This is a genomic window from Serratia sarumanii (genome assembly GCF_029962605.1).
Classification (GTDB): Bacteria; Pseudomonadota; Gammaproteobacteria; order Enterobacterales; family Enterobacteriaceae; genus Serratia; species Serratia sarumanii.
On record NZ_CP124750.1, the window covers coordinates 3580503 to 3692435 of the forward strand.

Sequence of the window (111933 nt, forward strand, 5' to 3'; positions counted from 1 at the left end):
CATCTTCGGCCTGAGCTTCCAGGAAATCCTCGGCTACTTCTTCTATCCGTTCGCCTGGATCATGGGCATTCCTAAGCACGAAGCCCTGCAGGTTGGCAGCATCATGGCCACCAAGCTGGTTTCCAACGAGTTCGTGGCAATGATGGAGCTGCAGAAAGTGTCTGCCGAACTGTCGCCGCGCAGCCTGGGGATCCTGTCGGTGTTCCTGGTGTCCTTCGCCAACTTCTCTTCCATCGGTATCGTGGCCGGTGCGATCAAGGGCCTGAACGAACATCAGGGCAACGTGGTGTCGCGCTTTGGCCTGAAGCTGGTGTACGGCTCTACGCTGGTCAGCATCCTGTCCGCTTCGATCGCGGGTCTGGTGCTGGGCTAAGCCTCGAACTCACTGCGATAACAAGGCGCCTGCGGGCGCCTTTTTTGTTGGCCGACATTTGGCGAAGGTGAAAAACGAAAAGCAAAAAGCAAAAAGCCGACCCTGAGGTCGGCTTTTTAAATGGTGGTGGAGCTAGACGGGATCGAACCGTCGACCTCTTGCATGCCATGCAAGCGCTCTCCCAGCTGAGCTATAGCCCCACAAAAGTGGTACGCGTTGACCGGCGTTACGGTATTCCCCAACCTCTCTGAGAAGAAGGTTGGTGGAGCTAGACGGGATCGAACCGTCGACCTCTTGCATGCCATGCAAGCGCTCTCCCAGCTGAGCTATAGCCCCGTTCCACAATCACTTTGTGCTGTGAACGGGGCGCATAATATGAAACCCGCTCTAAGCTGTCAACGGCTAAATTGAATTACTGAATCAAGCGTTGAAAAAGCCGCCAAATCAGCGCGTTTGCTACGAAATATTGCTCGTTTCGGGCAAAAATGCAGCGCCTGCGCCAACTCTACTTAACCAGGTACATGCCTTCGCTGGCCGGGCGGCTGAGCTTGAAGCCAAACTTTTCATACAGCGACGGCACGTCGGCCATCAGGGTGATATAAGCACCCTGCGGTGCGGCCCGTTCCAGATAGGCCATAATATGGCTCATGATCTGGCGCCCCAATCCTTTCCCCTGGTGTTCGGGATCGACCGCCACATCAACAATCTCGAAATTCAGCCCGCCATCGCCCACCACACGCCCCATGCCGACCACCAGCCCCGACAACGTGATTTGCACGCCGTACAGGCTGTTGGGCAACGCACGTTCGGCGCCCGCACGCGGCCGCGCCGACAGGCCGGCAACCTGCCGCAGCCGCATAAAATCGTCCACCGGCGCCACTTGCTGTTTCACGCTATACAAGATGCCTCCTTAATATTCCTCACCGTTTGCTTTAGCCCATTGAGTGTAGGCGGAAAAAAAGCCCCGGGATCGCTCCACGGGGCTTTTTCTTTAAGGCGCATCAGCCAATCAGGCTTGCGCTTCGCGCTCGGCGATGTAAGCCAGCGCCATGTCGATGCGCTGCAGCGAACGCTTCTGGCCGATCGCATGCACGGTCACGTCCATGCCCGGCGACTGACCGGCGCCGGTCACCGCAACGCGCAGCGGCATGCCGACTTTACCCATGCCAACACCCAGCTCATCCGCCGTGCCCTGAATGGCGTCGTGCACGTTTTCCGGCGTCCAGACGGTGATGGCGGCCAGCTTGGCGCGCACCGCTTCCAGCGGCTGACGCGCCACCGGGCGCAGGTGCTTCTTGGCGGCGTCGGCATCGAACTCGCTGAAGTCTTCATAGAAGTAGCGGCAGGACTCCGCCATCTCTTTCAGCGTTTTGCAACGCTCGCCCAGCAGCTTGACGATGTCTTTCAGTTCCGGGCCGTTGCGGGTTTCAAGGCCCAGTTGCTCAACGTGCCACGCCAGATGCACCGCCACTTCTTCCGCCGGCATATGGTTGATGTAGTGGTGGTTCAGCCACTGCAGCTTCTCGGTGTTGAACGCGCTGGCGGATTTGTTGATCGCTTCCAGCGTGAAGAACTCTTTCATCTCATCGATGGAGAAGATCTCCTGATCGCCGTGGGACCAGCCCAGACGCACCAGGTAGTTCAGCAGCGCCTGCGGCAGATAGCCGTCGTCGCGGTACTGCATAACGCCCACGGCGCCGTGACGCTTGGACAGTTTTTTACCGTCGTCGCCGAGGATCATCGACACGTGTGCATATTCCGGCACCGGCGCGCCCAGCGCTTTGAGAATGTTGATCTGGCGCGGGGTGTTGTTGATGTGGTCTTCGCCGCGGATCACGTGGGTGATTTCCATGTCCCAGTCATCGACGACGACGCAGAAGTTATAGGTTGGCGAACCATCGGTACGGCGGATGATCAGATCGTCCAGCTCCTGGTTGCTGAATTCGATCGGGCCGCGAATTTTGTCGTCGAAAATCACCGAGCCTTCCTGCGGGTTGCGAAAGCGCACCACGTGCGGCTCGTCGTCGGTGTGGCTGCACTGGCTGTCGCGGCAGTGGCCGTCGTAGCGCGGCTTCTCGCCGTTTTCCATCTGCTTCTCGCGCAGCGCTTCCAGACGTTCCTTGGAGCAATAGCATTTATAGGCAGTGCCCTGCTCCAGCATCTCGTCGATGACCGCGTTGTAACGATCGAAACGCTTGGTCTGGAAATACGGGCCTTCATCCCAATCCAGGTTCAACCAGTTCATGCCATCCATAATTGCGTCGATCGCGTCCTGGGTGGAGCGTTCCAGATCGGTATCTTCGATACGCAGAACGAACTCACCGCCCGCATGGCGGCTGAACAACCAGGAATAAAGTGCGGTACGCGCGCCGCCGACGTGAAGATAGCCGGTCGGGCTCGGTGCAAAACGGGTTTTGATTTTCATTGGGTTCACTGCCTTATTACGCAACGCGTGTCGGCGGTTGCCGACGATTGCTCGGAATTGAAAAAAGAGTGGACGACATTGTAACACCACGCGCTAATTCCTCAACGCCGACACGATATTGCGCCGGTCGATTTCGCGCGTTTTGCGGCGAGTTTCGCATAGCGTTGCGCAAAGAATCGGCGCCGCTGGCGATAATTATCGCGCCCTGCCTAAATTTGCGGCGAACGATTGAAATCATTTTAAAAACCGTTGACTCACTTTGAACTATCCCTATAATGCGACTCCAACAAGACGGGGCGATTAGCTCAGTTGGTAGAGCATCTCCTTTACACGGAGGGGGTCGGCGGTTCGAGCCCGTCATCGCCCACCATCTTGTTGAGAAAAATGAGAACGAATGAGGGTGATTAGCTCAGTTGGTAGAGCATCTCCTTTACACGGAGGGGGTCGGCGGTTCGAGCCCGTCATCACCCACCATCATTCTCTCGTTTAGCAGTGCCTGGAAGTCCTGAAGTGGGTGATTAGCTCAGTTGGTAGAGCATCTCCTTTACACGGAGGGGGTCGGCGGTTCGAGCCCGTCATCACCCACCACTTCTGCGGGTCGTTAGCTCAGTTGGTAGAGCAGTTGACTTTTAATCAATTGGTCGCAGGTTCGAATCCTGCACGACCCACCAATTCAGAAAAAAGCGCCTTTTGGCGCTTTTTTCGTTTCTGCGCCACCCAACTCTGACTTCATCTTCTCGCAGGCATAGTTTACCGAGTCGTGAAGGATGAAGAACCGTAGAGGTTCGAGCATCGCGCAGCGATACGACAACGCGCAGCGTTGCCCGCAGGGTGAGGCCAAAGGCCGAATCAATCCTGCACGACCCACCAATTCAGAAAAAAGCGCCTTTTGGCGCTTTTTTCGTTTCTGCCGATCGATATCCCTTTCTTCTTCATTCACCACACGCTGAGATACGAATGGTTATCATTTTGCCGGCTTGGATGGTAAATTAGCGGGCATCCACCACGCAGCCAATCCGTCGCCGGATTGATAAGCCTTAGTTCAAGGAAAGAAAGAGCCCGCTCATGACCCTATCCTTACGCCAGCTGTTCATTGCATTTATCGCCACTTCCAGCCTGCTGCTCAGCGGCTGCGGCCCGGACGACAAGAGCGACGGGCAGAAACCGTCCGCCCCCGTTGCCGACAGCAGTTGGCCGCGCACCATCGACAGCGCCAAAGGGAAATTCACGCTGGAAAAACCACCGCAGCGCATCGTGTCCACCAGCGTCACCATCACCGGCACGCTGCTGGCTATTGACGCCCCGGTGGTCGCCAGCGCCGCCACCAGCCCAAATCCCCTGGTGGCCGATAAGCAAGGCTTCTTTACCCAGTGGAGCGAAGTGGCCAAACAGCGCCACGTCGAACGGCTGTATCAGGTGGAGCCCAATGCCGAAGCCGTCGCCGCCGCCGCACCGGATTTGATCGTCGTCGCCGCCACCGGCGGTGATTCGGCGTTGAAGCTGTATGACCAGCTGTCCGCCATTGCGCCGACGCTGGTGCTCGACTATGGCGACAAAAGCTGGCAGCAGCTGGCCAGCGAGCTCGGCGAGATCACCGGCCATGAAGCCGGCGCCAAACAGGCGGAGGATCGTTTCGAACAGCGCGTGGAGCAAGTGAAGCAGGCGATCGCGCTGCCGCCGCAGCCGACCACTCCGCTGGTGTATGCCGACAACGGCCGCGAGGCCATGCTGTGGACGCCGGGTTCCGCCCAGGGCAAGTTGCTGACCCAGCTCGGCTTCCAGCTGGCCACCCCGCCGGAAAGCGCCAAAGGCAACACCAGCATGGGTAAACGCCATGACATCATCCAGATCTCCGGCGAAAAAATGGCCGAAGGCCTGAACGGCAAAACGCTGATCCTGTTCGCCACCAACGAGCGCAAAGTGCAAGAGGTGCTGGCCAACCCATTCCTCAAACATCTGGAGCCGGTGGAACAGCGGCACGTCTACGCCGTCGGCAACGACACTTTCCGTCTCGATTACTACAGCGCCACCAACATGCTGAACCAAATCGAACGGCTGTTCAAAAAGCCCTGAACCACGCCGTCGGCAGGCCAGCCTCCTGCCGACGTTTGCCATAAACAGGGCAACCGTTCACATTCAATCAATTGAAATATCAATAGTTATTAACATCGTCACCGCACCTGCGCCACCAACCGGCGGGTGCATGCGGGCGTAAACTCGTGCTACTATTAGCGCCCGCATGAACGCAAATAACAATGAGAATAAAAATCATACAGGAGTTACCGGTGTGAACGTACCCACTCCGACTGAGCGGACGCTTTCGTCCGCACCGCACGCAGCTTACGCCAGTGGCTTCAAACGCATCGCCGGGTTCGGTATCGGCTTGGCGCTGTTGCTGCTGTGCATCATTGCCAGCCTGATGCTGGGTTCCAAAGCCATCCCCTTCCATACCGTCTGGCTCAGCCTGCAGGGCGCCGCGAGCGGTTCCGACAGCACCATCATTCTCAACGCCCGGGTACCCCGCACGCTGGCGGGCATCTTGGCCGGCATGGCGCTCGGCGCCGCCGGCGCGCTGATTCAGGCGTTGACGCGCAATCCGTTGGCCGATCCCGGCGTGCTCGGCATCAACGCCGGCGCCAGCTTCGCCGTGGTCATCGGCATCATGTTTTTCGGCGCCGCCACCACCGAAAGCTATATGGCCTACGCCTTTGTCGGCGCCGCCCTCACCACCCTGCTGGTCTATCTGATCGGCACGCTGGCGGGCGGGCGCATCAACCCGGTGCGGCTGACGCTGGCCGGCGTGGCGATCGGCGCGGTGCTGCTCGGCATCACCACCGGGCTGTCGCTGATCGATCCGCAAACCTTCGACCAACTGCGCTTCTGGCAGGCCGGTACGCTGGATATCCGCACGCTGTCCACGCTGCCGGTCACCGCCCCCGCCATTTTGCTCGGCTGCCTGCTGACGCTGCTCATCGCCCGGCCGCTGAATACCATCGGCATGGGGGAAGATCTGGCTATCGCGCTCGGCGCGCGCGTGGTGCTGACTCAGGTCATCGCGGTGATCGCCATCACGCTGCTGTGCGGCGCGGCAACCGCCACCGTCGGCCCAATCAGTTTCATCGGCCTGATGGTGCCGCATATCGCCCGCTGGTGGGTCGGCCCCGACCAGCGCTGGATCCTGCCCTACTCCATGCTGCTGGCGCCGATTTTACTGCTGTGCGCCGACGTGGTCGGCCGTCTGCTGGCGGCCGGTGAGCTGCGGGTTTCCATCGTGGCGGCCTTCATCGGTGCGCCGGTGCTGATCTGGCTGGTACGCCGCAAGAAAACGCTGGGGGGGCTGTGATGAGTCTGCCCCACACGTTGCATATCGGCCGCCCGGACGGCGTCATCAACTGGCGCATGCCGCTGCGCCTGCTGTTGGTCAACCTTTCGCTGCTGGCGCTGTGCCTGGCGATGGCCGTTGCCGCGCTGTGCTACGGCACGCTGCAGCTTTCGCTGGAACAGGTCCTTGCCGCGCTCAGCGGCGAGGCGCCGAAAAATCTGGTCACCGTGGTTACCCAATGGCGCTTGCCGCGTATCGCCATGGCGCTGCTGTTAGGCGCCGCGCTCGGCATGAGCGGCGCCATCTTCCAGTCGATTATCCGCAACCCGCTCGGCAGCCCGGACGTGATTGGCTTTAACATGGGGGCTTACACCGGCGCGCTGATCGCCATCACCCTGTTCAACGGCGGCTATTACTACATCGCCGGCGGCGCGCTGGCCGGCGGCATTCTCGCCGCGCTGGCCATCTACCTGCTGGCCTGGCGGCAAGGCATCGCCGGCTTCCGGCTGATCATCGTCGGCATCGCCATCAGCGCGGTATTGGTCTCCACCAATACCTGGCTGATCATTACCGCCTCGCTGGAGCGCGCCATGGACGCCGCCATGTGGCAGGCCGGTTCGCTCAACGGCATGACCTGGCAGAAAGCCCAGCCTGCCACGGCGTTCATCGTGCTGGCGGCCGCGGCCGCGCTGCTGATGGGCAAACGGCTGCAGCTGCTGGAAATGGGCGACGACACGGCGCGCGCGCTGGGCGTGAACGCCGAAGGCAGCCGGCTGTGGCTGATGCTGTTCGGCGTCACCCTCACCGCCGCCGTCACCGCCACCGCCGGGCCGATTTCCTTCATCGCGCTGGCGGCGCCGCAGATCGCCCGCCGCCTGGCCGGCCAATCCTCGGTCACCCTGACGTCCTCGGCGCTGATGGGCGCGGCGCTGCTGATCGGCGCCGACGTGGTGTCCCAACATCTTTTCGCACCGATCCAACTGCCGGTCGGGGTCGTGACCGTCTGCATCGGCGGCCTGTACCTGATTTGGCTGCTCATCCGTGAGGCCCGCAGATAATGAAGAATGACAATGCCATGAGCCACCGCCTGCACGCCTCGCACCTGAAGCTGGGCTACGACAATAAAATCATCGCTGACGATCTGAGCGTGGCGATCCCCGACGGCGCCTTCACAGTGATCGTCGGGCCGAACGCCTGCGGCAAATCGACGCTGCTGCGCGCCCTGTGCCGTCTGCTGAAACCCAGCGCTGGCGAGGTGATGCTGGACGGCAAAAACATCAGCAGTTTCGCCACCAAGGCGCTGGCGCGCGAGCTTGGGCTGCTGCCGCAAACCTCTATCGCACCGGACAGCATTACCGTGGCGGATCTGGTATCGCGCGGCCGCTACCCGCACCAGAGCCTGCTGAAACAGTGGACGCAGGCCGACAAACAGGCGGTGGAAGCCGCCATGGCGGCCACCAACGTCGGCCAGCTGGCGGACCGCAGCGTCGACGAGCTGTCCGGCGGGCAGCGCCAGCGCGTCTGGGTGGCGATGGCGTTGGCGCAGCAAACGCCGCTGCTGCTGCTGGATGAACCGACCACCTATCTGGACATCGCGCATCAGATCGAGCTGCTGGATCTGTTCCGCCAGCTCAACCGCGAGCACGGCCAAACCCTCATCGCGGTGCTGCACGATCTCAACCACGCCTGCCGCTATGCCGATCACATCATCGCTATGCGCGACGGCAAGATCGTGGCGGAGGGGAAACCGGCGGAGATCATCACCGCCGAGCTGGTGGAACGGGTATTCGGCATGCCGTGCATGATCATCGACGATCCGCTGTCCCACACGCCGCTGGTGATCCCGCGCGGCCGCTACCACTGCGACACGCCGCAGGCATGAAAAAGGCCGGGTTAGCCCGGCCTTCGTTTATCCATGACTAGGGAGCCAACAGCGCCCGCAATCCGTCGAGCAAACCGCCGCGCCAGCAGACGGCATCATGCCCGCCGGCGAATACGCGATAATCGACCCGATGCCCCGCCTCCACCAGCGCCCGATGCATTTGGCGATTGACCTGATGAATATCCCTCTCCCCTTCACCGGCTTCCTGAAAGACGCGCAGCGGCGTCGCGGCGCACAAGCCCCGCCGCACCTGTTCAGTCAACCAGCCGACGTCGGCGTCATACTCCTCAGCCGGGTTAATCATCGCTTCAATATGCGGCCACCAGAAAGAACCCGACTGGGTCAATACGCAGCCGAAACGCTGCGGCCAATGCAACCCGGCATACAACGCCGCCAACCCGCCGTAACTCTGCCCCGCCACCACCGTGCGCTGCGGATCGTCGCTGTAAGGCGCACGCGCCGCCACCTGCGGCAGCAGCTCCTCTTGCACCGCCCGCCAGAAAGCCGCATTGCAGGCCAATTCTTCCGCACGCCGCGCCATGTCTATCACGTCGATAAACAGATAAAGCGCCGACGGCAGCCTTCCGTTAAGCGTCTCGGCGTCCAGTGCGGAAAAAATCGGTATGCCATGCAGCCAAAATTGCCCGTCCAGCAGTACGACTAACGGGCGGTCTTCCCCTGCGCCGGTGGCGTACAGCCAGATGTTGCGTCGGTTAGCCAATCGTTCGCTGTGCCAAAAGAAGTGCTGCAAACGCCCAGACGCGGCGGGCAATGCTTGCCCGGCGTCCAACGCCCGCCACGCTGATTGATCCGGCGCCGCCGGCAAATGTATCGCAGACAACGGGAAGCCGCGGCTGCTGCAGTGTGGCGCCACCGGATTGAGCGGATCATGGCGCATCAACGGAAACAACGAACACCACCACTGACGCTGCTGCTGCCGACGCTGAGCCGCATCGCCGGTAAAAGCGGGCGGCAGTTGCGCCGTCTCAATGGGTATAAAACTGTAACTGCCTCGCCAATCTTCGCGAACAGTGAACTGCCACCACCAAATATCGCTACCCGGCCGGCGTTCCAGACTCTGTGGCGAAGGGCTGTGATGGTCGGTCACGCAGTTGATATCGACATACACCTTTTTAATCGGCGAGCGCCGTTCATCACCCCACGGGTCGCGCCAAAAAAAGGTAACGCGCACCTGCGCTGCGGGCAGCGATTCGACGAGCGGCGTTCCCAACTCCGCGACCTGACGCCACCAATCTTCTCCGCCGAGATCGGGCCTTTGCAGCAGGTTGAGCACCAGGCCATCGGCATGAAGCGAATGCATTTTTCCTTTTTCCCCTGTTCACCGCACCCGGCGTTTTTTGTTTTCTTGAATAATGCAAATGGTATTGAGAATTATTTGTATTTTCAATAAAATGTAACCAATTATAAATCAACGCGCCTGAGGTCAACAAGGCCACTTCGAAGCGTGGCTCTGCAAAACGGTAAGCGATTCGTCCACCGTTCATTTATGGCAAGGAACTGCGCAGCCCTTCTCGGCGGCGCCAAATGAAAAAAGACAGCAATAGCTTGATATAAAATTGTTTTTTAAGGGATGAAAAATGTCAGAACACCCCCAAAATACCGCCAATCAACCTCTGCGTCACCCAGTCGCCAAGCTCTTGCTGACCTCAGCCATGCTGCTGGCGCCGGGCGTACAGGCCGGAACCGACAACGTTGAGCGTGATATCACCGTCGTCGCCGGCGCACAGGAAAACGTCACCGCGCCGCTGCAGGGCATCGTCGCCAAAGAAAGCGCGGCGGGAACCAAAAGCGCCGCGCCGTTGGTAAAAACGCCGCAGGCCATCACCGTCGTCACGCGCGATCAAATGGATCAGCAGGATGCGGCTTCCGTCGCTCAGGCGCTGCGATACTCCAGCGGCGTCGTGGCGGAATACCGCGGCACCTCTAACCGCAGCGACGAAGTGATCGTACGCGGCTTTCGTTACGCCCCAAAATATCTGGACGGCCTGAGCTATCAAAGCGGCCAGATCGACCCCTGGCTGCTTGAACGCGTTGAGGTGGTGCGCGGCCCGGCTTCTGTGCTGTACGGCCAGGCCAACCCGGGTGGGCTGGTGGCGATGACCAGCAAGCGGCCCGTCGCCCAGGCTATTCGCAAACTGCAATTGAGCGCGGGCAACCTGCATCAAGGAGAGGCCGCTTTCGACTTCGGCGGCGCATTGGACGAAGATGCCAAACTGCTGTATCGCCTTAACGGCATCGCCGGCACCAAAGAGACCGGTATCAAAGATCACAAGGAAAAACGCTTCGCCATCGCACCGGCGCTGACCTATATCGCCAATGAAGACACGACGTTCACCCTGTTGACCAGCTATCAAAAGGAACCGGAGAACGGCTACCGCAACTTCCTGCCGACCTCCGGCGTGGCGATCAAAAGCAGCGCCGGCTATCTGCCGTATGATTTCAACGTCAGCGATCCCGGTTTCAATCAGGCTCGCCGCGAACAAACCTCGTTCGGCTATATCTTCGAGCACTATATTAACGACGTTTTCTCTTTCCAGCAGAACATGCGTTACACCACGGTGGATGAACGTTACAAATATCTGGTGTTCATGTCGCAAGCCAAAAACAGCACGCTGCTGCAGCGCCGTCCGCAAAAAGATATCGTCAAATCCCATGAGCTGGGGTTGGATAACCAACTGAAAGCGCAATTCAGCACCGGCGACGTCGAGCACAGCGTGTTGACCGGCCTTGACTACAAGTGGAGCAAGGTCAATACCCAAAACTGGCGCGGCGACAGCGCGGGCTATTTCCTCGACTGGACTCGGCCGGTTTACGGCATGCCGGTCAACGAAAGCGCATTGCCGAAGGTCACCGATAACCGCAAGGTGCTGGACCAACTCGGCGTTTATCTGCAGGATCAGATGAGCTACGGCGGTTGGAATTTGTTGTTGTCGCTGCGCAACGACTGGACCGAGCTGCGCACTCAGGACATGTTGAGATCCAGCGACAGTCAGCAAAACGACACCAAGCTGACTGGCCGCAGCGGCCTGCTGTACGCCTTTGACAACGGCATTGCCCCGTACATCAGCTACAGCACATCGTTTGAACCCAACCTCGATACCGGCGCGCCGGGCACCGATCCGTTCAAGCCCACCACCGGTGAACAAACCGAAATCGGCGTGAAATTCCAGCCGAAGAACAGCAACACGCTGCTGACGCTGGCGTTGTTCGATCTGACGCAGAAAAACGTCAGCTCCACCAACCCGGTAACCAAATACAAGGAGCAGATCGGCAAAGTGCGCTCCAAGGGGCTGGAAGCCGAAGTGCATTCACAGCTCACCCCGGCCATCGCGCTCATGGCGGCCTACACCTATACCGACATCGTTACCAAAGAAACCTATGTCGACGATCAGCGCGGCAAGACGCTGGTGATGGTGCCGACGCACGCCGCCTCCGCCTGGGGAACCTACAGCTTCCTGCAAGGGCCGCTGAAAGGCTTCTCCACAGGCGCTGGGGTACGCTACAACGGCGCCAGCCAAGGCAATGCGACCAACACCTACAAAGTGCCGGCCTTTACGCTGTATGACTGGATGGCGCGCTACGAATTGGCAGAAGTGGCTCCGAGCCTGGCAGGCGCCGCGCTGCAGGTTAACGTCAACAACCTGACCGACAAGCATTACGTTTCGTCCTGCGGCGGCGTGGACGCCTGTTTCTACGGCAGCGGCCGCACCGTCACCGCCACGGTCAGCTACAGCTGGTAAAACCTTTGGGCGCCGCATTGCCGCGGCGCCCTGCTTTATTTCTCCAGCGACACCTGCTTGAAGATGTGTTTGCCGAACGGGTCAATCTCGTAGCCTTTCACTTCCTTGCGCACCGGTTCGAAGATGGTCGAGTGCGCGATCATCAGCGCCGGCATCTGATCGTGCATCATCACCTGCGCCTGCTGGTACATCGCCACCCGCTTGGCGTGATCGTTCTCTTCGCGCGCCTGCAGGATCAGCTGGTCGAACGGTTTATAGCACCATTTCGCCGAGTTCGAACCGCCGAGCGAAGCGCAGGTGAACAGCGGCCCGAAGAAGTTGTCCGGATCGCCGTTGGCGGTGGTCCAGCCCATCAGCGCGGTCTGATGCTCGCCGTTTTTAATCCGCTGCAAATATTCGCCCCACTCGAAGGTGACGATTTTGGCGCGTACGCCGATCTTGGCCCAGTCGGCCTGGATCATCTCCGCCATACGCTTGGCGTTGGGATTGTAGGGCCGCTGCACCGGCATCGCCCACAGATCGATGTCGAACCCCTGCCCCAGCCCGGCCTCCTGCAACAGCTGCTTCGCCCGCTCCGGCGAATACGGGTAATCTTCAAGCTGCGCGTTGCTGCCCCACTGGGTCGGCGGCAGCAGATTCTTGGCCGGCTGGCCGGCGCCGTGGAACACCGCCTCGATGATCGCCGGCTTGTTGACCGCCAGCGCCAACGCCTGGCGCACCTTGACGTTATCCAACGGTTTCTTCTGGGTGTTGAACGCCAGGAAGCCGATATTCAAGCCGGATTTTTCCATCACCTGAAGGTTGCCGTCCTGCCGCATGCGCGCCAGATCCGCCGGATTGGGGAACGGCATCACCTGACACTCGTTCTTTTGCAGCTTGGCGTAACGCACCGTCGCATCCGGCGTGATCGAAAACACCAGCCGGTCGATCTTCGGTTTGCCTTCCCAGTAACGATCGAACGCCTTGTAGAGGATTTTCGCGTCTTTCTGATACTGCACCAGTTGGAACGGCCCGGTGCCGATCGGATCGTTGTCCACCCGCTGCGGCGTACCGGCCTTCAGCATCGCGTCGGCATATTCCGCCGAAAAAATGGTGGCGAAGTACATGCCCAGATCGGCGACGAACGGCGCCTCGGCACGGGAGAGCTCAAAGCGCACGGTGTTGTCGTCCACCTTGACGATCCGGTCGATCAGCGTGCCGAACTCCATCGACTCGAAGTTGGTGTAGGCGCCGTTGGAGACCTTGTGATACGGGTTGTTGGCGTCCTTTTGCCGCATAAACGAGAAGATAACGTCATCGGCGTTGAAATCGCGGGTGGGCGTGAAATATTTATTGCTCTGGAATGCCACGCCCTTGCGCAGGTGGAAGGTATAGCGCTTGCCGTCCTCGCTCACCTCCCAGCTTTCCGCCAGGCTGGGTTGCAGCTCGACGGTGCCGGGTTTGAAGTCCACCAGCCGGTTGTAGATCGCCGCCGAACTGGCGTCCACCGTGGTGCCGGAGGTGAACAGCTGCGGGTTGAAGCCTTCCGGCGAGCCTTCGGAACAGTAGACCAGCGTATTGGCCCGCGCGCCGCCGGCAATCGCCAACGCCAGCAGCCCGATCGTTATTGCTTTTCTTTTCATTGCGCTATCCCCAGTGGTGAAAAAACAGCCCAACGGTTAGCAATAAATCATGCGGTTAGCGATGTAAAGGACAAATTCCGCGCATAAAAACGGGCAGGCGCGCATGCGGCCTGCCCGGTGAAACGGCGCGAGGATAATGAAATTAAATCATCTGGCTGAAGTTCATCTGCGCCATCAGCTTATAGTTGTCGGCGTAGTCGACCGGAATGGCCACCACCACCGGCCCCTGGATCGCCATCGCCTTGCGCAGCATCGGCCGCAGATCGTCCACCGACTGCACGGCGAAACCGACCGCGCCGCAGGATTCCGCGTAGGCCTTGAAGTCGATTGGCCCAAACTCCACGCCGGATTTGCGCTGGTATTTGTTCACTTCCTGCATCTCCACCATGTTGTAGGCGTTATCGACCCAGATGACGTGCACGATGTTGTTTTTCAGCCGCACCGCGGTCTCCAGCTCCATGCTCGACTGCATGAACCCGCCGTCGCCGGAGATCGACACCACTTTATCGCCAGGGCGCACCAGCGCCGCGCCGATGGCCCACGGCAACGCCACCCCCATGGTTTGCTGGCCATTGGAGATCAACAGCTGACGGGCGCGGAAGCTGTACAGGTAACGGGCGATCCAGATATGGAAGCTGCCCATGTCCACGCACAGGGTTACGTCGTCGCTGACGATGTCCTGCAGCTCCTTGACGATGCGCAGCGGGTGGATCGGCATGCCGCCGCGGCGCGCGGCGCGCTCCGCCAGTTCCGTGCGTTGGCGGCCGAGATCGGTGAGGATCAGCTCCACCTCCGGCGGCACGCAGACCGCCTCAGTGAACGTTTCGGTCATCATGTTCAGCGTGGCGCTGATGTTGCCCACCAGCTCGACGTCCGGCCGATAGCAGGTGTCGATATCCGCCGGCAGCACGTCGATGTGCACCAGTTTCAGCCGCCCGTGGCTGTTCCACATGCAGGGATCGTATTCGATCGGATCATAGCCGACGCTGACCACCAGATCGGCCTTCTGCAACAGCTGATCGGCCGGCTGGTTGTTGAACAGGCCGACGCGGCCGGCGAAACGGGCGAAGTGGTTGACGTCGATCACCCCCGCCGCCTGATAGGTGCCGACCACCGGCATATGGGTGCGGTACAGCAGATGACGCACCGCCTCGCTGTTCTCCGGCCGGCTGGCCTGCAGGCCGAGCAGCAATACCGGGCATTTGGCCTGGCGGATCAGTTTCACCGCCGCCTGAATGTCGTCCGCCGCGGCGGCCCCCATGCGCGGCAAGCGGCAGCCGGCCAGCACCGGCGCGCTCACCGGTTCATTGACGATATCCATCGGCAAGCTGACGAACGACGCCCCCGGCCGGCCGAACTCGGCGCGGCGAAAGGCGTTGGCGATCACTTCGGAAATTGCCGAACCGGCATGCACTTCGGCGCAATACTTGGTCACCGGCCGGAACATGCTGACGGTATCCATGCTCTGGTGCGTCTGCTTCAGGCTGTCGGCGCGCTTCACCGCCCCGCCGAAGGCCACCACCGCGTCCCCTTCCGAAGTGGCGGTGGCCAGCCCGGTTATCAGGTTGGAGCTGCCCGGCCCGGAGGTAACCAGCGCCACCCCGGCTTTACCGGTCAGGCGGCCGACCGCCGCCGCCATAAAGGCCGCGTTGGCCTCATGCCGCACCACCACCGTTTCAATCGATGGCGCGTCCTCCAGCGAGTCGAACACCCGATCGATCTTGGCGCCCGGAATGCCGAAAACGTGTTTGACGCCCTGCGCTTCCAGGTTTTTCACCACCAAATCGGCGCCGCATTGCCAGTCATTGCCTGTTTTTTCCTGTGCCATGGTTCCACCTCCTAAGAAAACGATCGCCGGGGTTAGCCCTCGGCGGAACGAATCGCGCGATCCAAATCCTCTGGGCAGAGGTTGGCGCGCAAGAAATCCGCATCATGCGGCAACTGAAGATTGAGACGCGTGATGACGCCGAACTGCAGACGACCATGATCGAGCTGGTAGTCCAGCACGTGGCCGCCGCCGCTGCGGTCGTCGGTAACGAAGTGTTCGTGATAGCCGGCCACGCCGATGCCCTGCATGTAATCCGGCGAGCGGAAACCAACCAGCGTGCCGCGCCGCTGATGGAACGAGAAGGTCGGCTGCTCTTCTATCGCCTCCAGCATCGGGCGGTAGGGCCGCTCCTGGCGCGGCACGGTGCGGGTTTCCACGTGGCTGAACTCGCCGTCGACCCGCACCGCGCAAAACAGGTTCGGCGAGGCGACCTGCTCGTCGATGCACTGGTGCAGCTGCGCCTTGGTGATCGGCCGGTCGAACTGCTGGCTGACGCTGGGCTGGAAAAAGGTGACGACGGCGAAGGGGGTTTGCTGTTGCAGGCCGGCCGGCCGGGCGCTGCCGTCGGCGCGCAGCTGGTGTATTTCCTGGTCGAAAGCGATCAGTTCGCCGTCCAGGTGATTGAAGGTGCCGAGGCCGAAATCGCCGTGCTTGAGCAGCTCGGCAATGGTGGTTTCACCCTCGTAGACCCCGTCGATGAGCGCGCTCATCAGCGAGATTTGATAGATTTCGCCCTCCCCGGCGTTGATCGACTGCCTGGCAAAACCCTGCGCCAAATGGCGCGCACAGGCACACCCGTGTTTTTCGTTCATGACTGACTCCTCCACCAGCGCGAAACCGCGGTTCCGCGCGTTCAAAAGACCCACCGACGGTGAGCCAAGATGCCCCCCAAGGCGCGTTCATCAGTTGGAACGATTCAGCCTGAGGCGACAAAAAAACCGGCACGGCTGGCCGGCCGATAACCAGGCATCAAATCAGAATGAGATAAAGTAAAGGCTTACTAATCATTAAGACTGAACCGGTTATCAAATTGAACGGTTAATCTGGTGTTGGAGCGACAATCAACTCCGCAGGCGGCTCACGCGGCCTGGGAAAAACATCTGCTATTTGGTGCTAAGCGCCGCGAGGTTTATGCGTTTTCTCTCTATGCGGCCGGGATGGGACGGCGCCGAAGCCCGTCGTCAACCCGCAGCCAGAGTAGCCGCCGCGCCGCCGGCAGAGAAGCGGGTATTCATAAGAAACGCTTTTGCATATAATGCAAAAATGAATGACGCCCGCTATGTAGAACATCTGCCAATTTTTCTCGACGTCGCCCGCCTGGGCAGCTTTTCCGCCGCTGCGCGCCGGCTGGGCATGGTGCCCTCCTCGCTGGTGCGCCACATCGATGCCCTGGAAAGCGCGCTCGGCGCCGCGCTGTTCGTGCGCTCCACCCGTGGCCTGCTGCTGACCGACGCCGGCGAGCTGCTGCTGACGCGCGCCGCCGCGCTGATGACGGAAATCACCGGCCTTCGCGCCGAGCTGAGCGCGCTGAACGAAACGCCGCAGGGCACGCTGCGCATCAGCTGCCTGCCAACCTTCGGCAAAACCTATGTGCTGCCGCTGCTGCCGACGCTGGCGGAACGCTACCCGCAGCTGTCGGTCGACCTCGATCTGACCGAACGCCAGACCGATCCGACGCAGGAGCGGCTCGACGCCGCCCTCCGCATCGGCGAACAGAAGGACAGCGCGCTGTATGCCAGCCGCATCGCCACCCAACGCTGGGTGATGTGCGCCAGCCCCGCCTACGTCGCCCGCTATGGCCTGCCGGCCGATCTGGAAGCGCTGCCGCAGCATCGGCTGATCGCCCGCTACCACAAGCAGCAGCCGGCCTGCTGGGCGCAGATCCTCGACGCGGCGCTGATGAACCGCTGCACCATGGCGCTGCGCTGCGACGACTTCACCGCGCAGCGCCAGGCCGCGCTGCTCGGGCTCGGCATCGCCTTTCTGCCCAACTGGGTGGTGGGGCCTGACGTGCAGCACGGGCAACTGGTGCAGATGCTCGAAGATCCGCGCCATGAGCAGCAAGGCATCTATCTGCTGCGCCCGATGGCGAAGGTGTCCGCCCGGCTGGCGGCCTTCACCGCCCTGCTGCAGCAAACCCTCGGTCAGCCGCCCAACTGGGGGTAAAGCGGCGTTACCCGGCCGCGCAGCGCCGGGTTGTCACTCTCGTCTTTCAGTTCGACGCCGGTCAGCCGGCGCTGGAACGCCTGCTCCAGCAGCCAGGCCAATTTGAACGCCGCCTGCGGGTAATCCAGCCCCTCGGGGCGCACGTTGGAGATGCAATTGCGCTCGGCGTCCGTTCTGTGCGCGTTCGGCCCCCAGGTCATATAGACACCCAGGCTGTCCGGCGACGACAGCCCCGGCCGTTCGCCGATCAGCACCGCCACCGCCCGGGCCTGCAGGCATTCGCCGATCTCATCCCCCAGCGCCACCCGCGCCTGATGCGCCAGCACCACCGGCGCAACGGTCAGCCCCAGCGTATCGAGATAGGGCCGCAGCGCCTGCAGCAGCGGCAGCGCCTGGCGGTGCACCGCCTTGGAGGAGAGGCCGTCCGCCACTATCAGCAGCAGATCGACGCGGCGCGATGGCGAACCGAGCAGCAGGCTGCGGCTATCCGACGCCAACCGCCGCCCCAGATCCGGCCGGCGCAGATAGGCGGCGCGGTCGGCGGCCTGGCTGTGCACCGCCAGCGTGGGCCAACCGGCATCGTGCAGATCCGCCGCCAGCCGCTCGCTGTCGAAAGGCTGATGCACCGCGTCGCGCGCCTGGGCATGAGCCAGGCCGAAGCGCAGCAGTTCGTCAGTCGGCAGGCTGGCGCCGGTGCGCCCCAGCGCGATGCGCGCATCGGTAAAGGCGCGCAGCGCGTCCCAGCTGTTGGCGTGAACCGGTTTGCTCATGTGCGTTCTCCCTGCAGCGCCAGCAACAGCGGATGATTGGCGGCAGCATCGCGCAGCCGCCCGCGTTCGTCGGTGATGTTCATCGCCGCCAGCCAGGCGGCGAACTCTGGCGCGTGCTTCAGCCCCAGCAGCTCGCGGATATAGAGCGCGTCATGGAACGACGTGCTTTGGTAGTTGAGCATGATGTCGTCCGCGCCCGGCACGCCGATCAGGAACGTTAACCCGGCGGCGGCCAACAGCGTCAGCAGCGTGTCCATGTCGTCCTGATCGGCTTCGGCATGGTTGGTGTAGCAGACGTCGCAGCCCAGCGGCAGCCCGAGCAGCTTGCCGCAGAAGTGGTCCTCCAGCCCGGCGCGGATAATTTGCTTGCCGTCATACAGGTATTCGGGGCCGATAAACCCTACCACGGTGTTGATCAGCAGCGGCGAGAAATGGCGCGCCACCGCATAGGCGCGCGCCTCGCAGGTTTGCTGATCGACGCCGTGATGGGCATTGGCCGACAGGCAGCTGCCCTGCCCGGTTTCGAAATACATCACGTTGTCGCCCAGCGTGCCGCGCCTGAGGCTCAGCGCCGCCTGCTGCGCTTCCGCCAGCAGCGCCAGATTAATGCCGAAGCCGCGATTGGCCGCTTCGGTACCAGCGATCGACTGAAACACCAGATCCACCGGCGCGCCGCGCTCTATCAGCCGCAGCGTGTTGGTCACGTGGGTCAGCACGCAGGATTGGGTGGGAATGGCAAAGCGCTGGATCACGTCGTCCAGCATGTAGTTGAGCTTTTCCAGCAGCGGCAGGCTGTCGCTGGCCGGATTGATGCCGACCACCGCGTCGCCGCTGCCGTACAACAGGCCGTCCAGCATGCTGGCGGCGATGCCCTGCAGGCTGTCGGTCGGGTGATTGGGCTGCAGCCGCACGCTGAGGTGGCCCGGCAGGCCAATCGTATTGCGAAAGCGCGTCACCACCCGGCACTTCTTGGCCACCAAAATCAGATCCTGATTGCGCATGATCTTGCTCACCGCCGCCGCCATCTCCGGCGTGATGCCGGCCGCCACCTGCGCCAGCATGGCGCTGTCCGCCTGCTCGCTCAACAGCCAGTCGCGAAAATCGCCGACCGTGAGGTGCGAGATGGGCTCGAAGGCGGCGGCATCGTGGCCGTCGATAATCAGGCGCGTCACCTCGTCCTGTTCGTACGGCACCAGCGCCTGCTGCAGGAACGTCTTGAGCGGCAAGTCCGCCAGCGCGATGCGCGCCGCCATGCGCTCTTCGGCGCTGTGCGCCGCCACCTCCGCCAGATAATCGCCGGAACGCGCCGGCGAAGCCTTCGCCATCAGTTGACGCAGATCGCCGAAGCGATAGCCGCGTTGGCCCACCGTTGCCTGATACATAGCCCCCTCCCTTGCCCCGAGTGACGAGATAAAAGCCCTGCACCAAGTGTAGTCAGTGAGAGAAGAAAATTAATTTGCCTGCGATCGCCGTCATCGCGCTTCCCGCCATTTCACCCGCCGCCGCTTCGGGTTACAGTAGCCGCGAAAACAGGAGGGGTGATGGATCCGCAACGGCAAATTATCGACTGGCTGCAACAAGATGACGCGCGCATGGCCGCCCTGCGCACCGTGCGCCGGCTCGGCCTGAATGACTGGTGCCTCGGCGCCGGCTTCGTACGCAATCTGGTGTGGGATCGGCGCCACGGCTATGTGGAGCCCACGCCGCTCAACGATATCGACGTGATCCACTTCGATGCGGAGCGTGCGGACGCCGAGCGCGATCGCATGCTGGAGGCGCGGCTGCAGCAATGGCTGCCGCAGCCGTGGTCGGTCAAGAATCAGGCGCGCATGCATCTGCGCGGCGGCCGGGCGCCTTACCGCAACAGCGAAGAGGCCATCAGCTTCTGGACCGAAGTGGAAACGGCGATCGGCGCGCGCCTGAACACCGACGACAGCCTCACGCTGGTGGCTCCCTTCGGGCTCGCGGCGCTGTTCGGCGACACCATCACCTTCAACGTGAAAAACGGCGATCGCGCTGCCTATGCCCAGCGGGTGCTCGACAAAGGCTGGCTGCAGCGCTGGCCGCACCTGCGGCAGGTAAAGATTTAGCCGCCGCTGCCGATACCCTGAACAGCGATATACCGACTCAGGGAGAGCATCCATGTCGACCAGCATCACCATGATCGTACCGATCAAAAATACCGTTCCCGGCGTCAGCAACGTCTTCAGCGCGCCGGGCCATCAGGGCGAATTGCTGATGGCCAAACCGGTCAACAACCAGCCGGAAGGCGGCAAGGCGAAGAAAAGCGAAGGCGCCAACGGCAATGACGAACCGGCAAATCTCAACGAAAGCCGCGCCTCGGCACGCATCAAGGCGCTGAACCGGCAGATTCAGGCTCTGCAGCAAAAGCTGGTGGAGCTGAAGGACTCCAGCGCCGATCCCAAAGAGATCGAGAAGCAGAAACAGCTGATCGAAGCGCAGATCAAGATGCTGCAGGCCGAGATCGCGCGCATCCAGAAAGAAGAAATGGAAAAGCAGCAGCAGGAGCAAATGGAAAAAGCCGCGGCGCAAGCCGGCGACGGCGTAAACCGCCCGACGCCGCTCAACGCGGTGGACGTCTATATCTGAGTCAATATTCCGCGTTTTCCTGCCGGCGCTGGTGCAGCAGCGCCGCCTGCTGACGCGCGACCTGCCAGATGGCCTCCGCCGCCGGCGTCAGCGAGCGATTTTTACGCCGCACCAGCATCAGCGCGCGATTGATCTCCGGCACCAGCCGCCGCACCCGGAGCCGCCCCCCTTCCGGCAGCGGCAGCGCCAACGCCGGGAAGATGCTGATGCCAATCCCTTCCGCCACCATCGGGAACAGCGTGGCCGGATGGCCGATTTCCTGCACCACCTGCGCCTCGACGCCCTGCTGCCTCAGCGCGCTGTCGATCAACGGCCGGCTGCCCGACGCGTAATCCTGCAACACCAGGCGGCAGCCGTTTAACGCCGACCAACGCACCTCTTGCTGCGCAGCAAACGGGTGGTCGTCGCGGCACAGCAGCAGGAACGGTTCATGCAGCACCGCTTCGCACTCCAGATCCACCGCCTGCACCGGATCGACCACGATGCCGAAATCCACCTCGGCGTTGCGCACGCTGTGCAGTACCTGCTGCTGCGCCTGATCGCGCAGCATGATGCGGATCTCCGGGTATTCGCGTTCGCCGGCGGCGATGCACTGCGGCATCAGATGGGCGGAAATGGTCTGGCTGGTCGCCACCCGCACCGTGCCGCTGCGCTGTACGCCAAAGCTGCGCGCATCCAGCAATGCGGCCTGCAGTTCGTCCAGCAGCCTTTCGACCCGGTTGGCCAGCCGCAGGCCGGCGTCGGTCAACACCACTTCACGCGTAGTGCGATCCAGCAGGCGCACGCCGACCTCCGCCTCCAGCTCTTTCACGCTGTGGCTGACCGCCGATTGCGTCAGGCCGATCGCCTCGCCGGCGCGGCTGAAGCTGCCGTGGCGGGTGACAGCGACGAACACCCGCAGCTGTTTGAGTGAGTAATTCATGTGTTATATTCATAGATGAATTAAATAAATCAATTTAATTATTATATGCCCACGCGGGAGAATAGCCCCATCGATTTTCTACCCGAGCGCATCGCCATGAGATTCCTGCCCGATCGTTTTACCCTGACGCTGATCGCCACCGTGCTACTGGCGTCGTTCCTGCCGGCACGCGGCGAGTTCGTCGGCTGGCTCAACGCCCTGACCATCGCCGCCATCGCCCTGCTGTTCTTCATGCACGGCGCCAAGCTGTCGCGCGAGGCCATCCTGGCCGGCAGCAATAACTGGCGGCTGCATCTGTGGGTGATGTTCAGCACCTTCATCATTTTTCCGGCGCTGGGGATGCTGTTCGCCTGGTGGGCGCCGATCGACGTCAGCCCCGAGTTGTACGCCGGTTTCATCTACCTGTGCATTCTGCCCGCCACCGTGCAGTCGGCCATCGCCTTCACCTCGCTGGCGGGCGGCAACGTGGCGGCGGCGGTGTGCAGCGCCTCCGCCTCCAGCCTGCTGGGGATCTTCGTGTCGCCGCTGCTGGTCGGCCTGCTGATGAACGTGCACGGCGATACCGGCAGCCTGCGGCAGGTGGGCTCGATCGTGCTGCAGCTGCTGGTGCCGTTCGTCGCCGGCCACCTGCTGCGGCCGCTGATCGGCGGCTGGATCGAGCGTCATCGCCCGCTGATCGGCAAAACCGACCAGACCTCGATTCTGCTGGTGGTGTACGCCGCCTTCAGCGAGGCGGTCACACACGGCATCTGGCATCAGGTGGGGATCGGTTCGCTGGCGTTTATCGTCGGCGGCAGCATCGTGCTGCTGACGATCGTGCTGGTGGTGAACACCTATATGGCGCGCTGGCTGGGATTCAGCAAGGCGGACGAGATCACCATCGTGTTCTGCGGTTCGAAGAAAAGCCTGGCAAACGGCATTCCGATGGCCAATATCCTGTTCCCGGCGGCGACGGTGGGGATCATGGTGCTGCCGCTGATGGTGTTCCATCAGGTGCAGCTGATGACCTGTGCGGTGCTGGCGAAAAGGTATCAGCGCAAGCAGCGGGCGCAACAGGCGGTACCCAACGCCAACGCGCAGGCGTCGCGCGGGTAAAAAAAGACGGGCCGGGGCCCGTCAGTTCAACTTTTCTTCAGCGGCTTGACCAGGTGGTCAAGCCCTTCGATTTTAATCGCCAGCGTCATCTCCATCAGCATGCCGAGCTTGCCTTTGGGGAATTCGCCCTTGCGGGCGAACCACAGCAGGTACTCTTCGGGCAGATCGATCAGCACCCGCCCCTGGTACTTGCCGAACGGCATCACGGTATTGGCGATCTCCAGCAGGTTTTCCTTTTCCATCAGTCACCCAGCAGGCGGATCATCTCCGCTTCGTCGATCACGGCGATACCCAGCTCCTGCGCCTTCGCCAGCTTGGAACCGGCCGCTTCGCCGGCGATCACCAAATCGGTTTTCTTCGACACGCTGCCGCTGACCTTGGCGCCCAGCGCCGTCAGGCGATCTTTGGCCTCGTCGCGCGACAGCTGGCTCAGCGAGCCGGTCAGCACCACGGTTTTGCCAGCGAACGGGCTGTCTATCTCTTCGGCGACCACCACCACCGGCGCCGGCCAGTGAATGCCGATCTCGGCGCCCACCAGCTCGTTGATCACCTGTTGATTGAGCGCTTCATCAAGGAAATTGCGGGTGTGTTTGGCCACCACTTCGCCGACGTCCGGCACCTCTTTCAGCGCCTCGATATCGGCGGCGAACAGCTTCTCGAGCGATCCGAAATGCGCCGCCAGGTTGGCGGCGGTCGCCTCGCCAACCTCGCGAATGCCCAGCGCATACAGGAAACGGGCGAAGGTGGTCTGCTTGGATTTCTCCAGCGCATTGACCAGATTCTGCGCCGATTTCGGCCCCATGCGATCCAGGCCGGTCAGAATGCCGGCGGACAAGCGGAACAGATCGGCCGGATTCTTCACGTACTCTTTGTCCACCAGCTGCTCGATGATCTTGTCGCCCATGCCTTCAACGTCCAGCGCGCGGCGGGAAACGAAGTGCTTCAACGCCTCTTTGCGCTGCGCGCCGCAGATAAGACCACCGGTGCAGCGCGCTACCGCCTCGCCTTCCACGCGCTCAACGTCGGAGCCGCACACCGGGCAGTGCAGCGGGAACACCACTTCGCGCGCATCCTGTGGCCGGCGGTCTTCCAGCACCCCCACCACCTGCGGGATCACGTCGCCGGCGCGGCGCACGATCACCGTATCGCCGATGCGCAGCCCCAAACGCTCAATTTCATCGGCGTTGTGCAAGGTGGCGTTGCTGACGGTCACCCCGGCCACCAGCACCGGCTCAAGGCGCGCCACCGGCGTAATCGCGCCGGTGCGGCCAACCTGAAACTCCACTTCGCGCACTACGGTGATCTGCTCCTGCGCCGGGAATTTGAACGCCGTCGCCCAGCGCGGCGCACGCGCCACGAAGCCCAGCGTTTCCTGTAGATCGATGTCGTCAATCTTGATCACCACGCCGTCGATGTCGAAACCGAGCTGCGCGCGGTCCTGCTCGACCTGGCGATAAAACGCCAGCACTTCCTCGCTGCCGGTGCGGCGCTGGGCGCGATCGCTGACCGGCAGGCCCCAGGCCTTGAACTGCATCAGGCGCTCAAAGTGGCTGCGCGGCAGTTCGCCGCCTTCCAGCAGGCCGACGCCGTAGCAGAAGAAGGTCAGCGGGCGTTTGGCGGTAATGCGCGGATCGAGCTGGCGCAGCGAGCCGGCGGCGGCGTTGCGCGGGTTGGCGAACACCTTGCCGTCTTTGCGCCGGGCTTCTTCGTTCATCTGTTCAAAACCAGCCTGCGGCATGAACACTTCCCCGCGCACTTCCAGCCGGCGCGGGATGTTGTCGCCGGTCAGGCGCAGCGGAATGGCGCGAATGGTGCGCACGTTGGAGGTGATGTTTTCGCCGGTGGTGCCGTCGCCGCGCGTCGCCGCGCGCACCAGCTCACCGTCTTCGTACAGCAGGCTGACCGCCAGGCCGTCCAGCTTCAGCTCGCAGCAGAAGGTCAGCGGATCGCTGCTTTTGAGCCTGTCCTGCACGCGCTTGTAAAACGCCAGGAAGCTTTCTTCGTCGAACACGTTGTCCAGCGACAGCATCGGCACTTCGTGGCGCACCTGGTTAAACGCCGCCAGCGGCGCGGCGCCCACGCGCTGGGTCGGCGAATCGGCGGTGATCAACGCCGGATGCGCGCTCTCCAGCTCGCGCAGTTCGCGCATCAGGCGGTCATATTCCGCATCCGGCACTTCCGGCGCATCCAGCACATGATACTGGTATTCATGATGGCGCAATGTGGCTCGTAGTTGATTGATTTGTTGGATTATCGATTCCATGGCTCACCATCAAAGATAAAAAACCCCCGGCTAGCGGGGGCTTTGTTGTTACGGATGTTCTGTGCGCGCGGCAACCCGGTCAGGCGTTGTTTTCCAACACTTCACGGATGCGCGCTTTGTAGGTTTCCAGCTTCTGCGGCGTCATCATGCGGCGCTCGTCGTCCAGCACCACGCCGCCCACGTCGTCGGCGATGCGCTGTGCCGACTGCAGCATCAGCTTGAAGTTCTGATTGGCGTCGCCGTAAGACGGCACCATCATGAACATCGACACGCCCGGCGTGGAGAAGTCGGACATCATGTCAGGATCGAACGATCCCGGCTTGACCATGTTCGCCAGGCTGAACAGCACCGGGCCGCTGCCGGCCGGGCTGATATGGCGGTGGAAGATACCCATTTCGCCAAACTGGAAGCCGGCCTGCAACACGCTCTGCAGCAGCACTTCGCCGCCGATCACGCCGCCCTGGTGGGCCGCGACGTGCAGCACCAGCACGGTCTCTTTCAGTTTAGCCTGAATTGGCGCAGCCGCCGGCTGCGGTGCAGGTTCCGGCGCAGGCTTCACTTCCGGCGCTGGCTGCACAGAGGCCGGCTCGGCGTGGAATGCCGGTTCCGCCACCTGCGGCACCTCATGTTCATGCGGCAGATCGTCGACGCGCGGCTCACGGCGCGCGGCCGGTTGCGGTTGCTGCGGTTCGGCCGGTTCTTCGTCCGGCGCGTAGTTGTTCAGCAGGATGTCATCATACTCCGGCCGCTGAGACAACGGAGGCGGCGTCTGATGGGCAGCCGGCTGAACGGCGCGGGGCGCTGGCGCAGCCGCCGGAGCGGGCTTCGGCGCGGCCACGGGTTCTTCGCGTGCGGCATCGAAATGGCCGAATGACGGCTCGTCTTGCGGGTGAGCGGCGCGTACGCGCACCTCACCGACGCCTTCTTCGAGATCGTCGATCGGAGTTTGTTCACGTTCCTTTTGGGAACGTTTGGCTGGGCGATCGCGGAAGAGCGCTGACCGTTCTTTGCGACTGGTCCACAGACCGTGCAATAACAGCGCTATTATGGCGATCGCGCCAACAACGATTAATATCAGACGCAAATCCTGCATCATTGCTATCTCTGTTGTTCCAATACATTGCCACCGCGGCAAACATTCACTCTTTAACTCTATTTGCCCGCGCACACAAGTGCAAGTCCGTGCTGAACTTTATGCCAATAAAGATGATTATACTGCCTTTTTCTGCTGGTTTTTCAGCCAACCCTACCCTAGCCAGTGGAAAATCATCCCTATATGATAATGATGCCTGTTCAGACAACGAGATAACTTAAGATATGTCCTATACGCAGCCCCCTTCCCGTTCGACCAGCGGCATTCACTATTTCGCCGAGGGTTGGCGCCTGATTTCGCGCCCGGGGATTAAACGCTATGTGGTCCTGCCGTTGCTGGTCAACGTGCTGCTGATGGGTTCCGCTTTCTGGTGGCTGTTCAGCCAACTCGGCGACTGGATCCCGGCGATGATGAGCCACGTTCCCGACTGGCTGCAATGGTTGAGCTACCTGCTGTGGCCGCTGGCGGTCATTTCGGTGCTGTTGGTGTTCAGCTATCTGTTCAGCACCATCACCAACCTGATCGCCGCGCCGTTCTGCGGCCTGCTGGCCGAGCAGCTCGAAGGCAGCCTGACCGGCAAACCGCTGCCGGACACCGGCCTGCTCGGCATCGCCAAAGATTTGCCGCGCATCATGGCGCGCGAATGGCGCAAGTTGATGTATTACCTGCCGCGCGCGCTGCTGCTGCTGGCGCTGTACTTCGTGCCCGGCATCGGCCAGACGGTGGCGCCGGTGCTGTGGTTCCTGTTCAGCGCCTGGATGCTGGCGATCCAGTATTGTGACTATCCGTTCGACAACCACAAGGTGAGCTTTGCCGACATGCGCCGCGCCTTGCGCCAGCACAAACCCGCTAACCTGCAGTTCGGCGCGCTGGTCAGCCTGTTCACCATGATCCCGATCCTCAACCTGGTGATCCTGCCGGTCGCCGTCTGCGGCGCCACCACCATGTGGGTCGATCGCTACCGCTCACAGTTCGTCCGATAACCGCCGCTTTTTACCGCCGATAGCGCGGGAATTTTCGACAGGGCGCGCATTTCGCGCCCTTATCATTGTGCTTAAAACTTATTTCCTAATAACATATAGATATACCAATTCTTTACTTCCCTGCCGGTACTGTTAGCGTATGCTTTCGATGTTCCCCACATTTTCATAGAGTTAAAGGACGGGCTATGAGCAAGATATATGAAGACAACTCATTAACAATCGGCCATACGCCGCTGGTTCGTCTGAACCGTATCGGCAACGGACGCATTCTGGCCAAGGTTGAATCACGCAACCCGAGCTTCAGCGTCAAATGCCGCATCGGTGCCAATATGATTTGGGATGCGGAACAACGCGGCGTGTTGACCGCCGGCAAAGAGCTGGTGGAGCCGACCAGCGGCAACACCGGCATCGCGCTGGCCTTCGTTGCCGCCGCACGCGGTTACAAGCTGACGCTGACCATGCCGGAAACCATGAGCATCGAGCGCCGCAAGCTGCTCAAGGCGCTGGGTGCCAATCTGGTACTGACCGAAGGGGCGAAAGGCATGAAAGGCGCCATCGCCAAAGCGGAAGAGATCGTCGCCACCGACCCGAATCGTTACCTGATCCTGCAACAGTTCAGCAACCCGGCCAACCCGGCGATCCATGAAAAAACCACCGGCCCGGAAATCTGGGAAGACACCGACGGCGACGTCGACGTATTCATCTCCGGCGTCGGCACCGGCGGCACGCTGACCGGCGTCAGCCGCTACATCAAGAACACCAAAGGCAAGGCCATCACCACCGTGGCGGTCGAGCCGACCGACTCGCCGGTCATCAGCCAGGCGCTGGCCGGTGAAGAGCTGAAACCGGGCCCGCACAAGATCCAGGGCATCGGCGCCGGCTTCATTCCGGGCAACCTCGATCTGGATCTGGTGGATCGCGTCGAGAAAGTCTCCAACGATGAGGCCATCAGCATGGCGCGCCGCCTGATGGACGAAGAAGGCATCCTGGCGGGCATTTCCTCAGGCGCAGCGGTCGCGGCGGCGGTGAAACTGGCCGAAGAACCGGCGTTCGCCGACAAGACCATCGTGGTGATCCTGCCCTCTTCCGGCGAACGTTACCTGAGCACCGCGCTGTTCGCCGATCTGTTCACCGAGCAGGAATTGCAGCAGTAATTCCGCCACTGCACAAATCGCTAAAAAAGCACCCTGCGGGGTGCTTTTTTGTGGACTGGATCAAACTTTATAGCAGTCCAAGATTGCTTTTGCCCGTCGGCTTTAGTATTTAACGGTGCATTATTTCGATGCGCAAAATTAATCCCCCCCGAGCCCGGTCAAGGCTGAATCGATTTACTCATCTGTCGCCGACGCGTCGAATCGGGCATAATGGGGAGCGGATTGGAACGACGTCTAAAGCCGAGTTTTTTGATCTGAAGTGCCTAACGCGTCGTTTTCTGTTGCATCAACGTTCGCCCCTGTCCATAGTCAGGCGCTATAACCAGACAAGCTAAAGTCAGGCCCCTGGGCTAAACTTTAGCTCCACAACATTAATCCAATAAGTTGGGGAAACATCAATGTTCCAGCAAGAAGTTACTATTACCGCTCCGAATGGTCTGCATACTCGCCCTGCCGCTCAGTTCGTTAAAGAAGCCAAAGGCTTCGCGTCTGACATCACCGTGACCTCCAACGGCAAAAGCGCCAGCGCTAAAAGCCTGTTCAAACTGCAAACTCTGGGGCTGACTCAAGGGACCGTAGTGACCATCTCAGCTGAAGGTGAAGACGAGCAGAAAGCCGTTGAACACTTGGTAAAACTGATGGCAGAGCTTGAGTAATCGGCCCGTCTTTTTAGTTAACACCAGTCAAGAGTAAGGTAGGGTTATGATTTCAGGCATTTTAGTATCACCGGGCATCGCTTTTGGTAAGGCTCTCTTGCTGAAAGAAGACGACATCGTCATCAACCGGAAAAAAATCTCTGCTGATCAAGTAGAGCAGGAAGTCTCGCGTTTTCTGGCCGGCCGCGCGAAAGCGTCCGAACAGCTGGAAGCGATCAAGACCAAAGCTGGCGAAACCTTCGGCGAAGAGAAGGAAGCTATCTTCGAAGGCCACATCATGTTGCTGGAAGACGAAGAGCTTGAGCAGGAAATCATAGCCCTAATCAAAGACGATCTGGCCTCCGCAGACGCCGCCGCCTACACCGTGATCGAAGGTCAGGCGAAAGCGCTGGAAGAGCTGGACGACGAGTACCTGAAAGAACGCGCCGCCGACGTGCGCGACATCGGCAAGCGCCTGCTGCAGAACATTCTGGGCATGCCGATCGTCGATCTGGGCTCCATTCAGGACGAAGTGATCCTGGTGGCCACCGATCTGACCCCGTCCGAGACCGCGCAGCTGAACCTGGACAAAGTGCTGGGCTTCATTACCGATCTCGGCGGCCGGACTTCCCACACCTCTATCATGGCGCGCTCCCTGGAGCTGCCGGCGATCGTCGGCACCAGCGACGTGACCAAGCAGGTGAAGAACGACGACTACCTGATTCTGGATGCGGTTAACAACCAGATTTACGTTAACCCGACCGCTGACGTTATCGATCAGCTGAAAGCCGCCCAGAACCAATACATCACCGAGAAAAACGATCTGGCCAAGCTGAAGGACCTGCCGGCGATTACGCTGGACGGCCATCAGGTTGAAGTCTGCGCCAACATCGGCACCGTGCGCGACGTCGCGGGTGCAGAGCGCAACGGCGCGGAAGGCGTCGGCCTGTATCGTACCGAATTCCTGTTCATGGACCGCGACTCGCTGCCGACCGAAGACGAGCAGTTCCAGGCTTATAAAGCCGTGGCGGAAGCCATGGGCTCGCAGGCCGTGATCGTCCGCACCATGGACATCGGCGGCGACAAAGACCTGCCGTACATGAATCTGCCGAAGGAAGAGAACCCGTTCCTCGGCTGGCGCGCCATCCGCATCGCGATGGACCGCCGTGAAATCCTGCACGCCCAGCTGCGCGCCATCCTGCGCGCCTCGGCGTTCGGCAAACTGCGCATCATGTTCCCGATGATCATCTCCGTGGAGGAAGTGCGCGATCTGAAAGGCGAAATCGAGACGCTGAAGGCGCAGCTGCGCGAAGAAGGCAAGGCGTTTGACGAGAGCATCGAAGTGGGCGTGATGGTGGAAACACCGGCTGCGGCGGTCATCGCTCACCACCTGGCGAAAGAAGTCGACTTCTTTAGTATTGGGACAAACGATCTAACCCAGTATACTCTGGCGGTAGATCGCGGCAACGAGCTGATTTCTCATCTCTATAACCCGATGTCCCCATCAGTGCTAGGCCTGATCAAACAGGTTATTGATGCATCTCATGCGGAAGGCAAGTGGACCGGCATGTGCGGCGAACTGGCTGGCGATGAGCGTGCTACACTGTTGTTATTGGGCATGGGGCTGGATGAGTTCAGCATGAGTGCGATTTCAATCCCGCGCATCAAGAAAATTATTCGTAACACGAATTTCGAAGATGTGAAGGCGTTGGCAGCGCAGGCCTTGGCACAGCCAACGGCACAAGACCTGATGAATTGCGTCAATAAATTCATCGAAGAAAAAACGCTCTGCTAAACTTCCACGACACTGGAACGCCGCCCAATTTAATGCTTAGGAGAAGATCATGGGTTTGTTCGATAAACTGAAATCTCTGGTTTCTGATGACAAGAAAGACACGGGCACTATCGAGATCGTCGCTCCCCTTTCTGGCGAAATCGTCAATATCGAAGATGTGCCGGACGTAGTGTTCGCTGAAAAAATCGTTGGCGACGGTATCGCCATCAAACCGGCCGGCAACAAAATGGTTGCTCCGGTTGACGGCACCATCGGCAAGATTTTCGAAACCAACCATGCATTCTCTATCGAATCCGACAGCGGCATTGAGCTGTTCGTCCACTTCGGCATCGATACCGTAGAACTGAAAGGCGAAGGCTTCAAACGCATCGCAGAAGAAGGCCAGCGCGTCAAGAAAGGTGACGTCGTTATCGAGTTCAACCTGCCACTGCTGGAAGAGAAAGCCAAGTCTACCCTGACGCCGGTCGTTATCTCCAACATGGACGAGATCAAAGAGCTGATCAAACTGTCCGGCAGCGTGACCGTTGGCGAAACCCCGATCATCCGCATCAAGAAGTAAGCGCGGATGAGCAAGAAAAACGGCGCCCTCGGCGCCGTTTTTTTATCCCCTTCGTCGTATCCCGATTTCGCTACGTTATGACGGCCAGCGCGGGATGCGCAGGGTAATGACCAGCCCCTCTTTATCGCCGTTGCGCGCCTCAACCTGGCCGCCGTGCGCCAGCACCACCTTGCGGGTAATCGCCAGCCCCAGGCCGTAGCCCTTGCCCGACAGCGCCGACTTCACGCGCACGAACGGATCGAAGATGCTCGACAGCTTCGCCTCCTCGACCCCCGGCCCCTGATCGCTGACGGCGATCTGGAACTGGTTATCGACGCGCGTCAGCGCTACCGTCACCCGCTGGCCGTGGCTGGAAAAGCGCAGCGCATTGCGCACGATGTTGTCCACCGCACGCCGCATCAGCTCCGCATTGCCCTTGACGGTGTACTCCACGTCCGATTCGGCCTGCAGCACGATATCCACGCCGGGCACCTGCGCCTCGTAGCGCGCATCGCTCACCACCGCGTCCACTAACCCATAGAGATCGAAATACTCTTCGTCCGGCAGGCTGCTGTGTTCGGTACGCGACAACGCCAGCAGCTCGCCGATCATTTTGTCCAGCCGCCCCGACTCGTGTTCGATGCGCTTGAGCGAGGTTTCGACATTGCCGGCATTCTGCCGCGCCAGGCCGATCGCCAGCTGCAGGCGCGCCAGCGGCGAACGCAGCTCATGCGAAACGTCGTGCAACAGCTGCTCGCGGGCGCTAACCAGCAGCTCCAGCCGCTCGGCCATGGTGTCGAAATCGCGCGCCACGTCGGACAGCTCGTCATGGCGGCGCCGCATCTTCGGAAACAGCCGTACCGAGAGATCGCCCTGCGCCACCCGATCCAGGCCGCCGCGCAGCTGACGCATCGGCCGGGTCAGGTTCCAGGCCAGCACGGCGCTGAACAGCAAACCGCCCAGCCCACCGACCCACAGCATCGGCGCAGGAATGTTGAAGAAGTGGGAACGCCGCTCCGGCCGATACTCTTCCCGCAGCCCGCGCACGTTATAACTCAGCCAGTATCCCTGCCCTTCCCCGGTCTGCACCCAGGCAGAGATCTCTTTCGGCATCCGCCGCCCTTCAAACGCCGGTTCTTCCGGCGCGGGCGGCGGCGGTTGGGTCATCGGCGTCACCGACAGCAAACGCCTGTCATCCTCGGGCCAGTCGCGCATCAGGGCTTCCAGCGCCGGCATGCCACCGCTGCGCAACTGGGTGGCGGCCGAGGCCAGCTGCAGGCCGATCACCCGCCGCGCCATGGCGTTCTCCGGCGGCACATAGCGATCGCCATAGAGAGAAAACGCCACCCACAGCGCCTGCGTCATGATGAGGAAAGTCAGCCAAAAGCCGAGCAAAATTTTCCAGAACAGTCTTCCGCGCATATCAGGTTACCGAATGCGATAGCCGATGCTGCGAACCGTCTCGATAATGAGCTTACTGCCAGCCAACGCGCTCAGCTTCTGGCGGATATTGCTGATGTGCACGTCCACGCTGCGGTCATAGGCCTCGCGCGGGCGCCCCAGCCCCTTCTCGGACAGTTCGTCCTTCGACACCACGCGATCCGGCGCGCGCAGCAACAGCTCCAGCAGATTGAATTCCGAAGCGGTCAGATCAAACGCCTTGCCGCGCCATTCGCTGCTGCGGGTTGAAGGGTTCAGCGTCAGCTCGCCGAAGCTGATGGCGGCCTCGTCGTCCGCCTCTTGCGGCCGCTCTTCGAAACGGCGCAGCACCGCGCGCAGACGCGCCACCAGTTCGCGCGGGTAGCACGGCTTGGGCATGTAATCGTCGGCGCCCATCTCCAGGCCAATCACCCGATCGATGTTGTCGCCTTTGGCGGTCAGCATGATGATCGGCAGCCGGCTCTTTTTACGCACGTCGCGCAGCACATCGATGCCGCTCATGTCCGGCAGCATGATATCGAGGATCATCGCGGTATAGTCGCCCGACAGCGCGCCCTCTACTCCCGCCTTGCCGGTCAGCACCAGCGTGGCGTCGAAGCCTTCGCCCGTCAGGTATTCGCTCAGCATGGTGCCAAGCTCCAGGTCATCGTCGACCAGTAAAATTTTCATGCCTTGCTCCTTCACCGATTTTCGTTATTTTCCCGCCAATTCCGCCGGCCCGCAGCCGGTTTTACTCAATCCTTACACATCGCCGTTCGCGTCTCGCCACCGTTAGTGTGGCTGCTGTCGCGCGATTTCTCTACTTCTGTCAGGGCATTGGCATGCAGGCAGGCGCCAGCCGCCATGCTGGCGGGGCGGATATGCCGTCGGTCAAAAGGGAAGTGCGAAGGGGTTTCCCGGCGGAACGCGCCGCCGGGAGGGCACATTCAGTCGAACACGCCGGTGGAGAGGTAACGGTCACCGCGATCGCAGACGATCGCCACCACGACGCTGCCGGGGTGGGCCGCCGCGACGCGCAGGGCGCCGGCCACCGCGCCGCCGGAGCTGACGCCGCAGAAGATGCCTTCACGCTGCGCCAGCTGGCGCATGGTCTGCTCGGCATCGCGCTGCTCGATATCCAGCACCTGATCCACCAGCTCCGGGCGGAAAATGCCCGGCAGGTAAGCGGGCGCCCAACGGCGAATGCCGGGGATGCTGCTGCCTTCCGCCGGCTGCAGGCCGATGATCTGCACCTGCGGATTCTGGCTCTTCAGGTAACCGCCTACGCCGGTAATGGTGCCGGTGGTGCCCATGCTGGAAACAAAGTGGGTGATGCGCCCTTCGGTCTGGCGCCAGATCTCCGGGCCGGTGGTGGTGAAGTGGGCGTAGGGGTTGTCGGGGTTGTTGAACTGGTCCAGCACCTTGCCCTGCCCCTGGCGCTGCATCTCCAGCGCCAGATCGCGCGCCCCTTCCATTCCCTGCTCACGGCTGACCAGGATCAGCTCGGCGCCGTAGGCGCGCATCGCCGCCTGCCGCTCCAGGCTCATGTTCTCCGGCATCAGCAGCTTCAGCGTATAGCCTTTGAGCGCGGCGATCATCGCCAGCGCAATGCCGGTGTTGCCGCTGGTGGCCTCGATCAGCACGTCGCCGGGCTTGATCTCGCCGCGCAGCTCCGCCTGCTGGATCATCGCCAACGCAGCGCGATCCTTCACCGAGCCCGCCGGGTTATTGCCTTCCAGTTTGACCCATACCTCGCTGCCCGCCTGGGCGGCCAGCCGTTGCAGTTGTACCAGCGGGGTATTCCCGATGCATTGTTCGAGCGTTGTCACGATCTTTGCCTGTGTGTTGGTGTGCGTAAAGTAAAAAGGCAACCCGGGGGTTGCCTTGAATAAAAGGGCAGCTAAAACCTATCAGGCGCTTTTGGCTAACGCAACAGGTTGCAGCAGTTGATCGCCGGCATACAGCCGCGCATTGAGGCTGCCGACGTAATAACGGCCGCCGCGCACCGGGGTTGGGTTGCCTTCCGGCAACACCACGCCGATCGGCTCCTGATGCCAGCCGATTGGCTGCACCGTCAACTGCCAGAAGTGGCCACGCGGGCTGACTTCCAGCACCTGCACCGGCAGCGGGCAGCGCTCGCTGCTTTCGGTCGCCACTTCCATTTCCCACGGGCGCAGGAACAGATCGACGCTGCCCTGGTGCATCGGCTGGAACGACAGCGGCCACTGGTGCGCGCCGACGAACAGCTGGGAGCCGCGGATCTCGCCGTTCAGGCGGTTCACTTCCCCCATGAACTCCAGCACGAAGCGGCTGGCCGGTTCGCGCATGATCTCTTCCGGCGAGCCTACCTGTTCGATATTGCCCTGGCTCATCACCACGATGCGGTCGGCCACTTCCATCGCCTCTTCCTGATCGTGGGTGACGAACACGCTGGTGAACTTCAGCTCTTCGTGCAGCTGACGCAGCCAGCGGCGCAGCTCTTTGCGCACCTGCGCATCCAGCGCGCCGAACGGTTCGTCCAGCAGCAGAATTTGCGGTTCCACCGCCAGGGCGCGCGCCAACGCCACGCGCTGTTTCTGGCCGCCGGACAGCTGCGACGGATAGCGGTTGGCCAGGTGGCCCAGCTGTACCATTTCCAGCAGCTGGGTGACTTTCTGTTTGATCGCCGCGGCGTTCGGCCGCTCGCGGCGCGGCAGCACGGTCAGGCCGAAGGCGATGTTGTCGAACACCGTCATGTGGCGGAACAGCGCATAGTGCTGAAATACGAAGCCCACGCGCCTGTCGCGCGCGTGCATGTGGCTGACGTCGGTGCCGTGGAAGCCCAGCTTGCCGCCGCTCTGGCTTTCCAGCCCTGCGATAATGCGCAGCAGCGTGGTCTTGCCGGAACCGGACGGCCCGAGCAGCGCCACCATCTCACCGGAAGCAATATCGAGCGAGATATCGTTCAATACCTTGGTGCGACCGAAGTACTTGTTGATGCCGTTAATCTCAATGCTCATGATTTTCCTCCCGCTCGAGACGCGCGTTTTGACGTTCCAGACGCCACTGCAGCGCGCTCTTCAAAAATAGGGTAACGATCGCCATCAGGGTCAACAGGGCGGCGGCGGTAAAGGAGCCGACGGTGTTGTAATCCTGCTGCAGCAGCTCGACCTGCAGCGGCAGGCTGTAGGTTTCGCCGCGAATCGAACCGGACACCACCGACACCGCGCCGAACTCGCCGATGGCGCGCGCGTTGGTCAGCACCACGCCGTACAGCAGCGCCCAGCGAATGTTGGGCAGCGTCACGCGGCGGAACATTTGCCAACCGGACGCCCCCAGCAGAATGGCGGCCTCGTCTTCCTGGCTGCCCTGGCTGAGCATCATCGGCACCAGCTCGCGTACCACGAAGGGGCAGGTGACGAAAATGGTCACCAGCACCATGCCCGGCCAGGAGAACATGATCTGGATATTATGCGCATCCAGCCAGCCGCCCAGCAGGCCGTTGCTGCCGTAAAACAGCAGGTAAATCAGCCCCGCCACCACCGGTGAAACGGCGAACGGGATATCGATCAGCGTCAGCAGCAGCTGGCGGCCGGGGAAAGTGAAGCGCGTCACCAGCCACGCCAGCAACGTGCCGAACACCAGGTTGAACGGCACGGTGATCAGCGCGATCAACACCGTCAACCAAATGGCGTGCAGCATGTCTGGATCGAGCAAGTTGCTCCACATCGCGCCGAATCCTTTGGAAAAGGCCTCGGCGAAAATCGATATCATCGGCACCACCAGCAGCAGCACCGAGAACAGCGCGCCGATGGCGATCAGCGTCCACTTGCCCCAGTTGACGCGCGGGCGCTCGGCGCCGTTGAAGGCGGAAACATCAGCCATCAGTGCCCTCCTCCCAAGCGTCTGCCGAAGCGGCTTTGCAAGACGTTAATGCTGAACAGCAGCAGCAGCGACGCCGCCAGGATCACCGAGGCGATGGCGCTGGCCGCCGGATAATCGAACTCCTGTAAACGCACAAAAATCATCAGCGAGGTCACTTCCGTCTTCCAGGCGATGTTGCCGGCGATGAAAATCACCGCGCCGAACTCGCCCAGGCTGCGGGTAAAGGAGATGGCGGTGCCGGCCAACAATGCCGGCGCCACCTCGGGCAGCACCACGCGGCGGAAGCTCTGCCAGCGCGTGGCGCCCAGCGTCTCGGCCGCCTCTTCGTATTCCGGCCCCAGTTCTTCCAGAACCGGCTGCACGGTGCGCACCACAAACGGCAGGCTGGTGAACGCCATCGCTACCGCGATCCCAAGCCAGGTAAAGGTGACTTTGATATCGAAGTGAGCCAGCCACTGACCGTACCAGCCGGTGGTGGAAAACAGGCCGGCCAGCGTCAGGCCGGCCACCGCGGTCGGCAGCGCGAACGGCAGATCGATCAGGCCATCCAGCAGCGAACGGCCGGGAAAACGGTAACGCGTCAGGATCCAGGCCATCAGCATGCCGAACACCGCGTTGAACAGGCTGGCGACGCCGGCCGCCAGCAGCGTCACTTTATACGCCGCCACCACCTGCGGGTTGGAAATCACTTCCCAGTATTGCGCCAGGCTCATCTGCGCCAGCTGCATCACCAGCGCGGTGAGCGGCAGCAGCAGGATCAAACAGGTATAAAACAGGCTGCTGCCGAGGCTGAGGCCAAATCCGGGCAGCACCCGCTTACTGGACGACAACGCCAACATTTACTTGCGCCCTGCCGCTAACAGCTGATCCAGCTCGCCGCCGGTGGCGAAGTGGGTTTTCATCACCTGCGGCCAGCCGCCGAATTGATCTTCCACGCGGAACAGTTGGGTATCCGGGAATTGCCCCTTCGCCGCCGCCATCGCTTTCTGGTCATACACGCGGTAGTAGAAGCTGGTGATCACCTGCTGCGCCGCCGGGCTGTAGAGATAGTTCAGATAGGCTTTGGCCGCCTGTTCGGTGCCGTTGCGCTCGACGTTTTTGTCGATCCAGGCCACCGGGAACTCCGCCAGAATATCGACCGGCGGCACGATCACTTCGTACTTGTCTTCACCGTATTGCTTGCGGATGTTGTTCACTTCGGACTCGAAGCTGATCAGCACGTCGCCCAAGCCGCGCTCAACGAAGGTGGTGGTCGCGCCGCGACCGCCGGTATCGAACACCAGCACGTTTTTCAGAAAGCGGGTCATGAAGGCGCGGGTCTTGGCCGCGTCGTTGCCGTCGGCCTGGCTGGCGGCGCCCCAGGCGGCCAGATAGGTGTAACGGCCGTTGCCGGAGGTTTTCGGGTTCGGGAACACCAGCTTCACGTCGTCGCGCACCAGATCGTTCCAGGTATGGATGCCCTTCGGGTTGTCCTTGCGCACCAGAAACGCCATGGTGGAATAGAACGGCGAACTGTTGTTCGGCAGACGCGCCTGCCAGTCCGCCGGGATCAGCTGCCCGCGATCGTGCAGGATTTGCACGTCGGTGACCTGGTTATACGTCACCACGTCGGCGCGCAAACCCTGCAGGATCGCCAGCGCCTGCTTCGACGAGCCGGCATGCGATTGTTTGATGGTCAGCTTATCGTTCGGATGCTGTTGATTCCACTGCTGTTCAAAGCCGGGATTCAGCGCGACGAACAATTCACGGGAAACGTCATAAGAGCTGTTCAGCAATTCCGCCGCCGACGCGGCGCCGCTCGCCAACAGCGCAGCCGCCAGCCAACCTTTCAGCACGAGATTTTTAACCCGGTTTTGTTTCATTCTGCACCTTATCACTGAGTCATTCCTTCAGGCTTTCGCCTTATTGACGACCAGTGTATTTATAACTCGGTGCGGAGCTGTAACGCTTTTATATACCGTTTAGTGATTTACAAGCATCAAACGCTATAAGGCAGGGAATGCGAGGCGTTTTGGGGCGGGAAAATGGACCGAAGCCGGGCGAGCCGGCTTCGGCAACGGCGTCAAAGTGACAGCAGGCGCGTCAGCGATGGCGCGAAGTAGTAGCTGCCGGTCACCGCACGGCTGAAACGCAGCATCGCGTCGCGTTTGCCGTCCAGATCGCCGAACATGCTCAGCAGCTGCTGCTCAATATTGTGCAGGCGTGCGCAATAGGCGATGAAGAACAGGCCATGCTTGCCGCTGGCGGTGCCGTAAGGCAGGCTCTGGCGCAGAATTTTCAGGCCTTTGCCGTTCTCTTTCAGATCGACGCGGCTGACGTGCGAGGTATCCGGGCGCTGATCGGCCGGCAGCTCTTCGCTGTCGTGCTTGGTGCGGCCGATGATCTGCTCCTGCTGTTCGGTGGTAAAGCGCTGCCACTGGCGCAGGTTGTGCTCGTAGCGCTGCACCAGCACGTAGCTGCCGCCTGCGTCCTCTTCGCCTTCGGCGATCGTCGCCACTGCCGGGCGCTGCTCGCCCTGTGGATTTTCGGTGCCGTCGATAAAGCCACTCAAATCGCGCTCTTCCACCCAGCGGAAACCGTGGGTTTCTTCTTCAATCTTGATGGCGTTGCCGAACGCCGCCAACGCGGCCTGCGCCAGCGTGAAGTTGACGTCATGGCGCAGCGACTGGATGTGGATCAGCATATCGCGCTGGGTGGCCGGCGCCAGCCCTTTGCCGAGCGGCGTGAACGGCTTCAGCTCTTGCGCGCCCTGGCCGCTGGAGAGATCGTGCCAAACGTCGTAGCCGAAAGCGATCACCGCGCCGAGGCGCGCATCGGGGAACTGCTGCTGCAGCTCGCTCAGCGTCTGACAAAACTGCTTGCAGCCCTGGCGCAAGTCGGCGAATTCGCCCTGTACGCTGGCTTCCATAAAAATGGCGAAACGGCAGTGCTCCAGCAGAATGCCGCTCTGAACCTGTGTCATGTTGTTATCCTCAATACCAGAATCCGGCAACAGGTAAGGTATGGCGGTTGACGCGCGGGTTCCCTGTTACAAACGCGCGCTATCATACCGCAAGCACGGGCGATTGCCTTGCAGCAGCGCAAAGAAAATAGGGGTAATGGCTTGAAAAGACAGGCGCCGCGAACCGACGCCCGTTGAACGCGTTACTGCTGCGGCTTGGCGTGCCAGATGATTTTGCTGACCGTCCAGCTTTTCAGGGTGTCGTCCGGCGGGATGATATCCTGCGCCCCGGCCCACTTGCCGCTGAAGATGTAGGTGACGTACTTGCTCTGCTCCGCCACGCACTCCACTTTACCGGCGTCTTCGCCGCTGCCCGGTTTACAGGAACCGAACGCCTTGCTGTACATGTCGCCGAACGGCGTGCCGAGCTTGTTGCCCCACTCCGTCGCCACTTGCGGATCCAGCACGTCTACCCGCTGCAGGCGCCCTTTCGGTTCGCCGGTGATCACCAGCTTCACCTCGTCGCCGGACAGCGCCTGGTAATAAGAAACGATCTGGCCGTTGCTGGTCGCCATGCCGCCGCGCAGGCGGTAGTTGCCGTCCAGCCCGTCGTTGATGGCGCTTTCCGACATCGGCGTGCCGGCGTTGAGCTTGCCGACGCCCTTGGCGCCGACCTCCAGGCTGCTGCCGAACCAGTTGAACGGCGACAGGCTGGACCAGGAAAAATTGGACATGCTCGAACAGCCGGTCAGTAACAGCGGAAGCCCTAACAGCAGGGGGCGAATATTCATCTCTAGCTCCTTAAACATCAATGGCACGGGGCGGTAACCCGCCCCCGCCGCACTCGGCATTTTGCTGCGTGCCAGCCTCTCACAACGGCCCGCACTACGCCAACGGTTGCCAGCTTGGAGTGCGGAAAATGCGAAAAGTGCCGCACTTCTCGGCAATTAGTCGGCGTGCTCCGCCGGCGCGAAACAGGCTTTCAGACGCGCGTTCAGCAGCAGATAGCTCAGCGCCAGCGCGTCGAGCAGCGCCAACGTCAGCTCCAGCCCCGGCGCATCGCCGTCCTGGCGCCACAGGCTGAACAGCGAGCCGCCGAGCGACGCCAGCAGGGAGACAGCCAGCCCCCAGCGCCAGCCGCGCCACAGCCGCGGCCATTGGTGGCGGCGGCCGCTCAGCAAAAACGCCAGCGCCGCCGGCAGGCCGAGCAGCATGCCGTACCAAAAACGTTGGGTATCCGGATAAAATAGCGCCAGCAAGCTTTCGCCCTGCTCGCGCGAAGCGCCGGCCATCACGAACAGCAGCCAGGTGCGCGCCTGCAAAATCAACACGGCCCAAAATCCCAGCGGCAGCCGCAGCGCGCCGTGCTGGTCGTAATCGTCCGGGGAAAACCGGGGTGAGAATGGCTTCAACGATCGTTCCTTGCCAACAGAATAAAGACTATGGCTACAGATGGGCACCGGCGGCGGGAATTTCAATGCGTCGGCTTAAGAAGCTCTTAAGATCGGTGTGTTTTAATCGTTAGCACTTAACAAGCAGCCCGATATCAGCGGGATGTGATTTTCGATAACGATGATAAGGAAGCGCAACATGAAAAAACTGACTCTGGCCGCCCTGATCGCGCTGTGCAGCGCACCGGTACTGGCGCAGCAAGGCGGGTTCCTCGATCCGGCCGCGCCGCAGGCCCAAACGCAACCCGCGCCTCAGGGCGGTTTCTCCGGCCCCAGCGCGGCGCTGACCACCGTGGACAAGGTGAAATCGCTGAGCGATGACACCTGGGTGATGCTGCAGGGCAATATCGAGCAGCGCATCGGCGACGACACCTATACCTTCCGCGATGCCACCGGCACGCTGACGGTCGAAATCGATCGCAAGCGCTGGAACGGCCAAACCGTTACGCCGAAAGACAAGGTGCAGTTGGAAGGCAAAGTGGATAAAGACTGGAGCAGCGTCGAAGTGGACGTGAAAACCGTCAAAAAGCTGCCTTAATGCACTGCGGCGGGCGGTGCAACGCCGCCGCCCGCCGCCCGCTCAATATTCCTGATCTTCGATCAACCGCTTGCCCAGGCTGGTGATGCCCTGGATCTCGTAGCCGAGCTTCTCGTACATCTCGACCACCGTGTCGTTGTCTTCGCGCACCATAATCTGGATTTTCGGGCAGCCACGGGCGATCAACTTCTTCTCCAGACGGTTGATCAACGCATTGGCGATGCCGCGCCCGCGATAGTCGGGATGCACCCCGAGGTAATACGCCGAGCCGCGGTGGCCGTCATAGCCGCCCATCACCGAACCGACCACTTCGCCGCCGACTTCCGCCACCAGGAACAGCTCCGGATCGTGGTTCAGCTTGCGCTCGATGTCCATTTCCGGATCGTTCCAGGGCCGCAGCAGATCGCAGCGCTCCCACAGGGTAATGACTTCTTCAAAGTCGTCTTGTCGAAATACGCGAATTTCCATCGATGTTGGCCGCTGTTAATTAAGGTGTTTATCTGATTATCGCGTGATTATTCACTTACGCAATATCAAACTGCGATTTACCGCGCTATTTGCCCAGAAATCGCCGGTAACAGGCGTAATAAATGGAAATAGTTATCGGGTCGATTAATGATTATCAATACGATATAACGTCGCAAAATAGAAACGTCGACGGAGCATTGCGTAATGAAAAAGCAGGGTAAACCCTTCCTCAATTTTAAACCGCTTGCCGTTTCCCCGACGCGACGCCAACTTTTGCTTTCCGGCCTGGCGGTGGCGCTGCTCGGCGTGAAAAGCCAACGCGCCAGGGCGGAAGGCCTGCTGCGCAATCAACACAGCAAGCCGGCGGCGAAACCGGCCGGAGCCAAGAAGTTGGTGATGATCGATCCCGGCCACGGCGGCATCGACTCCGGTGCGGTCGGCCACGAAGGCTCGCAGGAAAAACACATCGTGCTGGAAATCGCCAACCACGTGCGCCGTTTCCTGCATGAGCACGATCACGTCGAGGCGCGCCTGACGCGCGAAGAAGACGAGTTCATTCCGCTGTTCCAGCGGGTGGAGATCGCCCACCAGCACCAGGCCGACCTGTTCATTTCGATCCACGCCGATGGCTTCACCAGCCCATCGGCCTCCGGCGCTTCGGTGTTCGCCCTGTCCAACCGCGGCGCCAGCAGCGCCATGGCGCGCTACCTCTCCAACCGTGAAAACGCCGCCGACGATGTGGCGGGCGGTAAATACAAGGATCAGGACAACTACCTGCAGCAGGTGCTGTTCGATCTGGTGCAAACCGACACCATCAACAACAGCCTGACGCTCGGCCGCCACGTGCTCGGCCAGATCCGCCCAGTACACCATCTGCACAGCGACAGCACCGAACAGGCGGCGTTTGCGGTGTTGAAATCGCCGTCCATTCCCTCGGTGCTGGTGGAAACCTCGTTCATCACCAACCCGAACGAAGAGCGCCTGCTGGGCACCACCGCGTTTCGCGAGAAGATTGCCCGCGCCATCGCGGACGGCATCGTTAACTTCTTCGACTACTTCGACGCCCACCAACGCAAACCCCGCTGATGCCGCGGGCGGCGAATAAGAGTATACTCAGCGCCTTGTTCAGCCAGACGCTATAAAGACCCCGCATGAGTTTACCTAACATCGCTGAAGTAAAATCCTTCCTGCTGGCGCTGCAGGATCACATCTGCGCGCAGCTCGCCCAGGCCGGCGACGGCGCCGCGTTCACCGAAGACCAATGGACGCGTGAAGAAGGCGGCGGTGGCCGCAGCCGCGTGTTGACCAACGGCGCGGTGTTCGAACAGGCGGGGGTCAACTTCTCGCACGTCTCCGGCGCCACCCTGCCGGCCTCGGCGACCGCGCACCGTCCTGAGCTGGCCGGGCGCAGCTTCCAGGCGATGGGCGTCTCATTGGTTATCCATCCGCTCAGCCCCTACGTGCCCACTAGCCACGCCAACGTGCGCTTCTTCATCGCCGAAAAGCCGGGCGAGGCGCCGGTGTGGTGGTTCGGCGGCGGCTTTGATCTGACGCCGTTCTACGGTTTCGCAGAGGATGCCGTGCATTGGCACCGCACTGCGGCCGAGCTGTGCGCGCCGTTCGGCGACGAGGTCTACCCCAAATACAAACAGTGGTGCGACGATTACTTCTTCATCAAGCACCGCAACGAAGCGCGCGGCATCGGCGGCCTGTTCTATGACGATCTGAACACCCCGGACTTCGACCACTGCTTTGCCTTCACCCGCGCGGTGGGCCAGGGCTTCCTCGACGCCTATCTGCCGATCGTGGAAAAACGCAAGGCCTTGACCTGGGGCGAGCGCGAGCGTCAGTTCCAGCTGTATCGCCGCGGCCGCTACGTGGAATTCAACCTGGTGTGGGATCGCGGCACGCTGTTCGGGCTGCAAACCGGCGGGCGCACCGAGTCCATTCTGATGTCGATGCCGCCGTTGGTGCGTTGGGAATATAACTACCAGCCAGACGCCGATAGCCCGGAAGCGGCGCTGGCGCGCGATTTTCTGCCGGTGCGCGACTGGCTGCAGGAGCCGAAATGATGCAGATTTGGGTCGATGCAGACGCCTGTCCGAACGTGATCAAAGAGGTGCTGTTCCGCGCCGCCGATCGTACCGCCATCACCGTAACGCTGGTGGCGAACCAGCCGCTGCGCACGCCGCCGTCGAAGTACATCCGTTCGCTGCAGGTGGCGGCCGGCTTCGACGTGGCCGACAACGAGATCGTGCGCCGCTGCGCAGCGGGCGATCTGGTGATCACCGCCGACATTCCGCTGGCGGCGGAGGTGATAGAGAAAGGCGCGGTAGCGCTGAACCCGCGCGGCGAACGCTATACGCCGGACACCATCCGCGAGCGCCTCAACATGCGCGATTTTATGGATACCCTGCGCGCCAGCGGCATCCAGACCGGCGGCCCGAACGCCCTGAACCAGCGCGACCGCCAGCAGTTCGCCAACGAGCTGGACAAATGGCTGCTGCAGGCAAAGCGGGCGCAGTGACTGCACCCTGCTCTGCTGCGGTTTAGAAGCGCACCTCCCCGCCGAAGATATAGGTGCGCCCACGGGCGGTGTTGGCGGCCGTCGCGTCATCCCCCTGGATCGGCAACATATTCAGTTTGTTCAACGCCTCGGAATAGCTCTTGTTCATCACGTTTTGCACGCTGAATTTCAGCATGACGTTGCGGTTGATCTGATAAGTGCTGTACAGGTCGATAACGGTAGGAATATTCGGCATTTCCTGCTTGAGGATTTCACCGGTCGATTCACTCTGCTCGTAATCCGGCGACAGGCGACGCGTCTTGCCCGTATATTTCACGATGCTGCCGACGGTTAGCGATTCATCAAGAAAACGCACCCCGGTATCCAACGTAAAGTACATGTCCGGCAGTTCATTGATATCCCCGGCGCCGAAATAAGTGCTGGCGATGGAGGTCGGCTGCTCGGTGTGCTGCTTGCTGAAAGAGACGCGCGCGAAGGCTCGTCCGGCATCATAGTTGGCTTCAACCTCAACACCATGCATACGCACCGGCGTCAGAGAGTTGACGTAGATATACATATTGTCCGAGTAATCTTCGCTCGCATCGGCCCAATCGTTTTCCAGATTTTCGCGATAGCTGCATTTCCGTCCATTGCGGCACACCATGTAAGATTCACTGAAGATGTAATTGCGCACTTTACTGGTATAGCCCACGACCTTGAGGCGTAAAGAGTCTTCCTTCACCAGCAAATCGTGCCCGTTGGCGTTGAAGCCGGCCTGCCAGGTTTCCGCTCGTTCACCTTTGAGGAACGGGTTCATCGATGCGCCACCCGAGTTGGAATAGAACACTTCTTGAATGTTCGGCGCACGCATCGACTTGCTGTAGCTGACGAATGGCTGCAACCACGGCGTCACCTGTGCCGATAGCATTACCGAAGGATTGAACCCTTGCTCTTTCAAATTGATGCTAGCGGCCCCTTGCGGGAAGCACTCCACGCGATAATCGCATTCAGGCTTGTAACCGGTCAGCTTGTTGCTGGTGTAGTTCAGGTTGAGATCGAGCTGATAGATATCCCGGTTAAGCTGCAGGCCGGTATATAAACTGCCGATTCGCTGCTCGCCGGATGGCGCGAAGGTATTATTTTCTATTGCTTCCTGCGCCGTCTGCGAATTCTCTATAGCCGATTCTACATGCTTACGGTATTGGTTGCGCATCAGTTTGCCGCCATAGCTGAAGGCTACATCGGTATCCAGCAGGCTGAATCGGCTGGTGTTATTGATATCCAGCGCATCGGAGCGGTTTTCCGCGTTGGTGTTAAAGAAGGTGAACAGCGAACCGCCGTCGTATTTCTGATTGCCTTTACTGGTGCTGACGGTGAGGTTTAAATCCACCAACTCCGAAAACGGCGCATAGTGATATTTGAGGTAGAGGTCATGGCTATCGATATCGCGCCGAGAAAAGCGGTTTTGGTAGTTCCTGGCGGAAAACTCAATGCTATTGAACTCGTTCGGTTTGATATCCAGTTTGAACAGCTGTGACTTGGGATTTTGCTTCATAAATTCATCGTACCCAAAATCTTCGCTGCTGATACCGTCGCCATTGTTGAAGTTCGAGTAAATGGAGCTCCCACTGATCGCGGCCATCGCGCCAATGCTGCCGGTATCGGTAAACGCCTGCCCCTTACCGGCGACGGCGATCATGCCACTGCGGCCAATGCCGTTGCTGCCGACAGAGAATTTGGTTCTCACCCCGAAAGGATTGCCAGAAAAGATCACATCATCGACACCGATTGTGCGGAAGTTAGCACTGCCTGCCAACGCATTTACGCCGCTGCCGCCACTGTTCTCACCGCGCGCCACGTCCACTCCGACGATAAAATTGGGATCTATCAAGACCCCCGCCTGGTTATTGGTCGAACCGTGTGACATCACACCAGACGTGGAAGTACCGTAATAGTTCTGGGTAATGCCATCGACCATGGTATTGACCCGGCCAAAACCGCTCAGACCGCGGATATTGACGCTGACGGCCCCCTGACTGGGATCGATCTGGGTATAGGTGCCCGGCATGCTGCGCAGAATGCTGTCCACCGACTCCAGATTTTTGTTTTCATCGCGCGAGCTGAATGCACCCGGCCGGGCCAACGCGTCTTTTTCGCTGCTCTTGCCGCTGTCGGCGGCCGAGACGTTGAGCGGGCTGAACGCCACGTTGCCTTTATTATTTTCCGCCTGTTCCTGCGCGGCCGCAGCCGACCCGTACAGCGCCAGTCCCGCGCCGATCAGGCTCGCTATCATTTTGATTTTCATATATCCCCAGAAATAGCCAATAAGATTTGATGGCCGACAATGCCCAGCAAAAAGCCCGCCGAAACGCGCGGTAAAAGATTGTTATTGTTTTATTGCGCCGCAGCGTGCTGCGGCGCTAAAGGTTATTTCTGCGCCTGCCGGTCCGCCGCCAAAATAAAGGCGTACTCCAGCGCGCCGTTTTCCAGCCGCGCCAGGCGGCCCGACTTGCCGCCGTGGCCGGCGGTCATGTCGGTGGAGAGCAGCAGCAGCGAATCGCCCTGCTTGAAGCGCCGCAGCTTCGCCACCCATTTGGCCGGCTCCCAATACTGCACCTGGGAGTCGTACAAGCCGCTGGTAACCAGCAGGTTCGGGTAACGCTGCTTGCGCACGTTGTCGTACGGGCTGTAGGACTTCATCAGCGCATAGGCGGCCGGCTGGTGCGGGTTGCCCCACTCCTCGTATTCCCCGGTGGTGAGCGGAATGCTGTCGTCCAGCATGGTGGTCACCACGTCGACGAACGGCACCTGCGCCACCACCGCGTTGTACAGCTGCGGCGCCTGATTGATCACCGCCCCCATCAGCAAGCCGCCGGCGCTGCCGCCCATGGCGTAGATGCGCCCCGGTTGGCCGTAGCCGTCTTTGATCAGCGCCTGGGTAGCATCGATGAAGTCGTTGAAGCTGTTCGGTTTGTGCGTCAGCTTGCCCTGCTTGTACCAGCTCTGCCCCAGCTCCCCGCCGCCGCGCACGTGGATCAGCGCATAGACGAAGCCGCGATCCAGCAGGCTGATGCGGTTGGCGCTGAACGCCGGATCCATGCTCATGCCGTAAGCACCGTAGCCGTACACCAGCAGCGGGTTATGCCCGTTTTTGAACAGCGATGTGCGGTACACCAGCGAGACCGGCACCTTCACGCCGTCGCGCGCCGTTACCCAGATGCGCTCGCTGTGATACAGGCTCGGATCGACGCCTTTCACCTCCTGCTGCTTCAGCAGGGTGCGCTCGCCCTTGTTCAGATCCCACTCATAGGTGCGGGTTGGCGTGGTCATCGCCGAATAGCCGTAGCGCAACCGATCGCTGTCCGGCTCGGGGTTATAGCCCAGCCAGGCCATGTAGCTGGCGTCGTCGAACGGGATGGCGCGCTCGGTTTTGCCGTCCCAGCTGATTTGCCGCAGCTGCACCAGCCCGTTGGCGCGCTCCTGCACCACCAGCCAGTCGCGGAACAGGCTGAAGCTCTCCACCTCGTGCTGCGCCTGCGGCGCGATCAGCGTCTGCCAGGGTTTGCCCGCCGCCGCCGTGCGGTACAGGCCAAAGTTCGGATCCTGATGGTTGGAACGCAGATAGAACTCGCCGCGGTAGTGATCGAGATAATACTCGCGGCCGTTCTGCCGGGCGGCGAACAGCTGCGGCTCGCGCTGCGGCTGGTTGGCGTCGATCAGGCGCACTTCGGAGGTGGTGTTGCCGCTGATGGTCAGAATCAGGTAATCGCGCGAGGACGAGCGGCCGAGGCTGAGGTAGAACGCCGGATCGTTTTCCTGGTACACCAGCTTATCTTCCGCCGTCGGCGTACCGTACTGATGGCGATAAACCTGGTATGGCAACAGCGTTTGCGGGTGGTTGCGCACGTAGAACAGGGTTTGGTTGTCGTTGGCCCACACCATGTTGCCGGAGGTGTTTTCCAGCGTTTCCGGCGACCAGCGTTCGCTGCCTATCTCGCGCAGGGAGATGCGGTATTGGCGGCGGCCCTGCAGATCTTCGGCCACCGCCAGCCGGCGGTTGTCCTGGCTGACGTCCATCGCCCCCAGGCGATAGTAGGCGTGGCCGGCCGCGCGCTGATTGGCGTCCAGCAAGGTTTGCCACGGCGCGTCGGCGGTCAGCGCCTGGCGCTGATACCGCGCGAAATCTTTACCGGCGGCGTAGCTTTCCTGATAGCGATAGCCGTTGAGCTGATACGGCACCGAACGATCGTCAGGGTTCATGCGGCCCAGCATCTCCTGATACAGCGTGGCGCGCAGCTTCTGGTACGGCGCCATCATCTGCTCGGTGTAGCGGTTCTCCGCCTTCAGATAGTCCAGCACCTTCTGCTCTTTTCGGCTGTCGTCGCGCAGCCAGTAGTAATCGTCGGTGCGCGTCTCGCCGTGGGCGGTCAGCGCTTTCGGCGCGCGTTCCGCCAACGGCGGCTGCGGTTGCGCCAGCGCGGCGCCGGCGACGCCTAAAGAAAGCCAGAGCGCGGCCGCGATGCGACGGCGCGGGGTGGATAACAGCGGATTCATAATCCCTCACGAAGTTTGAAAAGGCGCACGACGGCGATACGGCGCCTGCGGGCATTAACGGCGGGCATTCAGCTCCGCCAGATTGAAATCGATCGGCATCGTCACCCTGACGGCCCCCTGCTGCAGCATCTCCGGCGGCGGAGGCGGCAACGGCTGAGCGCGCGACACCACCGCTACCGCTTCCCGATCCAGCGACGCAGTGCCGGAGCGCACCAGCAGCGTAACGTTCGAGACCCGCCCCTGCGCGTCGACGCTGAAACTGACCTGCGGCATGCCGCTGCGCCGGCGGCTGCGGGCATCCAAAGGGTAATCCTTGATGCGGTTCAGTTTGCCTTTCACCAGGCTCTCCCACGACAGTTTGGCCTGCGCGTTGCTGTTGGCGTCGCTGTTGATCGGTGCGGCGGTCTGGTGAGAGAGCGTCTGCGCCTGCGGCGCGGCGGCGCTGGACGCGGCGGCGTTGCGCGTCTCTTTGGCCTGTTCCTGCGGCTTAGGCTGCGGCTGCGTTTTTTGCGGGGGGCGGCGTTCGGCGCGCTTCTTCTGCGCCGTCACGATTTTCGCTTTCTCGGCGCGCGCCAGCTTGGGCAGATCCGGCTGTTGCTGCTGCTCCGCCGGCTGCGCCGCAGCGGATTCCGCCTGCTGCACGCCCAGCGGCAGCGGCTTGCTTTCCGGCGCTTCAATCTGCGCCGCCCAGCTCATCATCACCGCCGGCGGTGGCAACACCACCGGCTCCAGCGCCGTCTGCGGCCAGTAAAACAGCAGCACCAACGCCGCGTGCGCCGCCAGAGCGAGCAGCAGGCCGCGCGCCCAGCGCGGCTGCGGCAGTTCAAAGGCCGGGAGGGAGTAAGACTGACTTAACATAGGGGCATTAGCTTGCTTAATTGCGAATGATTGCAGATCACATTTACTAATGATAATCATTTGCAACTATAATTAACACCCCTTTTCACTCTCTTAACGTATTCATTTCACTGATGGTGTGATCCACAGGTAGTCTGCGGTGTTCGCATCGACCTGTACGCCCGGCTCCGCCAGCATCAGCACCGTCAGCGCCGCCGCCGGTTGCAGATCCCGCACGTGCAGCGGCACCCCCACCGATTTGGCGGCGTGATAGCCACCGGCGATCAACAGCGCGGGCGTGGGCGCCGCCAGCAGGCGCTCAGCCATGCGCCGGTCGCGTTGCTGCTGGATCGCCAGCATCGCACGCAACTGGTCGGCCTCAATCTTGCCGCCGTGCGAAGTGCGGATGGTCTCTTCCAGCGCCTTGCGCACCGCCGGCTGCGCCGATAGCTGCCCCGCCGGGAATTGCGGCTGCTGATAGAACGCCGTAATCTCGCTACGATCCAGGTTGGCCGACCACAGCGGGTAAGGCGCGCGCATCGCCGCCATCGTCACCCCGCCATACAGCGCCCACTTCCAGCCCGGCTGCCAGGCGATCAGCTCCGCTACGCGGCCGTCACGCACCGTGGGATCGCTCTGCAACCACTGCTTGACCTTGTCGACCTGCGCCTGTTGGTTCGGGTTGATCATCTCCATCAACACGCTGCCCTGCGGCCGCCGCAGCGGCAGCTGCTGCACCAGCCATTGCTCAATCTGATGGTGGTAAGGATTGTCATGTTTCTCACCCAGGATCACCCGCGGCTGCTGCGCCAGTCGCGTCAACAGCTGCTCCGGCGTCAGGCTCGCGCCGCTGTGCAAATCGGTGATGCTCCCCAGACTCGCGACGTCGCTGGACGGCGTCTTAACCGGCGTTTGGCTGCAGGCGCCGAGCGCCAACGCCGCCAATAAAATCAGGTATCTCATCATGTTGCCCCATTATCGAAAATGGCGACATTATAGATAATAATTATCATTTGCATATAGATCCGGCTTAACGATTTTTTTACGCGCCGATCGCCGGCTGCGCATTGCGTTGAAAAAGCATTGCGGGTATAACCAATAGCCATTCAGATATTTAGACGTCTATACGGATAGATTATTATGCAACCATCGGCACCCGCCGCAGGGCAGTTCAAACGCAGCATGAAGGCCCGGCACCTGGTGATGCTGTCGCTGGGCGGCGTGATCGGCACCGGGCTGTTTTTCAACACCGGCTACATCATCTCCACCACCGGGGCGCTCGGCACGCTGCTGGCCTACCTGATCGGCGCGCTGGTGGTGTATCTGGTGATGCTGTGCCTGGGCGAGCTGTCGGTGGCGATGCCGGAAACCGGCGCCTTTCACGTCTATGCTTCGCGCTATCTGGGGCCGGCCACCGGCTATACCGTCGCCTGGCTGTATTGGCTCACCTGGACGGTGGCGCTCGGCTCCAGCCTGACCGCCGCCGGATTCTGCATGCAGTACTGGTTCCCGCAGTCGCCGGTGTGGCTGTGGTGTTTGATCTTCTGCGTGGCCATTTTCCTGCTTAACGTGGTGACCACCCGCTTTTTCGCCGAAAGCGAATTCTGGTTTTCGCTGATCAAAGTGGTGACCATTCTGGCGTTTATCATTCTGGGCGGCGCCGCCATGTTCGGCCTGCTGCCGATGAAAGACGGTACCCCGGCGCCGTTCCTGCATAACCTGACCGCTTCCGGCTGGCTGCCGCACGGCACGCTGCCGATCCTGATGACCATGGTGGCGGTGAACTTCGCCTTCTCCGGCACGGAACTGATCGGCATCGCCGCCGGCGAAACCGAGAACCCGGAAAAAGTCGTGCCGCTGGCGATCCGCACTACGGTGATCCGCCTGATGCTGTTCTTTATCGGCACGGTCTTCGTGCTGGCGGCGTTGATCCCGATGGATCAGGCGGGGATCGTCAAAAGCCCGTTCGTGCTGGTGTTTGAACGCATCGGCGTGCCTTACGCCGCCGATATCTTCAACTTCGTGATCCTGACCGCCATCCTGTCGGCGGCCAACTCCGGCCTGTACGCCTCGGGGCGCATGCTGTGGTCGTTAGCCCACCAGCGCACCCTGCCGGCCTACTTTGCGCGCGTCAATGCGCGCGGCATTCCGATCAACGCCCTGACCTTCAGCATGCTCGGCGGCGTGCTGGCGCTGCTGACCAGCGTGATCGCGCCGGACACGGTGTTTGTCGCCCTGTCGGCGATCTCCGGTTTTGCGGTGGTGGCGGTGTGGCTGAGCATCTGCGCGGCCCACTATGCTTTCCGCCGCGCCTACCTGCGCAGCGGCCAGCCGATAAGCGGCCTGAAATACCGCGCGCCCGGCTACCCATTGACGCCGATCCTCGGCTTTGCGCTGTGCCTGCTGGCCTGCATCGGGCTGGCGTTCGATCCGGAGCAGCGCATTGCGCTCTACTGTGGGCTGCCGTTCGTCGCCCTGTGCTACCTCACCTATTTCCTGACCCGGCGCGCCGGGCAAAAAACCGCTTTGGGAGAACAACATGTCGGTTAACAACCCCGTCGCACGCCTGCTGGCCGAACATCCCACGCTGATCCTGGACGGCGCGCTGGCCACTGAGTTGGAAGCGCGCGGCTGCGATCTGACCGATCCGCTGTGGTCGGCCAAGGTGCTGATTGAAAATCCCGAGCTTATCTATCAGGTGCATCTCGATTATTTCAACGCCGGCGCCCAATGCGCCATCACCGCCAGCTATCAGGCCACGCCGCAGGGCTTCTTGCGCCGCGGCCTGGATCAGGAGCAATCGCTGGCGTTGATCGCCAAAAGCGTGCAACTGGCGCAGCGGGCGCGCCGCGATTATCTGGCCGAACACCCGCAGGCGGCGCCGCTGCTGATCGCCGGTTCGGTAGGCCCGTACGGCGCCTATCTGGCCGACGGCTCGGAATACCGCGGCGATTACCGGCTGGCGCAGGATGACATGATGGCCTTCCACCGCCCGCGCATCGCCGCCCTGGCGGCCGCTGGCGTCGATCTGCTGGCCTGCGAAACGCTGCCGTCGTTCGCCGAACTGCAGGCGCTGCTGACGCTGCTGCAGGAATTCCCGATGCTCGGCGCCTGGTTCGCCTTCACCCTGCGCGACAGCCAACACCTCAGCGACGGTACGCCGCTGACGGAGGTCCTGTCCGCGCTGCGCGGCAACCCGCAGGTGTTGGCCATCGGCATCAACTGCATCGCGCTGGACAAGGTCGCCCCGGCGCTGCGTCAGCTGAACGCGCTGGCCGACAAGCCGCTGCTGGTTTACCCGAACTCCGGCGAGCACTACGATGCGGTGAGCAAAACCTGGCACGCCTGCGGCGGCGAGCACAGCAGCCTGGCCGATCAGGCGACGGAGTGGCGCGCGCTCGGCGCACAATTGATCGGCGGCTGTTGCCGCACCACCCCGCAGGATATCCGCGCCATCGCTGCGCGCTGCAAGGCATAAAAATAAAAAAAGCCCCCGGCGCCAGCGGCGCAGGGGGCCAGTCACTCAACCCGGGCTTACAGCGGCTGGGTCTGGGCTTCCACCACCGCCAGCGCCACCATGTTGACGATGCGGCGCACCGAGGCGATCGGCGTCAGGATGTGCACCGGCTTGGCGACCCCCATCAGCACCGGCCCGACGGTCACCCCTTCCGAGCAAGAGACGCGCAGCAGGTTGTAGCTGATGCGCGCCGCTTCCATGTTCGGCATGATCAGCAGGTTGGCCGAGCCTTTCAGCGGGCTGTCCGGCATCAGATCGTGACGGATGCTTTCCACCAGCGCGGCGTCGCCGTGCATTTCGCCGTCGATCTCCAGCTCTGGCGCCAGCTCGTTCACCAGCTCCAGCGTTTTGCGCATCTTGCGCGCCGCCGGGCAGTCGGAAGAGCCGAAGCTGGAGTGAGACAGCAGCGCCACCTTCGGCTCGATGCCGAAGCGGCGCACGGTTTCCGCCGCCATCAGGGTGATCTCCGCCAGCTGTTCCGGGGTCGGATCGTCGTTGACGTAGGTGTCGGCGATAAAGGTGTTGCCGCTCGGCAGCAGCAGCGCGTTCATCGCGCCGGCGACGTGCGCGCCTTCACGGAAGCCGAACACGTTCTTCACCACGTCGTAATGCTCGTGGTAGCTGCCGATGGTGCCGCAGATCATCGCGTCCGCTTCGCCGCGGTGCAGCATGATGGCGGCGATCAGCGTCGGGTTGCCGATCACCGCACGGCGCGCCTGCTCTTGCGAGACGCCGCGGCGTTTCATGATCTGGTAGTACTCGCCCCAGTATTCGTTAAAGCGCGGATCCGACTCGTTGTTTACCACTTCGAAATCCTTGCCCGGCGTCAGCTGCAGACCCAGCTTTTTCAGGCGCATCTCGATCACGCTCGGGCGGCCGACCAGGATCGGGAAGGCCAGCCCCTGCGACACCAGTTCCTGCGTGGCGTGCAGCACGCGCTCTTCCTCGCCTTCCGCCAGCACCACCCGCTTCACCTCTTTGCGCGCCTGCGAGAAGATAGGCTTCATGAACAGGTTGGTTTTGTAGACGAACTCCGCCAGTTTCTCGACGTAAGCGTCGAAGTCTTCGATCGGGCGCGTCGCCACGCCGGAGTCCATCGCCGCCTTGGCTACCGCCGGCGCGATCTTGACGATCAGGCGCGGATCGAACGGTTTCGGGATGATGTATTCCGGCCCGAAGGAGAGATCCTGATCGTCATAGGCGGAAGCCACCACGTCGCTCTGCTCCGCCAGCGCCAGATCGGCGATGGCGTGCACGCAGGCCAGCTTCATCTCTTCGTTGATGGTGGTCGCGCCCACGTCCAGCGCGCCGCGGAAGATGAACGGGAAGCACAGGACGTTGTTCACCTGGTTCGGGTAATCGGAACGGCCGGTACAGATGATGGCGTCCGGGCGCACCGCTTTGGCCAGCGGCGGCAGAATTTCCGGTTCCGGGTTGGCCAGCGCCATGATCAGCGGATCGCGCGCCATGGTTTTCACCATATCCTGCGTCAAGACGCCCGGGCCGGAGCAGCCGAGGAAGATGTCGGCGTTCGGGATGGCGTCGCCCAGCGTGCGCTGGCCGTTATCCTCGATGGCGTAGGCGGCTTTGGTCTGCTCCATATTGGCGTCGCGGCCTTTATAGATGACGCCCTTGGAGTCGCAAACGGTGATGTTCTGTTGCCGCAGCCCCAGCGCCACCAGCAGGTTCAGGCAGGCGATGGAGGCCGCGCCGGCGCCGGACACCACCAGGCGTACGTCGGAGATATTCTTCTTCACCACGCGCAGGCCGTTGAGCACCGCCGCAGTGGTGATGATCGCCGTGCCGTGCTGGTCGTCGTGGAACACCGGGATCTTCATGCGCTCGCGCAGTTTCTGTTCGATGTAGAAACACTCCGGCGCCTTGATGTCTTCCAGGTTGATGCCGCCGAAGGTCGGTTCCAGCGCGGCGATAATGTCGATCAATTTGTCAGGGTTATGCTCATCCACTTCGATATCAAACACATCGATACCGGAAAACTTCTTGAACAAAACGCCCTTGCCTTCCATCACCGGCTTACCGGCCAACGCGCCGATATTGCCCAGACCCAGTACCGCCGTGCCGTTGGAAATCACCGCCACCAGGTTGCCGCGCGCGGTGTATTTGTAGGCTGCCAACGGATCTTCGGCGATCTCGAGGCAAGGCGCGGCGACGCCCGGCGAATAGGCCAACGCCAGATCGCGTTGGGTCGCCAACGGTTTGGTGGGGGAAACCTGGATCTTCCCTGGGACAGGAAACTGATGGAAATCAAGGGCACTCTGTTTGAGCTGTTCGTCCATTATGGATTCCTTTGTTTTTTGCTTTTATGTTGAGGTAAGGCTTTGAGGCTGCGCCCTGCCGTGGGCCGTGGCGCCCAAGTACAATGACAGGGCGCAGCCTTGAAGTATAGTGAGAGAAACATCACAAACTTTGAAGCGCGCCATAACCTTGGCCGAAAGACCGTTTTAAAAGTAAAAAAAGGATCGCGAGACGAGTCGAAGAAGCGCCGCCGTCAGCGTGGCGGCAGCGTGGCGCGCCAAGCGTTGAGCGTCTCCACCTGGCCGGCGCAAATGTGTAACGAGGTTTGTAACGCCAGGGTATAGCTTACCGCATCGCCCCAGGTCTCCCCTTGCAGCTGCGGTTGCTCACAGGGCGCGAACACCGATTCAGGGGGCAACAGCGGCACGGCCTGCGGCGCCGGCGGCCGGGCGCAGGAGCTCAAGCACAGCGCTAGGCAGAGGCTGAGCGGCGCAGGGATCGTTTTTAATCGCTTCACGGTATTTCCTCTGATAAGCCTCGTGTTGTTGGCGCAGCTGCCGTTCCTGCCGCTGCTGCGCCGCCATCAGCGCGCGGTTTTGCGCATCCTGGGTCTGCAGGGTGGCGATCAGCCCGGCCTGCTGCGCCAGGCTTTTCTGTAGCTCCGCCGCCTGTTGGCGCGCGGACGCCAACTGGTGCGACAGCAGCGAGCTGTAGCCGCCGAGGCAGATGGCCGCCAGCAACAGCAGCAGCAACCCGCCCTGCATCAGTTTTTGCAGCCAGCCGCTCATGCCGGATAGTCCCGGAACGCCAGCTGGAAGTGCGGGCCATCCTTGAGGGTTTTCCACTCGCCGCCCCATTCGACGTTGACCCCGCATTCACGCGCCGCGCGCCGCACCGCCACCGCAATCTGCGCGTAGTAATCCCACTCCCAGGAGACCACACCCGCCGGCATCGCCACCACGTCCACCGCGTGGCCGGTCAGATGGCGGCTGCGCAGCGTTTGGCTGCTGCCGGCGCGCACCATTTCCCGTTGGCGCGCCATGCTGCGCAGCCCCTCGCTGACGGAAAACGGCACCAGCGAATAACGCAGCGCCAGACGAATAACGCGCACCAGATCCGGGTGCACGCCGCGCAGGTTCTCTTCGCTGCGGGCGGTAAAACGAATCTCTTCGATGTCATTTAACATTTTTAAACCCCGTCTTTTTGCCGATGAACTTTTTAATTAAGGCGTTGATGTAATCTGCCCCCATAAAGCCAATCAGTACGCTGGCCAAATTCGCCCACTTTAATTCCAGGCCCATCAGCGCCAGCGCATCGCGCACCGTCCAGGCCAATAACGCGCACATCGCCGCATTCAATAAACGGCGCCGAATGCCCACGTTGCGGTAAGCGCCGTGCAATAGCGCCATGACGCCGGCCAAAATGGCGTTTAATACCGGCTGAAGATATTCACATACTCGCTGGACTATTAAGCCAACAGCGTCAGGCTCTATGCTGGACATAGCTCATCTCCTTTTTTATTTTTAATTAAATGCCAATCACGGCCGGTGGGACATCGGATAATCAGAATCTAGTTAAGGATGCTATTACAAAGCAAATGAATAAATACAGGCCCTATGGTCGAATTCATTCATGCTGAGCGTTGGCACAACGCATAAGCGCCAATGTTGACGGCGATGAATAAAATTTCATTGTTATCGTGATTTATTTCGACTTTCGTTTTCACGAAAAATAAACATTAATGGCTGCGGGAAATATGTCCCATCTTAAAAACATCCACTCTGGAGAAATACCATGTCCACACGCAAAGCCGTTATTGGGTATTATTTTATTCCGACCAACCAAATCAATAATTACACCGAGTCCGATACGTCCGTCGTGCCGTTCCCGGTTTCCAACATCACGCCGGCCAAAGCCAAACAGCTGACGCACATCAACTTCTCGTTCCTGGATATCAACAGCAACCTGGAATGCGCCTGGGATCCGGCCACCAACGATGCCAAGGCGCGCGATGTGGTCAACCGCCTGACCGCGCTCAAGGCGCACAATCCCAGCCTGCGCATCATGTTCTCCATCGGCGGTTGGTACTACTCCAACGATCTGGGCGTGTCGCACGCCAACTACGTCAACGCGGTGAAAACCCCGGCCTCGCGCACCAAGTTTGCCCAATCCTGCGTGCGCATCATGAAGGATTACGGCTTCGACGGCGTGGACATCGACTGGGAGTACCCGCAAGCATCAGAAGTGGACGGTTTCATCGCCGCGCTGCAAGAGATCCGCACCCTGCTGAATCAGCAAACCGTCGCCGACGGCCGCCAGGCGCTGCCGTATCAGTTGACTATCGCCGGCGCCGGCGGCGCCTTCTTCCTGTCGCGCTATTACAGCAAGCTGGCGCAGATCGTCGAGCCGCTCGATTACATCAACCTGATGACCTACGATCTGGCCGGCCCCTGGGAGAAGATCACCAACCACCAGGCGGCGCTGTTCGGCGACGCGGCCGGGCCGACCTTCTACAACGCGCTGCGCGAAGCCAATCTGGGCTGGAGCTGGGAAGAGCTGACCCGCGCCTTCCCCAGCCCGTTCAGCCTGACGGTCGACGCCGCGGTGCAGCAACACCTGATGATGGAAGGCGTGCCGAGCGCCAAGATCGTGATGGGCGTCCCCTTCTACGGCCGCGCCTTCAGGGGCGTCAGCGGCAGCAACGGCGGCCAGTACAGCAGCCACAGCACGCCGGGCGAAGATCCGTATCCGGGTACCGATTACTGGCTGGTGGGCTGCGAAGAGTGCGTGCGCGACAAGGATCCGCGCATCGCCTCCTATCGCCAGCTGGAGCAGATGCTGCAGGGTAACTACGGCTATCAGCGGTTGTGGAACGACAAGACCAAAACCCCTTACCTGTATCATGCGCAGAACGGGCTGTTCGTCACCTATGACGATGCCGAAAGCTTCAAATACAAAGCGAAGTACATCAAGCAGCAGCAGCTGGGCGGCGTGATGTTCTGGCATCTGGGGCAAGACAACCGCAACGGCGATCTGCTGGCCGCGCTGGATCGCTATTTCAACGCCGCGGACTACGACGACAGCCAACTGGATATGGGCACCGGCCTGCGTTACACCGGCGTCGGCCCCGGCAACCTGCCGATCATGACCGCGCCGGCCTACGTGCCAGGCACCACTTACGCGCAGGGCGCGCTGGTGTCCTATCAGGGTTACGTCTGGCAGACCAAATGGGGTTACATCACCTCGGCGCCCGGCTCCGACAGCGCCTGGCTGAAGGTGGGCCGCGTAGCGTAAACCATAAAAAAAACCCCGTAGCCGAGCGCTGCGGGGTTTTCATTGAGTTAACCGTTTGATTTTCGCGTCCCTTCGTCTCTATTCCTTCAGTTGTGGCACCAAGGATAGCCGCCATCCCGCACCACTTCGCGGCCCATCAGGCTGTAAACATCGCTTTTGCGCGTCAGCCGCTCATGCCACCAGTTAAACCCGGCGCCCTTGCTGGCCGGATGCCACGCCAGCCAAATCATTTCGTCGCCCTTTTGCATCTCCACCGGCACCGTCACCAGTTCGCCGCTGGCCAGTTCCTTTTCGATGAGCGACGGCGGCAGAAAAGCGTGGCCAATGCCGCGTTTGAGCAACGCCAGGTTGCTTTCCACGTCGCACACCACCAGTTGGCGCTGCAAAGGCAACGTACCGTGATTGCGTTTGGGCAGTTCATGGCTGCTGTCGGCGATCGCAACCACGATGTCGTTCAAGCGCTGCTTCTTGCACACCGGCTTTTTCTGCGCCGCGAACGGATGTGAGGGCGACACGCACAGCACAAAGTTGAGCTTGCCAAGCATCAGGGTTTTGGCCTGTACGCTGTCGGGGATTTGGCCGATGGCGATGATCAGATCCGCCCGGTTGTTCTTCAGCGCATCCCAGGTGCCGTTCAGCGCTTCTCGCTGCACCGAGATATTGGCGTTCGGGCAATGCTGAATATAGTCGCGGATATCCTGTGTCAGGGTTTCCAACGGGAAGAAGGTGTCCACCGCCAGGCGGATATTATTGTCCAGCTTGGGGATGTTTCTTACCCGGCTTTCCAGATCCTGCACCGCATTTAATATCCAGCTGCCCTCCTGCAGGAGAAATTCCCCTTCATCCGTCAGGGTAATCATGGGGCCATTGCGATGAAAAAGTTTCACGCAGAGTTTGCTTTCAATATTGGAAACCCGATAAGAGATTGCCGAAGGCGTTTTATGCAGCGCCTCCGCCGCCATAGAGAAAGAGCCGGTGCTCTTAATGGTGCTGATTATTTTAATCGCGTCCAGGGATAATCTAGTCATACAAATTCCTCTTTAAAATAAAACAAGAAAAATGACACTAAATTCCCAAGGTGGTGGCGCACAAAAATCGATCAAATCGAACAAGGATACTCAAGGCAACAAGCAATATACTTCATAAATGAGAGCGCTATCTTAAATACTATTCATCACGACCTGATATAAAATTCATCATAGCGCTCTATTTTTGCATTGTGACAGTTAAATAAATTCAGCCTAACGATCAAAGATCGTCATCATAATATTTTTCGTTAATAGCCGTTAAAACATTCCGCTCTGTCGCACGACCAGAATGATAAAAATAAAACAAGCCGACAAGAAGGGTTATTTCCAATTACGTTATTAGCCTCTCATTTTGTCGGTGAAATACGCTCAACTTACAACATAATTTCAGTCAGGAGTGACTTATGAACAAAACTTCCCGTACCCTATTCTCTCTGGGCCTGCTGAGCGCAGCCATGTTCGGCGTTTCGCAACAGGCGAATGCTCACGGTTATGTCGAATCGCCGGCCAGCCGCGCTTATCAGTGCAAACTGCAGCTCAACACCCAGTGCGGCAGCGTGCAGTATGAACCGCAGAGCGTCGAAGGCCTGAAAGGCTTCCCGCAGGCCGGCCCGGCTGACGGCCACATCGCCAGCGCCGACAAGTCCACCTTCTTCGAACTGGATCAGCAAACGCCGACGCGCTGGAACAAGCTCAACCTGAAAACCGGCCCGAACTCCTTTACCTGGAAGCTGACCGCGCGTCACAGCACCACCAGCTGGCGCTATTTCATCACCAAGCCGAACTGGGACGCTTCGCAGCCGCTGACCCGCGCCTCCTTTGATCTGACGCCGTTCTGCCAGTTCAACGACGGCGGCGCCATCCCTGCCGCACAGGTTACCCACCAATGCAATATACCGGCAGATCGCAGCGGTTCGCACGTGATCCTTGCCGTGTGGGATATAGCCGACACCGCCAACGCCTTCTATCAGGCGATCGACGTCAACCTGAGCAAATAATCGGCCAAATGAGGCCATCTTTGAGGGTTCAGCCTGGCGCTGAACCCTTCTTTTTTTGGCTCTCGCGCCACCGCCCCCCTCGCCTCTCCCGCCGTAAACCGCGCCCCGCCTGGGTTTACTCGGCATTCATTGTTATTATCCATCGCAACAATCAGAAAAAGCGCATTTTCATTCCCGACCCGATGATGCAGTGTGTTCCCCCTATGATGAAAAAGGTTCTCATTTCCCTACGTTGAGCTTGGTCAAGGAGCTTATCAATGAATCAATTAGACGCACTCAAGCAGCTGACCACGGTGGTCGCCGACAGCGGCGATATCGAATCCATCCGCCAGTTCGAACCCCAGGACGCTACCACCAACCCTTCGCTGATCCTGAAAGCCGCCGCGCTGCCGCAGTACAAGGCGCTGATCACCGAAGCACTGGACTATGCCCGCCGCCAGGGCGGCAGCAAGGAAACCCAGCTGATCAACGCCAGCGATAAGCTGGCGGTCAATATCGGCGTCGAGATCCTCAAAAGCGTGCCGGGCCGCATCTCCACCGAAGTGGACGCCCGCCTGTCGTTCGATCGCGGCATGTGCGTCGCCAAAGCGCGCAAGCTGATCGCCATGTATCAAGAACAGGGCATCGACAAATCGCGCATCCTGATCAAACTGGCTTCCACCTGGGAAGGCATCAAAGCCGCCGAGGAGCTGGAAAAAGAAGGCATCAACACCAACCTGACGCTGCTGTTCTCCTTCGCCCAGGCCCGCGCCTGCGCCGAAGCCGGCGTGTATCTGATCTCGCCGTTCGTCGGCCGCATCTATGACTGGTATCAGGCCAAACAGCCTGCCGCCAACTACGACGCCGAGCAGGATCCGGGCGTGAAATCGGTGCGCACCATCTATGAATACTACAAGCGTCATCGTTACCAGACGGTGATCATGGGCGCCAGCTTCCGCAAGGTTGAGCAGATCCTGGCGCTGGCCGGCTGCGATCGCCTGACCATCGCGCCGAACCTTTTGGAACAGCTGAAAAACAGTGACCGGCCGGTCGAGCGCAAGCTGACCCCGTCCACCGAGGGCTTCCACCAACCGGCCCCGCTGGCCGAAGCGGAGTTCCGCTGGCTGCACAACCAGGACGCCATGGCGGTGGAAAAACTCGCCGAAGGCATTCGCCTGTTCGCCGTCGACCAGCAGAAGCTGGAAGACATGTTGGCCGCTCAACTGTAACCGCACTGGAGTTTCGTTATGTCTTCTCGTAAAGAGCTTGCCAACGCCATCCGCGCACTCAGCATGGACGCCGTACAAAAAGCCAATTCCGGCCACCCGGGTGCCCCTATGGGCATGGCGGACATCGCCGAAGTCCTGTGGCGTGACTACCTCAACCACAACCCGACTAACCCGCACTGGGCTGACCGCGACCGTTTCGTGCTCTCCAACGGCCACGGCTCCATGTTGATTTACAGCCTCCTGCACCTCACCGGCTACGACCTGCCGATGCGCGAGCTGGAAAACTTCCGTCAGCTGCACTCCAAAACCCCAGGGCACCCGGAGTACGGCTACACCCCGGGCGTTGAGACCACCACCGGCCCGCTGGGCCAGGGCATCGCCAACGCCGTCGGCTTCGCCATCGCCGAACGCACCCTGGCCGCGCAGTTCAACCGCCCGGGCCACGACATCGTTGACCACCACACCTACGCCTTCATGGGCGACGGCTGCATGATGGAAGGCATCTCGCACGAAGTCTGCTCTCTGGCCGGTACCCTCAAGCTCGGCAAGCTGACCGCTTTCTACGATGACAACGGCATCTCCATCGACGGCCACGTCGACGGCTGGTTCACCGACGACACCGCCCTGCGCTTCGAAGCCTACGGCTGGCACGTGGTGCGCAACGTCGACGGCCACAACCCGGACGCCATCAAGGCCGCGATTGAAGAAGCCCGCAAGGTGACCGACAAGCCGTCGCTGCTGATGTGCAAGACCGTTATCGGCTTCGGTTCGCCGAACAAGGCCGGCACCCATGACGTGCACGGCGCCGCGCTGGGCGCCGCCGAAGTGGCCGCCACCCGCGAAGCGCTGGGCTGGAAATACGCCGCCTTTGAAATCCCGCAGGACATCTACGCCCAGTGGGACGCCAAGGAAGCCGGTCAGGCCAAAGAAGCGGCCTGGAACGACAAATTCGCCGCCTACGCCAGGGCCTTCCCGGAGCTGGCCGCCGAGTTCAAGCGCCGCATGAACGGCGAGCTGCCGGCCGACTGGAAAGCCGACGCCAAGGCGTTCGTGGAAAAACTGCAGGCCAACCCGGCCAACATCGCCAGCCGCAAGGCGTCGCAGAACGCGCTGGAAGCGTTCGGCAAGGTGCTGCCGGAGTTCCTGGGCGGCTCCGCCGACCTGGCGCCGAGCAACCTGACCATGTGGTCAGGCTCGAAAGCGCTGAACGTTGACCCGGCGGGCAACTACATTCATTACGGCGTGCGCGAGTTCGGCATGACCGCCATCACCAACGGCATCGCGCTGCACGGCGGCTTCCTGCCGTACTCGGCGACTTTCCTGATGTTCGTGGAATACGCCCGCAACGCGGTGCGCATGGCGGCGCTGATGAAGCTGCGCAACGTGTTCGTCTACACCCACGACTCCATCGGTCTGGGCGAAGACGGCCCGACCCACCAGCCGGTGGAGCAGCTGGCAAGCCTGCGCGTGACCCCGAACATGAGTACCTGGCGCCCGTGCGACCAGGTGGAATCGGCGGTGGCGTGGCAGTACGGCATCGAGCGCAACGACGGCCCGACCACGCTGGTGTTCTCGCGCCAGAACCTGACCCAGCAGCCACGCACCGCAGAGCAGCTGGCGAACGTGTACCGCGGCGGCTACGTGCTGAAAGACTGCGCGGGCACGCCGGACGTTATCCTGATTGCCACCGGCTCCGAAGTGGGCATCACGGTGGAAGCGGCGGACAAGCTGACTGCGGCGGGCCGCAAGGTGCGCGTGGTGTCGATGCCGTCGACGGACGCGTTCGACAAGCAGGATGCGGCGTACCGCGAGTCGGTGCTGCCGGCGGCGGTGACGGCGCGCGTGGCGGTGGAAGCGGGTATCGCGGACTACTGGTACAAGTACGTGGGGCTGAACGGCGCCATCGTGGGCATGACCACCTTCGGTGAGTCGGCGCCGGCGGAGCAGCTGTTCGCCGAGTTCGGCTTCACCGTGGACAACGTGGTGGCCAAGGCGCAGGCGCTGCTGAAGTAAGCGGCCTGGCGCCAGCCAATAAGAAAGCCGGTCATCGTGACCGGCTTTTTTTATGCCATCACCCGATGGATCTGCAAATACTGCAGCAGCATGATGGTCTTGCCGTCTTTAATGCGGCCGTCGGCGATCATCGCCACCGCTTCGCTGAACGGCAGTTCGATCACTTCAATATCTTCATCTTCAATGCCGCCGCCGGCCGCACGCCGCTCATCGTCATGGTATTCGGCGATAAAGAAGTGCACGATCTCGGTCACGCCGCCCGGCGACATGTAGGCTTCGAAGATTTTCTTGACCTCGCCCACCTGAAAACCGGTCTCTTCCACCGCTTCGCGGCGCGCGCACTGCTCCGGAGAATCGGCGTCCAGCAGGCCGGCGCAGGCCTCGAGCAGCATGCCGCTCTCGTTGCCGTTGACATAGGTCGGCATGCGGAACTGGTTGGTCAGCACCACCGTGCCCTTGGCGCGGTTGTACAGCAAAATGGTGGCGCCGTTGCCGCGATCGTAGACCTCGCGCATCTGTTGCACCGAACCGCCGTTTTTGCGTTTCAGATCGAACGTATACTTATGCAGCACATACCAGTTGTCCGACAGCAGCTCTTTCTTCACATTCTCAATTTTCGACGACATGACCCTTTTTCCTTGAGTTGCAACCTGAAGATCATACCGCGATTACGCCGCGCCGCGGCAGACGATTTGCAACAAAACATCATCGGCCCCGGCGGCGGCCCGACCTGAAATCATCTTAAAGTAAGCACATCTAAGTAGCGGAAACCCTGAAAAAAAACCATAAGGGATAGCGCCACATCATCCTAATAACACGCGCCTATTTTATTTTTCAACGCCTCTTTAGGGAAAACCAACGTGAAACTGACTCATCGCTGCTTGTTACCATTAAGCCTTTTATTGATGGCCAGCGCCGGCGCTCAGGCGGCGGACTGCGCCAACGTGCCGGAATGGGCGGCTAAAACCTACGCCATCAAAGGCACGCAGGTCATAAAGGACAATACGCTGTTCGCCAATAAATGGTGGGCAGAAAAACACCATATCCCCGGCGTAGCCGGTTGGGTCGGCGAACCCTGGCAAAACCTCGGCCAGTGTGCCGCCCAGGAGACTCCCTGGTGGCAAGCCTATGCCGAGCAGGAGGGATTCAACGATGCGCTGCGTTACATCGGCACCAGCCTGGATGCGCTGAATCAGGATGCCGAACAGGCGCTGGCGGACTCGCAAGATGCCCGCACGCCGCTGTATTGGCTCAAACGCACCATGCAGATGTACCCGTCAGACACGCCAAATGTCTACCGGCTGCCGATCGTTCACGCCGCCAGTTGGTACAACTCCTTGTATGGCAGCATGGCGCGCGGAATTTTCTTCTACACCCGCACGCTTGGGAATCAGGGCGACAGCGTCACGATAAAGGCCGGAACTATTCCGGCAGGCAGCTCATGTTTTGCGGCGACCAGCGCCCGTTTCGATAACGTTGACAACATCTACTCGAACAAACGAAAGCTTGATGCCAACAAGGAGACCACTTATACCTTCGCGCAAACCGGCGTCCTGGCCTTAGGCTGCAGCCATCCGCAAAAACAGCAAAACGGCGAATTTGTCCGGTTAGAGGTGAGCGGCGGTGGCGACAGCAACCTGCACATTCTCGGTCAGAATACGCAAGGCGACTGGGAGCAACAGAAGGCCGGCGCCGGCATCCTGGGCGGCGCCGTGTTGTATGACGGTAAATCCAATCACTTCGTACCGAAGAAAATCACCGACAAAACGCAGGAGATCATCAATAAATCGCTGGGGGAAAGCCTCAGCATCGCCGCGCTGTATGAAGCGGTGAACGGCATGGACGGCACCCACGAGATGTTCACGGCATCACAGGGTTCCCTGTTCCTCAACTACAGCAAATGCTGCAGCGCCGAATACCGCGAGGGCGCGGTCAACGTCGGTTTCTTCGCCGACAAGACCACCCGCGCCAACGCCGCCCACTGGGGACTCTGGCACGAACTGGGGCATGAGAACGAACCGCAGTGGGAATACAACGTATTCCCCGAAGTGCAGGTCAACCGTTATTCGGTACTGGCTTGCCGCCTGTTGTCGGAACGCAACGATTTCGACTATGGCCCAACCTGCAAACTGGGCGCCGACAAGGAGTGGGATCGGGATGCGGTGCGTAAGTTCCTCGCATCAGAAGTGCGCTATGACGAATTCCCGAAAAAGCAGCATGATGTCGCGCTGGGGTTTTTTACCCATCTGTTGCACGCTTATGATGAATCCTTCTTCCCGCGGATTAATCAGGAACGGCTGAAGCAGACTTTCGCTGCGCCGGGTAACACCATGCAGGATAAGTATAAATACGTTTTCGGCACGCCGCAGAAGGTCATCGACTTCAGCGTGGTCGTCTACAGCCGGGAGGCGGGGCAGGATCTGCGCGAGTACTTCACCCGCTGGGGGCTGCGCTTCAGCGACCACGCAGCGAAGCAGGTGGCCGCGATGAATCTGCCGACGCCCTGAAGCGCGGCAATAAAGCGCCCCCAGAAACAGGGGGCCTTCTGCCTGATTTCATCCGCGCTAAAGGCAAATCTTCAGAGAAAACCGGCCCGCCGCTGAACATCGGCGGGCATTTCGCTATTCATTTGATTACACAACGACAATTGTTCCCGTTTTGTTGACAACTTGATACAAATCGCGGTGCAATTTAGTTGCAAAAGTTATAGTTTTGCTTTCGAATGAAACTGGCGAAGCGCCTCACCTGAGAGAAAAGGATTCCGTGATTGCTTGTTAAACGTTCCGTGACCGGCAGCCTGGCCAGAGCGCTGTTCGGCATCGTGATACTGTCGGTGCTCGCCACCGGGTTGGCGTTGACGACCGTCGCCGGCAGCCAGAGCGATGCCGAGGCGATCAACATCGCCGGTTCGCTGCGCATGCAAAGCTACCGCTTGGCCTTCGATCTCGAGCGGCAGAGCCCGGAGTTGGAGCTGCACCTGCAGCAGTATCGGCAATCTTTGCAGGCGCCCGCGTTGCAAAAGCTGGCGCGCTTTTACGTCCCGGCCGAGGTGCGCAACCACTATCTGGCGCTGCAACGAACATGGCAAACGATGGAGCGGCAGATCCGCGACGGGCAGGCGGCCGCCTACCGGGCTGAGGTCGCCGGCTACGTCAACCGCGTCGATCATTTCGTTTCCGCTCTGCAGCGTTATTCCGAGTTGAAACTCACCCTGGTGGCCGCCGTCAGCGTACTGGGCTACGCCGCCATCATCGGTCTGGTGCTGTTCTGCATCCGCTTTATGCGCCGCCAGGTGGTCACGCCGCTGCAGCATCTGGTCGACGCCAGCCAGCGCGTGCAACAGCGCGACTTTCGCCATCCGCAGCTGGACGTGGCGCTGCCGAACGAGCTCGGCGTGCTGTCGCAAACTTTCAGCGCCATGTCTGACGAGCTGGCCCGCCTCTATCAGTCGCTGGAGCTGAAAGTGCAGGAAAAGACCCAGCGCCTGCAGCAGGCCAACGACACGCTGGAGGTGCTCTATCGCTGCTCGCAGGCGCTGAGCGTGCGTCAGATCGATCAGCAGGCGTTCGAAAATGCGCTGCGCATCGTGCGCCAAAGCGAACGACTGCGCTGCATCCGGTTGAACGTGGCGGACGATCATGGCCAGTGGCAACTGAACGAAGGAGAGCCGGCGCCGGCGCAAACCTGGAGCGCGCTGCCGATCACCCAAGGCGATAAACTGCTGGGCGAGTTGCGATGGCAGCCCGAAGCGCAGCCGCCGCATCCTCACCTGATGCAGAGCCTGGCCAACATGCTGGGGCGCGGCGTCTACTTCAACCGGGCGCAAAAGCAGCACCAATATCTGCTGTTGATGGAAGAACGTGGAACCATCGCACGCGAGCTGCACGATTCGCTGGCGCAGACGCTGTCGTTCCTGCGCATCCAGCTGACGCTGCTCCGGCGCGCCGCCGACGATCCGGCGGCGCAGGCGATTATCGACGATTTCGAGCGCACGCTGGCCGATGCCTATCGCCAGCTGAGAGAATTGCTGGCCACCTTCCGCCTCAACATTCAGGAGGCGGATCTGAATGCCGCGCTGGAGCAACTGTTGCAGCCATTAAAGGCGCTAACCCCCGCGCGGATTCAGTTACACTGTCGGCTGCCCTCGCAGGCGCTCAACGCCCAGCAGCAGGTGCACGCACTGCAGATCGTGCGCGAGGCGGTGCTCAATGCCATCAAGCACGCCGGAGCGAACGAGATCGCGGTATGTTGCGAGGTCAACGCCGCTGGCGACAACGTATTCAGCATTACCGACGACGGTTGCGGCATCGCCAGTCTGGAAGAACCGGAAGGGCATTACGGCTTGACCATCATGAGCGAACGCGCGGCGCGACTGGGAGGAACGCTGCGCATCCGGCGCAGAAGCGGCGGCGGCACGGCGGTCTGCCTGACATTCTCGCCCTGACCTTGCGGCTGTTCACTCTGCGTTACGGTTGCCGCCGGCCTGAAGGCCGCCCGGGGAGGTTTGCGGTGCAGAATGCCGCTATTTTTGAAGAGACAGTCCCACTGTGAAGCACGCCTCCGGGCGCGTTTGAGTGGCTTTACTTGCTACAGGGAGCATATTTCATGGTGATGAAGCAATACCGAGTCATGATCGTTGACGATCATCCGTTGATGCGGCGCGGCATCAAACAACTGCTGGGACTGGATGCGCGATTTGGCGTGGTGGCAGAGGCCGGCAACGGCAGCGAGGCGGTTGCGCTGGCGCTGCAGCACGCTCCGGACGTGATCTTGTTGGATCTGAACATGAAGGGCATGTCGGGGCTGGATACGCTGCGGGCCCTGCGCGACGAAGGCGTGGACGCGCGCATCATCGTGCTGACGGTCTCCGACGCGCGCAGCGATCTGTATGCGCTTATCGACGCCGGCGCCGACGGCTATCTGCTGAAAGACAGCGAACCCGAACAACTGCTGGAGCACATCAGCGCCGCCGCCGAGGGCCAGAACGTGATCAGCGACGCCATGGCCGACTATTTGCTGGCGCGCAGCGAGCAGCGCGACCCCTTCGCCGCCTTGACCGAACGCGAACTGGACGTCCTGCAAGAGGTGGCGCGCGGCCTGTCCAACAAGCAGGTGGCGGCGCAGTTGCATATCTCTGAAGAAACCGTGAAGGTGCACATCCGCAACATACTGCGCAAGCTGGACGTGCGTTCTCGCGTGGCGGCGACGGTGATGTACCTGGAGTACAAAAGCCACTGATCGCCCCGCCCCGGCCGATCCGCCGGGGCCGCTTACTCGATGGCGCTGAGCAGCGCCTGATGATGCTGGTGCACCCAGCTCTTGTTGAACGGCCCCCAGCTTTCCAACTGATAGAAACCGTCGTTGTTGCGCACGCCCTGCTGCACGAACTGCAGCTCGACGCCCATGCCGGGCAGCGCCTTCAGCACATCCTGCAACGTACGGCGCGGCCAGCCGGTCAGCGCCATCAACCGCGGCACATTGGGCCGCTCACTGTGGCTGATCAGCCAGCATAAATAAAGCCGACGGGCAAATACCGGGTTAATTCCCATGCCAAGCTCCTGCTGTAAGGTGAGGCCAGTTTTTACTTTTCGATTCCCTGCGGCGAAAAAATGCGCAAGGCCTTTGATAGTAATAAAAATGTCTTAATAGCGTACAATTACCGACGCCGATACGCCCGCGCCGTTTTCCGCTACCGTTATTTACACTATCTCCTTTTTTTCTCCACGCTTTCCTCGGCTATCCCGAGTAAAGTGCAATAGCGCCGGAATCCTTCCCTGCCGCTGAAATGCATATTTCCGATGCGTTTTAAAGATAGAACAAGTCATAACGAGGTTCGCGCTGCATGGCCAATTTTTTTATTGATCGCCCGATTTTCGCCTGGGTGCTGGCAATTATTCTTTGCCTGACCGGAGCGTTGGCGATTTTTTCTTTACCGGTAGAACAATACCCGAATTTGGCGCCGCCGAACGTGCGCATCAGCGCAACTTACCCAGGTGCTTCGGCGCAAACGCTGGAAAACACCGTTACCCAAATCATTGAACAGAATATGACCGGCCTCGACAACATGATGTACATGTCGTCGCAGAGCACCAATACCGGCCAGGCGACCGTGACCTTGACGTTCGAAGCCGGCACCGATCCCAACGAGGCGATGCAGCAGGTGCAAAACCAGCTGCAGGCCGCGATCAAACGCCTGCCGCAGGCGGTGCAAAATCAGGGGGTGACGGTCTCGAAATCCGGCGACACCACGCTGATGATGGTGGCGTTCGTCTCCACCGATGGCAGCATGGACAGGCAGGACATCGCCGATTACATCGTCTCCAACCTGCAGGATCCGCTCAGCCGCATCAACGGGGTCGGCAGCATGGACGTGTACGGCTCGCAATACGCCATGCGCATCTGGCTCGATCCCAACAAGCTCAACAGCTATCAGTTGACCACCCAGGATGTGGTCAGCGCCATTCAGTCGCAGAACGCCCAGGTCGCGGTCGGCCAGTTGGGCGGCACACCATCGGTCGATAAGCAGGCGCTGAACGCCACCATTAACGCCCAGTCGCAGCTTCAGACGCCGGAACAGTTCCGCCAAATCACCCTGCGGGTCAATCAGGACGGTTCGCTGGTGACGCTGGGCAACGTCGCCACCGTCGAACTGGGCGGCGAAAACTACAACTACCTCAGCCGCTACAACGGCATGCAGGCCGCGGGCATGAACATCAAGCTGGCCTCCGGCGCCAACGAACTGCAGACCGACCAACTGGTGAAGGACAAGATCGCCGAGCTGTCGCAATACTTCCCGCACGGGCTGGAGGCCAAAGTGGCCTATGAAACCACCCCCTTCGTCAAAGCCTCGATCAAGGACGTGGTGAAAACGCTGCTGGAAGCCATCCTGCTGGTGTTCCTGGTGATGTATCTGTTCCTGCAGAACTTCCGCGCCACGCTGATCCCCACCATCGCCGTGCCGGTGGTGCTGCTGGGCACCTTCGCCATCCTTTCCGCCTGCGGCTTCAGCATCAATACCCTTACCATGTTCGCCATGGTGCTGGCGATCGGCCTGCTGGTGGACGACGCCATCGTGGTAGTGGAAAACGTCGAACGCGTGATGAGCGAAGAAGGCCTGCCGCCGCGTGAAGCCACGCGCAAATCCATGGGGCAAATTCAGAGCGCGCTGGTCGGCATCGCCCTGGTGCTGTCGGCGGTGTTCGTGCCGATGGCGTTCTTCGGCGGCACCACCGGCGCCATCTATCGCCAGTTCTCCATCACCATCGTTTCCGCCATGGTGTTGTCGGTGCTGGTGGCGATGATCCTGACCCCGGCCCTGTGCGCCACGCTGCTCAAACCGATCGCCAAGGGGCACCATCACGGCAAGCGCGGCTTCTTCGGCTGGTTCAACCGCATGTTCAACCGCAACGCCGAACGCTATGAGCGCGGCGTGGGGCGCATTCTGCACGCCAGCGGCCGCTACATGGTGATTTATCTGCTGTTGCTCGGCGGCATGGCGCTGCTGTTCATCAAGCTGCCGACCTCGTTCCTGCCGCAGGAAGACCGCGGCATCTTCACCGTACAGGTACAGCTGCCGGCGGGCTCGACCCTGCAGCAAACCTCTAAAGTGGTGGAAAAGGTCGAGCAGTATTTCCTCACCGAAGAGAAACAGGACGTGTTGTCGGTGTTCGCCATCATCGGCTCCGGGCCGGGGGGCAACGGCCAAAACGTGGCGCGTCTGTTCGTTCGGCTGAAAGACTGGGATCTGCGCACCTCGGGCGCCAACAGCTCGTTCGACATCATCGATCGCGCCACGCTGGCATTCAACAAGATTAACGAAGCGCGGGTGATCGCCAGCAGCCCGCCGGCGATCACCGGCCTCGGCAACTCCTCCGGCTTCGACATGGAACTGGAAGATCACGCCGGGTTGGGGCACGCCAAACTAATGGCGGCTCGCGACCAACTGTTACAGCTGGCGGCGCAAAATCCGCTGCTGTCGCGCGTGCGCCACAACGGCCTGGACGACAGCCCGCAGCTGCAGATCGATATCGATCAGCGCAAGGCGCAGGCGCTGGGCGTATCTATCGACGACATCAACAATACCCTCTCTACCGCCTGGGGTTCGACCTACGTCAACGACTTCGTCGATCGCGGCCGGGTGAAGAGAGTTTACGTGCAGGCCGCCGCGCCGTTCCGCATGCTGCCGGAAGACATCAACAAATGGTATGTGCGCAACAGCGCGGGCGGCATGGTGCCGTTCTCGGCCTTCGCCAGTTCACACTGGGAATACGGCTCGCCGCGGCTGGAACGCTATAACGGCAACTCGGCGCTGGAAATCGTCGGCGAGGCGGCCAACGGCGTCAGCACCGGCACCGCCATGGCGGAAATGGAAAAACTGGTCAGCCAGTTACCGACCGGCTTCGGGCTGGAATGGACGGCGCTCTCCTACCAGGAACGCTTGTCCGGCTCGCAGGCGCCGGCGCTGTACGCCATCTCGCTGCTGGTGGTGTTCCTGTGCCTGGCGGCGCTGTATGAAAGCTGGTCGATACCGTTCTCGGTGATGCTGGTGGTGCCGCTGGGGGTGATCGGCGCGGTCGCCGCCACCTGGCTGCGCGGCCTGGAGAACGACGTTTATTTCCAGGTCGGCCTGTTGACCATCATTGGGCTGTCGGCGAAAAACGCCATTCTGATCGTCGAATTCGCCAACGAGCTGAACCACAAAGGGCAGGATCTGATGTCCGCGACGCTCGACGCATCACGCATGCGTCTGCGGCCGATCCTGATGACTTCGCTGGCGTTCATCTTCGGCGTGCTGCCGATGGCCACCAGCAGCGGCGCCGGTTCCGGCAGCCAGCATGCGGTCGGCACCGGGGTGATGGGCGGCATGATCTCCGCCACCCTGCTAGCGATTTTCTTCGTGCCGCTGTTCTTCGTGCTGGTGCGCCGCCGCTTCCCGGGCAAAGCGCATCCGGCAGGCAATACGACGGCCGCCGGGGAGTGATAGCCTGGGCATAAAAAAAGCAGCGTCGGGTTACCGATGCTGCTTTATTTCGAACGATAATCTCGTTCCCAAGGTGTTTCAGTGACTTTCCAATGACTCAACCTTGCCATCTGCTTCAACGCTGTGTCAGTTGCCCAACATCTCATCAATGAAGTCTTTCCAGTTTCCTAATTCACGATCAACCATAATACTTTACAACCTCAATTATTTGACGAAGCGGATTCTACGCCTGTTTTTTGACCATGTGAAGGGAAACGGGAACGATGCCGGGCCCGGAAACCGGGCTTAGCGCACATTTTCGTATTTATCTGATCAATACTCAGTGCTGCTATTCCCTTGTGATATCAATTTCTCCGCGGTAGCGTGTAAAAGGTATAAAAATACGACAATGGAGCGCCGACATCCGCGGGTATCAGCGCGCCATTCGGCACTATGCCGCCGACCTCAGTCTTATTGGTTAGAGGAAAACGATGGAAATTATCACCGACCCGAACCGCCGCGCCATCGACTGGCAGCGGCTGTGTGAATTGCTGGAGGCCGCCGGGCTGGGCAAGCGCGATCCGCACACCCTGCGGCGCGTTTACCAACACAGTCAGTTTTGCTATTGGGGGTTTATCGGCAACGAGCTGATCGCCACCGCGCACGCCATCAGCGACCTGACCTCGGTCGCTTATCTGGCCGACGTGGCGATCGATCCGCGCTTTCAGGGGCAAGGGCTGGGGCGCCGGTTGATGGATCGGGTGATGCAAGATTTGGCGCCGCTCGGCAAGATTTTCATCTATTCCGTGCCGGAAAAACTGGCCTTCTATAAAAAGTACGGCTTTCATGATTTGACCACCGGCATGGTGTATGCGGACGGCGCCTCACTGCAACGGTTGCAAAACGGCGGTTATATCCGCTGATCATCTTGATCAAAATACTTTTCTCAGAAGAATACAGCTGACGATATGCTTGAGACAGATAAAACGCTTAGCCAAAACGCCCCAGAAAAAAATACACACTCTCTTTTAACTTTTTATTTTCACTATTATTCACCTCTACAACCATGAATGAGAAAACGTTTGAACTTCCTGTCAGAGATATTTCTTAGTCATTAGACCTCTTACAAAGATATCACGAACCAAAAGATCGGTAAAAACGATCGAATATTAATTTACGATAGGAATAATCTATGATATTTCCTTTTAATTCTCCTTGATTGATAGCTGACATCTATTTAAAAACCTCTACCCCTCTTGCGGCACTTTTTATTAATCCTATTTATCTCTTTACTATCAATCAAATAAAAAACAAACTGACTAAACCAGCGGTATAGGTAAATGTTGAGATTCATCATCGGAAATAATTCAACATTTAATTATTTCGATTATTTCTATTTTTATACTTTAAGATAACCGTCGCCACCGGGAATAAAAAATAAAGGATTATAATAATATGAAGATCGATATTTTCAGCGAATGTACCTATACCATTATCGGTATCAGACAACTGATAAATCAAACATGGTCAGAAAAAAACACGCCAGCCGACTTTAACCGCAGAAGGGTCTGCTTTATCGATGTCACCCTCGCCAATTTTGAAGCGCGTTACCGCGATGAATATGCCAACCCCAAAACCTACAAAATAGTCATTATTACCGACTGCCCGCATGAGATGGTGATTGTCGACAATAAGACCATTATATTATCAAACCTTATATCTTTAAGCCGTTTCAGCCACCTGATCGGCGATTTATATACGCGCTACAGTCACTATACCGAGCCGCCGCAGCTCTCCCGGCGCGAGTCCCTTTTCCTGTCGGAGTGGTCGACGGGAAAATCGCTGACCGATATCAGCAACGCTATGAATATAAGAAACAAAACCGCCAATCATTACAAATCGAGAATCATGAAAAAGCTTGGCGCCAGCAGAATAAAACCGCTGTTGCATATTACCCGCGTACGGTGTTTAACCGATCGTTTAAATATAAAAATTAATAAAGAATAGTTCCTCTGAGCCCAGATCCGCATTGGCGGCTGAACGCGTTCGCCGACGTCTTTTACAAGCACCGTCGGCGAAGTCTGCCGTTCAACCACATTGCCAACCTCTCTCCCTGGTGCTCAATCGCATCTCGCGCGCATCGTTGTCTGGATCTCGCCGCCGCTTTACTGGCATTATCTCTGCTATCGCCGGGCGGCGAGAAGGCCTAAGACCGCGCCCGCCGCCCAGTATCGACTCGACGAGACAGGTAGCTTTACGCCATGGCAAACAAACCGCAACAGACAACGCTGACGATGTACGGCATCAAAAACTGCGACACCATCAAGAAAGCCCGCCGCTGGCTGGAAGATCAGGGCGTGGCCTATCATTTTCACGACTACCGCGCCGACGGCCTGACCGAACAGCAGCTGCGCGGTTTCGTCGCGCAACTGGGTTGGGAGCCGCTGCTCAATACCCGCGGCACCACCTGGCGCAAGCTGGATGAAGCGCAGCGCAACGCCTGCGATAACGCCGACGCCGCCATCGCGCTGATGCTGGCGCAGCCGGCAATCATTAAACGCCCGCTGCTGGACGACGGCAACGGCCGCGCCCTGCTCGGTTTTAACGCCGACGCTTACCAGCAATTTATCGCCGAGGTCGCCGTATGACTTGCCCGGTTATCGAACTGGCCCAGCAGCTGATCAAGCGCCCTTCCCTCAGCCCGAATGACGAAGGCTGCCAGCAGCTGATGATCGATCGTCTGCAGGCAATCGGCTTCACCGTCGAAGCGATGGACTTCGAAGACACCCAGAATTTCTGGGCCTGGCGCGGCGAAGGGCAAACCCTGGCGTTTGCCGGGCACACCGACGTGGTGCCAACCGGCGATGAAAAGCGTTGGGACAACCCGCCGTTTGAACCGGCGATCCGCGACGGCATGCTGTATGGCCGCGGCGCGGCGGACATGAAAGGTTCATTGGCCGCAATGGTGGTGGCCGCCGAGCGATTTGTCGCCGCCAACCCGGATCACCGGGGCCGCCTGGCATTCCTGATCACCTCGGATGAAGAGGCCAGCGCCACCCACGGCACGGTTAAGGTGGTCGAAGCGCTGATGGCGCGCAACGAGCGGCTGGATTACTGCCTGGTCGGCGAGCCGTCCAGCACCGAGCGCGTCGGCGACGTGGTGAAAAACGGCCGACGCGGCTCCATCACCGCCAACCTGCATATCCACGGCGTACAGGGGCACGTCGCCTATCCGCACCTGGCGGACAACCCGGTGCACCGCGCCATGCCGGCGCTGAATGAACTGGTGGCGATCGAATGGGATCGCGGCAACGAGTTCTTCCCGCCGACCAGCATGCAGATCGCCAACGTGCAGGCCGGCACCGGCAGCAACAACGTGATCCCGGGCGATCTTTATGTGCAGTTCAACTTCCGTTTCAGCACCGAGCTGACCGATGCGATGATCAAGCAGCGCGTGGAAGAGCTGCTTGAACGCCACCAGCTGAACTACAGCATCGAGTGGCGGCTGTCCGGCCAACCGTTCCTCACCTCGCGCGGCGCGCTGGTGGATGCGGTGGTCAACGCCGTCGAGCACTATTCTGAACTGACGCCGCAGTTGCTGACCACCGGCGGCACCTCCGACGGCCGCTTCATCGCGCAGATGGGCGCGCAGGTGGTGGAGCTGGGGCCGGTCAACGCCACCATCCACAAGGTCAACGAATGCGTCAACGCCGCAGATCTGCAGCTGCTGAGCCGCATGTATCAACGCATCATGGAGCAATTGGTCGCATGATCAACGCAGAGATGCTCACCGGCCGCTCAACCGAACACCTGGCGCCGCTGAGCGGGAACCATCGGCTGCAGCCGCAGGCGGTCAACGCCTTCTTGGCGATGCAGCAGGCCGCGCGTGAGGCGGGATTCGATCTCCAACCCGCCAGCACCTTCCGCGATTTCGACCGGCAGTTGGCGATCTGGAATGGCAAATTCTGCGGCCAGCGGCCAGTATTAGATAAGGACAGCCGCCCGATCGACGTCGCGCCGCTGCCCGCCGCTGAGCGCTGTGAGGCGATCCTGCGCTGGTCGGCTCTGCCGGGCGCCAGCCGCCATCACTGGGGCAGCGATCTGGATGTGTACGATCCGTCGCTGCTGCCGGAAGGGAAAAAGCTGCAGCTGGAGCCGTGGGAATATGAAGAAGGCGGTTACTTTGCGCCGCTCAACCAGTGGCTGACGGCACATATGGCCGAGTTCGGTTTCTACCGCCCCTTTACCGAAGACAGCGGTGGCGTGGCGGTAGAGCCGTGGCATCTGAGCTACCGGCCGCTGGCGCAAGAGGCCGAACGCTTGCTGACCCCGGCGCTGTTGCTGGCGGCCTGGCAAGACAAGGAGGTCGCCGGTGCCGAATGGCTCGAACGCCATCTGCCCTCGATTTTTTCGCGTTTTATACGCAGTGAAGTAAAGGAGTAGCTATGCAATGGTTAGCTGATTACTGGTGGATTATCCTGCTGGTTCTGGTGGGAATGGTCGTCAGCGGCATCAAGGAACTGCGCCGCGTCGACGTGAAAAGCTATCTGGCCAACAAGCCGGAGATACCGCCGCACCGCGACAATAATGCCCAGTGGGATGACGAAGACGACTGGCCGAAAAAGAAATGACACCAGGGCGCTTATCGGCGCCCTGAGTTTTTAGCGAAAGGCGATCAGCTCGCCGCGCTTGCCGGACAATGCCTCGTCCCAGTAGCGCTGCGGCACATAATAATGCAGCCTTTCCAGCGCGGCGTTCATCATGCCCTGGTTGATCGCGTGCCCGACGTTTTCCTCTACGTCCAGCGTGAAATCGGCGCCGCCGGCCCGAAGCGCTTCCGCCGCCGCGTGAGCGTGTTGCACCGCGATCACCGCGTCCTCTGCACCGTGGATCAAATGCACCACGCTGTCGCCGAAAGCCTGCTCAGGCAGCTGGGCGAAACGCCCGCTGAACGCCACCACGCGCCCGGCCAGCCGGGTTTCCGCTTTCAACGCTTCCAGCGCCATAATGGCCCCTTGCGAGAACCCCACCAGCGCCGTGCCGGCATAGCCCACGCCGCTCAGCTGCTGCCAATGGCGCACCACCGCCACAAACTGCGGCATCACGTCTGCAATACGGGCCGCGCGGTTCTCTTCGGTCACGTCCTGCACCGAAAACCACTGGCGCCCGACGCCGTTGCCAAACGCTTCGGGGCCACCGATGCTCACCACCTGCGCCTGAGGAAACTCTTTGGCGAAGTAGCTGCCGATCTCCCCCATCGCCACCGGGTTGTCGCCGACACCGTGAAACAGCAAGATCAGCTGCGCCGCCGGGGTCGCCGGGCTTTGGACAACGAAATGCTCATGTTTCATCGATGACTCCTTAATAGTAACCAAACCTGGTGCGAGGACAGTCGCCGCCGCACCGCTGACAGTGACTATACGCCGTTGAGAAAGCGGGAAAATCGGGTTTTATTGAGCGAGTTGTTCAATTTATTGCAACGACTGCGCCCAGTCGCGCCAGTAGCGGCAGTGCTGCGCATTCAGCTGTTCCAGCGCCTGCGCCGTTTCGTGCCGCCAGTGGCGCAGCAAGGCTTTCTGGCCGCTGACGCCCGCCTGCTCCGCGCAGGCCGCAGGGGATTGCCGCCGCTGCAGATGGCCGCGCAGCGCGGGCAGCGGCAAATTGCTGGCCAACAGCAAACGCTGCAATGCCCCCAGGCTGGCCTCCAGCGGCCGATGGGCGAAAGCGAACCCGGCCAGCTCGCGCCAGTCCTCTTCGCCGAGCGACGTATCGCCGTCGTCGCCCGGGATCGCCAGCGCGAGCTCGATGCGCTGCCGCAACCAGGGCCAGTCGCGCGCCAGATGCTTGTGCGCCGCGTGCCGCAGTGCCTCCCCTTGCTCGCTCAAGGGTAAAATAGCCATCGCGGTATAGCAGCCGCTGCTGGCCTCCGGCTTGCTGCCGATGCGCACCAGCTCGAAACCGCAGGATTGCCAAAAGCGCCACAGCGGCTCGGTATAGCCGAAGCTGACCGACAGGAAATCCAGCCCCTGCGCCTGGCGGCGTTGCCGTTCGATCAGCTGACGCGCGATACCCTGCCGCCGCAGCGCCGGCAGCGTCGCGATGCGGGTAATGCGCCTTGAACGCAGCGTCGGCGCCCACCATTGGCCGCCGTGCGCCGCCAGCGACTGCGCCACCAGGTTGCCGCGCGGCCGACGGCGGCCGGCCCACACATCGTGCGCCAACTCGGCGCTCAAGCCGCCTTCGTCCACCAGCCACACGGCGCCGACCACCTCTGGCCCGGCCTGCGCCAGCCCGTAATGCATGCCGGGCGCATCCATCAGCCTGCGCAAGTCCAGCGGCGAGGTGCGGTAATGCGCGCTGCTCAGCAGGGCGTAGAAACGCGCCAGCCGCTGCGGATCGGCGCACAGCTCACGCTGCTCTGCCTGGCTGTAATCGATCGCCTGGCCATCCGCCGGCCAGGCGGGCAGCTCATTGAACAACAGCGCATTGTCCGTGACCCGTTCCAGCGCATCGCCCTGTGCCCAGCGCATCGGCTGTTGCAGGCTCAACGCCTGATAAGACGGCAGCCCAGCGCAAAACTTCAGCAGAAAACCGCGGCCGGTGCCCTCATACCCCTGCACCGTGGTGGTCAGCAGCACGCGCGGGAAATAACCGATCAGCTGCTGCAACAGCGGCGCGGGGATCGCCGCCGCTTCATCCACCAGCAGCCAGCCCACGGCGCCGACGTCCCCCTCCCGACACTGCGCCAGCAAGGCATCAGGCGCCCAAAACTGCGCGCGCCCCTGCGCCCATTCCCCGGCTACCTCCGTGGCGGCGCGGCTCGGCCCGGTGATCCAACAGGTCAGCGGCGACTGCGCCACCAGCATGCCGGCCAGCGTCGATTTGCCGCGGCCGCGGGCGGCGGTCAGCACCCACACGCCGGATTCGGCCTGCAGCAGCGCCGTCAAGATCGCCTGTTGCTCCCCGGTCGGTCGGCCATCCGGCGGCAGCCAACCCTCACGCGCCGGCAGCGCGGCCAGCGTCAGAGGCTCATCCTGCCGCCAGATCGTCACTTCTCGGTCGTCGGCCAGGTGCTGCTGCAGATGGTGAATGAAATGCGGGGTGGTGATCGGCTGTGGGCAATCGCTCCAGCGCAGGCTGTCGCCGTCCGGCAGCTGAGGCCATTGCCGCCAGGGCGGCGTCAGCAGCAGCAGCCAGCTGCCGGCGCGCAGTGCGCCGCACAGCGCCGCCAATGCCTCCACGTCCAGCGATTGGCCGGCGTCGAACACCGCGTGCAGCCGTTCCTGCCCCAGCAGTTGGCGCACCGCGCCGCTCGCCAACGCCGTCAGGCCGGGCGGCGGGTTTTCCCCCACCCACGGCCAGTCGCCCGGCAGCGTCGCCGCCAGCCGCTGTGCCTGTTCGCGGCACCAGCCGGGTTCACCGCTGAGCACCAGCAGGCGCCGGATGCCCTGCCGTCGCATGAGTTGTTGCGCTGCCTGTAACATAAGGCTGTATCTCAATCCGAAAAAAATGCCGGAGTCAGGCTCCGGCACTTGAGGCGTTAACGGGATGCAAAGGTGTTGCAGGTATTGGGATCGCCGCTGTCGAAGCCCTGCTTAAACCAGGTGTAGCGCTGCTGCGAGGTGCCGTGAGTGAAGCTGTCCGGCACAACGCGACCCTGACTCTGCTGCTGCAACCGATCGTCGCCAATCGCCTGCGCGGCATTCAGCGCCGCCTGCAGATCGCCCTCTTCCAGCATCTGCTGCTTCTCGGCGTATTTGCCCCACACCCCGGCGAAACAGTCCGCCTGCAGCTCCATTTTCACCGACAGACGGTTCACTTCCGCCTGGCTGGCGCCCTGCTGCATCTGGCGCACCTTGGGCTCGATGCCCAACAGGTTCTGCACGTGGTGGCCGACTTCGTGCGCCACCACATAGGCCTGAGCGAAATCACCGCCGGCGCCCAGCTTGGTTTTCATGTCCTGATAGAAAGACAGATCGATATACACCGTTCTGTCACCCGGGCAGTAGAACGGCCCCATTGCCGCCTGACCGGTGCCGCAGCTGGTGCGCGTCACGCCGCGATACATCACCAGCTTCGGCGGTTGGTAGGTTTTGCCCATGCGCTGGAAAATCTCTTTCCAGTTGTCCTCGGTCGAGGCCAGCACCACCGAGGTGAATTTGGCCAGCTCATCATCTTTCGGACTGATGTTGGCGCTCTGTTGTTGCCCCTGCGGCGCAACGTTACCGCCGTTCAATAGCGGCGACAGATCGATGCCGTAATAGCCGGCCACCAGCACCACCACCAGAATGACGATGCCGCCCTTGCCGCGCACCGGCACGCGGAAGCCGCCGCCGCCCAAACCTGAAGATTGCCCGCGACGATCCTCAACATTGTCACTTTCCCGACGCCCTTGCCAACGCATAAATATACTCCAGATATTTCCCCTGCTCGTTGAAGTTGCGCCGCGATGGTAAGCACAAAGGCAGCTTCAAGCCTGAGTGGGATAGGTTTTAGTCATCTCGCATCCATTATTATAAATGGTCTGCCGCAGAGGAAATGTAGAAATTTTCTGGAAAAACGCAGAATAGCGGGACGATCCGGCCGGATCGCCCCGAATGGCGGTGCCGACGCTTAGTCGAGCTTCACGCCGATGCGGCGCGCCACTTCTTCATAGGCTTCGATCAGGCCGCCCAGGCTTTGACGGAAACGGTCTTTGTCCATCTTGTCCAGGGTGTTTTTGTCCCACAGGCGGCTGCCGTCCGGCGAGAACTCATCGCCCAGCACCACTTCGCCGTTGAACAGGCCGAACTCCAGCTTGAAGTCGACCAGGATCAGGCCAGCGTCGTCGAACAGCTGGGTCAACACGTCGTTGGCGCGGTAGCTCAGCTCACGCATGCGCGCCAGATGCGCTTTGCTCACCCAGCCGAAGGTTTCGCAGTAGGATTCGTTGACCATCGGATCGTGCATGGCGTCGTTTTTCAGGAACAGATCGAACAGCGGCGGGTTCAGCACCAGGCCTTCTTCGATGCCCAGACGCTTCACCAGCGAACCGGCGGCGCGGTTGCGGATCACGCATTCCACCGGCACCATGTCCAGCTTTTTCACCAGCACTTCGTTGTCGGACAGCAGACGCTCCATCTGGGTCGGGATGCCGGCTTCTTCCAGTTTGCTCATGATGAAATGGTTGAACTTGTTGTTCACCATGCCTTTGCGATCGAACTGCTCAATGCGCTGACCATCCAGTGCTGACGTATCGTTGCGGAACTCCAACACCAACAGATCGGGATTCTCGGTGGTGTAAACGGTTTTTGCCTTTCCGCGATACAGCTCAGCTAGCTTTTGCATCTTACTTACTCCAGTGATGTATCCCCGATGTCTCCCGAGCGCGGCCCGAAATTAGGGGGTATAGAATTGACCTAATGAATTCTTTGGCGTGCCGGGCACTATTGTGCCAAACCTGCGACGCAAACGATACCGTATAGACAAAACAAAAAGGGGCCGCAGCCCCTTTTCGATTAGTTAACGCTGGTTTTACTGAAGGCAGACTGGAATGCCGCCACCAGTGCGTCGTTTTTCGACTGGGTCAGCGGTTTGCCTTTCGGATCGATGAATTGCAGGCTGGTGCGGTTGTTGAGATCGCCGACCTGCAGCTTGTAATCCCCTTCCGCCAGTTCAGGATCCTTGACGCCCAACGCATCCCAATCGCTGCTGCTCAGGGACTTGTAGGTCACGGCGACGGTGCCCTGCGGACGGCTGCGGTCACCCACTTTCATCCCCAGTTTTTCGAGCGCCGGCGGCAGGCGATCCCACACCACGGTGTACGGGCCGCGCACCACCAGCATCGGCAGGCCGGTGTCATCGGCGCCGCTCTGCACGTCCAGCGCGCCGAAACGGCTGGCGGTCTGGCTGCTCGCCAGGTTGTCCTGCTTGTCCAGGCCTTCGATCAGGGTGTTGATCATCATGCCGTTGTAGCGCTGGATCTCAGACTGATCGGTCACCTGTTCGGTCTTGCCCTGCTGCTGCAGGCCAACGCTTTTCACTACCAGCGCCTGCTGGTAGCCCTGTTGCTGCACGCTGATCTGATAACGGCCTTCGTACTGGTTGTCTTCGTCCAGACGGTTCCACTTCACCCAGTCGGTGGTCAGGGTCTGACCGGCGTCCTGGCGCGAAGCGATCGCGATGTTCTTCGCCTGCAGCAGGCTGACCACGCGCGACCACAGGTTCTGGTTCTGCGGGCTGTTTTCCAGCAGCAGCGTGCCGCTGTCGCCGGCGTATTGCGCGCGAGAACCGCTCAGCAGCGCCAACGGCTGCACCGGCGGACGAATGTCCAACTGCTTGCCGACGTTGCCTTGCAGCGTCGTGGCGGGAACGTCATAGTTGCCGCTCTGCACCGGCAGGATCATGCCGGACGGCGCGTTCAGCGCCTTGAGCGGAGCCGCGTCGAGGTAGGCCTCGTCGCCGCTGACCTGGCGCTTGTAGCGCTGATCGCTGCTGCAGGCCGCCAGCATCATCACCAAAGAGATGCCCACTACTTTTGCTACCGTCGACTTTTGCAATGAATAAGCCATCAAATTTCCCTTAGAGTTACAGCAAACCGACGCTTTTCAGCGCGCGCTCCACCACCGGGCGGGCGGCTTCGCTCAACGGCGTCATCGGCAGACGCAGCGTATCGGTTGCCATCAATCCCAACGCCTTACAGGCCCACTTCACCGGAATTGGGTTTGCTTCTACAAATAGATCCTGATGCAACGGCATCAAGCGCTGATTTAAGCGGCGCGCCTGCGCAAACTTGCCCTGCGCCGCCAGCGCGCAAAGTTCCGCCATCTCGCGCGCGGCCACGTTGGCCGTCACGGAAATCACCCCTTTGCCGCCCAGTTGCATGAAGTCCAGCCCGCTGGCGTCGTCGCCGCTCAGCAAAATGAAGTCTTCATCGTCAACCAGCACTTGGATCTGACTAACGCGACTTAAGTTCCCCGTCGCTTCTTTTACAGCAACAATATTCTTGATTTTCGCCAGCCGAGCGATGGTCGGCGGCAGCATGTCGCAGCCTGTGCGCGAAGGCACGTTATACAGGATCTGCGGCAGCTCGGTGCTCTCGGCGATCGCCTTGAAGTGCTGATACAGCCCTTCCTGCGTCGGCTTATTGTAGTACGGCGTCACCGTCAGGCAGCCCACCACGCCGGTGTTGGCGAAGCGGGTGGTGAGCGCGATGGCTTCGGCGGTGGCGTTGGCGCCGGTGCCGGCGATCACCGGAATGCGGCCGTCGGCCAGCTCCAGCGTCTGCAGCACCACGTCAACGTGCTCGTCATGGGCAAGCGTTGCGGACTCGCCGGTGGTCCCTACGGAAACGATCGCCGCGGTGCCACTGGCTACATGATAATCGATCAATTTTTTCAGGCTCGCGCGATCGACAGCACCTTTGTCGTCCATCGGCGTAACCAGTGCAACAATACTTCCCGTAAACATTGGCCGTCCCCTCCACAAACAAGTCACTCATGGTACTTTTGCTGCCTATCCAAAAGCAAGCGCACAACCGCGTTGTAAGCGCTTGGCAGGCGGTTTTTTTTATGTTTACCATGGTAACCCCATTAAGCACGACAGGAAGCGCTATTTTGCCTCAGTCAGACGAACACTATCTCGTGATTACCGCGCTCGGCGCCGACCGCCCCGGAATCGTCAATACCATCACCCGCCACGTCAGCAGTTGCGGATGCAATATCGAAGATAGCCGTCTGGCCATGCTGGGAGAGGAGTTCACGTTCATCATGCTGCTGTCCGGCAGTTGGAACGCCATCACCCTGATCGAATCCACCCTGCCGCAAAAAGGCGCGGAGCTGGATCTGCTGATCGTGATGAAACGCACAAACTCGCACGAAAGGCCGCCGATGCCGGCCACGGTGTGGGTGCAGGTGGAAGTGAAGGACTCGCCGCACATCATCGAACGCTTTACCGATCTGTTCGACTCCAGCCAGATGAATATCGCCGAACTGGTCTCGCGCACGCAGCCGGCGGACGGCGACCTGCCGCCGCAGCTGTATATCCAAATCACCGCCCACAGCTCCGGCGATCGGGACGCCTCAAATATTGAGCAAGCCTTCCATCGCCTATGTACAGAATTGAACGCGCAAGGCAGTATTAGCGTGGTGAACTATCCACAGCATGACGAGAAAGATGGAGAGTAGTGATGAGCCCATTGAAAGCCGGTGACACAGCGCCGAAATTTAGTTTGCCTGACCAGGACGGTGAGGAAATTAATTTGGCCGACTTCCAGGGACAGCGAGTTTTGGTTTACTTCTATCCGAAGGCGATGACGCCGGGCTGCACCGTGCAAGCCTGCGGCCTGCGGGACAACATGGACGAATTGAAAAAGGCCGGCGTCGAAGTGCTGGGCATCAGCACCGACAAACCGGAAAAACTGTCGCGCTTCGCCGAAAAGGAGCTGCTCAACTTCACGCTGTTGTCTGATGAAGATCATCAAGTGTCGCAACAGTTTGGCGTGTGGGGCGAGAAAACCTTCATGGGCAAGACCTACGACGGTATTCACCGCATCAGTTTCCTGATCGACGCCAAAGGCAAGATTGAAAAAGTGTTTGATGATTTCAAAACCACCAATCACCACGACATCGTTTTGAACTACCTGCAGCAGTAAATCTCACGAAGCGCAGCGGCCTGCTGCGCTTCGTTATTCCCTCTCAGCCGGCCTCGTCTTCCACCTCGACCCGCAGTTCATCCGGCCAGGCGTGAATCACCGCCTTCACCAGCGTCGCCAGCGGAATGGCGAAAAACACCCCCCAAAAGCCCCACATCCCGCCGAACACGATCACAGAAAGGATAATCACCAGCGGATGCAGGTTGACCGCTTCGGAGAACAGGATCGGCACCAGCAGGTTGCCGTCCAGCCCCTGCACCACCAGATAGGCGACGATCAGCGTCCAGAAATCGGCGCCGACGCCCCACTGGAACAGCGCCACCACCACCACCGGTATGGTGACCAGCACCGCGCCGATGTAGGGGATCAGCACCGAGAAGCCCACCAGCACCGCCAGCAGCAGCGAATAGCGCATGTCCAGCACGGCGAACACCAGGTAGGTCGCCACGCCGACAATCACCATCTCCAGCACCTTGCCACGAATGTAGTTGGTGATCTGCTGATTCATCTCGTTCCAGACCTGCCCCGCCAGGCCGCGATTGCGCGGCAGCACGCGGCGCACCGCGTTCAGCAGCTGCTCTTTGTCTTTCAGCAGGAAGAACATCATCATCGGCACCAGGATCAGGTAGATAGCCAACGTCAGCAGGCCGACCAGCGACGCCAGCGAGAATTTCACCACCGACTCGCCCATGCCGGACAGCCGGCTGCGCAGGTTTTCCGCCATCATGTCGATGATGCCGGCATCCACCAGCGCCGGGTAACGCTTCGGCAGCGTCGCGGCGAAGTTATAGAACTGGTTGAGCATGCCCGGCAGATCGCTCATCAGATTGATGCCCTGTTGCCAGGCGGTTGGCGCGACGACGAACACCAGCAGCATGGCGACGCCCGCGAACACCAGCAGCATGATGCTCGCCGCCCAGGTGCGCGAACAGCCGATGCGCTGCAGGCGCGCGGTCGGCCACTCCAGCAGATAGGCCAGCACGATGGCGACCAGCAACGGGGTCAGAATGCCGTGCAGAAAATAGAGAATGAGGAAGCCGGCAACCAGGATCACCAGCAGCGCGATAGCCTGCGGATCGGTGAAGCGGCGGCGGTACCACTGTAATAACATCTCCAGCATCAGAGCGGGCTCCTCGAGGTTTGACGGGCGGGCATGGCGATTCCTGTGATGGGCGTGATTAAAGCATAGATAGAACGGGCGCACGCGAGGTGTGCAAAGCACTCAGAGTACTCAAAGTTCGCCATACATCAACCGCAATTTGGCTGATTTTATCGCGTGGGCAGGCGATCGGCGCAAAAATCCGCAGACGCGGCGACAGGCGCGGTGAGCGGCCCCGAACGGGGCCGCGGAAGATTACAGCGAGGTACCGATAGAAAGGGGCGAACCGACCGCCAATGCGAACAACAGCACACAGCCAATCGCGATCGCCGCCGCCAGATCATTTTTCATTTTCCCATCCCCTGATGCTTAAACTGATTATCGTCACGAACTCTGTCGGTTCTTGCGTTGCGGCCTTTTCTGATGCACGTCATTAAAAACCCCCGCCGCAGCGGGGGAGAAAACGTTCTGGTGCATCAAGTGTTACAAGGAGGTCATGAGGGATTGCTAACCCTAAATGACTATTTCAAGCTAGGATTATTCCCAGAGCATGGCAAGCGATCGCGTCGAGGTTATCCGCACTTTGAGATAAACCTCATAAAAAAATCCCGCACGGCAGCGGGATGAAGGGATGATAACGTCATGAATTTTTTATGCGGACAATGAGGCGGTATTGTCGTCATTTGGCGACAATACCGCGCCGGCACGGCGGTCACAAGGGAAATTTGGCCACGGTGAGGAAATCAGAATTTCGCCACTGCACGCGATCGTGCGCCCGCCAGCATCAACGAAAAAATGAGATTTTCGTCAGACAGCCGCCGGGCAAAAACCGGTAGCATGGCCGATATCATCCCAAACGCCGTAGGGGAAAAAAGATGAACAGCAAACCGTGTGAATTTGATGAAGCCATCTGTCTGGCGATCGGGCGTGGCGTTTGCGAAGTCGTGAAGATAGGGGATGAAATCAGCGTCTTCTCCCTGCTGGAAGCCATCGAGAGCTTCATCGAACGGCAGGCGCTCAGCGAAAGCGAAATCGCGGCGGCGGACGACGCGCTGGATCTGATCAGCGTGCTCACCCATCGGTCATAGTGAAAAACGATCCCCCGGTGACGAAGAAACCGGCGCCCCATCACATGTGGGCCGCCGTCGTTTCTGTATCGCTTAGAAGTCGTAAGTTACCGACGCTTTCAGCGTTCTCGCCTGTCCCTGGAAGACGTAAGTGCCATTGCTTTCTACGCCGGACCAATACTTCTCGTTCGTGACGTTGTCCAACCCCACACGCCATACCAGCGTATTTTGATCCTCATTCAAACGCATGCGATAGCGAAGGCCGAGATCCAGGGTCGTGAAACTATCGAGCTTTTTGGTATTGGCGGAGTCGGCATATTGCGAACCGGTATGCCGCACTTTCGCCGTCGCCGTCAGGCCATCGACCGGCCTGATATCGTATTCCGCCCCCAGCACCGCGTAGAAGTGCGCTACGCCGATAGCGTCTTTGCCATCGTTACGGCCGCCCTGGGTTTTGGTCAGCTCGGGCGAAAGCCAGGTAGCGCTGCCGTTAAGGCGCAGGCCGAAGGCCGGTTCGCCAAATACATTCAACTCCACGCCGCGGTTACGTTGCTCGCCGTTCAACGTGTAGTAGTTGTTGCTGTCGATCATGGTGGCCGGCTTTTTGATTTCAAACAACGCCAACGAACCGCCCACGCGTTCGAAATCAACTTTCACGCCCACTTCATTTTGCTTGGAACGGGCGATACCGGTACTCTGCCCGAAGTTAGCCGCCTCTTTCGGCGCAATGCCGCCAGGCTGCAACGCCTCGGTATGGTTGGCATAAAGCGACACCGTTTCCCACGGCTTGTAGACCAGCCCGAACGTCGGCATCCAGCGGCTTTGCGTATAACGGGAGGCGGTATCCTCCAGGCCGGTGGCGTTGCTGTAATTACGCACCACCACTTTCTGATGGCGCGCCGCCGCCGTTAACAACACCCGGTCGCCGAAAAAGCCCAACGTATCGCTGAACAACCAGCCCTGCGTCCGGTTACGCGCCGTGGTCAGCGGATCGCTGTAGTTGCCGCCGAAATAGGCATTGTCCGGTATTGCGACATCATGGTTATCGTAGATATTGGTCGTCGGATTGTTGGCGGACATGCGCCACGCGGTTTTGTCGCGTTTAATCTGCGCGGAATAGCCGACGTTGACCCGATGCGAAACCGCCCAGGTCGTGAACTTGCCCTCAAGCCCCGCCATGCCGCTGAAAGCGTCGATAATGCGGTTGGTGTCCAGGCGCCCAACCGTGGCGTCGCCGTTGGCGTTGATGAGCTTCGGTGCGCTGTAAACACCGGTTTCATGGCCATGCTGCGCGCCCAAGCCGGCATAGGCCTTCCAGTCGCGGGTTAAATCATATTCCGCTTTCGCCATGCCGAATTCGTTCTCGATATCGCTGTAGCCCCACTGCTGACTGTAATTTTTACGGGTGTCAGGCACCGCGGGTATCACATCGATGCCGCTGATGTTGACCCCCATCGTTCCCCCATGGAAGGTCTTTTTCTGATAACCGAAGTCCAACGATGAACGGAAACGATCGCCGCGATAGTCCAGCCCAACTGATGCCAGCGTCGTGCGCCGCTTATCATCCTCAACCGCCGTTTCACCCTCACGGTGCACCAGGTTGACGCGAGCGCCAAACTGGTTGTCGTCACCAAAACGGCGGCCCAGATCCAGCGTGCCGCCCACCTGAGAATCGGAGGTGTAGTCGAGGCCGATCTGGGTGGTCGGCGTTTCTTCCGCCCGCTTCGGTTCAAGATTGATCATGCCGCCAACGCCGCTGGAAGCCAGGCCGTTCAATAGGGCGTTCGCCCCTTTGAAGATCTCCACCCGCTCCAGCATCTGGGTATCCATCACCTGGCGCGGCACCACGCCCGGCAGCCCGCCCATCGTCATGTCGTCGCCGTCCAGTTGGAAACCGCGAATACGATAGGTTTCGGCGAAGTTACCGTACCCCTGCACCGCCTGTACACCCGCGTCGTTGCTGACCACGTCGGCGATGGTCTTCGCCTGCTGATCCTGTACCAGCTTCGCGGTATAACCTATGACGTTGAACGGAACGTCCATCGCTTTCTGTTCGCCCAACATTCCCAGGCGGCCGCCGTGGGCGACCTGTCCATCCAGGTAGGCGGGCACCAAATCATTGCCGCCGGAGTTGAAATCGCCGTGTTTTTCGGCCCGGACAACCAGGGTGTCCTCCTGGTTTTTCTTGGCGCCGCCGTCTGCGGCCAGCGCCCCCTGGCTCAGCGCGCCAATAGTCAGCGCCAGCAGCGTTTTACGTAAAGGGAAATTCGTTGTACTGGTGTTGTGCATAATTCACTCATGAATGAGGATAAAAGTTAAATGGCCCGTCGCCGGGCCGATGGGGCTTATTTATTCAACGCGATGCGAACCACGCTGTCCGGCCCCTGAGTGGAATGATCTTTGTTAAACGGCTGTTTGACCGTAACGAACAATGTCTGGCCGTCTGCCGACAGCAGCAAGCTGTTTGGATTCGGCGGCAGCGGCCAGCGCTGTTTCACCGCATAGGTCGTCGCATCCAGGCTCAGCACATTGCCGGATTCACGCTGCGAGATGTAAATTTCGTTGCGCCGTGGATTGAAAACGACAGCCAAAGAGTCGCCCACATCAAGCCGCTTCAATAACTTCCCGGTGTGAATATCCAAGACCAGCGTGGTCTTCGCCTTGGAGTTGTCGGTGACGAACAAACGACCGGTAGCCTCGTCCTCCGCCATATTGAGCAGCAGTGCGGGTTGGTCTCCCAACGGTTTCCAGCGTTTTTCGATGCGGTTGGAACGCGGGTTGATCACCAGGATCTCGCCGCTGCCATTGGCGGCATACACGCGTTGGGTCTGTTCGGAGTAATGCAGGCCGGTCATCCATTTGCCGGTATTTTTAATGCGCGTTTTCAGCTTGAGCGATTCAGCGTCAACCACCCAAATTTGCGCCGGGTCGGCCACCGCCCCCACATACAGCGTGTTGTCGTGAGCCAGAATTTGGCGCGCACCATACGGCAACCCTTTCTCATTGCGCTCGCTGAACAGCAAACGCCCTTTCACCTTACCGTCGGCGGCGCCGATTGCGCTGATGCCGCCGTCCAGCGAATTGCTGACATAAAGGGTTTTCCCATCCGCAGCGGCCTGCATGGCGAAATTTTTCAGGTCGGTATGCGTCGTGCCAAGGGTTTTCAGGGTCTTGGCGTCCAGCTTATAGACCACGCCGCCCTGCACATCTTTAAAACTTTCGGCGCTGGCGACGTACAGCGCATCTCCCCCTGGCGTCAGCGCCATTTCATACAAGCCATAAGCCAGTTGGCGTTTGACGACGCTGTCGGATTGCGCCACTTGCGCGAGAGGTTGCACAGCAGGAGAAGAGGAATTGGTTTGGTGCGGCGCACAGCCGCTTAGCGCCATACCCGTCAGCAGGGCGAGCACAGAGATTTTCATTTTCATCGGGGAAATCCTTGACCATTCAAAACGGTGTTTACGGCGGGCTCTGCAGTTTAGTTTTGAGCTTTCTCATCACGAGAAATGAGCGCCACCGCGCGTCTCAGTGTTTCCCTGTGAATCAACCATCACGCTAATGCAGGCTAATAACTCCTTCGTGCGCCCGCGAACAACAAAGAGAATGAGAAACATACTCATTATTATTTACGCAATCAAGCGTAATTATTTTCCTTCCTTCTCTAAAAGTCATGGCGACATCTCGTATTATCAAAACCAATCCGCCAGCTATCGATCCCGGTGCCGTGCATGGTTATCTCGCCTTACACCGTCGATAAACGGCCTCACCCTGCGTACAGGCACTTAACAACGAACGAACAGACAACAGGAGAAGCCCCCTCATGACAACCCCTGCCCCACGGGAGTGGCAGCGTGCGGACTATCTCGTCAGCACCGATCCCGCTCTGCTGGATCTCGATGCCATCCATGCATTTCTGACCCGTTCGTCATGGGCGGAAGGCATTGATAAAGAGACCGTCCGCCAGTCCCTCGCCCACAGCCTGTGCTTCGGTTTGTATCACGGCGCCAGGCAGATCGGTTTCGCCCGGCTGGTTACCGATTACGCCACTTTCGGCTATCTGTGCGACGTGTACGTGCTGGAAACGTACCAAAAAAGCGGGCTGGGTCTGTGGCTGGCGGAATGCTGCCAGGCCCATCCGCTGATGGCGACGCTGCGGCGAGTCATGCTGGTCACCAGCACCGCCCCCTGGCTCTATGAAAAAGTGGGCTATAGCGCCATCAACCGCCCCGACTTTGTCTGGCAGATCGCCCGGCCGGACATCTATCGGCGGTAATGCTATTTCAGCGCCTGTTCGGCCAGCAGCCCGAGGGCGATGACGATCATCGCCGCGCCGGAGATGCGCCCCACCACCTTCGCAGCCTGTGGGCGCGTGCGCAGTACCGACTGCGATCCGAATCCCACCAGCAGATACACCAGGCCGCAGCTGATCAAATGCACGACGCCCAACGCCAGCATCTGCATCGGCACCGACCATTCGGCCCGGGCGTCGGTAAACTGCGGCAGCAGCGCCAAAAACAGCAGAAACACCTTGGGGTTCAGGCCGCTGACGCACACGCCCTTGCCGGCCCAGCGCAGCCAGGAGTCGGAACGCTGATCTTCACCGGCGCCGGGCACCGGCGGGTGCAGCAGCATGTTGCAACCGATCCACAAGAGGTAAGCCGCTCCCAGCAAGGTAAGCGCCGTCAGCGCCAGCGGGTTGCCGATCAGCAGCGCGCCGACGCCCGCCACCACGCTCGCAATCATCAACAAATGGCCAAACAGCAAACCGGCGACGGCGGGCACCACCACCCGGCCGCGAATGCCCGCCGAGATCACATAGGCCCAATCCATACCCGGCGTGATCACCAATAAAATCGATACCGCCCAAAAAGCGGCGAACAGAGCGAGCGTCATACCGCCGCCCTCTCAAACGCGCTGCGCCACACCGAACAGAGAACCATTGCGCTTTCCTCGTGGAAGAAGAACGGCCCCGCCTGCCGCGGCGGCCGTCAAAATCGTTCAACAGATGGCAAGAATATCCTCAAGGGATTAAAATGTGCTTTCAATTACTTGCCTGAAATCGGCATAAGCGGGGAAATTCTTCTAAATGGATAAGATTGATCGCAAGATTCTTGCTGAACTGCAGGCTGACGGCCGTTTGTCGGTGACCGAGCTGGCCGAGCGGATCGGGTTGAGCGTATCCCCCTGCCACCGCCGGGTGCGGGCGTTAGAGGAATCCGGGGTGATCAGAGGTTACCGCGCCCAGCTCGATCCCGGCAGCCTGGGCTATAACTTTTCCGCCCTGGTGTTCGTCACCATGCGCGAAGGCGATCGCCGCGCCGTTGAAACCTTCGAAAACGCCATGATGGACATTCCGCAGGTGGTGCAGGCGCAGCGGCTGTTCGGCGATCCGGACTATCTGCTGCACGTGATCGCCCGCGATCTGCCCGCCTTTCAACAGCTTTACGACGAGAAACTCTCCGCTCTGCCGGGCGTGCAGCGCCTGAGCTCCACCCTGGTGATGAAAACCGTAGTGCCGGAGCGTTCATTCCTGCCGCTGGGAAAATGACGACGGGAGCGTTGCCGCTCCCGTTTTGACTTCTTTAAGGCACAATCACGAAATCCGGATTGGCTACGGCGAACAGCGCCTCGCGATCCGCCGCCGGTGGATAAATCCACTGCGTATTGATCTCCTGCTTAATCTTTTTGCCTTCCTGACGGGTAAAACGCACCTGGCGATCCCAGCCTTCGGTATACAGCGCGCCCCAAGGCCCCAGATCCAGACAGGTCACATACTTCGGCTGGCTGTACGGGTGCGTCGGCAATCCCGCCAGCTCCGCCGCCGCATTGTGGCCGGCCACGCGGCCAAGACTCATCGCATGCTGGCAGGTCATCAGGTTGTGGTTGCCGAGATCGTCGGTCGCCGCCTTCACCGTATCCCCGGTCACGAAAATGCCCGCCGCCGCCGGCGCGCGCAGGAAGGCATCGCCGATCACCCGGCCGTTGCCGTCGCGCTCGCCGGGGATCTGCTCGGTCAGCGGATGCGCCCGCACGCCCGCCGCCAGGATCACCGTGTTGGCGGCGATGCGCTCACCGTTCGACAGCATCACCCCCTCGGCGTCGATGGCCGAGACGCGCAGGCCGGCCCGCGCCTCCACGCCGCACTCCGCCAGCGCCTGGCGTATCACCGCCCCCGGCTCCGCCCCCATCCCGGCGCCCACTTCCGGCGCGCTATCGACGATCACCACGCGCACGTTCTCGTCTTTGCCCAGCACATCCCGCAGCCGCTGCGGCATCTCCGCCGCGCTCTCCAGCCCGGTCAGCCCCGCACCCACCACCACGGCGGTGTTGCGCGCCGGCGTCGAGGGTTTGGCCGCCAGCGCTTTGATATGGGCATCCAAACGCTGCGCGCTTTCCAGCGTATCGACGTTGAAACCGTATTCGGCAAAGCCCGGCACCGCAGGCACGGAGAGCCGACTGCCGGTGGCCCACACCAGGCGGTCGTAGACCAGCTCAAGGGATCCCCCCGTCGCCTGCGCCACCGTGAGCGTTTTGGCGGCGGCGTCGATGCGTTCTACCGTCCCGGCCAGGTGGCGCACGCCGACGGCGGCGAGCTGCGCGGAAATGTCCGGGTTCATGTTTTCCAGCACCGCTTCATACAGGCGCGGCCGGATGGTGACCGTGGGCGTCGGCGAGACCATGAGCACCTCGATATCGTCATGCTTACCGGCGATGTTAATGGCGCGCATGGCGGACACGGCGGCCCAAAAACCGGCAAAACCGGAACCGGCAATCACTATTTTCTGCGTCATGGGATGACTCCTTCATACAGGGTTAACCGGGCGATAAGGCTGCCCGCAAGTTTTCGGATGAACGATGCCGTTCCGCTCCCGTAACAGGGTGCAGAAGGCCCGCCCGCCCCTTCCGAAGAGGCGGGAAAAGTGTGTTTCGCTTTAAGGAAAGGCGGTGGTTAGGTCTTGGCGCGCGCCGTTTTTCCGCTGCGCGCGGTGCGTTCCGTCATGCGCTCGTCGAGCCAGAGGTTGACCTCACCGAAGAAGCCCTGCGGCGCCTTGCGGCCAAAGCGGGCCGCGACGGCGCCGAGGGTCTGCGCCGCCAGCGCGTCGCGCATCGCCTTCTCCGCCTGCAGCATCACCGCGTGGATGGCACATTTGCCGGAAACCGCCCAATCCGGCGGGGAATCGTCGAACACCGCACAGCGCCCGCGCACCTCCTGGCAATCGAACAGCGGCTTGTGCCCTTCAATGGCGTCGATGATCTCCAGGAAGCTGATCTCGTCCGCCGGGCGCGCCAGACGATAACCGCCGCGCACCCCTTCACTGGCGGCGACGATCCCTGCCTTTTCCAGCTTGGGGAAAATCTTGGCCAGAAAGCTGGGGGAGATGCCTTGCAGCTCGGCGAGTTCGCGGCTGCTGAGCGCGCGCTGGTTATCGCCGACCAGCCACAGCAGGCAGTGGATGCCATATTCAACGCTGGTTGTGATGTACGCCATGTGTCCGTTTTCGACCGTCAATGAATCTTCAATAACGCAGACTATATGAGTCTGCGTTTCTCTTGTCAATAAAACACGGACAAAGTTGATCCGTGTTTTATTCGAAATGCATGCCGCCAGCGACGAAAAAACGCCCTTCAAAATGAAAAATAAAACTTTTTTGCCCGATCCGCGCCCGGCTAACGTTTCCTTGTCGCCTGCGGCTGACTATGATGTGATGGGTGCCGCCGCCGCGGTTTGTGAGCCGCCGCACTTTCGCGCGGATTGCGCCGCGGGAATAAAGAACTCTTGTCTGCTGCTGACGTCTTAGAAATGATTATTTAAGGGAAACGCCTGACTATGACCAACCGGTTGACCAAAACCGCGTTAGCGGTGCTGCTGCTCGGCACGCTGAACGCCACCGCCCTGGCGCCAGCACAGGCGGAAAGCCAGGATCAGTTGCCGGATATGGGCACCTCCGCCGGCGGCACCCTGAGCATCGGACAAGAGCTGGCGATGGGCGATTTCTACGTGCGCCAACTGCGCGCCAGTGCCCCGCTGATCAACGATCCGCTGCTGAGCCAGTACATCAACCAGTTGGGCAACCGGCTGGTGGCCAGCGCCTATTCGGTGCGCACGCCGTTCCATTTCTATCTGGTGCGCAACGACGAGATCAACGCCTTCGCCTTCTTCGGCGGCAACGTGGTGCTGCACTCCGCGCTGCTGCGCGTCAGCGACAACGAAAGCCAGCTGGCTTCGGTGCTGGCACACGAAATCTCGCACGTCACCCAGCGCCACCTGGCGCGCGCAATGGAAGATCAGCAGCGCAACGCCCCGCTGACCTGGGTGGGCGCGCTCGGCTCCATCCTGCTGGCGATGGCCAACCCGACTATGGGCATGGCGGCGCTGAGCGGCACCCTGGCCGGCACCCAGCAGGGCATGATCAGCTTTACCCAATCGAACGAACAGGAAGCTGACCGCATCGGCATTCAAGTGCTGCAGCGTGCCGGATTCGATCCGGAAGCGATGCCCGACTTCCTGCAGAAGCTCTCGGATCAGTCGCGCTACGCCTCCAAACCGCCGGAAATGCTGCTGACGCACCCGTTGCCGGACAGCCGCCTTTCCGACGCGCGCAACCGCGCCAACCAGATGCCGAAACACATCGTGCAGTCTTCGCAGGATTACCTGATGGCCAAGGTGCGCGCACTGGGCATGTACAGCTCGGAAGGCTATGGCCTGAACGAAGAGCTGCTCGGCTCGCTCAGCAAGGGCAATGTGCGCGAACAGGCGGCCGCCAAATACGGCCGCGCCATCCTGTTCTATGAAGCGAAAAAATACGACGACGCGCGCAACATCATTCAGCCGATGCTGGCGCAGGATGCGAAAAACGTCTGGCTGATCGACCTGATGACCGACATCGATCTCGGCCAGAAACGCGCGCCGCAGGCCATCGCCCGGCTGCAGGCGGCCAACGCCGCCCAGAGCAACAACCCGGTGCTGCAGCTCAACCTGGCCAACGCCTATGTCGAAGGCAACCAGCCGGCGCAGGCCTCGAAGATCCTGAACCGCTACACCTTTGCCCATCCGGACGATCCGAACGGCTGGGATCTGCTGGCGCAGGCCAGCGCCGCCCAAGGGCTGCGCGATGAAGAACTGTCGGCCCGCGCCGAAAGCCTGGCGCTGACCGGCCGGCTCGATCAGGCCATCGGCCTGCTCAGCAATGCCAGCTCGCTGCAAAAACTCGGCAGCCTGAAACAGGCGCGCTACGATGCGCGCATCGACCAGCTGCGCCAACTGCAACAGCGCTTCCGCCAATACCAGCGCAGCTGATGCAACAAGGAATGAACGCCATGAAAAACGTCACGATTTACCACAACCCGCGCTGCTCCAAGAGCCGTGAAACCCTGGCGCTGCTGGAACAGCACGGCGTCGATCCCAAGGTGGTGCTGTACCTTGAAACGCCCCCGTCGGCCGATGAGCTGAAAAAGCTGTTGAAGGAACTGGGCTTCACATCGGCGCGCGATCTGATGCGCAAGAAAGAAGACCTGTACAAGGAATTGAAGCTGGCGGACGGCAGCCTGAGCGAAGAACAGCTGCTGGCGGCGATGACGGCGAACCCGAAACTGATCGAACGCCCGATCGTGGTGAAAGGCAGCAAGGCGCGCATCGGCCGGCCGCCGGAGCAGGTGCTGGAGATTTTGTAAACGGTCAACCCGCCTCTTATTGAGCCGTAACATACCAATAGCCCTGAACAGGGCTATTTTTAATTGTTTGTTATATAAATACTTTTCATCATCCTCAACTTCTCCTGTTGCTATGCTGCACAAATGCCGAGCCTCACGGCAAGACAGGCGTTGACAACCGTCAACACCCCCACTACCCTAATCGCATCACTGGACGAGCGATGAAAAAACACCCAGACAAGCATATCCAGGCGGCATTAGCTTACGCCCTTTCTCAGGGTTGGCATTTTCGCCCCAGCAAAGGGCACGCATTTGGACGACTGCATTGCGCCTTTGCCGGACATCAAGAACATATGATGAGCATCTGGAGCACGCCGAAAAATCCAGAGGTACATGCCAAACAGATTCGGCGCAAAGTCGATCACTGCCTGGCGCTGTCGCAGAAAAAATAACCGGAGAATCACCATGACGCTCTTTCATTTCTCATTGACGCTAGATGGAGTGACCGCCGATACCACCGGGTTGGAGGATGCGCTGCATGCAGCGGGATGCGATGACGCGCTGATCTGTTTCTACGGTAAAACCGTCTACCTGGAGTTCGATCGAGAAAGCGATAACTTTGCGCACGCGATTTGCAGCGCCATCAGTGATATTGAGTCTGCAAATATTGGCGCCAAGGTGATATCGGTAGACTCCAGCCTGGTGGGATTAAGCGATATTGCCGAGCTCACTGAACTGTCGCGTCAGGCGATCGCGATGCTAAAAGACGGGACTCGCGGCCCCGGCGGCTTCCCTTCCCCCATTCAACGGCTCGGCGGCACCTCACCGTTATGGCGCTGGGCTGACGTGGCGGCCTGGTTGGCGCAACAAGGGAAAATCGACCCGCGGCTTGCAGACAATGCGCAGTGTCTGGAACATATCAATCTCGCTTTGCAACTGCGAAGCGATCGGCAACGCCAGCAGGTTGAGCACTACAGCTCCCTGCTGGAACATGCAGAAAAACAGGTTTGATGGCTCGCTACAGCCCCAAGATCTCTTTAACGAACGGGATGGTCAGCTTGCGCTGGGCGGTGATCGAGGCGCGATCGAGTTGATCGAGGGTCATAAACAGCGTGCGCATCTCGCGATCCAGCCGTTTCAACAGGAAGCGGCCCACGTCTTCCGGCAGCTCGAAGCCGCGCAGTTTGCCGCGCAGCTGCAGCGCCAGCAGTTTCTCTTCGTCCGACAGCGGCTGCAGCTTGTAGATCTGCCCCCAGTCCAGGCGCGAAGCCAGATCCGGCAAACGCAGGTTCAGCTGGCGCGGCGGGCGATCTCCGGTGATGAACAAACGGGTGCGGCCGGTTTCCAGAATGCGATTGTAGAGGTTGAAGATCGCCATCTCCCACTCTTCGTCGCCGGCGATGCATTCAATATTGTCGATGCAAACCAGCGCCAGCTGCTCCATGCCGTCCAACACTTCAGGCACGAAGTAGGCGCGCTTGTCGAGCGGCACATAGCCCACCGCCTCGCCCTTCTGCGAAAGCTCGGCGCAGGCCGCATGCAGCAGATGGCTGCGCCCGCCGCCTTCACGCGACCAAAAATAGATATAGCTGCCATGTTCCTGACGGACGGCGGATTGGATCGCGGCTAATAGGGATGGGTTCTCGCCCGGATAAAAACTGGCGAAAGTTTCATCATCGGGAAGATAAAGTGGCAGTGAAAGCTGTGCCGGCGTATTCAGAGAAGCACCTCAACCAAAACTGGCAGAAAAACGTGGGCAGTTTAACACAGAAAACGGGCGCTGTTGAACCGGCAGGATCTTATGCCGCAATAGTGAGCAATGCCTAAGCGCCGCTTGATCGGCTGCGGTGTCCGCCAAGGCAAGAATTGTCCGATATCATTCCCTAACTCCATGCCTGCGCAGGTTAAATTTGTAATTTAAGTAAAATCTGACCTAGTATAGGTAGGCTAAATGCAATCACCATCAACAAGGTTTCTGCAAGGATATAGACGATGAAAGTATGGAATAAAGTGCTGTTGGCCTCCTTTATCGGGTTGTTGGTTGCCGGCTGTGATGACTCGTCCAAGGTTGACGCCAACCTGGATAAAGCCAAAGACAGCGCCGAGCAGATGAAAGACGCCGCCCAGAAAAAAGCGGACGATCTGACGGACAAAGCGAAAGCAACGGCGGATGAAATCAAAAAAGAGGCCGCCACCCAGGCTGACCAGCTGAAAGACAAAGCCTCGGCGATTAAAGATGAAGCTGCCAAACAGGCGGACGCCATCACCAACGACGCCAAGGCCAAAGCCGCCGCGATCAAAGACGACGCAGGCAAACAGAGCCAGCAGTTGGTGGATCAGGCTAAAGCCATCAAGAACGACGCCATCAACGGCGCTAACGATCTGACCGAGCAGGCCAAGGCCAAGACCGAAGCCATCAAGAGCAGCGCCGAAAACAAAGCGCAAGAGTTGAAACAAGAGACCGATGCGGCGGTAAACGGCGATACGCAGCCGGCCACCCAGCAATAAGCATACTCAGCAATAAAGTAAGGAGCAGTAAATGGGGATTATTTCCTGGATTATCTTCGGCCTGATCGCCGGTATTTTGGCTAAGTGGATCATGCCCGGCAAAGACGGCGGCGGCTTTATCCTGACCATCGTGCTGGGGATCATCGGCGCCGTGGTCGGCGGCTATATCAGCACCTTCTTCGGCTACGGCAAGGTTGACGGCTTCAACTTCGGCAGCTTCGTGGTAGCGGTTATCGGCGCTATCGTGGTGCTGTTCGTGTACCGCAAAATTCGCAGCTAATATGACATTGGGGAGCTGAGGCTCCCCTTTTTCACTATTTAACCATGCGTCCGTCATTAAGAATGAACGCAGTTCTCCCGTCCCAAAACTCAGCAATAAAAATATCTTTCGGCTCTATACCGTGTTCACGGATAGTTTGGCTCAACCACTCCTCATCTTTATTAATCTCCTGCAGCTCATAAGGCCTGGCTCTGCCATTTTTCATAATGATAATCGAAGGCAGCTCATTTCCCTCACATACCGCAGTTATCTGACCGCCCGGCTCAATTTGCGCATAGACAATCTCTTGAAAAGCGTGAACCCCCTGCGCATGCAGCTGTGAGGAAACGTTCAAGATATCGATTTTATTTTTCTTGGCTAAAATATTTTCCATTAAAAAGCGGCCGTTTTTTATAATTGGTATCGGGTTGCCGATAGTGACCGAACGAAAGAAGTTGCAGTGTTTACTGATTGCATTCAACAGAGAAATTAGCCCTACACCGATAAGCAGTACAACGACATACTGGTACAAGGGGATGCTATCGCTATAGATAACGCCCCCAATAATGCCCCCGAGCACAAAGTTGCCGATAAAATCCACAGGGGTCATTTGCGATAGCTGGGTCTTTCCGGACAGGTTCAAGTGGGTGATAACAATGACAAAGCCAATAACAAATTTGAGCAAAATATATCCGTAGTACTCCATATCCTTTTCCTTTTAATCGATGTTGTTAATGCTATCAGCTACTTTATCCCAACGGATGTAAAGGCAGAAATACGAGTAAAAAGGGCAGCCCCTGGGCTGCCCTTTTCGTTACTTCTGCTCCGCCGGTTCGTCCGGCGCGTCGAGCACCTCTTCTTCCTTGCGGAACAGGCTGATGACCTTGAATAGCAGGCTCAGGCCGATACCCACGATGGTCGCCAGCGCCATGCCTTTCAGCTCCGCCGCACCGATATGCACCTTGGCACCGCTTACGCCGATGATCAGGATCACCGAGGTCAAAATCAGGTTTTGCGCTTTGTTGTAATCCACTTTGGACTCGATCAGCACGCGAATGCCCGAGGCGCCGATCACACCGTACAGCAGCAGGGAAACGCCGCCCATCACCGGCACCGGCACCGCCTGGATCGCCGCCGCCAGCTTACCGATGCAGGACAGCAGGATCGCCAACACCGCCGCGCCGCCGATCACCCAGGTGCTGTAGACCTTGGTGATGGCCATCACGCCGATGTTCTCACCGTAGGTGGTGTTCGGCGTAGAGCCGAAGAAGCCGGAGAACACCGTCGAGATACCGTTAGCGAACATCGAGCGGTGCAGCCCTGGATCGCGGATCAGATCTTTCTTCACGATGTTGGCGGTCACCACCAGGTGGCCGACGTGCTCGGCGATCACCACCAGCGCCGCCGGCAGAATGGTGAAGATGGCGAACCACTCAAAGCGCGGAGTGTAGAAGGTCGGCAGCGCGAACCAGTGCGCCTCGCGAATCGGAGTCAAATCCACCACGCCCATGAAGAACGACAGCGCATAGCCCACCAGCACGCCGATCAGGATCGGGATAATCGCCAGGAAGCCGCGGAACAGCACCGAGCCGAGCACCGTGACCGCCAGCGTCACCAGCGAAATGGTGATGGTGGTCGAATCGGCGCTGGTGCCTTCCGCCGGCAGCAGCCCCGCCATGTTGGCCGCCACGCCCGCCAACTCCAGCCCGATGACGGCGACGATCGCCCCCATCGCCGCCGGCGGGAACATCACGTCCAACCAGCCGGTGCCGGCCTTTTTCACGATCAACGCCACCAGGCAAAACAGCACGCCGCACATGATGAAACCGCCCAACGCCACTTCGTAACCGAGCGGCAACAGCAGCAGCACCGGCGAGATAAACGCGAAGCTGGAACCGAGGTAGGCCGGGATCTTGCCTTTACAGATGAACAGATACAGCAGCGTGCCAATGCCGTTGAACAGCAGCACGGTCGCCGGGTTGATCTTGAACAGGATAGGCACCAGCACGGTGGCGCCGAACATGGCGAACAGGTGCTGGAAGCTGAGCGGAATGGTCTGGAGCAGCGGCGGGCGCTCGCTGACGCCGATGGCGCGACGGGTCATGTGTGCTTTTCCTCGGTTTATTGGTTTTATAGGTTTTAGTCAAAAAAAAGCCGACTCGTTAAGTCGGCTCAAATGTTTACTTGGTACCAAATATCTTGTCGCCCGCATCGCCCAGGCCAGGCACGATGTAGCCTTTGTCGTTCAGGCACTGATCGATGGAGGCGGTGTACAGCTCAACGTCCGGGTGCGCTTTCTCCAGCGCGGCGATGCCTTCCGGCGCCGCCACCAGAACCAGCACCTTGATGCTGTGGCAGCCGGCTTTCTTCAGCAGATCGATAGTGGAGATCATCGAACCGCCGGTGGCCAGCATCGGGTCAACGACCAGCGCCATACGCTCTTCGATGTTGGAAACCAGCTTCTGGAAGTACGGCACCGGCTCCAGGGTTTCTTCGTCGCGGTATACGCCCACCACGCTGATGCGCGCGCTCGGCACGTGCTCCAAAACCCCTTCCATCATGCCCAGGCCTGCGCGCAGGATCGGCACTACGGTAATCTTTTTCCCTTTGATCTGATCCACTTCAACTGGCCCGCACCAGCCTTCGATGGTGACTTTTTCCGTCTCCAGATCGGCGGTCGCTTCATAGGTCAGTAAACTACCCACTTCTGAGGCCAGCTCACGGAAGCGTTTGGTGCTGATGTCATTTTCGCGCATCAGGCCAAGCTTGTGTTTTACCAGCGGGTGTTTCACCTCAACGATCTTCATCATTTTTCTCCTATTAAGGTGGTTGCGGCCAAAAAAATCGCGGGATTATACCTCCTTTTTTTCGCCGCGCCACCCACAATAGCCCGATCGGGATCAACAAAAGTTTGAATATCAGTATAGATGACGAAAAAGCGGAGCCGGTTCACAAGCCGCTCGCAAACGTTTGCCTGCGCTGTTAGAATTGCCGCGCCTTATTCCGGAATCAACATCGGAAGCACAGTTTTCAAACCGCAAACCGTCGTGGGGAATCGCGCAGTGACCGACAAAACCTCTCTCAGCTATAAAGACGCAGGTGTCGATATCGATGCTGGCAACGCATTGGTAGACCGCATCAAAGGTGTAGTTAAACAGACCCGTCGCCCGGAAGTGATGGGCGGTCTGGGCGGGTTTGGCGCCCTGTGTGCGTTGCCGCAGAAATACCGCGAGCCGGTGCTGGTTTCCGGTACCGACGGTGTGGGCACCAAGCTGCGTCTGGCGATGGATCTGAAACGCCACGACACCATCGGCATCGATCTGGTGGCGATGTGCGTCAACGATCTGGTGGTTCAGGGCGCCGAGCCGCTGTTCTTCCTCGACTACTACGCGACCGGCAAGCTGGATGTGGACACCGCGGCCAGCGTGATCACCGGCATCGCCGAAGGCTGCAAACAGTCCGGCTGTGCGCTGGTGGGCGGCGAAACCGCTGAAATGCCGGGCATGTACCACGGCGAAGACTACGACGTGGCCGGTTTCTGCGTCGGCGTGGTCGAAAAATCCGAGATCATCGACGGCAGCAAAGTGCAGTCCGGCGACGCGCTGATCGCCCTGGGCGCTTCCGGCCCGCACTCCAACGGCTACTCGCTGGTGCGCAAAATCCTGGAAGTGAGCAACACCGATCCGACCGCCACCCAGCTGGAAGGCAAACCGCTGGCCGACCACCTGCTGGCGCCGACCAAGATTTACGTGAAGTCCGTGCTGGAGCTGATCGAGAAGGCGGACGTACACGCCATCGCTCACCTCACCGGCGGCGGCTTCTGGGAAAACATTCCACGCGTGCTGCCGGAAGGCATGCAGGCGGTGATCGACGAAGCCAGCTGGCAGTGGCCGGCGGTGTTCACCTGGCTGCAGCAGGCCGGCAACGTCAGCCGCCATGAAATGTACCGCACCTTCAACTGCGGCATAGGCATGGTCATCGCCCTGCCGGAAGCCGAAGTGGAAGCGGCCATCGCGCTGCTGACCGCGGCAGGTGAAAAAGCGTGGAAAATCGGTAAACTGACCGCCTCTTCCGACGAACAACAAGTGGTCATCAACTGATGAAAAAGATCGTGGTGTTGGTCTCCGGCCAGGGGAGCAATCTCCAGGCGCTGATTGACGCCTGCCAGCAGGACCGCATCGCCGCCGAGATCGTGGCGGTGTTCAGCAACAAGGCGCAGGCTTACGGCCTGCAGCGCGCCGAGGCGGCGGGCATCGCCACCCAGGCGCTGGATGCCAAGGCCTACGCCGATCGCACGGCGTTCGACGCCGCGTTGGCGGACGCCATCGACCAGTACCAGCCCGATCTGGTGGTGCTGGCCGGCTACATGCGCATCCTCAGCCCGCAGTTCGTGCAGCGTTATGCCGGCCGCATGCTGAACATCCACCCTTCCCTGCTGCCGAAATACCCCGGGCTGCATACCCACCGTCAGGCCATCGACAACGGCGACAGCGAACACGGCACCTCGGTGCACTTCGTGACCGAGCAGCTCGACGGCGGCCCGGTGATTTTGCAGGCCAAGGTGCCGATTTTCGCTGACGACGAAGAGGATGACGTGGTTGAACGGGTGCAAACCCAGGAACACACGATCTATCCGCTGGTGGTGAGCTGGTTCGTCGACGGCCGCCTGGCGATGCGCGATGGCGCCGCCTGGCTGGACGGCGAACGCCTGCCTGAGCAGGGCCACGCCGCCGACTGATGCGCGCAGCCTGAACCTTGCCTAAACGGCGCCCACGCGGCGCCGTTTTTTTTTCGCCTTCATCCATTCTGTGAAGTTATACTTTGCACAATTTCACGGCACAGAGGAGCCCACATGTCCAGCACTGCCAGCGTCAGGTTACGCCCATTGGAACGGGACGATCTGTCGTTCGTCCACCAGATGGACAACAACGCCAGCGTTATGCGCTATTGGTTTGAAGAACCTTACGAAGCCTTTGTCGAGCTTTCCGATCTCTACGACAAACACATCCACGATCAGAGCGAGCGCCGCTTTATCATCGAGCACGAAGGCGCCAAGGTCGGCCTGGTGGAGCTGGTGGAGATCGATCACATCCACCGCCGCGCAGAGTTCCAGATCATCATCGATCCCGCCCACCAGGGCAAAGGCTATGCCAGCACCGCCGCCCGCCTGGCGATGGACTACGGCTTCTCGGTGTTGAACCTGTACAAGCTGTACCTGATCGTCGACAAAGAGAACCCGAAGGCGATCCACATCTACAGCAAGCTGGGCTTCAACGTGGAAGGCGAGCTGATCGACGAGTTCTTCGTCAACGGCGAATACCGCACCGTGCTGCGCATGTGCATCTTCCAGCCGCAATACCTGGCGAAGTTCAAAACGCCCAATGATAAGCCGCTGGTGAAGTGACGGTCAGCAAGAAAAAGAGAAAACCCGCGCAGGCGGGTTTTTTCCTATCATATAAAGGCATTAGCCCGGTTAGTTCACTATTTTAAGCGCTCTAAAACCGGTTCCGGCACTGTTCTCCTCCCCCAGCAACACTCGCTCAAACCCCATCTTCCCTTTTCTGTTCGTCAGCAGGCTTAGCGACGTATTGCCTTCGCTCCAGGGGTAATCGATAGCGACCACACGGGCACCGGAGGCATGCATTTCAATCAAATCGGTATTGCCATTGATAATTTTAGTTCCTTCTTTCGCCACGCTGAAAGCACTAGCATTAATCGAATACCCATTATTTGCCCCCGAAGGCAATCCGATGACCAAGCAGTTCTGACCGGAATTTTTGACTTTACCCACATCAAGAGATGAAACGGATACCAGAGCGCTTTGGCTATCGATCGTGACCGAGTTCGTTCCCGAATTAATGCTGGCCTCGATAACTTTATTGAGTGAAAAGGTGCCTACCGTATTCTCCGTTCCTCCCTCCGAGCGTACGAAGTCAATATAAAGCTGACTGACACTGCCATTGGTGCTTCCTGACGCTTTAACGATCCCTTTGCAAGATTCTGCCGTTGTGCCATACAAGAAGAACCCTGTTGAAGGGCGGTTAGAACAAACGATAGAAATACCGTGCAAACCGGTAAACGCCACGCTGCAGCCAATCAAGGTGATACCGCGGCAATCTACAAATAAAAAACCGTGGCATGGCGCCTGGTTAACATAGCTCTCTGGGCCGCCAAACGCTTTGCAATTGATGAAGACGGCCTCTTGTAATGCCTCAGCATAAAAACAAGGCGCTGTTGCCGTCATATTGGTATGTTTTACGATGACGTTTACTGCCGTTAGCGTCTGGGAGACTTTGTCCGACGGATTATTATCGTTATCTGGCTCGATAACGATGCCGATACCGCTGTCCGCCAAATTATCAATATTGATATTCTCCAGGATAAAACCGTCATAGGGCTTACGTAAAACAATTGCGCTCCCGGTATGACTGGCCATATTGATCGAGATATCTTTGATGCACACGCCAACGGTAGAGTACCCCGCAATATCAGAGTCAAATTTGAAAACGGCCCCCAGCTCCCCCAGGTCAGCCGTGAGGAGTAACTTCGTTGACTGAATCCCCTCCCCAACGATGTGTACCCCTGGCTTTAAAAAAACGATCTGCTTAGTGATGCTGTAGGTACCGGCAGGCACGATGACCTTACCGCCGAGGGATTCCCAGACCGGGTTAGGATTCTCATTAATTTTCTTGGCAAGGCGAAGAAATGCGTTAGTTAAATTATTTCCTTCGCCCGCCTCAACAAAGTCGAGAATATTCATTGCATTGGATGACGCCATATTACTTCTCCTGTTTATACTGTCTCATTGTAGATTGACTCTTCTGTCACGGAGCTGAGCCAAGGCTTGAATAGACAGATTACCCGCAGATATAAAAATGCAAAGTCATATGTGTTGTATAATCGATGACAGATCATTCATCATCCGATAAAATAATGCACACCTATAGGACTATCTTTTTTCGAAAAAAGGGAAGTATTCTATGAACGCGCTCACATTACGGAGTAACGTTAACAACAGAGTCACATTAAGATGGTAAGATTAAATAAAAATTCAGACCTATTTTATGTTACCTACGAGCGAGAAATTTCATGCATAAAGTATCAAGCTTATTTATCTTTATTAGCCTTATTATTTTAATTATTGCGTTTTCATTGAATCTCTATGGCCACTACGCCACCAGTAACTCAAACGCTGTACCGCTGTTTTCCCCGCTCTGGTGGACACGCTGGTTCCCGCTCTACGCCTCGGGCGCTGCGTTGCTGTTGATAGGGCTGGTATTGCGGGTTTCGGGGCGGGGACGATAAAAACCCAATTTCATCGTAGATATTGCAGAGCGATATATGCACCATATTCATTATCAAAGCGAATATTTCTGCAATGTGTATATATTGCAAACCGAATTATTTTAAAGTGACAATAAAATCAATGCATTACTTTTTGATTACTGCGTAATAAAAAACCCACTTTTGCGGGCTTTTTATCACCTGTTAACAGCTTATCATGCTACAGATAGTATCAGTAACTACGTCCAATCTTGGTAGCCGTCTTCATGAATCCAGACAAGACCACCAGGGCATTCCTCTTCATAGAACCAAATGTCTTCATTTTTTGTTTTCCATTCCTCTTCTGTCTTAGGGAATACAGCTTTGTAATGTGTTACCTGTTCTTCAATGTCTCCCTCAAGGAATTGGCCATGTTTACCTAACCTTACTCTCCCTTCATTCATAAGCTGATGAATTAAGTCGAAAAAATAGTTTTTCTTTTCTTCATAGGACAATGTATTCCTATCAAAATTATCAGCTCTCATAGCTGACCATACGGTTCCAATGGAAGCACCGTCCAACTCTTCACTAAACAGTTTGTATTGATCCTCGCTATACAACATGGTTGCCCTCATCGAAATTTGATTTCTACTCTTTTTTTCACTTTACCTTGAAGCGCATTCAGGTGTTCATTATCTATGATATCAATCGTCCAACGTGCTTTGGTATCTTCCTTGCTACTTGAAACACTCCTAAGAGTTAATTTCTCACCTGTTTTTTCATTTAAAACCACCGTCCATAGTGCATCTTTTCTAACTTCTATTAATGGTTTCCCTCCGGTAAGAGATTGCGCATAATCGAAAATCGTCTGTTTCGATAAATTCTCAGTGGCAAACACTTTTGTATTACCTTGCTTGTTGCCGCCACCCTCACCTAACACCTGCTCGAACTGCTGACCAAACACGTTTAGCTTACTTTCGTTCTGTTTCGGGTCAAACACCTTAACCAACTGGTTAGTGTTAACCTTCTGTATTTCCCGCAAATAATCTGCCGTTTTAGTCGACAAATTCGCCCCGGCTGCTGTTTCTCCTTTGATAAAATCGGCAACCGGCTGAGTGTTGAACGTTTTTGTTTTGTATAATTCATCGGAAGCGTTCACCAGCTGTCGGCTCAACTTCCTCACGCCGTCTTCGGTTTTCCCCGGAATCAATGTGCTGCCGGTGGTTACGGCACCAGTACCAATAATCGCCTCTGGTGCCACAATATCCGCCGCATAAATACCGGCTTGGTTCAGGCAAAGCGCGGGGTTAGTTTTGCAACCGGCAATCGCCAATCGTGCCGCCAGAACCAATTCTGGCGCAGCTCCCACCAGCGTCATTCCCCCCGCAGTAAGTACCAGACCGCCGCCACCTACGGTCGCCACTATTGCGGCAGCTTCTCGGCGAGCCACAACACGTTTTGCCGCAGCAACATCACCTTTATCAGCGGCCAAAATGTCTTTCTGATTATCCAGCGCATACTGCATCAACATATGTTCGGTCATGTTGTAGCGATAAACCGACTGCGCGCTGTCCGCAGCACTGTAGGCGCCTTCCGGCGTATGCGTTGTCAACGCCCCGGTCAAAGCCCCGATCACTCGTGCCGTTTGCTCTTTTACTTCATTGCCGTTTAGCGCTTCCTGCAGACGGTAGAGCTGGCGTTCCTTTTCGTTGAGATTGGCCGGTTCGAACAGCGTGCTCTGCATCACGACGCCGGCCAGCTCCGCCGCCAGCGCCCCGGCAGCAGCCCCTTTACCATCGCCGCGCCCGATTTCCGCGGCGATGCCCGCCACAACCGCATGGCTGACTGACTTCCCGGCGGTACCCAGAACGTCGCCGTTATCCCCGATCAGATTGGCGCCCTCGGCCTGAACCTGGCTGCCGATGTTCGCCAGCAGCGCATTGGTCAGGTTGTCCTTGAAACTGCCACCATTGATGGCGGTATTCAGGCTGGAGCTGATGACCGATTGCCCGGCCACCCGCTGCGCCACCTTGCTCCAGTCGCCGTTGCTCAGTTGCGGCAGTTTGACGTTGTTTGGATTGAGCGGTTTGCCCGCCGCGTCCTATCGGCGTTTATATGGAATACAGCATCAAGAGAAAACGGCTCCGAAGAGCCGTTCATGGAAAAAAATATTACCGAATTACAGTATTACTTACACTGTTCCAGTAACCCAAGTAGCTCCATGTCATAAAGCAAGTCGCTTTTTTCTTCTTCGCTAGCATCCAGCAGTAACTCTTCTAGAGATCTATCCTTTAATATGTCCGATATGTTATTTCTAATATTAATTTCTACCCCCTCTGGCCCTCTACCAGCCATTAAAACAAGCTTAAATACATTTAACATTAGATTTTCTATAGGTATAAAAGGTACATACTCATATTGATATGATGCATATCCTATTTCTATACCGTCATACGAAGGCTTCTCGCCTGACTTATTACTCGTATCTAAAATATTTCGGCAACAACCGTAGAAACAGTCTAAAAAATCAGTTCGTATATCCTTATAGCTCATACGTTCGTCATCTATCATTTCAACCTCCGAGGTATCAGCAGTATATTATTGTTATCGATCACTTCCACCTTGACTCCTGGGTATTTTTTCTGAAACTGTTCCACGACACCAAGGCAACTGTCGCAAGCTACACGCTCAGTAAAAATGGTAACCTTTCCCTTAGCGGTAATGTTCGCCCCCAATTTATCAGCCAGATTATCCAAAATTTTATATTCAGAATCCAGGTTTCTGGGGATTGGGTTACCGTCACTATTCTTGATCGTTTCATATGTGAAGTTTCCCCCACCTTTCCCAACAAAACTTTTTTCAGCCTTGTCTATACGGCTATGTGCCGCAAGAGTTTTCGGCATGCCTGGGATATCGATTTGTGCAACTGCGGCATTCCCCATCTTCCTGATATTTTGAGAAAACGGCGCCCTAGCATCCAATACCTGCTGCCTAAACGCAGCAGCCTGTTGAACGGTCTTCTCATTGACCAGATACCCTTTCCAGGCGCTGGTTGGCCCTACCAGTTTGGATGACAGGTACTGGTTGCCGACGTTCGCTTTACCCATACCGGCAAACGTGCTGGCAATAGAGACCGCCATCACCGAGGCATTCACCCAGTCCGGCGACCACCCGGTCAACTTGCTGATTTGTTCTATCTGCTGGTTGCGTGCAAACAGCTGGCCGTCGGTTATCTGGTCGCCCAAATCATACGTGAATAACTGTTCGCTGTCATAGCCGGCAAACGCCGGATAGTTGCCGAAGCGCTGGCGCTCTTTTTGTACCCAGTAATTGGCAATGAGGCCGTCTTCATCCCGCGTTGACGGGTACTTATTCATCAGGGCTTCAAACTGCTTGCGTTCGTCTGAGTTCAACGCCTCTTGCGTGGTGCAAGCTACTTTTCGGCATGAAGCCGCCATCAGACGCGCTTCTTTTTCCTTGTCACCCTTAGCCAACGCTTTAATGGCGTTGAGTTCTTCCTGATGCAACTGTCGATTAAAACGCTCGACAAACTCACCCGCATTTGCACCGCTGGTGGCACCTGCTGCTTTGGCGGTTACGATGGCCCCTGCAAAGGCGCCCGCTACGCGGCTGATTTGAGCCTGACGCTCTTGCCAGCCTTCACTTCTGACCAAATTATCATTGATGATCACCCCGGCCAGCTCCGCCGCCAGCGCCCCTGCCGCTGCGCCTTTGGCATTGCCCTTGCCGATTTCTGCGGCCACGCCCGCCAGAACGGCATGGCTTACGGCACGGCCCGGTATATTGAGAACCTGACCGTTATCCCCGATCAGATTGGCGCCCTCGGCCTGAACCTGGCTGCCGATGTTCGCCAGCAGCGCATTGGTCAGGTTGTCCTTGAAGCTGCCGCCGTTGATGGCGGTATTCAGGCTGGAGCTGATGACCGATTGCCCGGCCACCCGCTGCGCCACCTTGCTCCAGTCGCCGTTGCTCAGCTGCGGCAGTTTGACGTTGTTTGGATTGAGCGGTTTGCCCGCCGCGTCCTTGCTCCAGCCCATCGCGCTGTCGAAACCGTTGAGCGCGCCACCGATCGCCATCGCCGTGGCGGTCGCCTTGACGTTCTCATTGCTACCCAGCGCCTGCAGGGTTTTCGACAGGTTGCCCTGGTTCTCCACCAACGCCACCGCCGCCTGGGAGGCCAGCGAAGACATCCCGGCGGTGACCGCACCGCTGGTTACCGCCCCGCCGCCCACGGCGCCGGAAACGCTGGAGGCCGCCGTGGCCGCCAGTGAACTGCCTGCGGTCACCGCCGCGGCCGCGATGGCGATCACCGCCGCCACCGCCGGGTTCAGGTGCTGGCTCTTGTA

General features: G+C 59.6%; 106 protein-coding genes, 6 tRNA genes, 1 other RNA gene and 1 pseudogene (2 of these 114 running past the window's edge). 55 read left to right on the forward strand and 59 right to left on the reverse strand.

Translation table 11 applies throughout. The features are described 5' to 3' along the window. A protein-coding gene (locus tag SSARUM_RS17020; protein WP_004936373.1) for a NupC/NupG family nucleoside CNT transporter crosses the window boundary here: on the forward strand, positions 1–373 show its 3' portion. The gene continues 815 nt to the left of window position 1, outside the view; 373 of the gene's 1188 nt are visible here — the last part of the coding sequence; its start codon lies off the left edge, out of view; the stop codon is at positions 371–373. Positions 374–497: 124 nt separating this feature from the next. Here the strand turns inward: SSARUM_RS17020 and SSARUM_RS17025 are convergent. From SSARUM_RS17025 to gltX, 4 genes are all read right to left on the reverse strand, one after another. Beyond that, a tRNA-Ala gene (locus SSARUM_RS17025) sits at positions 498–573 on the reverse strand. A 60-nt stretch (positions 574–633) separates the two neighbouring features. Further along, positions 634–709: transfer RNA gene (locus SSARUM_RS17030), tRNA-Ala, on the reverse strand. A gap of 169 nt (positions 710–878) precedes the next feature. Further along, entirely contained in the window at positions 879–1232 is a 354-nt protein-coding gene (locus tag SSARUM_RS17035) for a GNAT family N-acetyltransferase (RefSeq protein ID WP_197413420.1), read from the reverse strand. A gap of 150 nt (positions 1233–1382) precedes the next feature. After that, on the reverse strand, positions 1383–2798 hold the full coding sequence (gene gltX, locus SSARUM_RS17040; protein WP_015378659.1) for a glutamate--tRNA ligase: 1416 nt from the start codon (positions 2796–2798) through the stop codon (positions 1383–1385). 294 nt (positions 2799–3092) lie between these two features. On the opposite strand from gltX, the gene SSARUM_RS17045 reads away from it, so the two are divergent. The 9 genes from SSARUM_RS17045 to SSARUM_RS17085 all read left to right on the forward strand — a co-directional run bounded on the left by SSARUM_RS17045 (position 3093) and on the right by SSARUM_RS17085 (position 8002). Next, positions 3093–3168 (forward strand) — tRNA-Val (locus tag SSARUM_RS17045). A 28-nt stretch (positions 3169–3196) separates the two neighbouring features. Beyond that, a tRNA-Val gene (locus tag SSARUM_RS17050) sits at positions 3197–3272 on the forward strand. A 38-nt stretch (positions 3273–3310) separates the two neighbouring features. Then, positions 3311–3386 (forward strand) — tRNA-Val (locus SSARUM_RS17055). A gap of 7 nt (positions 3387–3393) precedes the next feature. Beyond that, positions 3394–3469, forward strand: a tRNA-Lys gene (locus SSARUM_RS17060). A 75-nt stretch (positions 3470–3544) separates the two neighbouring features. Continuing rightward, positions 3545–3668, forward strand: a non-coding RNA gene (locus SSARUM_RS17065) — RtT sRNA. Positions 3669–3863: 195 nt separating this feature from the next. After that, positions 3864–4871, forward strand: a complete 1008-nt coding sequence (fepB, locus tag SSARUM_RS17070) for a Fe2+-enterobactin ABC transporter substrate-binding protein (protein WP_060430403.1) — start codon at positions 3864–3866, stop codon at positions 4869–4871. Positions 4872–5085: 214 nt separating this feature from the next. Next, the gene (fepD, locus tag SSARUM_RS17075) at positions 5086–6141 is read left to right on the forward strand and encodes a Fe(3+)-siderophore ABC transporter permease (RefSeq protein WP_033635435.1); all 1056 of its coding nucleotides are present in this window, start codon (positions 5086–5088) and stop codon (positions 6139–6141) included. Next, positions 6141–7178, forward strand: a complete 1038-nt coding sequence (gene fepG / locus SSARUM_RS17080; protein WP_060430405.1) for an iron-enterobactin ABC transporter permease — start codon at positions 6141–6143, stop codon at positions 7176–7178. The genes fepD and fepG overlap by 1 nt, the downstream gene beginning before the upstream one ends. Before the next feature lie 17 nt (positions 7179–7195). Further along, positions 7196–8002 (forward strand): ABC transporter ATP-binding protein, encoded by an 807-nt coding sequence (locus SSARUM_RS17085; RefSeq protein WP_041038072.1) that lies wholly within the window; start codon positions 7196–7198, stop codon positions 8000–8002. Positions 8003–8039: 37 nt separating this feature from the next. Here the strand turns inward: SSARUM_RS17085 and fes are convergent, their stop codons facing one another. Next, positions 8040–9323: an enterochelin esterase gene (fes, locus tag SSARUM_RS17090; RefSeq protein WP_039564863.1), complete on the reverse strand. Its 1284-nt coding sequence runs from the start codon at positions 9321–9323 to the stop codon at positions 8040–8042. Positions 9324–9600: 277 nt separating this feature from the next. Between fes and SSARUM_RS17095 the strand changes: the two genes are divergently transcribed. Beyond that, positions 9601–11763, forward strand: a complete 2163-nt coding sequence (locus SSARUM_RS17095) for a TonB-dependent siderophore receptor (protein WP_060430407.1) — start codon at positions 9601–9603, stop codon at positions 11761–11763. A 35-nt stretch (positions 11764–11798) separates the two neighbouring features. Here SSARUM_RS17095 and SSARUM_RS17100 read toward each other — a convergent pair whose 3' ends face one another. From SSARUM_RS17100 to budA, 3 genes are all read right to left on the reverse strand, one after another. Beyond that, positions 11799–13385: an ABC transporter substrate-binding protein gene (locus tag SSARUM_RS17100; protein ID WP_041036166.1), complete on the reverse strand. Its 1587-nt coding sequence runs from the start codon at positions 13383–13385 to the stop codon at positions 11799–11801. A 142-nt stretch (positions 13386–13527) separates the two neighbouring features. After that, positions 13528–15213 carry an acetolactate synthase AlsS gene (alsS, locus tag SSARUM_RS17105; RefSeq protein ID WP_033635442.1) on the reverse strand — a complete coding sequence of 562 codons (1686 nt, stop codon included), beginning with the start codon at positions 15211–15213 and terminating at the stop codon, positions 13528–13530. A gap of 32 nt (positions 15214–15245) precedes the next feature. After that, positions 15246–16025: an acetolactate decarboxylase gene (gene budA / locus SSARUM_RS17110; RefSeq protein WP_033635443.1), complete on the reverse strand. Its 780-nt coding sequence runs from the start codon at positions 16023–16025 to the stop codon at positions 15246–15248. Between the two features lie 451 nt (positions 16026–16476). Here budA and SSARUM_RS17115 point away from each other — a divergent pair, with 451 nt between their 5' ends. After that, positions 16477–17379, forward strand: coding sequence for a LysR family transcriptional regulator (locus SSARUM_RS17115; RefSeq protein WP_060430408.1), 903 nt, complete (start codon positions 16477–16479; stop codon positions 17377–17379). Here SSARUM_RS17115 and eutC read toward each other — a convergent pair. Together eutC and SSARUM_RS17125 are read right to left on the reverse strand one after the other, a co-directional pair. Beyond that, positions 17358–18149 carry an ethanolamine ammonia-lyase subunit EutC gene (gene eutC, locus SSARUM_RS17120; protein ID WP_060430410.1) on the reverse strand — a complete coding sequence of 264 codons (792 nt, stop codon included), beginning with the start codon at positions 18147–18149 and terminating at the stop codon, positions 17358–17360. The two genes, SSARUM_RS17115 and eutC, sit on opposite strands and share 22 nt — an antisense overlap. Then, positions 18146–19531 carry an ethanolamine ammonia-lyase subunit EutB gene (locus SSARUM_RS17125; RefSeq protein ID WP_033649833.1) on the reverse strand — a complete coding sequence of 462 codons (1386 nt, stop codon included), beginning with the start codon at positions 19529–19531 and terminating at the stop codon, positions 18146–18148. Before SSARUM_RS17125 ends, eutC begins: the two co-directional genes overlap by 4 nt. Before the next feature lie 159 nt (positions 19532–19690). On the opposite strand from SSARUM_RS17125, the gene SSARUM_RS17130 reads away from it, so the two are divergent. Together SSARUM_RS17130 and SSARUM_RS17135 are read left to right on the forward strand one after the other, a co-directional pair. Further along, positions 19691–20239 (forward strand): nucleotidyltransferase family protein, encoded by a 549-nt coding sequence (locus tag SSARUM_RS17130; protein WP_060430412.1) that lies wholly within the window; start codon positions 19691–19693, stop codon positions 20237–20239. A gap of 52 nt (positions 20240–20291) precedes the next feature. Beyond that, a complete protein-coding gene (locus SSARUM_RS17135) occupies positions 20292–20759 on the forward strand; it encodes a FlxA-like family protein (RefSeq protein ID WP_033649835.1) in 468 nt (155 codons plus the stop codon). Position 20760: 1 nt separating this feature from the next. Here the strand turns inward: SSARUM_RS17135 and SSARUM_RS17140 are convergent, their stop codons facing one another. Beyond that, the gene (locus SSARUM_RS17140) at positions 20761–21681 is read right to left on the reverse strand and encodes a LysR family transcriptional regulator (protein ID WP_043147791.1); all 921 of its coding nucleotides are present in this window, start codon (positions 21679–21681) and stop codon (positions 20761–20763) included. A gap of 96 nt (positions 21682–21777) precedes the next feature. On the opposite strand from SSARUM_RS17140, the gene SSARUM_RS17145 reads away from it, so the two are divergent. Then, positions 21778–22776, forward strand: coding sequence for a bile acid:sodium symporter family protein (locus SSARUM_RS17145; protein ID WP_048321860.1), 999 nt, complete (start codon positions 21778–21780; stop codon positions 22774–22776). Positions 22777–22802: 26 nt separating this feature from the next. Here the strand turns inward: SSARUM_RS17145 and SSARUM_RS17150 are convergent, their stop codons facing one another. The 3 genes from SSARUM_RS17150 to zipA form a co-directional block, all read right to left on the reverse strand. After that, entirely contained in the window at positions 22803–23018 is a 216-nt protein-coding gene (locus SSARUM_RS17150; protein WP_004936441.1) for a DUF3820 family protein, read from the reverse strand. Continuing rightward, positions 23018–25039, reverse strand: a complete 2022-nt coding sequence (gene ligA / locus SSARUM_RS17155; RefSeq protein ID WP_060430414.1) for an NAD-dependent DNA ligase LigA — start codon at positions 25037–25039, stop codon at positions 23018–23020. Before ligA ends, SSARUM_RS17150 begins: the two co-directional genes overlap by 1 nt. 79 nt (positions 25040–25118) lie before the next feature. Beyond that, positions 25119–26135 (reverse strand): cell division protein ZipA, encoded by a 1017-nt coding sequence (zipA, locus tag SSARUM_RS17160; protein WP_060427682.1) that lies wholly within the window; start codon positions 26133–26135, stop codon positions 25119–25121. A 221-nt stretch (positions 26136–26356) separates the two neighbouring features. Between zipA and cysZ the strand changes: the two genes are divergently transcribed. The 5 genes from cysZ to crr all read left to right on the forward strand — a co-directional run bounded on the left by cysZ (position 26357) and on the right by crr (position 31258). Beyond that, positions 26357–27115: a sulfate transporter CysZ gene (gene cysZ / locus SSARUM_RS17165; RefSeq protein ID WP_060430416.1), complete on the forward strand. Its 759-nt coding sequence runs from the start codon at positions 26357–26359 to the stop codon at positions 27113–27115. Positions 27116–27300: 185 nt separating this feature from the next. Beyond that, positions 27301–28269 (forward strand): cysteine synthase A, encoded by a 969-nt coding sequence (cysK, locus tag SSARUM_RS17170; RefSeq protein ID WP_033635454.1) that lies wholly within the window; start codon positions 27301–27303, stop codon positions 28267–28269. Positions 28270–28667: 398 nt separating this feature from the next. Next, a complete protein-coding gene (ptsH, locus tag SSARUM_RS17175; RefSeq protein WP_033635455.1) occupies positions 28668–28925 on the forward strand; it encodes a phosphocarrier protein Hpr in 258 nt (85 codons plus the stop codon). A gap of 46 nt (positions 28926–28971) precedes the next feature. Then, positions 28972–30699 (forward strand): phosphoenolpyruvate-protein phosphotransferase PtsI, encoded by a 1728-nt coding sequence (ptsI, locus tag SSARUM_RS17180; RefSeq protein ID WP_004936461.1) that lies wholly within the window; start codon positions 28972–28974, stop codon positions 30697–30699. A gap of 49 nt (positions 30700–30748) precedes the next feature. Beyond that, the gene (gene crr, locus SSARUM_RS17185) at positions 30749–31258 is read left to right on the forward strand and encodes a PTS glucose transporter subunit IIA (protein ID WP_004936467.1); all 510 of its coding nucleotides are present in this window, start codon (positions 30749–30751) and stop codon (positions 31256–31258) included. Between the two features lie 75 nt (positions 31259–31333). Here crr and SSARUM_RS17190 read toward each other — a convergent pair whose 3' ends face one another. The 10 genes from SSARUM_RS17190 to SSARUM_RS17235 form a co-directional block, all read right to left on the reverse strand. Further along, on the reverse strand, positions 31334–32659 hold the full coding sequence (locus SSARUM_RS17190; protein WP_033649842.1) for an ATP-binding protein: 1326 nt from the start codon (positions 32657–32659) through the stop codon (positions 31334–31336). Between the two features lie 6 nt (positions 32660–32665). Next, positions 32666–33346: a response regulator transcription factor gene (locus tag SSARUM_RS17195; protein WP_033635459.1), complete on the reverse strand. Its 681-nt coding sequence runs from the start codon at positions 33344–33346 to the stop codon at positions 32666–32668. A 257-nt stretch (positions 33347–33603) separates the two neighbouring features. Next, complete coding sequence (cysM, locus tag SSARUM_RS17200) at positions 33604–34485, reverse strand: cysteine synthase CysM (protein ID WP_033649862.1); 882 nt, start codon at positions 34483–34485, stop codon at positions 33604–33606. Between the two features lie 81 nt (positions 34486–34566). After that, entirely contained in the window at positions 34567–35655 is a 1089-nt protein-coding gene (gene cysA, locus SSARUM_RS17205; RefSeq protein WP_049198410.1) for a sulfate/thiosulfate ABC transporter ATP-binding protein CysA, read from the reverse strand. Beyond that, entirely contained in the window at positions 35645–36520 is an 876-nt protein-coding gene (gene cysW, locus SSARUM_RS17210; protein ID WP_033635461.1) for a sulfate/thiosulfate ABC transporter permease CysW, read from the reverse strand. Before cysW ends, cysA begins: the two co-directional genes overlap by 11 nt. Continuing rightward, a complete protein-coding gene (gene cysT, locus SSARUM_RS17215) occupies positions 36520–37359 on the reverse strand; it encodes a sulfate/thiosulfate ABC transporter permease CysT (RefSeq protein WP_019453852.1) in 840 nt (279 codons plus the stop codon). Before cysT ends, cysW begins: the two co-directional genes overlap by 1 nt. After that, a complete protein-coding gene (locus tag SSARUM_RS17220) occupies positions 37360–38382 on the reverse strand; it encodes a sulfate ABC transporter substrate-binding protein (RefSeq protein WP_033635463.1) in 1023 nt (340 codons plus the stop codon). Between the two features lie 200 nt (positions 38383–38582). Beyond that, positions 38583–39482: a Dyp-type peroxidase gene (locus SSARUM_RS17225; protein ID WP_033649846.1), complete on the reverse strand. Its 900-nt coding sequence runs from the start codon at positions 39480–39482 to the stop codon at positions 38583–38585. A 182-nt stretch (positions 39483–39664) separates the two neighbouring features. Beyond that, a complete protein-coding gene (locus SSARUM_RS17230) occupies positions 39665–40252 on the reverse strand; it encodes an RpoE-regulated lipoprotein (RefSeq protein ID WP_033635465.1) in 588 nt (195 codons plus the stop codon). A 156-nt stretch (positions 40253–40408) separates the two neighbouring features. Beyond that, positions 40409–40873, reverse strand: coding sequence for a DUF2919 domain-containing protein (locus SSARUM_RS17235; protein ID WP_060430418.1), 465 nt, complete (start codon positions 40871–40873; stop codon positions 40409–40411). 178 nt (positions 40874–41051) lie between these two features. Between SSARUM_RS17235 and SSARUM_RS17240 the strand changes: the two genes are divergently transcribed. Further along, positions 41052–41450, forward strand: a complete 399-nt coding sequence (locus SSARUM_RS17240) for a YgiW/YdeI family stress tolerance OB fold protein (RefSeq protein WP_004936500.1) — start codon at positions 41052–41054, stop codon at positions 41448–41450. Between the two features lie 42 nt (positions 41451–41492). Here the strand turns inward: SSARUM_RS17240 and SSARUM_RS17245 are convergent, their stop codons facing one another. Then, positions 41493–41918, reverse strand: a complete 426-nt coding sequence (locus SSARUM_RS17245; RefSeq protein ID WP_004936504.1) for a GNAT family acetyltransferase — start codon at positions 41916–41918, stop codon at positions 41493–41495. A 204-nt stretch (positions 41919–42122) separates the two neighbouring features. On the opposite strand from SSARUM_RS17245, the gene amiA reads away from it, so the two are divergent. The 3 genes from amiA to SSARUM_RS17260 all read left to right on the forward strand — a co-directional run bounded on the left by amiA (position 42123) and on the right by SSARUM_RS17260 (position 44445). Then, positions 42123–43004 carry an N-acetylmuramoyl-L-alanine amidase AmiA gene (gene amiA, locus SSARUM_RS17250; RefSeq protein WP_033649849.1) on the forward strand — a complete coding sequence of 294 codons (882 nt, stop codon included), beginning with the start codon at positions 42123–42125 and terminating at the stop codon, positions 43002–43004. Between the two features lie 65 nt (positions 43005–43069). Then, entirely contained in the window at positions 43070–43990 is a 921-nt protein-coding gene (gene hemF, locus SSARUM_RS17255; RefSeq protein WP_060425813.1) for an oxygen-dependent coproporphyrinogen oxidase, read from the forward strand. Beyond that, positions 43990–44445 (forward strand): YaiI/YqxD family protein, encoded by a 456-nt coding sequence (locus SSARUM_RS17260; RefSeq protein WP_041038074.1) that lies wholly within the window; start codon positions 43990–43992, stop codon positions 44443–44445. Before hemF ends, SSARUM_RS17260 begins: the two co-directional genes overlap by 1 nt. Positions 44446–44467: 22 nt before the next feature. On the opposite strand, the gene SSARUM_RS17265 is transcribed toward SSARUM_RS17260, so the two are convergent. The 4 genes from SSARUM_RS17265 to SSARUM_RS17280 form a co-directional block, all read right to left on the reverse strand. Beyond that, a complete protein-coding gene (locus SSARUM_RS17265) occupies positions 44468–46729 on the reverse strand; it encodes a TonB-dependent receptor domain-containing protein (RefSeq protein ID WP_039564825.1) in 2262 nt (753 codons plus the stop codon). A 122-nt stretch (positions 46730–46851) separates the two neighbouring features. Next, positions 46852–48978 carry a S9 family peptidase gene (locus tag SSARUM_RS17270; protein ID WP_077791428.1) on the reverse strand — a complete coding sequence of 709 codons (2127 nt, stop codon included), beginning with the start codon at positions 48976–48978 and terminating at the stop codon, positions 46852–46854. A gap of 54 nt (positions 48979–49032) precedes the next feature. After that, positions 49033–49836 carry a TonB family protein gene (locus tag SSARUM_RS17275; RefSeq protein WP_033649853.1) on the reverse strand — a complete coding sequence of 268 codons (804 nt, stop codon included), beginning with the start codon at positions 49834–49836 and terminating at the stop codon, positions 49033–49035. Positions 49837–49938: 102 nt separating this feature from the next. Beyond that, positions 49939–50778, reverse strand: coding sequence for a ChaN family lipoprotein (locus tag SSARUM_RS17280; RefSeq protein WP_039564821.1), 840 nt, complete (start codon positions 50776–50778; stop codon positions 49939–49941). A 177-nt stretch (positions 50779–50955) separates the two neighbouring features. Here SSARUM_RS17280 and mmuP point away from each other — a divergent pair, with 177 nt between their 5' ends. Together mmuP and mmuM are read left to right on the forward strand one after the other, a co-directional pair. Further along, positions 50956–52365 carry an S-methylmethionine permease gene (mmuP, locus tag SSARUM_RS17285; protein WP_033635472.1) on the forward strand — a complete coding sequence of 470 codons (1410 nt, stop codon included), beginning with the start codon at positions 50956–50958 and terminating at the stop codon, positions 52363–52365. Further along, positions 52355–53293, forward strand: coding sequence for a homocysteine S-methyltransferase (gene mmuM / locus SSARUM_RS17290; RefSeq protein WP_060430421.1), 939 nt, complete (start codon positions 52355–52357; stop codon positions 53291–53293). The genes mmuP and mmuM overlap by 11 nt, the downstream gene beginning before the upstream one ends. 56 nt (positions 53294–53349) lie before the next feature. Here the strand turns inward: mmuM and maeB are convergent, their stop codons facing one another. The 5 genes from maeB to SSARUM_RS17315 form a co-directional block, all read right to left on the reverse strand. Further along, the gene (gene maeB, locus SSARUM_RS17295) at positions 53350–55629 is read right to left on the reverse strand and encodes an NADP-dependent oxaloacetate-decarboxylating malate dehydrogenase (protein WP_033635475.1); all 2280 of its coding nucleotides are present in this window, start codon (positions 55627–55629) and stop codon (positions 53350–53352) included. A gap of 212 nt (positions 55630–55841) precedes the next feature. Continuing rightward, on the reverse strand, positions 55842–56015 hold the full coding sequence (gene lysC, locus SSARUM_RS17300) for an Rz1-like lysis system protein LysC (protein WP_033635476.1): 174 nt from the start codon (positions 56013–56015) through the stop codon (positions 55842–55844). After that, positions 55996–56376: a DUF2570 family protein gene (locus SSARUM_RS17305; protein ID WP_060430423.1), complete on the reverse strand. Its 381-nt coding sequence runs from the start codon at positions 56374–56376 to the stop codon at positions 55996–55998. Before SSARUM_RS17305 ends, lysC begins: the two co-directional genes overlap by 20 nt. Then, positions 56373–56753 carry an L-Ala D-Glu endopeptidase ChiX gene (gene chiX / locus SSARUM_RS17310; protein WP_171893667.1) on the reverse strand — a complete coding sequence of 127 codons (381 nt, stop codon included), beginning with the start codon at positions 56751–56753 and terminating at the stop codon, positions 56373–56375. The genes SSARUM_RS17305 and chiX overlap by 4 nt, the downstream gene beginning before the upstream one ends. Positions 56754–56763: 10 nt before the next feature. Continuing rightward, positions 56764–57090, reverse strand: coding sequence for a phage holin, lambda family (locus SSARUM_RS17315; protein ID WP_004936551.1), 327 nt, complete (start codon positions 57088–57090; stop codon positions 56764–56766). A gap of 292 nt (positions 57091–57382) precedes the next feature. On the opposite strand from SSARUM_RS17315, the gene chiB reads away from it, so the two are divergent. Beyond that, the gene (gene chiB / locus SSARUM_RS17320) at positions 57383–58882 is read left to right on the forward strand and encodes a chitinase ChiB (protein ID WP_060430426.1); all 1500 of its coding nucleotides are present in this window, start codon (positions 57383–57385) and stop codon (positions 58880–58882) included. Positions 58883–58968: 86 nt separating this feature from the next. Here the strand turns inward: chiB and SSARUM_RS17325 are convergent, their stop codons facing one another. After that, positions 58969–59910: a LysR family transcriptional regulator gene (locus SSARUM_RS17325; RefSeq protein WP_033635481.1), complete on the reverse strand. Its 942-nt coding sequence runs from the start codon at positions 59908–59910 to the stop codon at positions 58969–58971. A 404-nt stretch (positions 59911–60314) separates the two neighbouring features. On the opposite strand from SSARUM_RS17325, the gene cbp21 reads away from it, so the two are divergent. The 3 genes from cbp21 to tkt all read left to right on the forward strand — a co-directional run bounded on the left by cbp21 (position 60315) and on the right by tkt (position 64129). Then, positions 60315–60908 (forward strand): chitin-binding protein/chitosanase CBP21, encoded by a 594-nt coding sequence (cbp21, locus tag SSARUM_RS17330; RefSeq protein WP_033635482.1) that lies wholly within the window; start codon positions 60315–60317, stop codon positions 60906–60908. 257 nt (positions 60909–61165) lie between these two features. Beyond that, complete coding sequence (gene tal / locus SSARUM_RS17335) at positions 61166–62116, forward strand: transaldolase (protein WP_049195466.1); 951 nt, start codon at positions 61166–61168, stop codon at positions 62114–62116. Between the two features lie 18 nt (positions 62117–62134). After that, positions 62135–64129 carry a transketolase gene (gene tkt / locus SSARUM_RS17340; protein WP_033632127.1) on the forward strand — a complete coding sequence of 665 codons (1995 nt, stop codon included), beginning with the start codon at positions 62135–62137 and terminating at the stop codon, positions 64127–64129. Positions 64130–64179: 50 nt separating this feature from the next. Here the strand turns inward: tkt and nudK are convergent, their stop codons facing one another. Beyond that, complete coding sequence (nudK, locus tag SSARUM_RS17345; protein ID WP_033635486.1) at positions 64180–64755, reverse strand: GDP-mannose pyrophosphatase NudK; 576 nt, start codon at positions 64753–64755, stop codon at positions 64180–64182. Between the two features lie 234 nt (positions 64756–64989). Between nudK and SSARUM_RS17350 the strand changes: the two genes are divergently transcribed. The 3 genes from SSARUM_RS17350 to SSARUM_RS17360 all read left to right on the forward strand — a co-directional run bounded on the left by SSARUM_RS17350 (position 64990) and on the right by SSARUM_RS17360 (position 69367). Beyond that, a complete protein-coding gene (locus tag SSARUM_RS17350; protein WP_125460803.1) occupies positions 64990–66636 on the forward strand; it encodes a M60 family metallopeptidase in 1647 nt (548 codons plus the stop codon). A gap of 260 nt (positions 66637–66896) precedes the next feature. Continuing rightward, the gene (narQ, locus tag SSARUM_RS17355; RefSeq protein WP_039568403.1) at positions 66897–68573 is read left to right on the forward strand and encodes a nitrate/nitrite two-component system sensor histidine kinase NarQ; all 1677 of its coding nucleotides are present in this window, start codon (positions 66897–66899) and stop codon (positions 68571–68573) included. A gap of 161 nt (positions 68574–68734) precedes the next feature. After that, positions 68735–69367, forward strand: coding sequence for a response regulator (locus tag SSARUM_RS17360; protein WP_033635488.1), 633 nt, complete (start codon positions 68735–68737; stop codon positions 69365–69367). 32 nt (positions 69368–69399) lie between these two features. Here the strand turns inward: SSARUM_RS17360 and SSARUM_RS17365 are convergent, their stop codons facing one another. Continuing rightward, positions 69400–69678, reverse strand: a complete 279-nt coding sequence (locus tag SSARUM_RS17365; protein ID WP_004941750.1) for a winged helix-turn-helix domain-containing protein — start codon at positions 69676–69678, stop codon at positions 69400–69402. Positions 69679–69971: 293 nt separating this feature from the next. On the opposite strand from SSARUM_RS17365, the gene acrD reads away from it, so the two are divergent. After that, entirely contained in the window at positions 69972–73109 is a 3138-nt protein-coding gene (acrD, locus tag SSARUM_RS17370) for a multidrug efflux RND transporter permease AcrD (protein WP_033635489.1), read from the forward strand. A 126-nt stretch (positions 73110–73235) separates the two neighbouring features. Here the strand turns inward: acrD and ypfM are convergent, their stop codons facing one another. Then, positions 73236–73295: a protein YpfM gene (gene ypfM / locus SSARUM_RS24600; protein ID WP_100396732.1), complete on the reverse strand. Its 60-nt coding sequence runs from the start codon at positions 73293–73295 to the stop codon at positions 73236–73238. 284 nt (positions 73296–73579) lie between these two features. Between ypfM and SSARUM_RS17375 the strand changes: the two genes are divergently transcribed. The 6 genes from SSARUM_RS17375 (at position 73580) to SSARUM_RS17400 (ending at position 77719) form a co-directional block, all read left to right on the forward strand. Next, the gene (locus SSARUM_RS17375) at positions 73580–74011 is read left to right on the forward strand and encodes a GNAT family N-acetyltransferase (RefSeq protein ID WP_043147804.1); all 432 of its coding nucleotides are present in this window, start codon (positions 73580–73582) and stop codon (positions 74009–74011) included. Positions 74012–74543: 532 nt separating this feature from the next. Beyond that, a complete protein-coding gene (locus SSARUM_RS17380; protein WP_033648805.1) occupies positions 74544–75095 on the forward strand; it encodes a LuxR C-terminal-related transcriptional regulator in 552 nt (183 codons plus the stop codon). A 254-nt stretch (positions 75096–75349) separates the two neighbouring features. After that, positions 75350–75736 (forward strand): ArsC family reductase, encoded by a 387-nt coding sequence (locus SSARUM_RS17385; RefSeq protein WP_033648806.1) that lies wholly within the window; start codon positions 75350–75352, stop codon positions 75734–75736. Beyond that, positions 75733–76860 (forward strand): succinyl-diaminopimelate desuccinylase, encoded by a 1128-nt coding sequence (dapE, locus tag SSARUM_RS17390; RefSeq protein ID WP_033648807.1) that lies wholly within the window; start codon positions 75733–75735, stop codon positions 76858–76860. The genes SSARUM_RS17385 and dapE overlap by 4 nt, the downstream gene beginning before the upstream one ends. After that, positions 76857–77531 carry a M15 family metallopeptidase gene (locus tag SSARUM_RS17395; RefSeq protein ID WP_033648808.1) on the forward strand — a complete coding sequence of 225 codons (675 nt, stop codon included), beginning with the start codon at positions 76857–76859 and terminating at the stop codon, positions 77529–77531. The genes dapE and SSARUM_RS17395 overlap by 4 nt, the downstream gene beginning before the upstream one ends. Positions 77532–77533: 2 nt before the next feature. Then, positions 77534–77719 carry a YpfN family protein gene (locus tag SSARUM_RS17400; protein WP_004941720.1) on the forward strand — a complete coding sequence of 62 codons (186 nt, stop codon included), beginning with the start codon at positions 77534–77536 and terminating at the stop codon, positions 77717–77719. A 30-nt stretch (positions 77720–77749) separates the two neighbouring features. On the opposite strand, the gene ypfH is transcribed toward SSARUM_RS17400, so the two are convergent. From ypfH to dapA, 6 genes are all read right to left on the reverse strand, one after another. Next, positions 77750–78439 carry an esterase gene (gene ypfH / locus SSARUM_RS17405; protein ID WP_060419966.1) on the reverse strand — a complete coding sequence of 230 codons (690 nt, stop codon included), beginning with the start codon at positions 78437–78439 and terminating at the stop codon, positions 77750–77752. Positions 78440–78559: 120 nt separating this feature from the next. Beyond that, complete coding sequence (locus SSARUM_RS17410) at positions 78560–80548, reverse strand: tRNA(Met) cytidine acetyltransferase TmcA (protein ID WP_269473529.1); 1989 nt, start codon at positions 80546–80548, stop codon at positions 78560–78562. An 80-nt stretch (positions 80549–80628) separates the two neighbouring features. Next, positions 80629–81492: a KPN_02809 family neutral zinc metallopeptidase gene (gene ypfJ / locus SSARUM_RS17415; RefSeq protein ID WP_033635497.1), complete on the reverse strand. Its 864-nt coding sequence runs from the start codon at positions 81490–81492 to the stop codon at positions 80629–80631. A gap of 209 nt (positions 81493–81701) precedes the next feature. Continuing rightward, a complete protein-coding gene (gene purC, locus SSARUM_RS17420) occupies positions 81702–82415 on the reverse strand; it encodes a phosphoribosylaminoimidazolesuccinocarboxamide synthase (RefSeq protein ID WP_033635498.1) in 714 nt (237 codons plus the stop codon). Between the two features lie 170 nt (positions 82416–82585). Further along, positions 82586–83638 carry an outer membrane protein assembly factor BamC gene (gene bamC, locus SSARUM_RS17425; RefSeq protein ID WP_033648812.1) on the reverse strand — a complete coding sequence of 351 codons (1053 nt, stop codon included), beginning with the start codon at positions 83636–83638 and terminating at the stop codon, positions 82586–82588. 16 nt (positions 83639–83654) lie between these two features. Beyond that, positions 83655–84536 carry a 4-hydroxy-tetrahydrodipicolinate synthase gene (gene dapA, locus SSARUM_RS17430; RefSeq protein WP_033635499.1) on the reverse strand — a complete coding sequence of 294 codons (882 nt, stop codon included), beginning with the start codon at positions 84534–84536 and terminating at the stop codon, positions 83655–83657. A 110-nt stretch (positions 84537–84646) separates the two neighbouring features. Here dapA and SSARUM_RS17435 point away from each other — a divergent pair, with 110 nt between their 5' ends. Continuing rightward, on the forward strand, positions 84647–85252 hold the full coding sequence (locus SSARUM_RS17435) for a glycine cleavage system transcriptional repressor (protein ID WP_369783268.1): 606 nt from the start codon (positions 84647–84649) through the stop codon (positions 85250–85252). A 2-nt stretch (positions 85253–85254) separates the two neighbouring features. Further along, entirely contained in the window at positions 85255–85719 is a 465-nt protein-coding gene (gene bcp, locus SSARUM_RS17440) for a thioredoxin-dependent thiol peroxidase (protein ID WP_033635500.1), read from the forward strand. A gap of 43 nt (positions 85720–85762) precedes the next feature. Here the strand turns inward: bcp and SSARUM_RS17445 are convergent, their stop codons facing one another. Next, a complete protein-coding gene (locus tag SSARUM_RS17445; RefSeq protein ID WP_033635501.1) occupies positions 85763–86839 on the reverse strand; it encodes an AI-2E family transporter in 1077 nt (358 codons plus the stop codon). An 854-nt stretch (positions 86840–87693) separates the two neighbouring features. Here SSARUM_RS17445 and SSARUM_RS17450 point away from each other — a divergent pair. After that, entirely contained in the window at positions 87694–87906 is a 213-nt protein-coding gene (locus SSARUM_RS17450; RefSeq protein ID WP_033648813.1) for a hypothetical protein, read from the forward strand. A 72-nt stretch (positions 87907–87978) separates the two neighbouring features. Here SSARUM_RS17450 and SSARUM_RS17455 read toward each other — a convergent pair whose 3' ends face one another. Together SSARUM_RS17455 and SSARUM_RS17460 are read right to left on the reverse strand one after the other, a co-directional pair. Then, positions 87979–90174 carry a TonB-dependent receptor gene (locus tag SSARUM_RS17455; protein ID WP_033654586.1) on the reverse strand — a complete coding sequence of 732 codons (2196 nt, stop codon included), beginning with the start codon at positions 90172–90174 and terminating at the stop codon, positions 87979–87981. A gap of 56 nt (positions 90175–90230) precedes the next feature. After that, complete coding sequence (locus tag SSARUM_RS17460; RefSeq protein WP_033648815.1) at positions 90231–91313, reverse strand: YncE family protein; 1083 nt, start codon at positions 91311–91313, stop codon at positions 90231–90233. Between the two features lie 392 nt (positions 91314–91705). Between SSARUM_RS17460 and SSARUM_RS17465 the strand changes: the two genes are divergently transcribed. Then, positions 91706–92158, forward strand: coding sequence for a GNAT family N-acetyltransferase (locus SSARUM_RS17465; protein WP_033635504.1), 453 nt, complete (start codon positions 91706–91708; stop codon positions 92156–92158). 2 nt (positions 92159–92160) lie between these two features. Here SSARUM_RS17465 and SSARUM_RS17470 read toward each other — a convergent pair whose 3' ends face one another. Then, positions 92161–92778 (reverse strand): LysE family translocator, encoded by a 618-nt coding sequence (locus tag SSARUM_RS17470; RefSeq protein ID WP_039568418.1) that lies wholly within the window; start codon positions 92776–92778, stop codon positions 92161–92163. 193 nt (positions 92779–92971) lie between these two features. Between SSARUM_RS17470 and SSARUM_RS17475 the strand changes: the two genes are divergently transcribed. Further along, positions 92972–93433, forward strand: a complete 462-nt coding sequence (locus SSARUM_RS17475) for an Lrp/AsnC family transcriptional regulator (RefSeq protein WP_033635506.1) — start codon at positions 92972–92974, stop codon at positions 93431–93433. A 34-nt stretch (positions 93434–93467) separates the two neighbouring features. On the opposite strand, the gene SSARUM_RS17480 is transcribed toward SSARUM_RS17475, so the two are convergent. Together SSARUM_RS17480 and SSARUM_RS17485 are read right to left on the reverse strand one after the other, a co-directional pair. After that, positions 93468–94676, reverse strand: coding sequence for an NAD(P)/FAD-dependent oxidoreductase (locus tag SSARUM_RS17480; protein ID WP_060419977.1), 1209 nt, complete (start codon positions 94674–94676; stop codon positions 93468–93470). A gap of 158 nt (positions 94677–94834) precedes the next feature. Continuing rightward, positions 94835–95374 (reverse strand): RrF2 family transcriptional regulator, encoded by a 540-nt coding sequence (locus tag SSARUM_RS17485; protein ID WP_004941666.1) that lies wholly within the window; start codon positions 95372–95374, stop codon positions 94835–94837. 339 nt (positions 95375–95713) lie between these two features. Here SSARUM_RS17485 and bepA point away from each other — a divergent pair, with 339 nt between their 5' ends. The 4 genes from bepA (at position 95714) to SSARUM_RS17505 (ending at position 98547) form a co-directional block, all read left to right on the forward strand. Beyond that, positions 95714–97183: a beta-barrel assembly-enhancing protease gene (gene bepA / locus SSARUM_RS17490; protein ID WP_033635508.1), complete on the forward strand. Its 1470-nt coding sequence runs from the start codon at positions 95714–95716 to the stop codon at positions 97181–97183. A 20-nt stretch (positions 97184–97203) separates the two neighbouring features. Then, positions 97204–97557 carry an arsenate reductase (glutaredoxin) gene (arsC, locus tag SSARUM_RS17495; RefSeq protein WP_060430428.1) on the forward strand — a complete coding sequence of 118 codons (354 nt, stop codon included), beginning with the start codon at positions 97204–97206 and terminating at the stop codon, positions 97555–97557. 200 nt (positions 97558–97757) lie between these two features. Beyond that, positions 97758–97988, forward strand: coding sequence for a hypothetical protein (locus SSARUM_RS17500; RefSeq protein ID WP_033644019.1), 231 nt, complete (start codon positions 97758–97760; stop codon positions 97986–97988). Between the two features lie 13 nt (positions 97989–98001). Beyond that, positions 98002–98547: a helix-turn-helix transcriptional regulator gene (locus tag SSARUM_RS17505; RefSeq protein WP_041036242.1), complete on the forward strand. Its 546-nt coding sequence runs from the start codon at positions 98002–98004 to the stop codon at positions 98545–98547. A 7-nt stretch (positions 98548–98554) separates the two neighbouring features. On the opposite strand, the gene hda is transcribed toward SSARUM_RS17505, so the two are convergent. After that, positions 98555–99256, reverse strand: a complete 702-nt coding sequence (gene hda, locus SSARUM_RS17510; RefSeq protein WP_025159568.1) for a DnaA inactivator Hda — start codon at positions 99254–99256, stop codon at positions 98555–98557. Between the two features lie 272 nt (positions 99257–99528). On the opposite strand from hda, the gene SSARUM_RS17515 reads away from it, so the two are divergent. Continuing rightward, positions 99529–100044, forward strand: coding sequence for a hypothetical protein (locus SSARUM_RS17515; protein ID WP_033635512.1), 516 nt, complete (start codon positions 99529–99531; stop codon positions 100042–100044). A 31-nt stretch (positions 100045–100075) separates the two neighbouring features. Beyond that, complete coding sequence (locus SSARUM_RS17520) at positions 100076–100324, forward strand: GlsB/YeaQ/YmgE family stress response membrane protein (RefSeq protein WP_033635514.1); 249 nt, start codon at positions 100076–100078, stop codon at positions 100322–100324. Positions 100325–100358: 34 nt separating this feature from the next. Here the strand turns inward: SSARUM_RS17520 and SSARUM_RS17525 are convergent, their stop codons facing one another. The 3 genes from SSARUM_RS17525 to upp all read right to left on the reverse strand — a co-directional run bounded on the left by SSARUM_RS17525 (position 100359) and on the right by upp (position 103110). Then, positions 100359–101009, reverse strand: coding sequence for a DUF421 domain-containing protein (locus SSARUM_RS17525; protein ID WP_060426150.1), 651 nt, complete (start codon positions 101007–101009; stop codon positions 100359–100361). A 108-nt stretch (positions 101010–101117) separates the two neighbouring features. Further along, complete coding sequence (gene uraA / locus SSARUM_RS17530) at positions 101118–102407, reverse strand: uracil permease (RefSeq protein ID WP_021504398.1); 1290 nt, start codon at positions 102405–102407, stop codon at positions 101118–101120. 76 nt (positions 102408–102483) lie between these two features. Further along, a complete protein-coding gene (gene upp / locus SSARUM_RS17535) occupies positions 102484–103110 on the reverse strand; it encodes a uracil phosphoribosyltransferase (protein WP_140926546.1) in 627 nt (208 codons plus the stop codon). Positions 103111–103365: 255 nt separating this feature from the next. Between upp and purM the strand changes: the two genes are divergently transcribed. The 3 genes from purM (at position 103366) to speG (ending at position 105707) form a co-directional block, all read left to right on the forward strand. After that, positions 103366–104403, forward strand: a complete 1038-nt coding sequence (purM, locus tag SSARUM_RS17540; protein WP_039568428.1) for a phosphoribosylformylglycinamidine cyclo-ligase — start codon at positions 103366–103368, stop codon at positions 104401–104403. Beyond that, positions 104403–105041 carry a phosphoribosylglycinamide formyltransferase gene (purN, locus tag SSARUM_RS17545; RefSeq protein ID WP_033648819.1) on the forward strand — a complete coding sequence of 213 codons (639 nt, stop codon included), beginning with the start codon at positions 104403–104405 and terminating at the stop codon, positions 105039–105041. Before purM ends, purN begins: the two co-directional genes overlap by 1 nt. 114 nt (positions 105042–105155) lie before the next feature. Beyond that, positions 105156–105707, forward strand: a complete 552-nt coding sequence (speG, locus tag SSARUM_RS17550) for a spermidine N1-acetyltransferase (RefSeq protein WP_004941631.1) — start codon at positions 105156–105158, stop codon at positions 105705–105707. A gap of 69 nt (positions 105708–105776) precedes the next feature. Here speG and SSARUM_RS17555 read toward each other — a convergent pair whose 3' ends face one another. Further along, positions 105777–107081: a hypothetical protein gene (locus SSARUM_RS17555; RefSeq protein WP_060430430.1), complete on the reverse strand. Its 1305-nt coding sequence runs from the start codon at positions 107079–107081 to the stop codon at positions 105777–105779. A 311-nt stretch (positions 107082–107392) separates the two neighbouring features. Here SSARUM_RS17555 and SSARUM_RS17560 point away from each other — a divergent pair, with 311 nt between their 5' ends. Further along, a complete protein-coding gene (locus tag SSARUM_RS17560) occupies positions 107393–107608 on the forward strand; it encodes a hypothetical protein (protein WP_071883832.1) in 216 nt (71 codons plus the stop codon). Between the two features lie 218 nt (positions 107609–107826). Here SSARUM_RS17560 and SSARUM_RS17565 read toward each other — a convergent pair whose 3' ends face one another. From SSARUM_RS17565 to SSARUM_RS17580, 4 genes and pseudogenes are all read right to left on the reverse strand, one after another. Then, positions 107827–108189, reverse strand: a complete 363-nt coding sequence (locus tag SSARUM_RS17565) for a DUF596 domain-containing protein (protein WP_060430630.1) — start codon at positions 108187–108189, stop codon at positions 107827–107829. 8 nt (positions 108190–108197) lie between these two features. Next, positions 108198–109667, reverse strand: a pseudogene (locus tag SSARUM_RS17570) (DUF637 domain-containing protein); the annotation flags it as partial. A gap of 86 nt (positions 109668–109753) precedes the next feature. Further along, complete coding sequence (locus SSARUM_RS17575) at positions 109754–110137, reverse strand: hypothetical protein (RefSeq protein WP_043147815.1); 384 nt, start codon at positions 110135–110137, stop codon at positions 109754–109756. Beyond that, positions 110134–111933: the end of a DUF637 domain-containing protein gene (locus SSARUM_RS17580; RefSeq protein ID WP_060430432.1), read on the reverse strand. It continues 4182 nt past the right edge of the window; only the last 1800 of its 5982 coding nucleotides appear in the window; its start codon lies beyond the right edge, outside the window; its stop codon occupies positions 110134–110136. Before SSARUM_RS17580 ends, SSARUM_RS17575 begins: the two co-directional genes overlap by 4 nt.

What these genes read in the sequence shown, in the direction of transcription:
- ptsH (WP_033635455.1), top strand. Translation starts at nt 28,668, where the DNA reads ATGTTCCAGCAAGAAGTTACTATTACCGCTCCGAATGGTCTGCATACT.
- SSARUM_RS17365 (WP_004941750.1), bottom strand. Translation starts at nt 69,678, where the DNA reads ATGGGAATTAACCCGGTATTTGCCCGTCGGCTTTATTTATGCTGGCTG.
- SSARUM_RS17500 (WP_033644019.1), top strand. Translation starts at nt 97,758, where the DNA reads ATGAAAAAACACCCAGACAAGCATATCCAGGCGGCATTAGCTTACGCC.
- speG (WP_004941631.1), top strand. Translation starts at nt 105,156, where the DNA reads ATGTCCAGCACTGCCAGCGTCAGGTTACGCCCATTGGAACGGGACGAT.
- bamC (WP_033648812.1), bottom strand. Translation starts at nt 83,638, where the DNA reads ATGGCTTATTCATTGCAAAAGTCGACGGTAGCAAAAGTAGTGGGCATC.
- SSARUM_RS17145 (WP_048321860.1), top strand. Translation starts at nt 21,778, where the DNA reads ATGAGATTCCTGCCCGATCGTTTTACCCTGACGCTGATCGCCACCGTG.
- SSARUM_RS17100 (WP_041036166.1), bottom strand. Translation starts at nt 13,385, where the DNA reads ATGAAAAGAAAAGCAATAACGATCGGGCTGCTGGCGTTGGCGATTGCC.
- SSARUM_RS17460 (WP_033648815.1), bottom strand. Translation starts at nt 91,313, where the DNA reads ATGAAAATGAAAATCTCTGTGCTCGCCCTGCTGACGGGTATGGCGCTA.
- cysZ (WP_060430416.1), top strand. Translation starts at nt 26,357, where the DNA reads ATGTCCTATACGCAGCCCCCTTCCCGTTCGACCAGCGGCATTCACTAT.
- SSARUM_RS17270 (WP_077791428.1), bottom strand. Translation starts at nt 48,978, where the DNA reads ATGAATCCGCTGTTATCCACCCCGCGCCGTCGCATCGCGGCCGCGCTC.
- SSARUM_RS17035 (WP_197413420.1), bottom strand. Translation starts at nt 1,232, where the DNA reads ATGCGGCTGCGGCAGGTTGCCGGCCTGTCGGCGCGGCCGCGTGCGGGC.
- cysW (WP_033635461.1), bottom strand. Translation starts at nt 36,520, where the DNA reads ATGGCTGATGTTTCCGCCTTCAACGGCGCCGAGCGCCCGCGCGTCAAC.
- fes (WP_039564863.1), bottom strand. Translation starts at nt 9,323, where the DNA reads ATGCATTCGCTTCATGCCGATGGCCTGGTGCTCAACCTGCTGCAAAGG.
- uraA (WP_021504398.1), bottom strand. Translation starts at nt 102,407, where the DNA reads ATGACCCGTCGCGCCATCGGCGTCAGCGAGCGCCCGCCGCTGCTCCAG.
- tkt (WP_033632127.1), top strand. Translation starts at nt 62,135, where the DNA reads ATGTCTTCTCGTAAAGAGCTTGCCAACGCCATCCGCGCACTCAGCATG.
- SSARUM_RS17385 (WP_033648806.1), top strand. Translation starts at nt 75,350, where the DNA reads ATGGCAAACAAACCGCAACAGACAACGCTGACGATGTACGGCATCAAA.
- SSARUM_RS17525 (WP_060426150.1), bottom strand. Translation starts at nt 101,009, where the DNA reads ATGGAGTACTACGGATATATTTTGCTCAAATTTGTTATTGGCTTTGTC.
- ypfJ (WP_033635497.1), bottom strand. Translation starts at nt 81,492, where the DNA reads ATGCGTTGGCAAGGGCGTCGGGAAAGTGACAATGTTGAGGATCGTCGC.
- SSARUM_RS17280 (WP_039564821.1), bottom strand. Translation starts at nt 50,778, where the DNA reads ATGAGATACCTGATTTTATTGGCGGCGTTGGCGCTCGGCGCCTGCAGC.
- SSARUM_RS17245 (WP_004936504.1), bottom strand. Translation starts at nt 41,918, where the DNA reads ATGGAAATTCGCGTATTTCGACAAGACGACTTTGAAGAAGTCATTACC.
- mmuP (WP_033635472.1), top strand. Translation starts at nt 50,956, where the DNA reads ATGCAACCATCGGCACCCGCCGCAGGGCAGTTCAAACGCAGCATGAAG.
- cysT (WP_019453852.1), bottom strand. Translation starts at nt 37,359, where the DNA reads ATGTTGGCGTTGTCGTCCAGTAAGCGGGTGCTGCCCGGATTTGGCCTC.
- SSARUM_RS17505 (WP_041036242.1), top strand. Translation starts at nt 98,002, where the DNA reads ATGACGCTCTTTCATTTCTCATTGACGCTAGATGGAGTGACCGCCGAT.
- bcp (WP_033635500.1), top strand. Translation starts at nt 85,255, where the DNA reads ATGAGCCCATTGAAAGCCGGTGACACAGCGCCGAAATTTAGTTTGCCT.
- SSARUM_RS17465 (WP_033635504.1), top strand. Translation starts at nt 91,706, where the DNA reads ATGACAACCCCTGCCCCACGGGAGTGGCAGCGTGCGGACTATCTCGTC.
- tal (WP_049195466.1), top strand. Translation starts at nt 61,166, where the DNA reads ATGAATCAATTAGACGCACTCAAGCAGCTGACCACGGTGGTCGCCGAC.
- SSARUM_RS17240 (WP_004936500.1), top strand. Translation starts at nt 41,052, where the DNA reads ATGAAAAAACTGACTCTGGCCGCCCTGATCGCGCTGTGCAGCGCACCG.
- zipA (WP_060427682.1), bottom strand. Translation starts at nt 26,135, where the DNA reads ATGATGCAGGATTTGCGTCTGATATTAATCGTTGTTGGCGCGATCGCC.
- bepA (WP_033635508.1), top strand. Translation starts at nt 95,714, where the DNA reads ATGACCAACCGGTTGACCAAAACCGCGTTAGCGGTGCTGCTGCTCGGC.
- budA (WP_033635443.1), bottom strand. Translation starts at nt 16,025, where the DNA reads ATGAACGAAAAACACGGGTGTGCCTGTGCGCGCCATTTGGCGCAGGGT.
- SSARUM_RS17575 (WP_043147815.1), bottom strand. Translation starts at nt 110,137, where the DNA reads ATGATAGATGACGAACGTATGAGCTATAAGGATATACGAACTGATTTT.
- SSARUM_RS17315 (WP_004936551.1), bottom strand. Translation starts at nt 57,090, where the DNA reads ATGTCCAGCATAGAGCCTGACGCTGTTGGCTTAATAGTCCAGCGAGTA.
- cysA (WP_049198410.1), bottom strand. Translation starts at nt 35,655, where the DNA reads ATGAGCATTGAGATTAACGGCATCAACAAGTACTTCGGTCGCACCAAG.
- purC (WP_033635498.1), bottom strand. Translation starts at nt 82,415, where the DNA reads ATGCAAAAGCTAGCTGAGCTGTATCGCGGAAAGGCAAAAACCGTTTAC.
- SSARUM_RS17455 (WP_033654586.1), bottom strand. Translation starts at nt 90,174, where the DNA reads ATGCACAACACCAGTACAACGAATTTCCCTTTACGTAAAACGCTGCTG.
- SSARUM_RS17230 (WP_033635465.1), bottom strand. Translation starts at nt 40,252, where the DNA reads ATGAATATTCGCCCCCTGCTGTTAGGGCTTCCGCTGTTACTGACCGGC.
- SSARUM_RS17375 (WP_043147804.1), top strand. Translation starts at nt 73,580, where the DNA reads ATGGAAATTATCACCGACCCGAACCGCCGCGCCATCGACTGGCAGCGG.
- SSARUM_RS17130 (WP_060430412.1), top strand. Translation starts at nt 19,691, where the DNA reads ATGGATCCGCAACGGCAAATTATCGACTGGCTGCAACAAGATGACGCG.
- ptsI (WP_004936461.1), top strand. Translation starts at nt 28,972, where the DNA reads ATGATTTCAGGCATTTTAGTATCACCGGGCATCGCTTTTGGTAAGGCT.
- SSARUM_RS17515 (WP_033635512.1), top strand. Translation starts at nt 99,529, where the DNA reads ATGAAAGTATGGAATAAAGTGCTGTTGGCCTCCTTTATCGGGTTGTTG.
- SSARUM_RS17260 (WP_041038074.1), top strand. Translation starts at nt 43,990, where the DNA reads ATGCAGATTTGGGTCGATGCAGACGCCTGTCCGAACGTGATCAAAGAG.
- SSARUM_RS17480 (WP_060419977.1), bottom strand. Translation starts at nt 94,676, where the DNA reads ATGACGCAGAAAATAGTGATTGCCGGTTCCGGTTTTGCCGGTTTTTGG.
- chiB (WP_060430426.1), top strand. Translation starts at nt 57,383, where the DNA reads ATGTCCACACGCAAAGCCGTTATTGGGTATTATTTTATTCCGACCAAC.
- SSARUM_RS17395 (WP_033648808.1), top strand. Translation starts at nt 76,857, where the DNA reads ATGATCAACGCAGAGATGCTCACCGGCCGCTCAACCGAACACCTGGCG.
- mmuM (WP_060430421.1), top strand. Translation starts at nt 52,355, where the DNA reads ATGTCGGTTAACAACCCCGTCGCACGCCTGCTGGCCGAACATCCCACG.
- arsC (WP_060430428.1), top strand. Translation starts at nt 97,204, where the DNA reads ATGAAAAACGTCACGATTTACCACAACCCGCGCTGCTCCAAGAGCCGT.
- SSARUM_RS17220 (WP_033635463.1), bottom strand. Translation starts at nt 38,382, where the DNA reads ATGAAACAAAACCGGGTTAAAAATCTCGTGCTGAAAGGTTGGCTGGCG.
- SSARUM_RS17135 (WP_033649835.1), top strand. Translation starts at nt 20,292, where the DNA reads ATGTCGACCAGCATCACCATGATCGTACCGATCAAAAATACCGTTCCC.
- purN (WP_033648819.1), top strand. Translation starts at nt 104,403, where the DNA reads ATGAAAAAGATCGTGGTGTTGGTCTCCGGCCAGGGGAGCAATCTCCAG.
- SSARUM_RS17520 (WP_033635514.1), top strand. Translation starts at nt 100,076, where the DNA reads ATGGGGATTATTTCCTGGATTATCTTCGGCCTGATCGCCGGTATTTTG.
- SSARUM_RS17475 (WP_033635506.1), top strand. Translation starts at nt 92,972, where the DNA reads ATGGATAAGATTGATCGCAAGATTCTTGCTGAACTGCAGGCTGACGGC.
- SSARUM_RS17190 (WP_033649842.1), bottom strand. Translation starts at nt 32,659, where the DNA reads ATGCGCGGAAGACTGTTCTGGAAAATTTTGCTCGGCTTTTGGCTGACT.
- SSARUM_RS17125 (WP_033649833.1), bottom strand. Translation starts at nt 19,531, where the DNA reads ATGTATCAGGCAACGGTGGGCCAACGCGGCTATCGCTTCGGCGATCTG.
- alsS (WP_033635442.1), bottom strand. Translation starts at nt 15,213, where the DNA reads ATGGCACAGGAAAAAACAGGCAATGACTGGCAATGCGGCGCCGATTTG.
- crr (WP_004936467.1), top strand. Translation starts at nt 30,749, where the DNA reads ATGGGTTTGTTCGATAAACTGAAATCTCTGGTTTCTGATGACAAGAAA.
- SSARUM_RS17560 (WP_071883832.1), top strand. Translation starts at nt 107,393, where the DNA reads ATGCATAAAGTATCAAGCTTATTTATCTTTATTAGCCTTATTATTTTA.
- dapA (WP_033635499.1), bottom strand. Translation starts at nt 84,536, where the DNA reads ATGTTTACGGGAAGTATTGTTGCACTGGTTACGCCGATGGACGACAAA.
- SSARUM_RS17380 (WP_033648805.1), top strand. Translation starts at nt 74,544, where the DNA reads ATGAAGATCGATATTTTCAGCGAATGTACCTATACCATTATCGGTATC.
- SSARUM_RS17150 (WP_004936441.1), bottom strand. Translation starts at nt 23,018, where the DNA reads ATGGAAAAGGAAAACCTGCTGGAGATCGCCAATACCGTGATGCCGTTC.
- SSARUM_RS17485 (WP_004941666.1), bottom strand. Translation starts at nt 95,374, where the DNA reads ATGGCGTACATCACAACCAGCGTTGAATATGGCATCCACTGCCTGCTG.
- SSARUM_RS17325 (WP_033635481.1), bottom strand. Translation starts at nt 59,910, where the DNA reads ATGACTAGATTATCCCTGGACGCGATTAAAATAATCAGCACCATTAAG.
- SSARUM_RS17470 (WP_039568418.1), bottom strand. Translation starts at nt 92,778, where the DNA reads ATGACGCTCGCTCTGTTCGCCGCTTTTTGGGCGGTATCGATTTTATTG.
- amiA (WP_033649849.1), top strand. Translation starts at nt 42,123, where the DNA reads ATGAAAAAGCAGGGTAAACCCTTCCTCAATTTTAAACCGCTTGCCGTT.
- ligA (WP_060430414.1), bottom strand. Translation starts at nt 25,039, where the DNA reads ATGGAATCGATAATCCAACAAATCAATCAACTACGAGCCACATTGCGC.
- SSARUM_RS17095 (WP_060430407.1), top strand. Translation starts at nt 9,601, where the DNA reads ATGTCAGAACACCCCCAAAATACCGCCAATCAACCTCTGCGTCACCCA.
- SSARUM_RS17305 (WP_060430423.1), bottom strand. Translation starts at nt 56,376, where the DNA reads ATGAGCGGCTGGCTGCAAAAACTGATGCAGGGCGGGTTGCTGCTGCTG.
- SSARUM_RS17195 (WP_033635459.1), bottom strand. Translation starts at nt 33,346, where the DNA reads ATGAAAATTTTACTGGTCGACGATGACCTGGAGCTTGGCACCATGCTG.
- SSARUM_RS17410 (WP_269473529.1), bottom strand. Translation starts at nt 80,548, where the DNA reads ATGCGACGGCAGGGCATCCGGCGCCTGCTGGTGCTCAGCGGTGAACCC.
- gltX (WP_015378659.1), bottom strand. Translation starts at nt 2,798, where the DNA reads ATGAAAATCAAAACCCGTTTTGCACCGAGCCCGACCGGCTATCTTCAC.
- SSARUM_RS17400 (WP_004941720.1), top strand. Translation starts at nt 77,534, where the DNA reads ATGCAATGGTTAGCTGATTACTGGTGGATTATCCTGCTGGTTCTGGTG.
- SSARUM_RS17555 (WP_060430430.1), bottom strand. Translation starts at nt 107,081, where the DNA reads ATGGCGTCATCCAATGCAATGAATATTCTCGACTTTGTTGAGGCGGGC.
- SSARUM_RS17115 (WP_060430408.1), top strand. Translation starts at nt 16,477, where the DNA reads ATGAATGACGCCCGCTATGTAGAACATCTGCCAATTTTTCTCGACGTC.
- acrD (WP_033635489.1), top strand. Translation starts at nt 69,972, where the DNA reads ATGGCCAATTTTTTTATTGATCGCCCGATTTTCGCCTGGGTGCTGGCA.
- SSARUM_RS17275 (WP_033649853.1), bottom strand. Translation starts at nt 49,836, where the DNA reads ATGTTAAGTCAGTCTTACTCCCTCCCGGCCTTTGAACTGCCGCAGCCG.
- SSARUM_RS17450 (WP_033648813.1), top strand. Translation starts at nt 87,694, where the DNA reads ATGAACAGCAAACCGTGTGAATTTGATGAAGCCATCTGTCTGGCGATC.
- SSARUM_RS17445 (WP_033635501.1), bottom strand. Translation starts at nt 86,839, where the DNA reads ATGCTGGAGATGTTATTACAGTGGTACCGCCGCCGCTTCACCGATCCG.
- dapE (WP_033648807.1), top strand. Translation starts at nt 75,733, where the DNA reads ATGACTTGCCCGGTTATCGAACTGGCCCAGCAGCTGATCAAGCGCCCT.
- SSARUM_RS17435 (WP_369783268.1), top strand. Translation starts at nt 84,647, where the DNA reads ATGGTAACCCCATTAAGCACGACAGGAAGCGCTATTTTGCCTCAGTCA.
- nudK (WP_033635486.1), bottom strand. Translation starts at nt 64,755, where the DNA reads ATGTCGTCGAAAATTGAGAATGTGAAGAAAGAGCTGCTGTCGGACAAC.
- SSARUM_RS17140 (WP_043147791.1), bottom strand. Translation starts at nt 21,681, where the DNA reads ATGAATTACTCACTCAAACAGCTGCGGGTGTTCGTCGCTGTCACCCGC.
- fepG (WP_060430405.1), top strand. Translation starts at nt 6,141, where the DNA reads ATGAGTCTGCCCCACACGTTGCATATCGGCCGCCCGGACGGCGTCATC.
- SSARUM_RS17265 (WP_039564825.1), bottom strand. Translation starts at nt 46,729, where the DNA reads ATGAAAATCAAAATGATAGCGAGCCTGATCGGCGCGGGACTGGCGCTG.
- SSARUM_RS17085 (WP_041038072.1), top strand. Translation starts at nt 7,196, where the DNA reads ATGAGCCACCGCCTGCACGCCTCGCACCTGAAGCTGGGCTACGACAAT.
- SSARUM_RS17565 (WP_060430630.1), bottom strand. Translation starts at nt 108,189, where the DNA reads ATGTTGTATAGCGAGGATCAATACAAACTGTTTAGTGAAGAGTTGGAC.
- eutC (WP_060430410.1), bottom strand. Translation starts at nt 18,149, where the DNA reads ATGAGCAAACCGGTTCACGCCAACAGCTGGGACGCGCTGCGCGCCTTT.
- SSARUM_RS17360 (WP_033635488.1), top strand. Translation starts at nt 68,735, where the DNA reads ATGGTGATGAAGCAATACCGAGTCATGATCGTTGACGATCATCCGTTG.
- hemF (WP_060425813.1), top strand. Translation starts at nt 43,070, where the DNA reads ATGAGTTTACCTAACATCGCTGAAGTAAAATCCTTCCTGCTGGCGCTG.
- upp (WP_140926546.1), bottom strand. Translation starts at nt 103,110, where the DNA reads ATGAAGATCGTTGAGGTGAAACACCCGCTGGTAAAACACAAGCTTGGC.
- ypfH (WP_060419966.1), bottom strand. Translation starts at nt 78,439, where the DNA reads ATGAAACATGAGCATTTCGTTGTCCAAAGCCCGGCGACCCCGGCGGCG.
- cbp21 (WP_033635482.1), top strand. Translation starts at nt 60,315, where the DNA reads ATGAACAAAACTTCCCGTACCCTATTCTCTCTGGGCCTGCTGAGCGCA.
- cysK (WP_033635454.1), top strand. Translation starts at nt 27,301, where the DNA reads ATGAGCAAGATATATGAAGACAACTCATTAACAATCGGCCATACGCCG.
- SSARUM_RS17225 (WP_033649846.1), bottom strand. Translation starts at nt 39,482, where the DNA reads ATGACACAGGTTCAGAGCGGCATTCTGCTGGAGCACTGCCGTTTCGCC.
- fepB (WP_060430403.1), top strand. Translation starts at nt 3,864, where the DNA reads ATGACCCTATCCTTACGCCAGCTGTTCATTGCATTTATCGCCACTTCC.
- maeB (WP_033635475.1), bottom strand. Translation starts at nt 55,629, where the DNA reads ATGGACGAACAGCTCAAACAGAGTGCCCTTGATTTCCATCAGTTTCCT.